This is a genomic window from Devosia sp. Root413D1, from assembly GCF_001425235.1.
Taxonomy (GTDB): Bacteria; Pseudomonadota; Alphaproteobacteria; order Rhizobiales; family Devosiaceae; genus Devosia_A.
The window spans coordinates 110,876-225,272 of record NZ_LMEA01000012.1 but is presented as its reverse complement, the minus strand read 5'-3'; the positions used below and the strand labels follow the sequence as shown (position 1 = coordinate 225,272).

102 protein-coding genes and 1 pseudogene (2 of these 103 cut by a window edge) are annotated in these 114,397 nt (G+C 65.7%); 55 read left to right on the top strand and 48 right to left on the bottom strand.

Features of this window, described 5'->3' with window-relative positions:
• Both ASC89_RS23440 and ASC89_RS23435 read left to right on the top strand, forming a co-directional pair.
• A protein-coding gene (locus ASC89_RS23440; RefSeq protein ID WP_056002493.1) for a GyrI-like domain-containing protein crosses the window boundary here: on the top strand, positions 1-73 show its final stretch. Its footprint begins 428 nt before the window's first position; 73 of the gene's 501 nt are visible here — the last part of the coding sequence; its start codon lies off the left edge, out of view; it ends in the stop codon at positions 71-73.
• 22 nt (positions 74-95) lie between these two features.
• Entirely contained in the window at positions 96-599 is a 504-nt protein-coding gene (locus tag ASC89_RS23435; protein WP_056002490.1) for a GyrI-like domain-containing protein, read from the top strand.
• A 45-nt stretch (positions 600-644) separates the two neighbouring features.
• Here ASC89_RS23435 and ASC89_RS23430 read toward each other — a convergent pair whose 3' ends face one another.
• Positions 645-4,514 carry a peptidoglycan-binding protein gene (locus tag ASC89_RS23430; RefSeq protein WP_056002487.1) on the bottom strand — a complete coding sequence of 1,290 codons (3,870 nt, stop codon included), beginning with the start codon at positions 4,512-4,514 and terminating at the stop codon, positions 645-647.
• 240 nt (positions 4,515-4,754) lie between these two features.
• Here ASC89_RS23430 and ASC89_RS23425 point away from each other — a divergent pair, with 240 nt between their 5' ends.
• The 3 genes from ASC89_RS23425 to ASC89_RS23415 all read left to right on the top strand — a co-directional run bounded on the left by ASC89_RS23425 (position 4,755) and on the right by ASC89_RS23415 (position 6,675).
• Positions 4,755-5,414, top strand: a complete 660-nt coding sequence (locus ASC89_RS23425; RefSeq protein ID WP_056002484.1) for a response regulator transcription factor — start codon at positions 4,755-4,757, stop codon at positions 5,412-5,414.
• A 143-nt stretch (positions 5,415-5,557) separates the two neighbouring features.
• The gene (locus ASC89_RS23420; protein WP_056002480.1) at positions 5,558-6,133 is read left to right on the top strand and encodes a dihydrofolate reductase family protein; all 576 of its coding nucleotides are present in this window, start codon (positions 5,558-5,560) and stop codon (positions 6,131-6,133) included.
• Between the two features lie 152 nt (positions 6,134-6,285).
• The gene (locus ASC89_RS23415) at positions 6,286-6,675 is read left to right on the top strand and encodes a cytochrome c family protein (RefSeq protein ID WP_056002478.1); all 390 of its coding nucleotides are present in this window, start codon (positions 6,286-6,288) and stop codon (positions 6,673-6,675) included.
• Between the two features lie 14 nt (positions 6,676-6,689).
• On the opposite strand, the gene ASC89_RS23410 is transcribed toward ASC89_RS23415, so the two are convergent.
• Entirely contained in the window at positions 6,690-8,306 is a 1,617-nt protein-coding gene (locus ASC89_RS23410) for a PAS-domain containing protein (protein WP_055887546.1), read from the bottom strand.
• Between the two features lie 256 nt (positions 8,307-8,562).
• Between ASC89_RS23410 and mscL the strand changes: the two genes are divergently transcribed.
• Positions 8,563-8,991, top strand: coding sequence for a large conductance mechanosensitive channel protein MscL (gene mscL, locus ASC89_RS23405; RefSeq protein WP_055887542.1), 429 nt, complete (start codon positions 8,563-8,565; stop codon positions 8,989-8,991).
• A 194-nt stretch (positions 8,992-9,185) separates the two neighbouring features.
• On the opposite strand, the gene maiA is transcribed toward mscL, so the two are convergent.
• Positions 9,186-9,845 carry a maleylacetoacetate isomerase gene (maiA, locus tag ASC89_RS23400; RefSeq protein ID WP_244488536.1) on the bottom strand — a complete coding sequence of 220 codons (660 nt, stop codon included), beginning with the start codon at positions 9,843-9,845 and terminating at the stop codon, positions 9,186-9,188.
• Positions 9,846-10,054: 209 nt separating this feature from the next.
• On the opposite strand from maiA, the gene ASC89_RS23395 reads away from it, so the two are divergent.
• Together ASC89_RS23395 and ASC89_RS23390 are read left to right on the top strand one after the other, a co-directional pair.
• Positions 10,055-10,768 carry a glyoxalase superfamily protein gene (locus ASC89_RS23395; protein ID WP_055887535.1) on the top strand — a complete coding sequence of 238 codons (714 nt, stop codon included), beginning with the start codon at positions 10,055-10,057 and terminating at the stop codon, positions 10,766-10,768.
• A gap of 175 nt (positions 10,769-10,943) precedes the next feature.
• Positions 10,944-11,549: a glyoxalase superfamily protein gene (locus ASC89_RS23390; RefSeq protein ID WP_055887531.1), complete on the top strand. Its 606-nt coding sequence runs from the start codon at positions 10,944-10,946 to the stop codon at positions 11,547-11,549.
• A 152-nt stretch (positions 11,550-11,701) separates the two neighbouring features.
• On the opposite strand, the gene hemA is transcribed toward ASC89_RS23390, so the two are convergent.
• Positions 11,702-12,982 carry a 5-aminolevulinate synthase gene (hemA, locus tag ASC89_RS23385; RefSeq protein WP_056002472.1) on the bottom strand — a complete coding sequence of 427 codons (1,281 nt, stop codon included), beginning with the start codon at positions 12,980-12,982 and terminating at the stop codon, positions 11,702-11,704.
• A gap of 384 nt (positions 12,983-13,366) precedes the next feature.
• Here hemA and ASC89_RS23380 point away from each other — a divergent pair, with 384 nt between their 5' ends.
• Positions 13,367-14,692: a hypothetical protein gene (locus ASC89_RS23380; protein ID WP_055887526.1), complete on the top strand. Its 1,326-nt coding sequence runs from the start codon at positions 13,367-13,369 to the stop codon at positions 14,690-14,692.
• Between the two features lie 225 nt (positions 14,693-14,917).
• Positions 14,918-15,313 carry a RidA family protein gene (locus tag ASC89_RS23375; protein WP_055887523.1) on the top strand — a complete coding sequence of 132 codons (396 nt, stop codon included), beginning with the start codon at positions 14,918-14,920 and terminating at the stop codon, positions 15,311-15,313.
• Between the two features lie 23 nt (positions 15,314-15,336).
• Here ASC89_RS23375 and ASC89_RS29015 read toward each other — a convergent pair.
• Positions 15,337-15,897, bottom strand: a pseudogene (locus ASC89_RS29015) (endonuclease/exonuclease/phosphatase family protein); the annotation flags it as partial.
• A gap of 24 nt (positions 15,898-15,921) precedes the next feature.
• Positions 15,922-16,344, bottom strand: coding sequence for a hypothetical protein (locus ASC89_RS29010; protein WP_156384749.1), 423 nt, complete (start codon positions 16,342-16,344; stop codon positions 15,922-15,924).
• 268 nt (positions 16,345-16,612) lie between these two features.
• On the opposite strand from ASC89_RS29010, the gene ASC89_RS23365 reads away from it, so the two are divergent.
• Together ASC89_RS23365 and ASC89_RS23360 are read left to right on the top strand one after the other, a co-directional pair.
• Positions 16,613-17,383, top strand: a complete 771-nt coding sequence (locus ASC89_RS23365; RefSeq protein WP_244488535.1) for an SDR family NAD(P)-dependent oxidoreductase — start codon at positions 16,613-16,615, stop codon at positions 17,381-17,383.
• A 128-nt stretch (positions 17,384-17,511) separates the two neighbouring features.
• A complete protein-coding gene (locus ASC89_RS23360; RefSeq protein WP_055887516.1) occupies positions 17,512-18,177 on the top strand; it encodes an OmpA family protein in 666 nt (221 codons plus the stop codon).
• Between the two features lie 46 nt (positions 18,178-18,223).
• On the opposite strand, the gene ASC89_RS23355 is transcribed toward ASC89_RS23360, so the two are convergent.
• Positions 18,224-18,496, bottom strand: a complete 273-nt coding sequence (locus tag ASC89_RS23355) for a hypothetical protein (protein WP_156384748.1) — start codon at positions 18,494-18,496, stop codon at positions 18,224-18,226.
• Between the two features lie 134 nt (positions 18,497-18,630).
• Here ASC89_RS23355 and ASC89_RS23350 point away from each other — a divergent pair, with 134 nt between their 5' ends.
• Positions 18,631-18,852, top strand: a complete 222-nt coding sequence (locus ASC89_RS23350) for a hypothetical protein (protein ID WP_056002469.1) — start codon at positions 18,631-18,633, stop codon at positions 18,850-18,852.
• On the opposite strand, the gene ASC89_RS23345 is transcribed toward ASC89_RS23350, so the two are convergent.
• The 4 genes from ASC89_RS23345 to ASC89_RS23330 all read right to left on the bottom strand — a co-directional run bounded on the left by ASC89_RS23345 (position 18,853) and on the right by ASC89_RS23330 (position 22,238).
• Positions 18,853-19,548, bottom strand: coding sequence for a L,D-transpeptidase (locus tag ASC89_RS23345; RefSeq protein ID WP_244488534.1), 696 nt, complete (start codon positions 19,546-19,548; stop codon positions 18,853-18,855).
• Positions 19,549-19,738: 190 nt separating this feature from the next.
• Positions 19,739-20,572: a hypothetical protein gene (locus tag ASC89_RS23340; RefSeq protein WP_056002466.1), complete on the bottom strand. Its 834-nt coding sequence runs from the start codon at positions 20,570-20,572 to the stop codon at positions 19,739-19,741.
• Positions 20,573-20,659: 87 nt separating this feature from the next.
• The gene (locus ASC89_RS23335; protein WP_056002463.1) at positions 20,660-21,034 is read right to left on the bottom strand and encodes a cupin domain-containing protein; all 375 of its coding nucleotides are present in this window, start codon (positions 21,032-21,034) and stop codon (positions 20,660-20,662) included.
• A 247-nt stretch (positions 21,035-21,281) separates the two neighbouring features.
• Positions 21,282-22,238 carry a S1C family serine protease gene (locus ASC89_RS23330; protein WP_056002459.1) on the bottom strand — a complete coding sequence of 319 codons (957 nt, stop codon included), beginning with the start codon at positions 22,236-22,238 and terminating at the stop codon, positions 21,282-21,284.
• A gap of 138 nt (positions 22,239-22,376) precedes the next feature.
• On the opposite strand from ASC89_RS23330, the gene ASC89_RS23325 reads away from it, so the two are divergent.
• Complete coding sequence (locus ASC89_RS23325) at positions 22,377-23,240, top strand: S1C family serine protease (protein WP_056002456.1); 864 nt, start codon at positions 22,377-22,379, stop codon at positions 23,238-23,240.
• Entirely contained in the window at positions 23,188-23,793 is a 606-nt protein-coding gene (locus tag ASC89_RS23320; protein WP_055887493.1) for a LuxR C-terminal-related transcriptional regulator, read from the top strand. Before ASC89_RS23325 ends, ASC89_RS23320 begins: the two co-directional genes overlap by 53 nt.
• A gap of 143 nt (positions 23,794-23,936) precedes the next feature.
• Here the strand turns inward: ASC89_RS23320 and ASC89_RS23315 are convergent, their stop codons facing one another.
• From ASC89_RS23315 to coaBC, 3 genes are all read right to left on the bottom strand, one after another.
• Positions 23,937-24,380 (bottom strand): cyclic nucleotide-binding domain-containing protein, encoded by a 444-nt coding sequence (locus ASC89_RS23315; protein WP_055887490.1) that lies wholly within the window; start codon positions 24,378-24,380, stop codon positions 23,937-23,939.
• A 65-nt stretch (positions 24,381-24,445) separates the two neighbouring features.
• Entirely contained in the window at positions 24,446-25,393 is a 948-nt protein-coding gene (gene coaA, locus ASC89_RS23310; protein ID WP_056002452.1) for a type I pantothenate kinase, read from the bottom strand.
• Positions 25,390-26,613 (bottom strand): bifunctional phosphopantothenoylcysteine decarboxylase/phosphopantothenate--cysteine ligase CoaBC, encoded by a 1,224-nt coding sequence (gene coaBC, locus ASC89_RS23305; protein WP_056002450.1) that lies wholly within the window; start codon positions 26,611-26,613, stop codon positions 25,390-25,392. The genes coaA and coaBC overlap by 4 nt, the downstream gene beginning before the upstream one ends.
• A gap of 263 nt (positions 26,614-26,876) precedes the next feature.
• Here coaBC and ASC89_RS23300 point away from each other — a divergent pair, with 263 nt between their 5' ends.
• The 8 genes from ASC89_RS23300 to ASC89_RS23265 all read left to right on the top strand — a co-directional run bounded on the left by ASC89_RS23300 (position 26,877) and on the right by ASC89_RS23265 (position 37,569).
• On the top strand, positions 26,877-29,531 hold the full coding sequence (locus ASC89_RS23300; RefSeq protein WP_082533554.1) for a GH116 family glycosyl-hydrolase: 2,655 nt from the start codon (positions 26,877-26,879) through the stop codon (positions 29,529-29,531).
• Between the two features lie 27 nt (positions 29,532-29,558).
• A complete protein-coding gene (locus ASC89_RS23295) occupies positions 29,559-30,833 on the top strand; it encodes a sugar ABC transporter substrate-binding protein (RefSeq protein WP_056002447.1) in 1,275 nt (424 codons plus the stop codon).
• A gap of 56 nt (positions 30,834-30,889) precedes the next feature.
• Positions 30,890-31,774, top strand: a complete 885-nt coding sequence (locus ASC89_RS23290) for a carbohydrate ABC transporter permease (RefSeq protein WP_056002444.1) — start codon at positions 30,890-30,892, stop codon at positions 31,772-31,774.
• Between the two features lie 2 nt (positions 31,775-31,776).
• Positions 31,777-32,652 (top strand): carbohydrate ABC transporter permease, encoded by an 876-nt coding sequence (locus ASC89_RS23285; RefSeq protein ID WP_056002441.1) that lies wholly within the window; start codon positions 31,777-31,779, stop codon positions 32,650-32,652.
• A 12-nt stretch (positions 32,653-32,664) separates the two neighbouring features.
• The gene (locus tag ASC89_RS23280; protein WP_056002438.1) at positions 32,665-33,558 is read left to right on the top strand and encodes an AraC family transcriptional regulator; all 894 of its coding nucleotides are present in this window, start codon (positions 32,665-32,667) and stop codon (positions 33,556-33,558) included.
• A 1-nt stretch (position 33,559) separates the two neighbouring features.
• Positions 33,560-34,642, top strand: a complete 1,083-nt coding sequence (locus ASC89_RS23275; RefSeq protein WP_056002436.1) for an ABC transporter ATP-binding protein — start codon at positions 33,560-33,562, stop codon at positions 34,640-34,642.
• A gap of 32 nt (positions 34,643-34,674) precedes the next feature.
• Positions 34,675-35,946 carry an L-fuconate dehydratase gene (locus ASC89_RS23270; protein ID WP_056002433.1) on the top strand — a complete coding sequence of 424 codons (1,272 nt, stop codon included), beginning with the start codon at positions 34,675-34,677 and terminating at the stop codon, positions 35,944-35,946.
• Between the two features lie 621 nt (positions 35,947-36,567).
• Positions 36,568-37,569 (top strand): carbon-nitrogen hydrolase family protein, encoded by a 1,002-nt coding sequence (locus ASC89_RS23265; RefSeq protein ID WP_056002430.1) that lies wholly within the window; start codon positions 36,568-36,570, stop codon positions 37,567-37,569.
• 54 nt (positions 37,570-37,623) lie between these two features.
• On the opposite strand, the gene ASC89_RS23260 is transcribed toward ASC89_RS23265, so the two are convergent.
• Positions 37,624-39,039: a homospermidine synthase gene (locus ASC89_RS23260; RefSeq protein ID WP_056002427.1), complete on the bottom strand. Its 1,416-nt coding sequence runs from the start codon at positions 39,037-39,039 to the stop codon at positions 37,624-37,626.
• 149 nt (positions 39,040-39,188) lie between these two features.
• On the opposite strand from ASC89_RS23260, the gene ASC89_RS23255 reads away from it, so the two are divergent.
• Positions 39,189-39,497 (top strand): hypothetical protein, encoded by a 309-nt coding sequence (locus tag ASC89_RS23255; protein ID WP_056002424.1) that lies wholly within the window; start codon positions 39,189-39,191, stop codon positions 39,495-39,497.
• A gap of 42 nt (positions 39,498-39,539) precedes the next feature.
• On the opposite strand, the gene ASC89_RS23250 is transcribed toward ASC89_RS23255, so the two are convergent.
• A complete protein-coding gene (locus ASC89_RS23250) occupies positions 39,540-39,785 on the bottom strand; it encodes a hypothetical protein (RefSeq protein WP_055887451.1) in 246 nt (81 codons plus the stop codon).
• 468 nt (positions 39,786-40,253) lie between these two features.
• Between ASC89_RS23250 and ASC89_RS23245 the strand changes: the two genes are divergently transcribed.
• The 3 genes from ASC89_RS23245 to ASC89_RS23235 are packed head-to-tail and all read left to right on the top strand — an operon-like array spanning position 40,254 to position 42,729.
• Positions 40,254-40,709: a PepSY domain-containing protein gene (locus ASC89_RS23245; RefSeq protein ID WP_056002421.1), complete on the top strand. Its 456-nt coding sequence runs from the start codon at positions 40,254-40,256 to the stop codon at positions 40,707-40,709.
• A complete protein-coding gene (locus tag ASC89_RS23240; protein WP_055887444.1) occupies positions 40,709-41,374 on the top strand; it encodes a response regulator transcription factor in 666 nt (221 codons plus the stop codon). The genes ASC89_RS23245 and ASC89_RS23240 overlap by 1 nt, the downstream gene beginning before the upstream one ends.
• The gene (locus ASC89_RS23235; protein ID WP_056002418.1) at positions 41,371-42,729 is read left to right on the top strand and encodes a HAMP domain-containing sensor histidine kinase; all 1,359 of its coding nucleotides are present in this window, start codon (positions 41,371-41,373) and stop codon (positions 42,727-42,729) included. Before ASC89_RS23240 ends, ASC89_RS23235 begins: the two co-directional genes overlap by 4 nt.
• 49 nt (positions 42,730-42,778) lie before the next feature.
• On the opposite strand, the gene ASC89_RS23230 is transcribed toward ASC89_RS23235, so the two are convergent.
• From ASC89_RS23230 to ASC89_RS23210, 5 genes are all read right to left on the bottom strand, one after another.
• A complete protein-coding gene (locus tag ASC89_RS23230) occupies positions 42,779-43,198 on the bottom strand; it encodes a DUF1236 domain-containing protein (RefSeq protein WP_055887437.1) in 420 nt (139 codons plus the stop codon).
• A 128-nt stretch (positions 43,199-43,326) separates the two neighbouring features.
• Positions 43,327-43,605, bottom strand: a complete 279-nt coding sequence (locus ASC89_RS23225; RefSeq protein ID WP_055887434.1) for a DUF4242 domain-containing protein — start codon at positions 43,603-43,605, stop codon at positions 43,327-43,329.
• A gap of 12 nt (positions 43,606-43,617) precedes the next feature.
• Entirely contained in the window at positions 43,618-44,109 is a 492-nt protein-coding gene (locus tag ASC89_RS23220) for a hypothetical protein (RefSeq protein WP_407065084.1), read from the bottom strand.
• Positions 44,110-44,263: 154 nt separating this feature from the next.
• Positions 44,264-44,560, bottom strand: coding sequence for a nickel-binding protein (locus ASC89_RS23215; RefSeq protein WP_055887428.1), 297 nt, complete (start codon positions 44,558-44,560; stop codon positions 44,264-44,266).
• Between the two features lie 106 nt (positions 44,561-44,666).
• Positions 44,667-46,430, bottom strand: coding sequence for a winged helix-turn-helix domain-containing protein (locus tag ASC89_RS23210; RefSeq protein ID WP_056002415.1), 1,764 nt, complete (start codon positions 46,428-46,430; stop codon positions 44,667-44,669).
• 247 nt (positions 46,431-46,677) lie between these two features.
• Between ASC89_RS23210 and ASC89_RS23205 the strand changes: the two genes are divergently transcribed.
• Positions 46,678-48,024 (top strand): sensor histidine kinase, encoded by a 1,347-nt coding sequence (locus ASC89_RS23205; RefSeq protein ID WP_056002412.1) that lies wholly within the window; start codon positions 46,678-46,680, stop codon positions 48,022-48,024.
• On the opposite strand, the gene ASC89_RS23200 is transcribed toward ASC89_RS23205, so the two are convergent.
• Both ASC89_RS23200 and ASC89_RS23195 read right to left on the bottom strand, forming a co-directional pair.
• Positions 48,021-48,731 (bottom strand): response regulator transcription factor, encoded by a 711-nt coding sequence (locus ASC89_RS23200; protein WP_055887421.1) that lies wholly within the window; start codon positions 48,729-48,731, stop codon positions 48,021-48,023. The genes ASC89_RS23205 and ASC89_RS23200 overlap by 4 nt on opposite strands.
• Entirely contained in the window at positions 48,724-49,788 is a 1,065-nt protein-coding gene (locus ASC89_RS23195) for a hypothetical protein (protein ID WP_200940478.1), read from the bottom strand. The genes ASC89_RS23200 and ASC89_RS23195 overlap by 8 nt, the downstream gene beginning before the upstream one ends.
• 426 nt (positions 49,789-50,214) lie before the next feature.
• On the opposite strand from ASC89_RS23195, the gene ASC89_RS23190 reads away from it, so the two are divergent.
• From ASC89_RS23190 to ASC89_RS23175, 4 genes are all read left to right on the top strand, one after another.
• The gene (locus ASC89_RS23190) at positions 50,215-51,129 is read left to right on the top strand and encodes a VCBS domain-containing protein (RefSeq protein WP_056002407.1); all 915 of its coding nucleotides are present in this window, start codon (positions 50,215-50,217) and stop codon (positions 51,127-51,129) included.
• Complete coding sequence (locus tag ASC89_RS23185; protein WP_056002405.1) at positions 51,080-53,533, top strand: VCBS domain-containing protein; 2,454 nt, start codon at positions 51,080-51,082, stop codon at positions 53,531-53,533. Before ASC89_RS23190 ends, ASC89_RS23185 begins: the two co-directional genes overlap by 50 nt.
• A gap of 106 nt (positions 53,534-53,639) precedes the next feature.
• Entirely contained in the window at positions 53,640-55,340 is a 1,701-nt protein-coding gene (locus tag ASC89_RS23180; RefSeq protein ID WP_056002402.1) for a type I secretion system permease/ATPase, read from the top strand.
• Positions 55,337-56,671 (top strand): HlyD family type I secretion periplasmic adaptor subunit, encoded by a 1,335-nt coding sequence (locus ASC89_RS23175; RefSeq protein ID WP_056002399.1) that lies wholly within the window; start codon positions 55,337-55,339, stop codon positions 56,669-56,671. The genes ASC89_RS23180 and ASC89_RS23175 overlap by 4 nt, the downstream gene beginning before the upstream one ends.
• 39 nt (positions 56,672-56,710) lie before the next feature.
• Here the strand turns inward: ASC89_RS23175 and dgoD are convergent, their stop codons facing one another.
• The 3 genes from dgoD to ASC89_RS23160 form a co-directional block, all read right to left on the bottom strand.
• A complete protein-coding gene (gene dgoD, locus ASC89_RS23170) occupies positions 56,711-57,886 on the bottom strand; it encodes a galactonate dehydratase (RefSeq protein WP_056002396.1) in 1,176 nt (391 codons plus the stop codon).
• Between the two features lie 222 nt (positions 57,887-58,108).
• Positions 58,109-59,257 carry a mandelate racemase/muconate lactonizing enzyme family protein gene (locus ASC89_RS23165; RefSeq protein ID WP_055887400.1) on the bottom strand — a complete coding sequence of 383 codons (1,149 nt, stop codon included), beginning with the start codon at positions 59,255-59,257 and terminating at the stop codon, positions 58,109-58,111.
• A gap of 55 nt (positions 59,258-59,312) precedes the next feature.
• Positions 59,313-60,014: a GntR family transcriptional regulator gene (locus ASC89_RS23160; protein WP_055887397.1), complete on the bottom strand. Its 702-nt coding sequence runs from the start codon at positions 60,012-60,014 to the stop codon at positions 59,313-59,315.
• Between the two features lie 201 nt (positions 60,015-60,215).
• Between ASC89_RS23160 and ASC89_RS23155 the strand changes: the two genes are divergently transcribed.
• The 3 genes from ASC89_RS23155 (at position 60,216) to ASC89_RS23145 (ending at position 63,586) form a co-directional block, all read left to right on the top strand.
• Positions 60,216-61,697 carry a sugar ABC transporter substrate-binding protein gene (locus ASC89_RS23155; protein WP_056002393.1) on the top strand — a complete coding sequence of 494 codons (1,482 nt, stop codon included), beginning with the start codon at positions 60,216-60,218 and terminating at the stop codon, positions 61,695-61,697.
• A gap of 111 nt (positions 61,698-61,808) precedes the next feature.
• The gene (locus ASC89_RS23150; protein WP_056002390.1) at positions 61,809-62,495 is read left to right on the top strand and encodes a Type 1 glutamine amidotransferase-like domain-containing protein; all 687 of its coding nucleotides are present in this window, start codon (positions 61,809-61,811) and stop codon (positions 62,493-62,495) included.
• A 398-nt stretch (positions 62,496-62,893) separates the two neighbouring features.
• The gene (locus ASC89_RS23145) at positions 62,894-63,586 is read left to right on the top strand and encodes a L,D-transpeptidase (protein ID WP_056002387.1); all 693 of its coding nucleotides are present in this window, start codon (positions 62,894-62,896) and stop codon (positions 63,584-63,586) included.
• Between the two features lie 104 nt (positions 63,587-63,690).
• Here the strand turns inward: ASC89_RS23145 and ASC89_RS23140 are convergent, their stop codons facing one another.
• The 8 genes from ASC89_RS23140 to ASC89_RS23105 form a co-directional block, all read right to left on the bottom strand.
• Positions 63,691-65,793, bottom strand: coding sequence for a beta-galactosidase (locus ASC89_RS23140; RefSeq protein ID WP_056002384.1), 2,103 nt, complete (start codon positions 65,791-65,793; stop codon positions 63,691-63,693).
• Between the two features lie 78 nt (positions 65,794-65,871).
• Positions 65,872-66,747: a 2-hydroxy-3-oxopropionate reductase gene (locus ASC89_RS23135; protein ID WP_056002381.1), complete on the bottom strand. Its 876-nt coding sequence runs from the start codon at positions 66,745-66,747 to the stop codon at positions 65,872-65,874.
• Positions 66,747-67,529 (bottom strand): 2-oxo-tetronate isomerase, encoded by a 783-nt coding sequence (gene otnI / locus ASC89_RS23130; RefSeq protein WP_056002378.1) that lies wholly within the window; start codon positions 67,527-67,529, stop codon positions 66,747-66,749. Before otnI ends, ASC89_RS23135 begins: the two co-directional genes overlap by 1 nt.
• On the bottom strand, positions 67,526-69,244 hold the full coding sequence (locus ASC89_RS23125; protein ID WP_056002375.1) for an ABC transporter ATP-binding protein: 1,719 nt from the start codon (positions 69,242-69,244) through the stop codon (positions 67,526-67,528). The genes otnI and ASC89_RS23125 overlap by 4 nt, the downstream gene beginning before the upstream one ends.
• Positions 69,245-69,254: 10 nt before the next feature.
• Positions 69,255-70,382, bottom strand: coding sequence for an ABC transporter permease (locus ASC89_RS23120; protein WP_244488547.1), 1,128 nt, complete (start codon positions 70,380-70,382; stop codon positions 69,255-69,257).
• Between the two features lie 47 nt (positions 70,383-70,429).
• Entirely contained in the window at positions 70,430-71,416 is a 987-nt protein-coding gene (locus ASC89_RS23115) for an ABC transporter permease (RefSeq protein WP_056002369.1), read from the bottom strand.
• Positions 71,417-71,425: 9 nt separating this feature from the next.
• Positions 71,426-73,534: an alpha-amylase family protein gene (locus ASC89_RS23110; RefSeq protein WP_056002366.1), complete on the bottom strand. Its 2,109-nt coding sequence runs from the start codon at positions 73,532-73,534 to the stop codon at positions 71,426-71,428.
• An 83-nt stretch (positions 73,535-73,617) separates the two neighbouring features.
• On the bottom strand, positions 73,618-75,555 hold the full coding sequence (locus ASC89_RS23105) for an ABC transporter substrate-binding protein (protein ID WP_056002363.1): 1,938 nt from the start codon (positions 75,553-75,555) through the stop codon (positions 73,618-73,620).
• A gap of 228 nt (positions 75,556-75,783) precedes the next feature.
• Between ASC89_RS23105 and ASC89_RS23100 the strand changes: the two genes are divergently transcribed.
• The 4 genes from ASC89_RS23100 (at position 75,784) to ASC89_RS23085 (ending at position 78,470) form a co-directional block, all read left to right on the top strand.
• Positions 75,784-76,773, top strand: coding sequence for a LacI family DNA-binding transcriptional regulator (locus tag ASC89_RS23100; protein ID WP_244488533.1), 990 nt, complete (start codon positions 75,784-75,786; stop codon positions 76,771-76,773).
• A gap of 50 nt (positions 76,774-76,823) precedes the next feature.
• Positions 76,824-77,132, top strand: coding sequence for a hypothetical protein (locus ASC89_RS23095; protein WP_156384746.1), 309 nt, complete (start codon positions 76,824-76,826; stop codon positions 77,130-77,132).
• Between the two features lie 302 nt (positions 77,133-77,434).
• On the top strand, positions 77,435-78,040 hold the full coding sequence (locus ASC89_RS23090) for a nucleotidyl transferase AbiEii/AbiGii toxin family protein (protein WP_055887986.1): 606 nt from the start codon (positions 77,435-77,437) through the stop codon (positions 78,038-78,040).
• A complete protein-coding gene (locus ASC89_RS23085) occupies positions 78,018-78,470 on the top strand; it encodes a hypothetical protein (RefSeq protein WP_055887359.1) in 453 nt (150 codons plus the stop codon). Before ASC89_RS23090 ends, ASC89_RS23085 begins: the two co-directional genes overlap by 23 nt.
• Here the strand turns inward: ASC89_RS23085 and ASC89_RS23080 are convergent.
• The 9 genes from ASC89_RS23080 to ASC89_RS23040 form a co-directional block, all read right to left on the bottom strand.
• Positions 78,419-79,651, bottom strand: a complete 1,233-nt coding sequence (locus ASC89_RS23080; RefSeq protein ID WP_056002360.1) for an amidohydrolase family protein — start codon at positions 79,649-79,651, stop codon at positions 78,419-78,421. The two genes, ASC89_RS23085 and ASC89_RS23080, sit on opposite strands and share 52 nt — an antisense overlap.
• A gap of 13 nt (positions 79,652-79,664) precedes the next feature.
• Entirely contained in the window at positions 79,665-80,630 is a 966-nt protein-coding gene (locus ASC89_RS23075) for an ABC transporter ATP-binding protein (protein ID WP_055887351.1), read from the bottom strand.
• Entirely contained in the window at positions 80,623-81,615 is a 993-nt protein-coding gene (locus tag ASC89_RS23070) for an ABC transporter ATP-binding protein (RefSeq protein WP_407065082.1), read from the bottom strand. The genes ASC89_RS23075 and ASC89_RS23070 overlap by 8 nt, the downstream gene beginning before the upstream one ends.
• A 12-nt stretch (positions 81,616-81,627) precedes the next feature.
• Complete coding sequence (locus ASC89_RS23065; protein WP_056002354.1) at positions 81,628-82,575, bottom strand: succinylglutamate desuccinylase/aspartoacylase family protein; 948 nt, start codon at positions 82,573-82,575, stop codon at positions 81,628-81,630.
• Between the two features lie 18 nt (positions 82,576-82,593).
• Positions 82,594-83,436, bottom strand: a complete 843-nt coding sequence (locus ASC89_RS23060; RefSeq protein ID WP_056002351.1) for an ABC transporter permease — start codon at positions 83,434-83,436, stop codon at positions 82,594-82,596.
• Positions 83,437-83,440: 4 nt separating this feature from the next.
• On the bottom strand, positions 83,441-84,421 hold the full coding sequence (locus ASC89_RS23055; protein WP_056002348.1) for an ABC transporter permease: 981 nt from the start codon (positions 84,419-84,421) through the stop codon (positions 83,441-83,443).
• 220 nt (positions 84,422-84,641) lie between these two features.
• Complete coding sequence (locus ASC89_RS23050; RefSeq protein ID WP_056002345.1) at positions 84,642-85,814, bottom strand: Xaa-Pro peptidase family protein; 1,173 nt, start codon at positions 85,812-85,814, stop codon at positions 84,642-84,644.
• A gap of 286 nt (positions 85,815-86,100) precedes the next feature.
• Positions 86,101-87,636 (bottom strand): ABC transporter substrate-binding protein, encoded by a 1,536-nt coding sequence (locus ASC89_RS23045; protein WP_056002342.1) that lies wholly within the window; start codon positions 87,634-87,636, stop codon positions 86,101-86,103.
• A gap of 95 nt (positions 87,637-87,731) precedes the next feature.
• Positions 87,732-88,772 carry a GntR family transcriptional regulator gene (locus ASC89_RS23040; RefSeq protein ID WP_055887330.1) on the bottom strand — a complete coding sequence of 347 codons (1,041 nt, stop codon included), beginning with the start codon at positions 88,770-88,772 and terminating at the stop codon, positions 87,732-87,734.
• A gap of 251 nt (positions 88,773-89,023) precedes the next feature.
• On the opposite strand from ASC89_RS23040, the gene ASC89_RS23035 reads away from it, so the two are divergent.
• Both ASC89_RS23035 and ASC89_RS23030 read left to right on the top strand, forming a co-directional pair.
• Complete coding sequence (locus ASC89_RS23035) at positions 89,024-90,196, top strand: hypothetical protein (protein ID WP_244488532.1); 1,173 nt, start codon at positions 89,024-89,026, stop codon at positions 90,194-90,196.
• Complete coding sequence (locus ASC89_RS23030; protein ID WP_056002339.1) at positions 90,196-90,696, top strand: hypothetical protein; 501 nt, start codon at positions 90,196-90,198, stop codon at positions 90,694-90,696. The genes ASC89_RS23035 and ASC89_RS23030 overlap by 1 nt, the downstream gene beginning before the upstream one ends.
• A gap of 201 nt (positions 90,697-90,897) precedes the next feature.
• Here ASC89_RS23030 and ASC89_RS23025 read toward each other — a convergent pair whose 3' ends face one another.
• Both ASC89_RS23025 and ASC89_RS23015 read right to left on the bottom strand, forming a co-directional pair.
• Positions 90,898-93,195 (bottom strand): Tex family protein, encoded by a 2,298-nt coding sequence (locus tag ASC89_RS23025; RefSeq protein WP_056002336.1) that lies wholly within the window; start codon positions 93,193-93,195, stop codon positions 90,898-90,900.
• Between the two features lie 544 nt (positions 93,196-93,739).
• Positions 93,740-95,731, bottom strand: coding sequence for a family 43 glycosylhydrolase (locus ASC89_RS23015; RefSeq protein WP_056002329.1), 1,992 nt, complete (start codon positions 95,729-95,731; stop codon positions 93,740-93,742).
• A gap of 217 nt (positions 95,732-95,948) precedes the next feature.
• Here ASC89_RS23015 and ASC89_RS23010 point away from each other — a divergent pair, with 217 nt between their 5' ends.
• The 6 genes from ASC89_RS23010 to ASC89_RS22985 all read left to right on the top strand — a co-directional run bounded on the left by ASC89_RS23010 (position 95,949) and on the right by ASC89_RS22985 (position 102,905).
• Entirely contained in the window at positions 95,949-96,569 is a 621-nt protein-coding gene (locus ASC89_RS23010) for a hypothetical protein (protein WP_056002322.1), read from the top strand.
• 394 nt (positions 96,570-96,963) lie between these two features.
• Positions 96,964-98,886: an ABC transporter substrate-binding protein gene (locus tag ASC89_RS23005; RefSeq protein ID WP_056002319.1), complete on the top strand. Its 1,923-nt coding sequence runs from the start codon at positions 96,964-96,966 to the stop codon at positions 98,884-98,886.
• A 209-nt stretch (positions 98,887-99,095) separates the two neighbouring features.
• Positions 99,096-100,100, top strand: a complete 1,005-nt coding sequence (locus ASC89_RS23000) for an ABC transporter permease (RefSeq protein WP_055887314.1) — start codon at positions 99,096-99,098, stop codon at positions 100,098-100,100.
• 6 nt (positions 100,101-100,106) lie between these two features.
• Positions 100,107-100,964 carry an ABC transporter permease gene (locus ASC89_RS22995; protein WP_056002316.1) on the top strand — a complete coding sequence of 286 codons (858 nt, stop codon included), beginning with the start codon at positions 100,107-100,109 and terminating at the stop codon, positions 100,962-100,964.
• A gap of 4 nt (positions 100,965-100,968) precedes the next feature.
• Entirely contained in the window at positions 100,969-101,997 is a 1,029-nt protein-coding gene (locus tag ASC89_RS22990) for an ABC transporter ATP-binding protein (protein WP_056002313.1), read from the top strand.
• Positions 101,994-102,905, top strand: a complete 912-nt coding sequence (locus ASC89_RS22985; RefSeq protein ID WP_056002310.1) for an ABC transporter ATP-binding protein — start codon at positions 101,994-101,996, stop codon at positions 102,903-102,905. Before ASC89_RS22990 ends, ASC89_RS22985 begins: the two co-directional genes overlap by 4 nt.
• Positions 102,906-102,926: 21 nt before the next feature.
• On the opposite strand, the gene ASC89_RS22980 is transcribed toward ASC89_RS22985, so the two are convergent.
• Together ASC89_RS22980 and ASC89_RS22975 are read right to left on the bottom strand one after the other, a co-directional pair.
• On the bottom strand, positions 102,927-103,628 hold the full coding sequence (locus tag ASC89_RS22980; RefSeq protein WP_055887303.1) for a GntR family transcriptional regulator: 702 nt from the start codon (positions 103,626-103,628) through the stop codon (positions 102,927-102,929).
• Between the two features lie 103 nt (positions 103,629-103,731).
• Complete coding sequence (locus ASC89_RS22975; RefSeq protein ID WP_156384745.1) at positions 103,732-104,742, bottom strand: LacI family DNA-binding transcriptional regulator; 1,011 nt, start codon at positions 104,740-104,742, stop codon at positions 103,732-103,734.
• 122 nt (positions 104,743-104,864) lie between these two features.
• Here ASC89_RS22975 and ASC89_RS22970 point away from each other — a divergent pair, with 122 nt between their 5' ends.
• The 5 genes from ASC89_RS22970 (at position 104,865) to ASC89_RS22950 (ending at position 110,158) form a co-directional block, all read left to right on the top strand.
• A complete protein-coding gene (locus tag ASC89_RS22970) occupies positions 104,865-105,833 on the top strand; it encodes a family 43 glycosylhydrolase (protein ID WP_056002304.1) in 969 nt (322 codons plus the stop codon).
• The gene (locus ASC89_RS22965) at positions 105,830-106,999 is read left to right on the top strand and encodes a serine hydrolase (protein ID WP_056002301.1); all 1,170 of its coding nucleotides are present in this window, start codon (positions 105,830-105,832) and stop codon (positions 106,997-106,999) included. The genes ASC89_RS22970 and ASC89_RS22965 overlap by 4 nt, the downstream gene beginning before the upstream one ends.
• 95 nt (positions 107,000-107,094) lie before the next feature.
• Positions 107,095-108,393 (top strand): ABC transporter substrate-binding protein, encoded by a 1,299-nt coding sequence (locus ASC89_RS22960; RefSeq protein ID WP_200940477.1) that lies wholly within the window; start codon positions 107,095-107,097, stop codon positions 108,391-108,393.
• A gap of 2 nt (positions 108,394-108,395) precedes the next feature.
• Positions 108,396-109,337, top strand: a complete 942-nt coding sequence (locus ASC89_RS22955) for a carbohydrate ABC transporter permease (RefSeq protein ID WP_244488531.1) — start codon at positions 108,396-108,398, stop codon at positions 109,335-109,337.
• The gene (locus ASC89_RS22950; RefSeq protein ID WP_055887286.1) at positions 109,334-110,158 is read left to right on the top strand and encodes a carbohydrate ABC transporter permease; all 825 of its coding nucleotides are present in this window, start codon (positions 109,334-109,336) and stop codon (positions 110,156-110,158) included. The genes ASC89_RS22955 and ASC89_RS22950 overlap by 4 nt, the downstream gene beginning before the upstream one ends.
• A 29-nt stretch (positions 110,159-110,187) precedes the next feature.
• Here the strand turns inward: ASC89_RS22950 and ASC89_RS22945 are convergent, their stop codons facing one another.
• On the bottom strand, positions 110,188-111,222 hold the full coding sequence (locus ASC89_RS22945) for a LacI family DNA-binding transcriptional regulator (RefSeq protein WP_055887283.1): 1,035 nt from the start codon (positions 111,220-111,222) through the stop codon (positions 110,188-110,190).
• Between the two features lie 157 nt (positions 111,223-111,379).
• Here ASC89_RS22945 and ASC89_RS22940 point away from each other — a divergent pair, with 157 nt between their 5' ends.
• The 3 genes from ASC89_RS22940 to ASC89_RS22930 all read left to right on the top strand — a co-directional run.
• The gene (locus ASC89_RS22940; protein WP_056002295.1) at positions 111,380-112,420 is read left to right on the top strand and encodes a Gfo/Idh/MocA family protein; all 1,041 of its coding nucleotides are present in this window, start codon (positions 111,380-111,382) and stop codon (positions 112,418-112,420) included.
• Positions 112,417-113,358 carry a sugar phosphate isomerase/epimerase gene (locus tag ASC89_RS22935; RefSeq protein WP_056002292.1) on the top strand — a complete coding sequence of 314 codons (942 nt, stop codon included), beginning with the start codon at positions 112,417-112,419 and terminating at the stop codon, positions 113,356-113,358. Before ASC89_RS22940 ends, ASC89_RS22935 begins: the two co-directional genes overlap by 4 nt.
• Before the next feature lie 64 nt (positions 113,359-113,422).
• Positions 113,423-114,397 carry the 5' portion of a substrate-binding domain-containing protein gene (locus ASC89_RS22930; protein WP_056002289.1) on the top strand. 27 nt of this gene lie beyond the right edge of the window, so only the first 975 of its 1,002 coding nucleotides appear in the window; it begins with the start codon at positions 113,423-113,425; its stop codon lies beyond the right edge, outside the window.

Here is a 114,397-nt window from a genome sequence, read left to right as displayed (position 1 = left end):
CCCGGAGGACGACGCGAGCACCGCGTCGAGCCGAACCACCGTCTCGATCAAGCTCAAGGATGCGAATTCTTGAGTGCATCGGTACGGAGAGGGGCATGAAGGCAGAAACCGTCATCGGTCCGGTCACGATCGTCGAGAAGCCCGATCGGCCTTACGTGGGCATTCGCTTGAACACCCCGTTCCCAGGGATGTTCGCCGTCGCCACACGGGCGCTCAAGGACCTGCGAGCCTGGAGCAAGGCCAACGGCCTCGAGGAGGACGGCCCGTATTTCCTCCGCTACTATCATTGCGATATGCGGGACATCATGGAAATCGAGGCCGGTTTCCTGACTGGAGCCGCTCCGCTCGACCATCCTCAAATCAAGGGCGGCCTGCTCCCTGGAGGCAAATACGCCTCGCTGATTTACCGGGGCAACGGCCTGCGCGGCAATCAAGCGCTCATGCAATGGGGCCGCGATACCGGCACCGCGTTTGCGGCGATCGACCCTACGCGCGCCGAGTCATACTTGTGCCGCTACGAGGCCTATCTGACCGATCCCCGGGTCGAGCCGCGAAAGCTGCTCTGGGATGTTGAGCTGTCGATCAAGCTGGCGAGCTAGACGACACGGGTCCCACCGTGCGCCGCCGGTAAGGCCTGTGCCTGCCTAAACCGGCTGGCTGCCCAGCACCGCCAGCAGCCGCGGATTGATTTCGCCGCTTTCGCTCATCCCGGTGGAGCGCTCGAAACTCTTGATCGCTTCAGCGGTCTTGGGGCCCGCCATGCCGTCGGGGGTGCCGATGTCAAAGCCGAGCTGGTGCAGTGCCATTTGCACGCCCTTCACCACCTTGAGGTTGGTGATCGGGGCCCCGGGGTCGAACTTGTCGCTCCAGGTGCCGATCGGCGCGAAGTTGGCGACGAAATCGATGGGCTGCGGCTGGAAGGCAGCGACGTCGGCGGTCACCTGCTGCGCCGTCGCCGCATCGAGCGAAGCGGCGATATCGTCGCGCGACTTGGCGGCATCCTTGTCACCCTTGTTGGCGGCGAGGCTGAACCACTTGAACGAGGCCGCGAGGTCCTGCTTCACCCCCAGCCCGCGGGCGTACAGCATGCCCAGGTTGAACTGGCTGTCCTTCATGCCGCGGCTTGCTGCTTCCTCGAACCATTTGGCAGCGGCGTCGAACTGCTGCGTGCCAAGTCCGCCGCCGGCATAGAGCGCGGCGAGGTTATGCATCGCCATGCGGTTACCCGCTTCGGCGGCCTGCTGGTACCAGAGGCGCGCCTGGGCGAGATCCTTCTCCACGCCGCGGCCGTTCTCATAAAGGTTGCCCAGCCGGTACTGTGCCGGTGCAAAGCCCTGGCCGGCGGCGCGCTCGTACCACATTGCCGCGGCCTTCAAGTCCTCGGGGACAGCACGACCTTCGGTGTAGATTGCCGCAACTTCGAATTGCGCCCGTGCATCGCCATTGGCGGCAGCAGCCAGCAGCGGCTCGGGGCCGACAGAAGCCGGCGGCCGGTCGACCTTGACCGGGCTTTCCATCGCGTCGACCAGCGGCTCGATCGTGTCGCTGAGGCTGGCAACCCCGGCGGGCGCCTCGCTTCCGACGGGCGTCGCCTCGCCTCCGATGGGCGCCTTTTCGGCCACGGCGGTCGCAGCCTCGAAGGCCTGCGGCATTTTCGGGGCTTCGGCGGAGGCGACGAACTTCTGCGGGGCGCCGCCGCCGATCGAGGCGGTGGTCAGCTTGTCGAGCGTCGGGATCACCCGGGGCGTCGCCTTGCCAGGCTGCGCGGCGAAACCTTGCTGGGCCAGCGGCACCGGGGTGAGGGCCGCGTCGCCGACGTCCTGCGTTGCCTGGCTGGTCGGCGGCGGTGCCTCGGCCTCGGACGGCTTCATCCGCTGGTTGATCAGGTTGATGGTGAGACAGGCAAGCGCCACGACGCTCGCGGCCAAGAGGATCGGCTGCTTATGGCGGAGCAGGAAGCTCTGCTTCGGTTTGGCGTCGTCTGCTGACGGGCTGGTTTCCTCGGCGCCGAGCGCCACGAGGTTGGGCTCGGGCGCGACCGGCAGCACACGCGCCGCCGGCTCATCCGGCTGCCACTGGCTCGCCGGCTCCTTGTCGCCGGCCAACTGGCGTGGCGCTTTGGCCTTGAACAATCCGGCGAACGGCAGGCCGCTTTTGGCGGTCTCGTCCCCGACCGGCTTGATCTCCTTGGCCTTGGCGAGCTTTTCCGCCTTCACCGGCTTGCTCATCTCGGCGGCCGGCTTGGCTGGCATGGTCACTGCCGGAACGACAGCTGGCGCCTCGGTGCGGCTCGCCTGGAAGCGCGCGAACGCCTTGCCGATCAGCGAGCCACCGGCTGCCGAAACCGGCTCGGCCTTGCCGACTGCCGCCTGGCGGGCCGCACGGCGATGCGCCTCGATGAAGGTGTTGCGGTTGGGCATCGGCGGCTCGTCGGCCACCGATGCAGCCGGACGCAGTTCGGCCTTCGGGCTGGCGACGAACACCTCGTCGGCCGGCAGGTCGAGGGTGGATTTCGGCTGCGGCGGACGCTCGGCGAGGGTCGGGTCGAACGCCGGCTTCTCGGGCTCATCCATCAGGTCGAGCGAGGGCACCGGCGCCGGCGGCAGTTCGGCGCTCGGCTCGGCCGGGCGCTTGCGCGGCCCGTTCTTCACTTCGAGCGCCGTGCGCAGCGGATTGGGATCGTCGCCGAACGGCTTGTCGAGCAGCGGCGCATCGATGCTTGGGTCGGCCGGCATGCTGTCGCCGAGGTCGACGCGCTGCGGGCGCGACGGCAGTTCGTCTTCGAACGACAGGTTGTCGAGCAGCGGCGCGATCGGGTTGAGCGGCTCGCTGACCACCGGCGCGGCGGCTGCAGCCAACGGCTTGCTCTCCGGCTTGGGTGTCTCGAGCTTGGGCGCCGGTGTCTCGGGCAGCTTGGCGAAACTTGCGGGAGCCGCAGCAGCCGGGGCAGGGGCCTTGGCCTCCAGCGACGTCTCGAGCCGCTTCAGCCGCTCGTTCACTTCACGGATGGTGGCGTCGAGCGCGACGGTTTCGGCGGCTGGCTTCTCCTTGGCAGCCGCCTTCATCGCCTGGCTGACGCGCTTCTCGATCTCGGCATAGCCGGCCTCGTCGAGCCCGGCCTTGGCCGGCTGGTCGAGCTGCCGCATGGCGTCCGAGGTGCGCGCTGCCACCAGGTCGGCAAGCTGGTCGAAATCCGGCGCCTCAGTGGCGGCCGGCGCCGCATAGAGTTTTGCGAGGCCGGTGAGCTGCTCGCCCGTCTGATCCATGCGCGCCACGAGCTGGCGCACCTGCGCTTCGAGTTGGCTGATGCTGACCTCGGACGACCGGTCGTCGACCTTGTCGGTCAGAACTTCGAGCTGCTGCTCCAACGCCGCGAAGCGCGGCTCCAGCGCCCCCAGCACGGTGTTGCGCAGCGCCTCCATATCGAGCTTCAGCTCGCCGACTTCGGTGTTCCGCCCCTCGATATCGGAGATCCTGACGTTCAGCGCATCGATCAGCTCGATCAGCCCCTGCGGCTGCTGCGGCGATCGCATCGCCTGCGCCACACGCCCGAGTTCCTCGGTGATCTTTTCGAGCTCGGCTGGCGGCATCGCCATGGTCCGCTCGATCGCATCGACCCGATCGTAGATGTTGCGGACGCCATCCTCGATGGCGCCCATCGCCTCCTTGAGGCCATCCTTGGGGCTGTCGACCCGGTTGGCGTACTGCACCTGCAGGTCGGCGAGCCGGCCCACGGTGGCGCTGACGTCGTCGAGCCGCGCCGTCATGCCGCTCACGTCGGAGCGGTCAGCATAGTGCTTCTGCAGTTCAGCCAGCTTACCGACGGTCAGCGACACGTCGTCGAGCCGCTGGTTCAGCGCTGTCATGTCGAGCTTGGGGCCATCGGCGATGAGCTTGGCGAGCCCGGCGATGTGGCCCTCGAGCCGCTTCACCTGTCCGGTTTCGCCCACCGCGCCAGCCAGCAGCTCCACCACATGGCTGAGCTGGCCGACCTGATCGGCGATCTCGCGCACATTGGCGGTCTGGCCTTTGGCCTGCACCCTCAGTTCGCCTTCGAGACGCTCGAGACGGGTGGAAATGCCGCCCACGGCTTCGGCCAGTTCGTCGAACTGCGGCGCGCTCTGTGGCGGCTGCTGGTGCGGCAGCTGCGGGGCAGGGGCAGACGGGGCGCCGAAATGGCGCGAACGAATCTGCTGGATCGCCGATTCGAGCGTGTCGCGCGGGTTGGCCGGCGCCACTGGTTCATCGCGGTCGGAGAATTTGTCGATGGCCCGCTGCACCGAGCGCAGCGCTTCGCGATGCCGGGTATCGGGCTCGGCCTCGGTCACCTGGTGACGAAGGTCGCGCATCCGTTCGGCGAGGCCCTGGTAAGTCGGCTCAGGCCTTGCAGTGCGGGCGACTTGCGTTTCGACCTGATCCAGCAGCGCCACCAGCTCGCCGCGCAGCTCCTGCCATTCGCCGGAACCCGGTTGGCCGTAGTCTTGCGTCTGGAACGTGGAAGTCGCGCGGGCCATCGGTCGATCCCAAGCACCTGAAACGGAACAGCTCAGACCCAGTTCGGGCCATGAGCAATCCGGTTACTCTTGGGAAAACATGGTAAAGATCGCGTTAAGCTCAATCGCATTTTGCGAATCGGCGTCAGCGAGCTGTGGAGAAGGCGAGCGGCCAAATCTCTGTCCCCACGCCCGTCTTAAGTGGGATACAAAAGCGGCAAGCTGCTTGTTAGGTAGGGCGCCCAGGAGTTCGCGCGTAAGATGACCACCCGTCGCATCATCATCGTCGATGACCACCCGCTGTTCCGCGCCGCGCTGCGCCAGACGCTGGCCGGCGGCGACCCGTCGATCTCGGTTGAGGAAGCGGGCGACCTTACGGCGCTCAGCGCCGCGCTCGAGGCCGATCGCGATTGCGACCTGGTGCTGCTCGACCTCAATATGCCAGGCGTGCGCGGCTTCTCCGGCCTGTTGCTGCTGCGCGCCCAGTACCCCGAAATCCCGGTCATGATCGTCACCGCCGTCGAAGATGGCGGCATCATCCGCCGCGCCTTCGAGCTCGGCGCCTCGGGCTACCTGCACAAATCGGTCGGCCCGGCCGATATCCGCCGGGCCATCGAAACCGTGTTGTCGGGCGAGGTGTTCGTTCCCGAAGGCATGGAGTTCCCGGCCGAGGACAACCAGTCGGCTTTGATGCGGCGGCTCGGCACGCTCACCCCGCAGCAGGTGCGCGTGCTGATGATGCTTTCGGACGGTCTGATGAACAAGCAGATCGCCTACGAGCTCTCGATCTCCGAGGCGACGGTGAAGGCCCACGTCTCCGCCATCCTGCAGAAACTCGATGTCGACAGCCGCACCCAGGCGGTGATCGCGGCGTCGAAGATCGAGGAAGGCCAGTTCGACGAGTTGCTGTCGGGCACCTAAGCGACTTCGTCGCCCTGCCGGCCGCCATTGGCGGTCCACCGCACATTGGCAGAATTCGCGCTCGTTTTGGCAGCAGCTGTCGCCCCGCTGCTGCGTTGATCGTCCTATGGATATCAGCGGAAACCAGAACGAGAGGAAGTCCAATGGCGCGCAAGCTGGTGGTGAGCGTTTACATCTCGCTCGATGGGGTGGTGCAGGATCCCGTCGGCATGGAGAACTCCGGCCTCGGCAACTGGGTTGGTCCCTATAGTCGCGGTCCCGAGGGCGACGAGATTATGCGTCAGGAGCTATGGGCCGCCGATATCGCGCTCATGGGGCGCACCACTTATGAAGGCTTCGCCGCGGTGTGGCCGACACTCGATGACCCCGCTGGCTTCGCCAGGCGGCTCAACGGCATGCCCAAATACGTCGCCTCGACCACGCTGCAGCAGGCGGACTGGAGCAACACCACGGTGCTCGCTCGCGACGTGGCCGGGGAAGTCCGCCGGATGAAGGACGACGGAGGTGGCGATATTCTGGTCTATGGCAGCGCCGGACTGGTGCATTCGCTGCTGCCGCACGGGCTGGTCGACCAGGTACACATGCTGATCTATCCGACCGTACTCGGTCGCGGCACTCGGCTGTTCCCCGCCGACTATGCCGCTCGCTTCGACCTCCGCGACCTCAGGCAGCTCGGCTCGGGCATGGTGCACGCCGTCTACGCGTCGTCTGTGGGCTGACCCGCAGGACGCCATTGGGGCTACCCGCAGCCGCAATGCCGAACGGCTGTATCGGCGGTTGGTGAGCGTGCCGCGCTGCGATATCCTGCTTTGCGATGCCCCGACGATCCGGGAGCTGATTTCGGTCGCGAGGCCAATCAGGGAGGTCGTGGATGCTTCGAACTGCGATTGCAATTGCCGCCCTCATGCTGAGCGCCGGAGGGGCCTGGGCTGAGGGCGATGCGGCGCTCGCCCCGGCGGCGTTCGAGCGATGCGCCGGCTGCCATGCCGTGGGGAACGAGGCGGCCAAGACCGGGCCGTCGCTCAACAACGTGATCGGCCGGCCGGCTGCCACGCTGGAGGGCTTCACCTATTCGCCGGCCATGCTCGAGGCAGGGCAGGCCGGGGTGGTCTGGGATGTCGAGACGCTCAGCAAGTTCATCACCAAGCCGCGCAGCGTGGTCAACGGCTCGAACATGGCGTTCACCGGGCTGCGCAACCCCGACGACGTCGCCAGCGTCATCGCCTATCTCGCGACGTTTTCCACGCCACCGGCGCAGTAGCGCGCAGTCCGGTCCTAGGCCTCGACCCGTTTCCGGCCGCGCTGGCCCGCCAGCTGGCTGATCGTGGCGCGCAGAGCTGCCGGCTTCACAGGCTTGGTCACCACGGTGATGCCGCGATCCTCAGCCAGCGCCCGCACCGCCGGGCTGCGGTCGGCGGTAACGAGGGCCGCGGGGAGGTGGCCGCCGACATTGTGGCGCAGCCACTCGATGGCATCGAGGCCGGAGGTCTGGTCGAGGTGGTAGTCCATCAGCACCAGGTCCGGCAGCCAGCCGAGCAGCAGCCCATCCTTGTCGATGTCCTTGAGCGAGCGGGCCGAGCGCACGTCGCAGCCCCAGCCGCCAAGCAGCCCTTCCATGGCATCGAGGATGGCGCGTTCGTTGTCGACGCAGAGGATACGCAAGCCGTTAAGGTTGGAGGTCGGTTCGCGCGCCGGACCTTCCTCGGGCATCACCTTGAGCGAGCGATGGTACGGCAGGTAGAGCGAGAAGCGCGAACCGCGCGCCTCCTTGCTCTCGAGCTCCATCGTCAGGCCGAGCGCCGTCACCAGGCGCTTGACGATCGACAGCCCGAGGCCGAGCCCCTGCGCCATCCGGGCGCCATGCTCCAGCCGGCTGAATTCGGCAAAGATCAGCGCGTGCTGGTCCTTGTTGAAGCCGATGCCGGTATCGATCACGTCGAACCGCACCCTGGTGCCACGCAACCGGGCGCCGACCAGCACCCGGCCGCCGGGGCGGGTATACTTAATGGCGTTGGAAACGAGGTTCTGGATGACGCGCGCCGTCAGCGCCCGGTCGCCCACCACGGCGAGCGAGGTATCGACCAATCTCAGGTCGATCTCCTTCTTCAGCGCCAGTGGAGCGAACTCGACATCGACCTTCTTGAGCAGGTCGCGGACCTGGAATGGTGTCGCCGCCGGCTTCACCGCGCCCGCGTCGATGCGTGAGATATCGAGCAACGCCGCCATGATTTCTTCGACCGCGGTGAGCGAGGCTTCGATCGAATGCGCCAACTCGTCGAGCCCGGTGCCGCCGGCGCGCTCCACCAGCGTCGAGGTATAGAGCCGCGCCGCATTGAGCGGCTGCAGGAGGTCATGGCTGGCAGCAGCAAAGAACCGGGTTTTGTCGCGGTTGGCGGCGTCGGCTTTGGCCCGCGCCACTTCGAGCTCCGAGTTCACCCGGATCAGCGCCGCCGTGCGCTCCTCGACCCGGCCCTCGAGCGATTGATTGATGCTGGCAAGCTCGGTCTCGGCATCCACCCGCGCCGTCACGTCGGCAAAGCTGATCACCAGTCCGCCATCGGGCAGGCGCGCCGAGTGGAACTCCAGCACCTGGCCCTTGGCGCCGAGCCGCTGGCTGACCGTGGTGTGCGACTGGGTCAGTGTCTGCACCCGCTGTGCCGCGAGCGAAATCGCGTCGCCGGCGCCGAGATCGCCGCGCCGCGCCACAAACAGCGCCATGTCGTAGAGTGCCGTCCCCGAGCGCATCAGGTCGGCCGGCAGCGCCAGCAGTTCGCCATAGCGCGAGTTGCAGGTGACCAGCCGCAGGTCGCGATCGAACACCGCCACGCCCTGCGGGATATGCTCAATCGCCTGTCGCAGCGATTCCTGTGTCTCGGTCAGCGTCTCGACCATCTCAAATTCCGTGCCCCGCCCCAATATCTGCCCCGGCCCCCGCTGTCGCAAGGCCGCACAAAGTCGGGGCTGTTATCCCCGTTTCTTCAATGGGTGGGCCGGGAACGCTCCGTGTCATCGTCCACAGCGACGCCCGGCCGGCGCAACAGTTGAGTTGCTTTGTCGTCCAAACAGGGAAAAACTCAAGCGAGGGCGCGGCTTGGGTCATCTGCCGCCACGGGGAGGCCGGTCGGCGCCGCCAACCAAGGGGACTTACATGTTCAAGGAATTTCGCGATTTTGCCTTGAAGGGCAACGTCATTGACCTGGCCATCGGTGTGATCATCGGCGCCGCGTTCGGCGCCATCGTCTCGTCCGTCGTCGACGACCTGTTCATGCCGATCATCGGGCTGATCCTCAACGGCATCGACTTCTCGAACCTGTTCCTCGTCATTTCCAACCCCAATAATGTCCCGGTCCCGTCGGTCGCTGCTGCCCGCGCTGCCGGTGTCGCGACCCTCAACTACGGCCTGTTCATCAATGCCGTGGTGAAATTCACCATTATCGCCTTCGTGCTGTTCCTCGTGGTCAAGGGCATCAACCGCCTGCGCAGGTCGGAAGCCGCTGCTCCCGCCGCGCCGCCGGCTCCTACCACCGAAGAAAAGCTGCTCACCGAGATCCGCGACGCCATCAAGGCGCAGAAGTAAGCGCAACCCGCTTATGACGTTTTGGAACGCACGCCGCTTGGCCGGCGTGCGTTTCTCGTTTCTACGCCGTTCGCAGGTCGCCTGAGTTGGATGAACTCTTGGGCAGTTGAGGGCACTCAAAGCCACCCCATGCACGGTGTCACCGTGGATGGGGGAGGGGCCGGTGCCCAACAGAGTGCTATCAGGCGAAATGCCTACCCTGGATAATCCACCTGCATCTCCGGCCGAGCCGCAACGAACTCGGGCAGGTCGCGACATGAGGCGTCGAGCGCTTCGAGCCGCGGGTAGGGGGCGAGGTCGCAGCCGAAGCGTCGGGCATTGGCCATTTGCGGCACGAGGCAGGCTTCGGCAAGGCCAGGGGTCTCGGTGAAGCCGTAGCGGGTCGGGCGTGTCCGACGCGCCAGCGCCGTCTCGAGGCTCTCGAACGCCGTGGCGATCCAGTGCCGGTACCAGCCGTCGATCGCAGCCTCACTGGCGCCGATCGGGCCGGCCAGGTACTTGCGCACCCGGTTGTTGTTGATCGGGTGCACATCCGCCGCGATCAAAAGCGCGAAGGCGCGTGCTTCGGCCCGATCGAATGGATCGGCCGGCAGCAGGGGCGGGTCGGGATAGAGCTCATCCACCAGCCCGATGATCGCCAGCGATTGCGCCACGATCCGCCCGTCGATCTCCAGCGCCGGCATCAACCCCTGCGGGTTGATGGCGCGGTATGCGGGAGAACTGGCCGAGGGCACCGGCACATATTCGTAGCCGATGCGCTTGAGGTTGAGCACGATCCGCACACGCTGGCCGGCGGAGTTCTGGTAGCGGGAATGAAGACGGAGCTGCATGGCGACAAGCTTGGCTGGAGCCACTGTCACAGTCCAGCGGTTTGCAGACTTGCCAGCGATTTGACAGACTCGACAGCGCCGATATCTTGCGAAGGCAGGGCTGGTGCAGCCCGCCGCTCGCACCCTCACGGGAAAGGTGAATGCACCACCACCAAGCCGGGTTTGACCTTCAACGGACAGCCCGTCGGCAATGCGAGCACTGACCCACGCGCTGTCCGCCAGAGGATCAGACCATGCATTCCTTTCTCGACTCCAAGCATATGGCCAAGGCGCTGCGCCAGGCCCTCGCCGAACGCGGCCAGGAGATTTCGCACTCCGACGCGCTCGAACTGGTCGCCCGCCAGTATGGCTTTGCCAACTGGAACATGCTCGCCGCTCGCATCGAGGCAGCGCAGCTGGCGCCGCTTGAGTTGCCGCCTGGCTGGCATGTCGCCGGCCACACCAATGAGGGGAACTATCGCCTTGGCATCGATCCGAAGGCGCCGGGCACCGCCTTGATCGAAAGCCGCCCGGACCGGGACCAGGCGATCGATCGCGCTGCCGGCGAGACGGCGGTGCTGATGCAGTCGGTCCTCGCCGACCCCTATCGCGGCAGCCGGCTGCGGCTGACGGCGGAGCTGCGTACCGAAGCGGCGGAGACCGCGACGCTCTGGATGCGCGTCGATCCGGCCGAGGGGAGGTACCTGCACTTCGACAACCTGCTGCAGCGGCCTGGTGGTCCGCTTGCCGGCACCCTCGGCTGGACCGAGCGGCAGATCGTCCTCGATGTGCCCGAGACAGCGGCAACCATCCACTACGGCTTCTTCCTGCGCGGCAGCGGCAAGGCCTGGGCCCGGCGTTTTGCCCTCGACCCCGTAGGGGTGGATGTCGCCACCACCGAGCCCGGTCCTCGCTACCTGAGCCGCCCAACCAATCTCGATTTCGGCGGCGAACAGCCGGCGGCTTGATCCGGTTGACTTCGTATCGCCGAAGGTGAGACTGAGCGGCAGGCCCGTGCAGCCTGCCGCTCGCACCCTTTGGGGACGGTGAACCGCGCGACTTCATCCTTGTGGTTTGACCTCGGGCAAGCCGTCAGCAATGCGAGCACTGACCCTTCTTGCTGCCCGGTGAAAGGTTCAGACCATGCATAGTTTCCTTGACGCCAAGCAGATGGCCCGTGCGCTGCGCCAGGGCCTTGCCGACAGGCAACTCGAACTCAGCCATTCCGATTGCCTCGAGCTGGTGGCGCTGCAGTTCGGCTTTGCCGACTGGAACAGGCTCGCCGCCCGCATCAACGCCGAGGCCCAGCCGCCCGCGCTGCCGCCTGGCTGGACCCTCACCGGCATCGGCCGGGGCAACGCCTATCGGGCCGGGCTCGATCCCGACCTGCCGGGCGCCATGCACGTCGCCTCGACCAGCCCCAACGACATCGTCGATGTCGATGAGTTCGGCGGGCTGATGCGCACCATCCCCGCCGCCCCCTGGCGCGGCAAGACGGTTCGGCTCGGCGCCGAACTGATGGGCAAGGCCGTGGAGCGCGGCGCCATCTGGCTGAAGCTCGACGCCGCTGATGGGCGCCCGATCAATGTGGCCAATACCCCGGCTCGCGGCGATTTCGGCTGGACCGGCCGCGAAGTGGTGATGGCAGTGCCGGAAACGGCGGCGCTGATCCGCTACGGCCTGCAGCTGGCAGGCGGTGGCGAGATCTGGGCGCGCGGATTTCGGCTGGAAGAGGCGGCGGGGAACTGACTGACTGAGACACCCCCTCCCATCCTCCCCCATGAAGCGGGAGGTGAAGAGTCGAGACTCTAGTCTTCGATCGTGCCGAGTGAACCAGCGGAGCACCTCCCCCCTTGTGGGGGAGGATGGGAGGGGGCCGTCTGCTTCAGTCGGCAGAGGCCTCAGCCGCCGGCGCCAGTGAGCGTCAGGTCGCCGCTGATCAGCTTGTTCGAGCTGACCTTGGCGGTCGGGCGTTCGCGTGGCAGCTCGAGGCTGGCCCAGACGCTCACCAGCGCGTGGCGGAGCTCGATGATCATCTCGTCGGTGTGGAGCGGCGTCGGCGTGATGCGCAGCCGCTCCGTGCCCTTGGGCACGGTGGGGTAGTTGATCGGCTGGATGTAGATGTTGTGCTTTTCCAGCAGCATGTCGCTCGCCGCCTTGCAGAGGCGCGCGTCACCGACGATCACCGGCACGATATGGGTGTCGGTCTTCAGCACCGGCAGGCCGGCATCACCAAGGATATCCTTGGTCAGCTGCGCCTGGCGCTGCTGGCCTTCGCGCTCTACCGAGGAGAGCTTGAGGTGCTCGATCGAGGCGCGCGCCGCAGCGCACAGCGCCGGGGGCAGGGCGGTGGTGAAGATGAACTCCGGCGCATAGGAGCGGATCGCGTCGATGATCGCCTGGTTGGCGGCGACATAGCCGCCCATCACGCCAAAGCCCTTGGCGAGCGTGCCCTCGATGATATCGATGCGGCCCATCAGGCCCTCGCGGTCGGCAATGCCACCGCCGCGCGGGCCATACATGCCCACCGCGTGCACTTCGTCGATATAGGTCAGCGCGCCCAATTCCTCGGCGAGGCCGCAGATCTCGGCGATCGGCGCCACGTCGCCATCCATCGAGTAGACCGACTCGAAGACGATGAGCTTGGGGCGCTTGCGATCGACCGACGCCAACAGCTCACGCAGGTGCGCTACGTCGTTGTGACGGAAGATCTTCTTTTCCATGCCCGACTGGCGCACGCCCTGGATCATCGAGGCGTGGTTGAGCTGGTCCGAGAAGATCACGCAATCGGGGAGCAGCCGCGCAATGGTCGAGATCGCGGCCTCGTTGGAGACGAACCCCGAGGTGAACACCAGCGCCGCTTCCTTGCGGTGCAGGTCCGCGAGCGAACGCTCGAGCTCGACCAGCGGCCGGTTGGTGCCGGAAATGTTGCGGGTGCCGCCGGCGCCGACGCCGAGTCGCGCTGCAGTGTCCTGCATGGCCGCGATAGTGACCGGGTGCTGGCCCATGCCGAGATAATCGTTCGAGCACCAGATGGTGATCTCGCGCTGGTTGTCGGCATTATCCCGGAAGATGGCCCGGGGAAACCGCCCGGCAATTCGTTCGAGATCGGCGAAAACGCGATAGCGCTTCTCCTGCCGCAAGGTGTCGACGGCGTCCTCGAAAAACCCGCGATAGTCCATAGTTCCACTCTCGTAGCGCAGGCCTTTCGCCTGCTGGCGACCTCACCGGTCAAGGAGATAGCTATTCCCCAGACCCGGGCATTGACATAGGTCAATTCGCCGCGCGGCGGCTTATACAAGTCATTGGCCGGGCTGCAGCTTGCCGGTGCAGCCTGGAACCATCCTAAACAATGGCGCCTTCGCTGCCAATCAAACAGATGCGCGCAACTCGTCGCATCTGCCTTATCCGACTGGTGATATTCTGCGTTCAGAATGGGTTCAGCGCGATCGTGTCACTCCGCTCGCATTGGCCGTTCGACGTGGGATTAACGGCCCCGATGCCTTTCCGTTGACCCGGTTCCGGCGTCCGCTAGTATCAACCTTACGGAAACAGGGGGATCCGCCATGAAGAGCTTCTCTTCGTCCAGCTTCGCCAACGACCATGCCGAGGTGCTCGACCTGGCGCTTGCCGCCGTTAACAAGCATCCGCAGGCGCTGTTCACCGATTTCCAGTGGTTCCTCTACGAGGCGCGCGACACGGTGTTCTTCACCGCCGCTTCGAAGTCGCATTTCGACAAGGAATCGCTGGGCAATCTGGTCGCCGACATGGTGGCGCTGGCCCCGCAGCTGAGCCACGGCTTCGTCGGCGCCCGGCCGGGCCAGCCGTTCCCCAAGCACCTGCTCGATGCCATCACCCATGTCGAGGAAGTCGACGAGTTCGACGGCTATCCCGACAAGTGGGTGTCGAAATCGCCCGATATCTTCGAGCGTGACGACCTGCCGCTGTTCCGCGTCTCCGCCGTGGTCCGCCGCAGCGGACCCGACGAGATGGGTCGCGCCTCGATGATCCAGGTGCGCTCGAGCCACGCACTGCTCGAAGGCTCCGATTCGGCGCTGCTCACCCGCTCCGCCTCCGCCGGCCATGGCGTGATGAGCGATAAATCCAACAAGGTCGGGCTCGGCGCCCGCATCAAGGGCACCCTGCGTGGTTGGGGCATGACCTTCATGTACGTGACCCTCGCCAACATCCTCGCGCCGCCGGACAAACCGTGGGGCTTCAAGACCCTGGCGCTGAAGCGCCACCGGTTGCGGCTGCTCGCCAATAAGCTCGGCGTGCGCCAGCGCTCGCTGATGTTCGCGCTCGTCACCCACGCCCTCAACGGCGAGGGTGAGGACCGGCACATGTCGAAAAAGGTGATCGGCGCCGCCTACACCATGCTCGATGGCAAGCGCCACGATGCCGATGATGATTTCTTCCGCGTCCGGGCGCTCGAAGCCAAGTTCGAGGTGATCGACGATTTCGTCGCCTATGTCCGCAAGGTCGACGACACCATCGACAAGATCGAGAAGAAGGACATCACCAAGTTCCAGGTGATGATGAACTCGATGTTCAAGGCGCTGCGCGGCCTCAACCGCATCGCGCCGTTCCTGCCCGGCAAGCGCTTCTGGCGTTTCAACGGCGGCATCCACATCGTGCTCACCCTGGTGCCGCCGCACCGCACCTACGGCCCGATGACCCATGGCATGATGGAGCCGATCTACTGCGGCGCCTGGCACCCGGCCGCCAATATCTGCACCTTCTGTCCCGGCCGCGAGTACATCACGCTGAACTTCTCGATGGAAACCCGCCACATCGCCAATGTGGAAAAGATCGAACAGCTGCTGCAAAAGGTCGAAGCGATGGACGTCGCCCCGACCGGCAAAGTGATCGTCGAAGACGACACCGTCTGAGCCAAGGCGAGATAGCGCAGATACCCACCGGCCGTCATCCCGGCGAAAGCGGGGCCCACGGTTGTGCCGGTGGATGGGCCTGAGCACTGGGCTCCGGCTTTCGTCGGGGTGACGGCCGGTGGTTGTCGGCCGGTCGCTGTGGCTGTTGATCGCCGCCACGCGTCACCACCACATCCCGCTTCGGCGGCACCCCGTCCTCGCCGCCCACCATCGGATAGCTGAACAATGGCGCTTGAACTCATCAACCCCAGCGATCTCCCCGTTCCACAAACCTACACCCAGGTCGTTGTGGCCACCGGCAGCAAGTTGGTGTTCATCGCGGGGCAGGAGCCCGAGGATATCCATGGCAAGCTCGTAGGTCGCGGCGATCTGGCGACCCAGGCACGACAGGTTTTCGCCAATCTCGGTCGTGCCCTCTCTGCCGCCGGAGCTCGGACCGACCAGGTCACCAGGATCAACATCTATGTCGTCAACTACGAGCGCGACACGTGCCTGCCGATTATCGAGCAGGCGCGGGTTGCACTGTTCGGCGATCACAAGCCGGCAGATACGGTCCTCGGCGTCGCTGCGCTATCACCCGGCTATCTGATCGAGGTCGATGCAATCGCGGTCGTCGATTGACCGTGAGTGGGGACGAGGGCCACTCAGCCCCTGAACCCACCCAGCTTCGCCACCACCATGTCGTGGTCCGACAGCACCTCGCCGTCCTCGGCCAGCGATGGCACGATGCGGCTGTCCTCCACCAGCAGTCCGCGCGTCAGGAACCAGTCGAGCTTCCAGGTGCCACGCGGGCTGCGGCTCACCCGGCTCGGGCGCGTCGTGGTCTGGCTGATCGGCCCACCATGCCGTTCGAAGCCGCGGCCATAGGCGTGGGCGAACAGGGTTTCCTTCTCGAAGTCGCCGCCATCGGCGAGCCCGGTATTGAGGTCGCCGCCGATGATCACCGGCGCGGCGCCGGCGAGTTCGTCGATCGCGTCGATCAGGCGCCTCACCTGTGCTTCGCGATATCCAGCATCGCCGCGGTTCTCGAGATGCACCGACACCGCATAGAGCGGCCCCTCGGTCGTCTCAACCGCCGTTGCGATGGCGCAGCGCGTGCCCACCCGGCGGGCCGGACTTTCCGGCGTGAACCAGTGCCCATGCGGCTCGAGCCGGATCATCACCGGCGCCTGCAACGCCGCCTTCGACAGCAGCGCGTTGCCGTGAAAGCCATGGCGGTTGAAATCGTCTTAGCAGAACTCGAGCTCCACTTCGGCGCCGAGCTCCAATTCGAGGAATTCGACCCCGAAGGCGTAGTTCATGCCGAGTTCGACCGCGATGTCACGTGAGGTGTGCCGCTGGCCGGTGCGTGCCATGCCGTTGTCGACTTCCGACAGCAGCACCAGTTCCGCGCCTTCGCGCTGCAGCACCGCGGCGGACTTCTCGACATTGTAGCAGCGCTCGAGGTTCCAGGCGGCGACGGTCAGCGGGAACGCCAGCACTTCGCTGCGCGCGGCGACCGGCACTTCGACGCGCTGCAGGCAGGCGAGGCCGGCGAGGGCCTCGGCATGGTTGGCCTCGGTCCGCTCCAGTGCATCCAGCCGGTCGCGCTCGGCCTGCGGCGGCCCTTGCAGCAGGGCAATCTGGGCGGGTTTGACGAGATCGAGAGACATGGGTGTTGGCACTTCGTCAGCGAGGAGGGGAACGCCTCCCCTAGCCAGCCGATATGTCGTCCCGGTGACAAATCGTGGGTTGGCGTAACCCGGAGCGCTTTCAGGAAAAGTTGCAGACTTTTCCGGTTCGAAAGCGCGACAAATCAAGGATCTGGTGCGTATCGCCGTTTCATCGAAACGGTGAAACGCACCGGCGTACGGATCGCGCCTTGTCGCGCGCCTAACCGCGCGCTAAATCCCCCGCCAATACTGTTTCCCGGGGGTTTCCGTGTCTGAATATGCAATCTATCCCAGTCTCAAGGGCATGCCGGTGATCATCTCCGGCGGCGCTTCGGGTATCGGCGAGGGCATGGTCCGCGCCTTCGCGGCGCAGGGCAGCAAAGTCGGCTTCGTCGATATCTCTGGCGAGGCGGGCGACAAGCTGGCGGCCGAGCTGAACGCAGCCGGCGGCACGGTGAGCTTCACCCGCTGCGACGTCACCGACATTGCTGCCTACCAGGCGGCCATCAAGGGTTTCGAGGCGGCACACGGCCCGACCCTGGCGCTGGTCAACAACGCGGCGAACGACCACCGGCACGATATCGCCGAGGTCAGCCCCGAGGATTGGGACAAGCGTATCGCCGTCAACCTGAAGCACGCCTTCTTCGCCGCGCAGGCGGTGGCCCCGGGAATGGTCGCCGCCAACCGCGGTTCGATCATCAATTTCGGCTCGGTCAGCTGGATGACGCTCTCGGCGCAACTCACCGTCTACACCGCCGCCAAGGCCGCCATGCATGGCATGTCGCGCTCGATGGCCAAGGAGTATGGCCAGCATGGCGTGCGCGTGAACACCCTGGTGCCGGGCTGGATCATGACCGAGCGGCAGCTCTCGCTCTGGGCCACTCCCGAGGCGATGGCCTCGCTCGACCAGCAGCAGGCGCTGAAGGGGCGGCTCTACCCCGAGGATATCGCCCGCATGGTGCTGTTCCTCGCGGCCGACGATTCCAAGATGATCTCCGCTCAGGATTTCATCGTCGATGGCGGCTGGGCGCACGGCTGATCGGCCGCAAACGACTGCTTCAACAAGGGGCGTTCATGATCTAGTCTCGCCGCGGGCAAAGGCGGCGAGGCGACACCTTGCTGCCGCAATCGGTGGCGAGAACGTGCGCCACACCTACGGGGGACTCGATGAAATCCAAGATACTGATCGCCGGCCTCGCGGCCCTGTCGCTGAGCGCCTGTACTTCGATCAATCCCTATACCGGCCAGAGCCAGCTCTCCAACACCACCGGCGGCGCGCTGCTCGGTGCGGGCGGCGGCGCCGTGGTCGGTGGCATCATCGGCGCGGCGACCGGCGCTGACCCGCGGGTCGCGGCGCTGATCGGCGCCGGCGTCGGCGGCCTCACCGGGGCGGCCATCGGCAGCTATATGGACCAGCAGGAGGCCGAGCTGCGCGCCCAGTTGCAGGGCACCGGGGTTTCGGTGACCCGCGTCGGCCAGCAGATCATCCTCAACATGCCGTCCAACATCACCTTCTCCACCGACTCGGCGACGGTGCAGCCCAAGTTCAGCGAGACGCTGATCTCGGTGGGCCTGGTGCTGAAGAAGTTCAACAAGACCGTCATCGACGTCTATGGCCACACCGACTCCCAGGGCTCGGACAGCTACAACCTGGAGCTGAGCCAGAAGCGCGCCACGGCCGTGGCGACCATCCTCGCCAGCCAGGGCGTCGACCAGCGCCGCTTCTACATCACCGGCAAGGGCGAGGAGGATCCGATCGCCTCCAACGGCACCGAGTCGGGCCGCGCGCAGAACCGCCGCGTCGAAATCCAGCTCTCGCCCATCCAGGGCTGAGTTCGGCGACATCGAGATCGAGGCCCGGGCATCTCCCGGGCCTTTTTCATTGCCCGGTGGTCGTGGCCGCTGGCGCGGTGGCCGGCGAGCGGGTGGTGCTGGCGAGCAGTTGGAAGCCGAGGAGGATCACCGCCACGATCCCCAAGCCGATCAGTCCGCGTTTCCACCAGTTGGTCGGCCCCGTGCCGCCGATGCTCTCCTCGACATCGCGCGTCACCCTGAGGGTAGAATTCTCCGGCAGCGAGATCGGCTGGCCGTTTTCGTCGATCAGCTGATCCACTCGCGCCACCTTGGGCGTTCGTCTCACGTCGGCACTCATCGCATCTCCCCTCCTAATGGCGATCGAACAAGTGTGTCCCTCAGGTTTTGGTTCCCTGAACGCGCTCCTCAGCGCTCGTTCAGTCGGCCCGGCGCACGGTCGGAGCCATAGAATCAGCCGAGAGGACCAAGACCATGCTCCGCATTGCTCTGCTTTCCGCCGTTCTCGTCACTGCCCTTGGCGCCGCGCCCGCCTTTGCCGAGCGCAACAACGGCGACAGCATTCCCCCGAACTGCACGCTCGACCCGTTCACCAAGAAGCTGAATTGCCACATCTGGCCGACCTGCACCCTCGATCCCTTCACCGGCAAGATGAACTGCCCGGTGCCCAAGGCGACAATCCGCAAGCAGAACTGATCAGCCGCGCACAATGATCGGTGTCCCCACCGACACGCGTGAGTAGAGGTCGATCACGTCCTGGTTGATCAGCCGCACGCAGCCCGACGACACCGCCTTGCCGATGCTCCAGTACTCGCGCGTCCCGTGGATCCGGTAGATGGTGTCGACGCCGTTGCGGTAGATGTACATCGCCCGTGCACCCAGCGGATTGTTCATGCCGCCGGGCATGCCGCCTGCGAACTCGCGCGTTTCGGGCTGCCGCTCCATCATCGAGGCCGGCGGATACCAGGTCGGCCATTGCGCCTTGCGCCCGATACTGCCGCGCCCCGACCAGGTGAAGCCGTCGCGCCCGATGCCCACGCCGTAGCGGATGGCAGTGCCATTGTCCTGCACCAGGTAGAGAAAGCGCGCCGAAGTCTCGACCACGATGGTGCCGGGCTTCTCGCCAGTGGGATCGTCCACCTCGGTCCTCAGGTAGCGCTGGTCGACCTTATTGAGGTCGACGGCCGGCACCGGGAATTTTTCCTCCGGCATCGCACCGTAGATCTGCAGGTAATAGGGCGAGATAATCGCCGGCAGCAGGTTGGGGACCGTCACCTGCCGATTGCCGATGGTGGTCGAGCAACCGGTCAGCGCCAACCCGCCGAAACTCGCTGCACCCAAGAGAAAGGCCCGCCGCGACGGGCCGTTATTGCCGATCGTTTTTGCCTGCACGGAACTTGCCCTCTGGAGCGCTTTCAGGAAAAGTTGTGAGACTTTTCCGGTTCGAAAGCGCGACAAATCAAGAACCTAGAGCGTTTCGACGTCTACTTTAGACGGTGAAGCGATCTAGGAAGGCCGCCCACCAGAGCTGATTACTTGCTCAGCTTGCGCACCATTATGGCTGAGGCAAGTTGGGTGTCGATCAATTTATCGTTCGGCCCCACGCCGCCCGCGCCAGGTCGCGCAGCTGCAGCGACTCCGCCCAGCGGTCGGTGAGGTCGGTTCCGTCCGCCCCGGCGATGGCGTAGGGCTGCGGGCCGAGCTCGCAGAGGAAGCTGAGCTCCGCATCCGCGCCGGCCCGGTTCTTCCAGTCGGCAAAGCCGTTGCGCCACCAGGTGCCGAACTGCTCGAGCCACGGCGCATGCTGGGGAAACGACAGCGGCAGCTGCACCTGCTCGCTGCTGGCGACCCGGCCGTGAAAGGCCCAGCAATGCTCGAGGATCGTCGTCATCTGCGCCTCGATCTCCTCGGGCACCGGCAAGGCGATCTCGCGGCCGACCACGTAGTGCGAGAGGTCGCCGAGCAGCTTCAGCTCGGGCAGGGCAGCGATCAGGTCGAGGGTGAAATGCAGGTCGTTGGTCATCCGGTCGCGATGCGTCTCGACATAGACCGGGAACGGCACCTGCTCGGAAAGCTTGAGCCAGCCCTCCGCCACTCGCACCGCTTCGGCCAGCGTCCGTGGGCGGAGGTTGGGCTGGATGTTGATGTGGTGCACGCCATAGGCCGCGCCCCATTCGAGCACCGGCAGGAGGCTGTCGATATCGGTGGGAAAGCAGAGACCCTCGACCACCAGCCCGGCGGATTTCGCCAGCCGGCCCGCCCGCTGCGCCACCTCGGGATCGATCCATTGGGTGCCGAAGCCATCGAACCCGGCATTGGCGATGATCTCGACATTGGCCTCGAGCGAGCGCTCGCGCGGCGCCCCCTTGAGGCCGATCATGGTCCACAGCGATTGGAGGACGAGGAGTTTCTGCATCGTGGAGCTTCCGGAGCGTGATCAGGAAAGTCGATTGCGCGACAAACAGGCTGCGCGGGGTACGAGGAAAATGGCAAACAGCGGGAGCTAGATCAGCACCACGCTCTCCTGCTCGTTGGGGTCGGTTCGGGCGATGATGGCCCGTGCCATCCTGGTGGTCGGGTTGAACGGCTGATGCGGCACGCCGGCGGGGATGTAGACATAGTCGCCTTCGTTCACGACATCGGTGAACTCGAGGTTCGGTCCATGCCGGAACGAGGTCGAGCCCTCGATCTGGAAGATCGCCGTTTCGTGCGCCTCGTGATAATGCGGCTTGGCCTGGGCGCCGGGCGGGATCACCGCCATGTGCATACAGATCCCTTTCGCGCCGGCCGACTGCGCCGAAACACCGGCGAAATAGTCGAGCCCCTGCTTGCCGCGGAAGCCTTCGCCGCCCCGGATCACCTTGCACTCAGCCGCCATGACATGTCCTCCGCCAATCAGCGGCACCGTAGTGAACGGGCGTCACAGCAGCAAGACGGTGGTGGGGCTACGCGCGCCGGTGTGTGGGGCACCCCCACCCCCAGCGGCGCTAGTTCGCTTCGCTCACAAGCTTTGCTGCCCTCCCACAAGGGGGAGGGAGACGATGGAACCGAGATGTCGGTGTGAGGGGCTTCCTCCCCCTTGTGGGGAGGGATCAAGGGTGGCGGGTGGGCAACACGCTCGGAACTCAGCGTCCCTCCGGCCCGCTCGGCCGCTGCGTCAGCACCACATCCAGTTCCAGCAGCCGGCCCTGCCGCAACAGCTGCAGCCGGACGCGCCGGCCGATGGCGTCGGCGGTGAGCATCCGTAGCAGCGGACCGGGGCCTTCCACCGGACGACCGTCGAGGCTCAAGAGCACATCGCCTTCACGCACGCCGGCCCGCGCCGCCGGGCCATCCGCGACGATCGAGTGCAGTACCGCCGCCGTCTGCGTGCCGACATGGGCAGCATCGGCCACCCGCCGCGGCAGGTTCACCGTGTCGGCCGCGACGCCAAGATAGGCGCGCCGTACTCCGCCATGCTGCAGTACTTCGCCCAGCACCAGCTTCACCGTGTTGCTGGCCACCGCAAAGCAGATGCCCTGCGCCCCTGATATCATCGCCGTGCTGATCCCCACCACCTCGCCGAGGCTCGAGACCAGCGCGCCGCCCGAGTTCCCCGGATTGAGCGCCGCATCGGTCTGGATCACGTCCTCGATCGGCCGCCCGGAAGGCGAGCGGAGGCTCCGCCCGAGCGCCGAGATGACGCCGGCGGTAACCGTCGACTCGAACCCCAGCGGGTTGCCGATGGCGATGGCGATATGGCCGCGCTTCAGCTCGCTGCTGTCGCCCAGCGAAGCGATCGGCAGCGCACTGCCATCGACCTTGAGGATGGCGAGATCTGTGTCGGGATCGGCGCCGAGCACCCGCCCGGCCAGCCGCTGCCCGTCAGGCAGCGCCAGGTGCACGTCCTTGTGGCTGCCGACAACGTGCGAGTTGGTGACCACCAGCCCATCCTGCGACAGCACCACGCCCGAGCCGTGGCCCTTGCCGTCGGTCGTCACCATGCCGACGGCCGGCCCGACGGTCTCGGCGACGTCGGAAACGGTGAGCGAATAGACATCGAGCAGACGTTGGTCGGTGGGGAAGGGCAAGGGCTGAGCCATTGGGATGCTCCGGCAGTTTCGTGTAGCGAGAAATGTGGGTTTCGCGGTCGCCGCCCGCGATCCTGCCCATATGGGGAGCTTTCGAGGTGCCGGGTCCGGGAGCAAGTTTTCGCCAGCATCCGCAACCAGGCCACTCACATGTCCTTCCCCGAACTCCAGGCGCTTTCCGCTTCCGTTGCGGCGCTCACCGCCAGCGTCGCCCCCCGCATCATCGCTCTGCAGGGCCGTGATGGCCGCGAACTCTCGGGTTTCATCTGGCGCACCGGCCTTGCCATCACCGCCGATGAGGTGCTGGAGGGCGACGACGAAATCGCCGCGCTCGGCGCCGATGGCAAGCTCGCCACCGCCCAGATCATCGGCCGCGATCCCAGCACCGACGTGGCGCTGCTTAAGCTCGATACCCCGGAGTTTGCCGACTGGACCCACGCCGCCCCGCCGGCGCCGGGCTCGTTGGCTGTGCTGGTCGGTCGCGGTGAGGACTCGGTGTTGTCGGGCCTCGCCTCGGTCACCGAGGTCGGCTCTGCCTGGCGCAGCATGCGCGGCGGCGAGATCGATGCGCGCATCACGCTCGGGCTTCGGCTGTCGCCGCGCAGTGAAGGCGGCGCAGTGGTGGCGCCCGATGGCAGCCTGATCGGCATGGCCGTTACCGGGGCTCGCCGCCGCACCATCGCCATTCCGGCTTCGACCATCGCCCGCTCGGTGGCGACGCTCAGCGAGAAGGGCTATATCCCGCGCGGCTGGCTCGGCGTCAGCCTCCATCCACTCGCAGCGGCTGGCGGCGCCATCGTCGTCGGTCTCGAGCCGGCGAGCCCGGCTGCCAATGGGGGCTTCCTTGTTGGCGACATAATCACCACATGGGGTGGAGCAGCGGTGCATTCGGTCAGCGATATCGCCGATCGCCTGAACGCCGGCACCGTCGGTAAGACTATCAGCTTGGGAGTGCAACGCGGTGGCAGTGCATTGGAACTCGAGATCACTATCGGCGAACGTCCGCGGAGCTGAAGCTTCGGTTGGGCAGTCCGTCCTCGGCGGGCTGGTCCTCGGCGTCGCCTTCGATCTCACCGACCCGGCCCTCGAACAGGTACTCCGTACTCTGATCGCCGGCCGTCATGACCTTTACGAGGCCGACGCCGAAGAGGCGGCGGTCACCATTACCGATCGCCCGGCTGCGCTGGGCGGCGTCACCGGTGCGCACCGCGTGCTGCGCGTCGGCGCCGACGAAGCGCGCCGCAACGCCATCGACAGCCTCGATCCCGGCCTGATCCTCGCCGCCGCCCTGCTGATCGGCGCCGGCTATGCGCTGGAGCGCGAGACGGTCGAGCGCGCCAGCAACGAGCGGCTGCCCGCCTCACTCCTGCCGCGGCTCAGCCAGCGCGAACGCCAGGTCGCCGAATTGCTGGTCGATGGGGCCTCCAACAAGGTGATCGCCCGCGCCCTCGATATTTCGGTGCACACGGCCAAGTTCCACGTCACCGCGATCCTCGAAAAGCTCGGCGCCCGCAACCGCGCCGATGCGGTGTCGATCATCCTGCGCGAAGGCTTGGTGGCGATCTGACCTGGCTCCCCCTTGAGGGGAGGGGTTGGGGGTGGGGGCCATCGGTGATCACCGGACCACCCCTCCCTCAATCCCTCCCCTCCTAGCGGACGCGTAGCGCCGCGGGGGGAGGGAGGCGACAGCTGAAGCACCGTACCAAATATCTAATGCTGCCCCGGCGTCATCAGCGTCGAGAAGATCCGCCCGATCAGGTTCCGCTCGGCCGGCTTATCGACATGCTCGTGGTTGAGCTCCACCAGCAGCGCCGAGGTGGCGTCGAGCCGCTGGCTCTGCAACTGGGCGATCCTGAGCGCCAGCTCCGGGTGCTTTTCGAGGATGCGCATGGCGTCGCGCACCACCCGCACCTTGCTGTCCCGCTCGGCCCGGACGGTGGCGCTGTGCGGCCGGCCGAGCAGCACTGACATCTCGCCGATCATTGCGTCGGAATGCTCGATCGTCGCGATCGCCACCCCGTTCCGCTCGACCACGAACTTGCCGCTCTCCAGCACATAGAGATCGCGCCCGGGCGTACCCTGCGTGACCAGCTCCTCGCCCTTGGCGACATCGAGCGTTGGCGATGAATAGGTGAGCGTCAGCAGGCTGGCCATGGTTCATCCCCGCATGAATAGGCAGCGGAGCCTAACCCGTTGCGGGCGCGCCATGAAGGGCCATTCTACACCATGCGCAGCAGCACATCGGCGACCAGGTGGTCGCTGCCCTTCTTGAGGATCAGGTCGGCCCGCGTCCGCGTCGGCGCGATATTGTCCATCAGGTTGGGCAGGTTGATCGAGCGCCAGTTGTCGAGGCCGAACTTCCCCGCCTCGTCCTTGCTCATGTCGGCATAGCGCTTGAAGAACGAGTCGGGGTTACGGAACGCCGTCTCCCTCAGCCGGAAGAAGCGCTCGAGATACCAGGCTTCGAGATCCTCGGGGTCGGCATCGATATAGATCGAGAAGTCGATGAAGTCCGAGGCATAGAGGATCGGCGCGCCGGCCTTGCCCGGCGCCCCCGGCTGCAGGATGTTGAGCCCCTCGACGATCAGAATGTCGGGCTGGTCGACGATCAGGTGCTCGCCTGGCACCACGTCATAGACGAGGTGGGAGTAGATCGGCACTTCGAGCGCCGGTGTCCCCGATTTCACCGCCGCCAGGAACGCCACCAGCCGCGCCCGGTCAAAACTCTCCGGAAAACCCTTGCGCCGCATCAACCCGCGCTCGATCAGCGTGGCGTTAGGGTGGAGGAACCCGTCAGTGGTGACGAGATCGACCTTCGGGCTCGACGGCCAGCGCTGCAGCAGTGCCCTCAGGATACGGGCCGTGGTGGATTTGCCCACCGCCACGGACCCCGCGACGCCGATGATGAACGGCACCTTCGGTGCACCGGTATTGAGGAAGCGCTGCGACACCCGATGCAGCCCCTGGATCGCCTCGACATAGAGCGAGAGGAGGCGCGCCAGCGGCAGGTAGACCTGCTCGGCCTCTTGAAGCGAGATCGGGTCCGACAGGGCCCGCAGCCGCATCACGTCGTCGGCGCTCAGCGTCATCGGCTCGTCGGCGCGCAGCGCCACCCATTCCGCCTTGCTGAAGTGGTGGTAGGGGGAGAGTTCAGCCGGCAGCGTCATGCGCGCGTCGGCCCGCCATTGAGCCGCGCGGCGATCACCTTTGCCAGTCGCTCCGCCACTTCAAGCTTGTCCAGCTCGGGCCACGCCTCGGCGCCCGCGGCGCTCAAGAGCGTCACCTTGTTGCGGTCGCCACCCATGGCGCCACCTTCGGCCGAGACGTCGTTGGCGACGATCAGGTCGGCGCCCTTGCGCCTGAGCTTGGCCTCGCCATTCGCCACCACATCGCGCGTTTCGGCGGCGAAACCGACGACGATCCTGGGGCGCTGGGCATGGTGTCCGACTGTCGCGAGGATATCGGGGTTCTCGACCATGCTGAGGCTGGGCACAGCGCTTGTCCCAGGCTGCTTCTTGATCTTGTCGGAGGCGACGCTGTCGACCCGCCAGTCCGCCACCGCGGCGACGAACACCGCACCGTCGGCGGGCAGGGCGCTTTCTACGGCGGCCAGCATCTCACGCGCCGTCTCGACATGCGTGGTGGCGACGCCAGCGGGATCAGGGATCGTCACCGGCCCGCTGATCAGCCGCACCTCGGCCCCGAGCTTCGCCAGCGCCGCGGCGATGGCATGCCCCTGCTTCCCCGACGACCGGTTAGCGATGTAGCGCACCGGATCGATCGGCTCGTGGGTCGGCCCCGAGGTGACGATGAATGTCTTGCCCGACAATGGCCGCGCCGGCGCCAGCTGCTCGACAATGGCCGCGAGAATCTCCGCCGGCTCGGCCATCCGGCCTTCGCCGGCCTCGCCCGCTTCTGCCATCGCGCCAGATTTCGGCCCGACGAATTGGACGCCGTCGGCCAGCAATGTCGCGTGGTTACGCCGGGTCGGCGCCGCCGACCACATCAGTGGGTTCATCGCCGGCGCCATCAGCACCGGCTTGTCGGAGGCGAGCAGCACGGCGCTGGCGAGGTCGTTCGCCGCCCCGGTCGCGACTTTCGCCATCAGGTCCGCCGTCGCCGGCGCCACCACGAGCAGGTCGGCTTCGCGCGACAGCCGGATATGGCCGACATCGTGCTCGTCATTGCGATCGAACAGGTTGGTGAACACCCGGTCGGCGCTGAGGGTCGCCACCGAAAGCGGCGTCACGAACTCGGCCGCCGCCGCCGTCATCACGCAGCGCACCTTGGCGCCTTCGTCACGCAGCCGCCGGATCAGCTCCAGCACTTTGTAGGCAGCGATCCCGCCGCCGATGATCAGCAGCACCCGCCGATTTTGCAGTTTCATGCTGAGCTACCACCGCATCATGAGACGGCTAGCCCTCTACACGATCTGCCGGCGCCCTCATACCCACCAAAGGGCGAGCGAGCTATTCACTGCTCGCTGGACTGGGCCGTGTCGTAGCGCCGGGCTTCTAGCGCTGCGCGTTCGTCCATGTGCACAAATGTCCTCGCGACAGGATTGAACGCGCGCCGCGTGAGATCGCGCTATTAGGCAGGAAATGACGGGGGAACCACCCTCCGTGTCCTGCCTCTTGGAGCGATGTGCACATGGATCGTGCAGCCTATTTCCGTTACGCCGGCGAAAACGCCCGCAACGTCGTGTTTCCGCTCGGCGGCATCGGCGCCGGCTCCATCGGCATCGGCGGCGATGGGCGCCTGCGCGACTGGGAAATCTACAACCGTCCCAGCAAGGGCAGCGTCAACGGCTTCTCGCACTTCGCCGTCAAGGCCGAGCGCGACGGCAAGGTGCTCGATACCCGGGTGCTGCACGGCCCGTTTCAGGGCTCGCTCACCGGCGATTACCTCGGCAAGCACTTCAACTCGTTCGGCTTCGGCGTGCGTCGCGAGCACATGGCGGGGTTCCCGAGCTTCGAGGCGGCGACGCTCTCTGGTCCCTATCCGGTGGCGACCCTCGATTTCGCCGATAAGCGCTTCCCGGGCACGGTGAAGCTCGAGGCCTTCAGCCCCTACCTGCCGATGGAGAGCCGGCTCTCCTCGCTGCCCGTGGCGATGTTCGAGTTCACCTTGAGCAACACCACCGCAGAGGCGATCGACTACACGCTGTTCGGTTGCCTCGGCTTCGAGTTCAAGGACCAGGCTGGTGTCACCGCCAGCGCGCCGGATGGCCGCACCGCGCTGACCGGGCGCTCGGCTTCCGACCGCAAGTCGATCCATTACAGCGAGCTCAGCATCTCCACCGACAGCGCCGAGACCAGCTATCAGCGCCACTTCTTCCGCGGCAGCTGGTTCGACGCGCTCGAGGTCTACTGGCAGGACATCAACCGGCCCGGCAAGCTGAAGGACCGCTACTACGACGATGCCGCGACGCACCGCATGTCGGGTAGCCGCGCGGTGGCCGAGCACTCGACGCTCGCCTCGCACGTCACCATCCCCGCCGGCGAGAGCCGCACACTGCGCGTCGCCATCGCCTGGTACGTGCCGAACGCCAGCAAGTACTGGGTGTCGCAGAACGCCCTGATCGGCGAGCCCAAGGATATCCCCAGCGTCTGGCGCAACTATTACGCCACGCAGTGGCCGAGCGCCGACGCCGTCGCCGCCGAGGCCTTCGCCGGCTGGGATCGCCTGGCGAGCCAGACCAAGCGCCTGCAGGCCGAGTTGCTCGCCTCGACGCTGCCCGATCCGGTGCTCGACGCGGTGTCGGCCAACCTCTCGATCGTCAAGACCGCCACCGTGCTGCGGCTCGAGGATGGCACCTTCTACGGCTGGGAGGGCTGCCACCCCGATGCCGGCTCGTGCGAGGGCAGCTGTACCCACGTCTGGAACTACCAGCAGGTGCTGCCCTTCCTGTTTCCCGACCTCGAACGCTCGATGCGCGAGGCCGATTTCTTCAACAACCAGGTACCATCGGGCGGCATGGCGTTCCGGCTGGCATTGCCGCTCGGCATCGGCACCTCGAACGACCGGCCCTGCGTCGATGGCCAGTTCGGCAATGTGCTGAAGGCCTATCGCGACTGGAAGCTCACCGGCGACCTCGCCTGGCTGCGCTCGATCTGGCCCGAGGTGAAGGCAGCCATCGGCTACGCCTGGCACCCCGACAATTACGACAAATGGGACCCGGAGAAATCCGGTGTGCTCACCGGCCGCCAGCACCACACGCTCGATATGGAGCTGTTCGGGCCGAGCTCATGGCTCAACGGTTTCTACCTCGGCGCACTGCTCGCCGGCTCGAAGATGGCCGAGGCGGTCGGCGAGGCCGACACGGCAGCCGAGTTCGCCGAGATCTACGCCCGCGGCCGGAAGTGGACGCACGACAACCTGTTCAACGGCAGTTACTTCATCCAGCAGGTCGACCTCGAGGACAAGCAGCAACTGGCGCGCTTCGAATCCAAGCTCGGTCAATCCAATTACGTGCGCGGCTCGATCTACGATCTTTACTGGTCCGACGAGCACGGCCAGGTGAAGTACCAGGTCGGAGAAGGCTGCGAGATCGACCAGGTGCTGGCCCAGTGGCATGCCGGGCTCTACGGGCTGGGCGACGTGTTCGAGCCCGAGCAGTTTGCCTCGGCAGTGCGTGCCATCTACCAGCACAACTTCAAGCGCCGGCTCGGCGACGAGGCCAACCCCTGCCGCGTCTTCGGGCTTGAGAACGAGGCCGGCACGCTGATGTGCGCCTGGCCCGAGGGCGCGTTGCGCCCGGCTATCCCGGTGCCCTACAGCCAGGAATCGATGCACGGCTTCGAATATGCCTTCGGCTGCCAGCTGATGATGATCGGCGAGCTGGACAAGGCCATCGAAGTGTTCTCCGCGGTGCGCGACCGCTATCGCGGCCACAACCGCAACCCCTTCAACGAGATCGAGTGCGGTTCGAACTATGCCCGCTCAATGGCGAGCTACGCCGCGGTGCTGGTGCTCTCCGGCTTCGGCTTCGATCTCAGCGAGGGCCGCATCGCCTTCGCGCCCAAGCTGGTGAGCGAGGGCCGCTTCCGTTCATTGTGGTCGACCGGCACCGCCTGGGGGAGCGTCGCCATCGATGATGGCGAGGCGCGCCTCACCGTCATCGGGGGCACGCTCGAAGTCGCCGAAATCTCCATCTGCGGCCAAACCTTCAAGGCCGAAGCCACCGATCACTTCGGTGGCAAACCCGAGCGGCGCGACGGCCGCTCGATCTTCAACCCCGGCATGGGCCTGATGCTCCGCCATGCGGGGATCGCCGTCAGCAACCAACCGGACATCGCCCAATAAAAGCTTAGCGCCAACAGGGAGGACCCTATGCGCACCCGATTGACCCTCAGCGTCATGGCGCTTGCCATGGCCGCATCGCCCGTGCTCGCCCAGCCGGCGGCCGATATCACCGCCAAGCTGACGATCTTCCAGCCGGTCAACCAGCAGATGATCGACTCGACCGACAAGGCGATCGCCCGCTTCAAGCTGAGATACCCCAACGTCACCATCGAACCGCAGTTTGTGCCGCAGCCATCCTGGGGCGAGTACAACACCTCGTTCATCAACCAGGTGGCGACCGGCGCGGCGCCCGACATCATGTTCTCGGCCATCGAGGGGTTTGCCGAGACCGCCAATCGCGGCCTGCTGCGCGACCTGGGGCCGCTCATCGATGCCGATCCGACCGCCAAGGCGGTGCTCGACGAGCTCGACCCCAACCTGCTCGACGGGATGCGCACCCGCTCCACCGGGCAGTTGAACTTCTTTCCCACCGAGTGGAACAACATCGTCGTCTACTACAACAAGGACATGTTCGATAAGGCCGGTGTCGCCTATCCGGCCGACGACTGGACCTGGGCCGATTTCCGCGAGACGGCAAAGCAACTGACCATCGCCGACGCCAATGGCAACGTCACCCAGTACGGCTATTTCGTGCCGGGCTTCAATTTCGGTCTGACGCCCTGGTTCCTCACCAACGAGGCGAGCGTGCTCGATGCCGACTGGAAGCAGTCGGCCGTCGCGACCGACAATTTCCGCGAGACGTTGCAGTTCCTCCATGACCTGATCAATGTCGACAAGTCCGCCCCGGCCTTCGAGTCCGGCGTCGGCGACAGCAAGTTCGTCGCTGGCCAGGTGGCGATGTTCTCGGCCGGCCACTGGCCGATCCCCGAGATCCGCGCCAGCGGCCTCGCCAATGTCGGGGTGCAGATCATGCCGGTGAACAAGGTGAAAACCACCGTGTTCGGCATTGGCGGTCTCGCCGTCACCAGCGCTTCGCAGAACCCCGAGCTCGCCTGGGAATTCGTCAAGGAAATGACCGGCAAGGAGTTCCAGACCGAGCTCGCCGATTCCGAGCGTTCGATCCCGTCCTGGCGCAGCCTTGCCACCACCGACAAGTACCTGTCGTTCCCCGACAACGCCGCGATCTTCTACGGCTCGGCCGCCACCGCCAAGCCGGTCGCCTCGCCGCCGAACTTTGCCCAGGTCGAGGAGATGACCATGCGTTACGTCGGCGCCTACCTCAACGGCAACGAGGACCTCGATACCACCATCAGCGGCCTCGACAGTGAACTGTCGCGGGCCATGAAGCGCGCCTACAACTGACGCTTGACCCGGGGCGCCCGCTCGGGCGCCCCCTCTCGCCACCGGCGGAGGACACCATGGCAACCCTCAGGCAACGCGAAACGCTGGCAGCCTATGGCTTCCTCGCCCCCGCTTACCTCATCTACCTGCTGTTCCTGGCCATCCCGATGGTGGCGTCGCTCCTGCTCTCGGTGCTGGAAGTTGACCGGCTGACCCTCGCCACCCAGTTCGTCGGCTGGGCCAACTTCGACTGGGTGCTGACCGACCCGCGTTTCTGGAAGACCTTCGGCAACACCTTCTACTTCATCGCCTTGGCGGTGGTGGGCAATGTCGGGCTCGGTCTCGGCCTCGCCGTGCTGCTCGACCGCAACATCCCGGGCCCGCTGCTCTATCTGTTCCGTCTCGCCTATTTCCTGCCGGTGCTGGTGTCGCTGGCTTTCGTCTCCTTCATCTGGCGCTTCATGTTCTCGTTCGACCTCGGTGCCATCAACTACTACATCCGCATGCTTGGGCTGCCGCCGGTCGGCTGGCTCACCGACAAGAACGTCGCCATGTTCTCGATCGTCATCATCGACGTGTGGAAGAATGTCGGCTTCTTCGTCATTATCTTGCTTGCGGCGCTGCAGGGCGTGCCACGCAACCTGATGGAAGCCGCCCGCATCGACGGCGCTTCGCCCTTCACCGCGCTCAGGCGCATCAAGCTGCCCTACATCGCTCCGGTCATCCTGTTCTGCGTCACCTACGCCACCATCGGCGGGCTCCAGGTCTTTGACTCGATCAAGATCATCACCGATGGCGGGCCGGGCGATTCCACCCGCTCGGTGGTGATGTACATGTTCTCCGAAGCCTTCAGCGCCGGCGAACTGGGCACCGGCGCTGCTTCCGCCCTGACCCTGCTCGTCGTCATCGCCATCGTCACCGCCATCCAGCTGACGCTCGGCCGTCGCTTCGCCGGGAGATAGCCATGAGCCTTGCCCAAGCCTCCGTCACCGCCCGCGTCCATTCGGCCACCAGGGTGATCGACTGGCGCAACCTGCCGGTGATGATCGTCCTCGGCATCGGCGCCATCTTCATGCTGCTGCCATTCCTGTGGATGTTCGCCACCAGCATGCGGCCGGCCAGCGAGGCCTACCAGCTGCCGCCGAGCTTCCTGCCGACGCGGCTCAACTTCGATGCCTATGCCGCGGTGCTGGATTCGCCGCTGCCGTTCCTGCGCATGTATCTCAACAGCTTCATCGTCGCGGCAGCCACCACCATCGGCGTGGTGGTCAGCAGCGCCATGGCGGCCTTCGCCTTCTCGCGGCTGCGCTTTCCCGGCAGCTCGCTGCTGTTCGGTCTCTTACTGGTCGGACTGATGGTGCCGCATGCCCTGGTGGTGATCCCGCTGTTCTACGGCATGGCCGCTGCCGGACTGCTCGATAGTCTGTGGTCGCTGATCCTGCCGGGTCTCGCCTCGCCGCTCGCCATCTTCATGATGCGCCAGTTCATGGAAGGCCAGCCGCGCGAATATGAGGAGGCCGCCTTTATCGACGGCGCCAGCTACTGGACCATTTTCTGGCGCATCTCGCTGCCGCAGATGGGCCCGCCGATCGCCGCGCTGTCGATCATCGTATTCACCTCGAGCTGGAACAACTTCCTGTTGCCGCTGATCTTTGTGCGGAAGTTCGAGGTGATGACGCTGCCGGTCGGCCTGCTCGGCCTGTCGGATTCCTTCGGCGCGCTGTCGCTGTCGGTTATCATGGCGGCCGTGACCATGTGCGTGCTGCCACTGCTCGTGGTGTTTCTCGTCGCCCAGCGCTTCATCGTCGAGAGCATCGCCAGCACCGGCATCAAGCGCTAAGCGGAGACCATCATGCTCGGATCGCAAATCCTCGATCTCAACACCTCGATCAGCGGCGCCGATATCGGCGTGCCCGAGATCAAGACCTTCGGCTTTGCCACGTTCCAGAAGGCGATGGCCACCACCGACAGCTGGACGTCGCATGGCGGGCCGGAGCTGGTCTTCGTCATCGAAGGCGAGGCCTGCTGGGAGCTGGAGGACGAGGCGCTGGTGCCGGTCTCGGGCGGCCAGTTCGCATTGTTCCCAGCCAATAAGAAGCACCGCATCGTCAACGGCCTCTATCCGCCCAGCCACTCGTTCTGGATCGTCATGGCCAATGCCACGAACGTCGCCGATCCGGCGCTCCTCACCCGCGACGGTTTCCGCGACTTTCAGAACTATCTCGGGCGGCGTGGCCTGACGCACGACATCGAGGCGCGCTGCATGGATGCCATCGGCGAGCTGCACCGGCTGATGAGCGATCCGCGCATCTATACCGGCTCGAGCCTCCTCATTGCCGAGATGCGGGCGGCACTGCACACCGTGCTGATCGAGGCCTGGAAGGCGCAGGACAAGAAGCTCGCCGACCGCGACAACAGTGCGCTGATCGACGATTTCCTCGAGGTGCTGCATTCCGACCCCGACAGCGAGCTGAATATTGGCGAGGTGGCGACCCGGCTCGGCTATTCGCGCAGCTACCTGCACAACCGCTTCCGCAAGGAAGTCGGCATGTCGCCCAGCGACTATGCGCAGCGGCTCCGCATCAAGCGCTGCTGCACCCGGCTGGCGACCACCAGCGAGCCGGTGACCGACATCGCCGTCGAGTTCGGCTTCGGCAGCTCGCAATACTTCTCGCGCGTGTTCAAGAAATACCTCGGCACCACCCCATCCGAATACCGCCAGCAAATGGCAATCAGGGAGCACTGACATGGCGACGCTCGCCCTTCGCGACATCCGCAAATCCTTCGGCAAGCATGAGGTGATCCACGGCGTCAGCCTCGACGTGAAGGATGGCGAGTTCGTCGTCTTCGTCGGTCCCTCCGGCTGCGGCAAATCCACCATGCTACGGATGATCGCCGGGCTCGAGACCATCACCGAGGGCCAGCTGCTGATCGACGGCGCGGTGATGAACGAGGAAACCCCGACCCGTCGCGGCATCGCCATGGTGTTCCAGAGCTACGCGCTCTATCCCAACATGACCGTCTACCAGAACATGGCATTCGGCCTCGAACAGGCGAGGCTCCCCAAAGCGGAGATCCGCGAGCTGGTGCTGGAAGCGGCAGAGACGCTGAAGATCGAGCCACTGCTGCAGCGCCGCCCCGGCCAGCTCTCCGGCGGCCAAAGCCAGCGCGTCGCCATCGGCCGCTCGATCGTGCGCAACCCGCGCATCTTCCTGTTCGACGAGCCGCTCAGCAATCTCGATGCGGAGCTGCGCGTCCACATGCGGGTGGAGATCGCCAACCTCCACAAGCGCATGGGCCGCACCACCATCTACGTGACGCACGACCAGGTCGAGGCGATGACGCTCGCCGATACCATCGTGGTGTTCAACGAAGGCCGCATCGAGCAGCTCGGCACCCCGCTCGATCTCTACAACAAGCCGGCCAACCGCTTCGTTGCCGGCTTCCTCGGCTCGCCCCGGATGAACTTCCTCCAGGGCAGGGTCGCCGAGGCGGCGTCCGGTCCCTGTGTCGAGGTTCCCGGCGGCGTGCTGCCTTTGCCGCAACCGGCTCGGCAGGGCGAAGCCATCGAGATCGGCATTCGCCCCGAGCATCTCGAAGTGGTAGCCCCCGAGGGCGCCGCGGCGCGGGCCCGCGTACAGTTCACCGAGCAGCTGGGCGGCGAGACCTTCCTTTATTGCGATGTCGGCGAGGCGGCCGAACCGGCTCGCATCGTCATCAAGCGGCAGGGCCAGCAGCGCTTCGGCGACAACGAGGTGATCGGGCTGGCGATCGGGGCGTCCGACGTCTATTGCTTCGACAGCAAAACCGGCGCTGCCCTCGCCGCCTGAGAGACCTAAGACCAAAGAACCTCACCAGATCCATGACCCGCATCACTGGCCTTCGCACCCACGACCTCCGCTTCCCGACCTCCGCCTCGCTCGATGGCTCCGATGCGATGAACCCGGACCCCGATTACTCCGCCGCTTATGTGGTGCTGGAGACCGATGGGGCGCTCGAGGGGCACGGCCTGACCTTCACCATCGGCCGCGGCAACGAGGTGGTGGTGGCAGCGATCGAAGCGCTGCGCGATCGCGTCACCGGGCTTGAACTCGATTGGATCGCCGAGAACCCCGGCCGCTTCTGGCGCCATGTCACCGGCGACAGCCAGCTGCGCTGGATCGGGCCGGACAAGGGCGCCATGCACCTCGCCACCGGTGCCGTGGTCAACGCGGTGTGGGACCTTCTCGCCAAACAGGCGGGTAAACCCGTCTGGCGCTTCGTCGCCGAGATGACGCCCGAGCAGCTCGTCTCGATCATCGACTTCCGCTATCTGACCGACGCCATCACCCCCGATGAGGCGCTGGCGATCTTCCGGCAAGCCGAGGTGGGCAAGGCCGAGCGCATCGCCGAGCTCGAGCAGAATGGCTACCCCTGCTACACCACGTCGGCCGGCTGGCTCGGCTATTCCAACGAGAAGCTGACCCGGCTCGCCACCGAGGCGGTGGAAGCCGGCTTCTCGCACATCAAGATGAAGGTCGGCCGCGACCTCGCCGACGATATCCGCCGGCTGGAGATCGTCCGTTCGATCATGGGCCCCGATCGCTACCTGATGATCGACGCCAACCAGGTGTGGGAAGTGGGCCAGGCGATCGATTGGGTGAAGGAGCTCTCCCGCTTCAAGCCCTATTTCATCGAAGAGCCGACCAGCCCCGACGATATCGAGGGGCACCGGAAGATCCGCGAGGCCATTGCCCCGGTTAAGGTGGCGACCGGCGAGATGTGCCAGAACCGTATCCTGTTCAAGCAGTTCATCACCCGCGGCGCCATCGATATCGTGCAGATCGATGCCTGCCGCATCGGTGGCCTCAACGAGGTGCTGTCGGTGCTGCTGATGGCCGCCAAATACAACCTGCCGGTGTGGCCGCATGCCGGCGGCGTCGGCCTCTGCGAATATGTGCAGCATTTGTCGATGATCGACTATCTCGCCGTCTCCGGCACCAAGACCGGCCGGGTGATCGAATATGTCGACCACCTGCACGAGCACTTCCTCGATCCCTGCGTCATCGAAAAAGCCGCCTACATGCCGCCAAAGCGGGCCGGCTTCTCCATCGAGATGAAGCCCGCCTCGATCGCGGCCCATCGTTTCGGCTAGTTTTTTTCGCCAAAGCCTGGAACCCACATCGGGCTAAGGCGTATTGTATGTGCGATCCGTGAACACTCGAAAGAGTCGATCAGATTGCAAAGCGGCAGGGAAGCAGATGAAAATCGCTCCCCTGCTGTTTTTGTGCGCGCTCCAGGATTGCCGGTCTTGTCTCGCGGCTCACGCCGCGGCAAACCCGGGTGGCTCCCAACAACCCCCTCTCTTCCCGAAAACTAAGGACTTAGCTGCGCTAAGCCCAAGTTTTCGCTTTCTCCCCCGCCAAGGGGGAGAGTCCCGACTGATACTCAGGCGCAAGTGGAAGGCACGGATCATCTCCCCCTTGGCGGGGGAGAAAGCAAAATCTAAGGTTTAGCCGTTTGGCTAAGCCTTAGATTTTGCAAGAGAGGGGGTTTTGGAGGGCACGACGGTTCGGCCGCCCCATCATTGACGAATCGACCCTCACCCCGCCATCTTCAACCTGTGCGTGGCCCATCGCCGAACCTCCCAGGACCTTCCCCAGCATGGTCTCGAACGGAGGCAAAGGGACTTTAGTCTCGGGTCGCTGTCATTGGTCTCATTCCGTTTCGGATGCCGTTGCTGGGGAACTCGTCCGGGACGCGAAAGGCCTGACAAATGACGCAAAACCAGAACTTCAAGCGCCGCGTGCGCAGCCGCGCTAACAAGACCGGCGAATCCTACACTGCTGCGCTGCGGCACGTTCGAGCCAGTTCCCAGCAAGACCCCAGCCCTGAGGTCCGCTCGGTTCGCCTGGCCGTGGCGCAGACCACGCTCTGCGATGATCCGCGCGACGCCGCGGCCCTGCGCTCCAGCGGCGAAGCGCTGCGACGCCTGATGCAGCAGGCGGCCGAGGCCGGTGCCCGGATCGTTCATTTCGGCGAAGGCGCGATCTGCTCGCCCAATAAGCGCATCTTGTCGTCCACCGGGCCAGACGAGATCGGGCCAGCCGATTGGGATCGCTGCGACTGGGGCGTCTTCAGCGAGGAACTGGAGCGGACCCGCGGCTACGCTCGCGAACTCGGCCTCTGGGTGGTGTTTGGTGCAGTGCATCGGCTGTCGCCGCCGCACCGGCCGCATAACAGCCTCTACGTCGTTTCGGATCGTGGCGAGCTGGTCACCCGCTACGACGAGCGCCTGCTCTCCAACACCAAGATCTCCTTCATGTATGCCCCGGGGTCGGTTCCGATGACCTTCGAGGTCGATGGCATCAGTTTCGGCTGCGCCCTCGGCATGGAGACGCACTTCCCCGAGATATTCACCGAGTACGAGCGGCTTGACGTCGATTGCGTGCTGTTCTCGAGCACCGGCGACGGACTTCCTCATGGCGGCGGCGCATTCGCGGCTGAGGCCCAGGGGCACGCGGCCAGCAATAGCTATTGGGTCAGCTTCGCCGTTCTCGCCAAGCACAGCCCGAGCGCTCCGGCCGGGATTGTCGGCCCGAATGGTCGATGGGTGGTCCAGTGCCCGGCGGACGAAACACCGGCGGTCGCGCTGGCCGACATCACCACTGATCCGGCCGACCCGTCGCGTCCATGGCGGCGGACGGCCCGGGCCGGACTCTATGAACCGCATTTTGTCGCCGGCGATCCGCGCAGCGACGGCCGCAACAGCTTCTAGCAGAGAGAAACCGGCAGCCCCTCTCTCCGCGGGGAGAGGGGTGAGCGGAAGCTCTCAGTGCACCCGGATGTTCTTGAACTGCCAGGGGTCGTCGCGGTCGAGGTCTTCACTGAACAGCTGGCCGCGACCCTCCAGCGGCGTCCAGTCGGTGTACACCCCCACCACATCGCCGAGATAGGGCCTGGCGATCTGCATCACCTCGTCATAGCCGAGATCATCCGGCTCCAGGATGCCTGAGTTTGGGTGCTGCGCCGCCCATACGGCGCCGGCCAGCACGCCCGCCGCCACCTGCAGGCTCGTGGCATTGTTGTGCGGCACCAGCGCCCGTGCCTGGGCGATGCTGAGGCGAGAGCCGAACCAGTAGGCGCCTTTGCAGTTGCCCATCAGCAGCACGCCCAGCTCGTCCATGCCGCAGGTGATCTCGTCGCGAATGATGCGCCGCGTGCGCTGCGCCGACCAGTTGCTGCCGGCGAGCTCATGCAGTGACAGCACGGCATCGTCGCACGGGTAGTAGGCGTAGTGGACCGTCGGCCGATAGGCGACTTCGCCGTCTTCCCAGACCGTCAGGTGGTCGCTGATCGAGATCGACTCGCCATGCGTGATCAGGAAGCCGTGATAGGCGCCCTCGAGCGGCGTCCAGCTGCGCACCCGCGTCGCGGCGCCCGGCTGGTTGAGATAGATCGAGGAATCGCAGCCATTGCCATGGCGCGAAGCGTCGGTCGGCCAATGCTGCTCGTGCGTGCCCCAGCCCAGTTCGGCCGGCTGCAGCGCTTCGCCGATGAACCCCGCCACCGACCAGGTGTTGACGAACTCGCCGCGCTGCTTGCGTCGGCCGGTGACCTGCGTGTCGCGCTCGGCGATATGGATGGTCTTGATATCGAGCCGGCGCGCCAGTGCCGCCCAGTCGATCGCTTCCGTCGGCGACAGTTGCAGACCGTTCTCGGCGGCGATGCGTAACAGGCCCTGCTTGACGAAAATCGAGGCGAGACCCGGGTTGGCGCCCATGGTCAGCACGGCGGTCGGGCCGGTCGGATATTTCTGCCGCAGCGCCAGCGCCGCTTCGCGTAGCGCATAGTTCGAGCGTTGCGCCGGCGGGCGTGACGGATCGACATAGCCGCCCGGCCAGGGCTCAAGGCACATATCGAGATAGAGCGAACCGTTCTGCTGGCAGAGCTCGATCAGCGCGGTGCTGGAGATCCCGACCGACAGGTTGAGCAGCAGGGTGCCCTTGGTGAGCAGTGGGCCGAGCAGGGCCCGGTAGTTCTCCGGCGTCACGGCCTCGACCACCAGCCTGGCATTCGACTCGCGGGCGATTTCCGCGCCATTCGCGTCAGCCGCGAAGATCGTGATCGGTTCGTCTGGCAGGTCAAGATGACGGATGAGCAGGGGCAGGACGGCTTGTCCAATACTACCGAACCCGAGCATGACGATCTGGCCCGGAAGTCGCGCGTGCTTTGTATAGGCCGTCATGGTGATCGACTCTTTTCACGGTGCCGCGTCACAGCCGCATCAGCTAAACACCGCCGGTAAGAGGATTGTTCCCACGCTGCGCAGTTCTACGGAACCATGCCGGCAGCGCGAGGTTGAGGGAATGGAGATGGACGCAAAGGAGAAGAACAATGAGAACCCTACCCATCCTTGCCGCCATCATGGCCTTGAGCATCGGACCAGCGGTGGCCCAGGACAACAACGCGAACCCTGGCGCTCCTGGCCAGGATCGTGTTTGCCTGGTCACCACAGGCACGCCCAACAGCTTCAACGATGTCGATGTGACCGGCACCAAGTGGCTGCCGCGCAAGGCCGCCGAGGCGCAGGCCAAGAAGGATCCCAGCAGGGAGCGGGTGTTCGACTACACCAGCGATCCGCTGGTGACTGGCGGTCGATACGCGTCGGCGGAAGAGCTGTGCAACACGCACTTTGACAAGTGACGATCAGTCCCGGGCCCGGTGCCCGGGACTTCTCCCCTCAAATCAGGCGGGTTGAAAGCGGACGGAGATATCGATCCGCGAGCGCCGCACCACTGTGCAGCTGAGTGTTTCCCCGGGCTGCAGCTCGAGGTCGAACGAGGAAGGCACGTTGGCTGCCCTGTTGACACGCAGCGTCGCGCCGGCGCGCGAGCCGTTATGCACCTCGCAGGCAAGGCGCGTTCCAAGTTTGTCGAGGATGATCTGGGCGCGGCGAACCTGTCGTTTCGCCGAAAACCAAGCTTCAGTCATTGGCAAGTCAGTCCCTCATAGTCGGGTCGGCTGATCGGGATGGCGGCACCGCATGGGTTGCGGCGGAGATGGACTTGCGGTGCCGCCACGCTTGGAGCGCCGTTCGGCGCTCGCGCCCGACCCTGGGGGCAGGGAGGGCAATCCAAGGCTAGCATTCGACGTCTGATGTGCCGCTGAGGCGCCGTCTCAGCGAAATTGCAGGTTCCAGCACGCCTCAAAGTACTGGCGTAGTAATGGCAACGGGAGCAGCCCGTTCTGGAGGGTTGCGGCTCGCTGGGGCGGGGTGGCGGCATCGTGGGCTAGCGGATGGGGGCGCGCGATGCCGCCGGGTTGGAAGGTGCCTTTCGGCACCGCCCCGGCGGTGTGTGCAACTGCCAGGACACCTCTCACCTAGCAGGCACATGCTGATGCGCGCCTGAGTTCGAATTTCAGGGAAATTACAGCTGAGCTTCGTTACAATTGCACATTATGCGCACCTTCACTCCCATCCTCGCCCTGCTGCTGGCCGCCGCTCTGGCTGCCCCGGTCCTTGCCGACCCCGGTAACGGCGATGGCAATGGTGGTGGCGGCAATGGCGGCGGCAACGCCGGCGGCCAGGGGAGCGAGAATTCCGGTAACCCCAATGCCGGCAGCGGCAACAACAGCGGCAATTCCAGTGGCAACGCCAGTGCGAATGCCGGCAACCAGCTCACCAGGGTTCCCAAGGACGAGAACGTCGCGCGCGAGGCGGTGAAGAAGCGCGAGGTGCTGTCGCTGGCGACCGTCACGGCGCTCGTCGGCGAGAGCACCAAGGGCCGGGTGCTCGATGTGGAACTGGTGCGGCTTGCGGGCGTATATCTCTACGAGGTCACCGTGCTCGAGCCCGATGGCCGCCTGCACAAGCTCTACTACAATGCGCAATCCGGAGCGCTGGTGGACCACTGATGCGCATTCTCATCGCCGAAGATGACCAACGCATCGCCCAGCCGCTGAGCATGGCGCTCACCAGTGCCGGCTTCGTGGTCGAAATCGAGACCGACGGCGAGGTCGCCTGGTATCGCGGCGATACCGAGGAATTCGAGACCGTGATCCTCGACCTGGGCCTGCCGACGCTCGACGGTCTCACCATCCTCAAGCGCTGGCGCAGTGCCGATCGGAACTCTCCTGTCCTGGTGCTGACCGCGCGCGGTCGCTGGGAGGAGAAAGTCGAAGCCATCGAGGCTGGCGCTGACGACTACGTGGTCAAGCCCTGCCGCGTCGAGGAAGTGCTGGCTCGGGTTCGCGCCATCATCCGCCGCTCCAACGGGCTGGCCTCCTCGCGCATCAACTTCGGCGACTACGTGTTCGACGCGAGGCAGATGCAGGTGAGCAAGGATGGCGTGCCGATCGAGCTGACGCCACTCGAGTTCCGGCTGCTGTCGCAACTGCTGCACAGCCGTGGCCGCGTGCTGTCGCAGATCGAGCTGACCGATCACCTCTACAGCCAGGACAGCGACCGCGATCCCAACTCGATCGAGCAGTTGGTCGGCCGGCTGCGGCGGCGCCTGGGACCAGGAATCATCGAGACGCGACGTGGATACGGCTACGTGCTGCCCGGTGACGAGGGGTGAAGCTGCACTCGCTGCGGCTCCGGCTGCTGGCAGGCGCCGGCCTGTGGATCCTCGTGGCGCTGCTGCTCGCCGGCGTCGCTATCGTCTCGATCTTCGCGGCCACGGTCGAGCGCGACCAGCGTGAGGATCTGCTCGCCAGCCTCGACCGCGTGCTGAGCGGCATCGACTCGGAGGTCTCCCTCGCTGACCTGAGCCCCCGCCTCAGCGATCCCCGTTACACCGCCCCGGCGGGAGGTCTTTACTGGCAGGTCGTCGACCTCGATAGCGGCGAGCTGGGCCAGTCGCGGTCACTCTGGGACACCGAGGTCCGGGCGCCGGAGCCGGCAACTGCCGGGGAGCCGACCTTTGCCCACGTACCGGGGCCGCAGGGCCAGATGCTGAGCATCGCGACACAGGATGTGCTGATCGACGCCGCCACGGGGCCACGGCGTCTGCGGGTCAGCGTCGCCGAGGACCTGAGTCTCAGGGGGCACGATCTCCGGCGCTTCGCCACCGACATTGCGACGGCGCTCCTCGCGGTCGGGGCGGCGCTGGTGTTCGCCGCCTGGCTGCAGGTCTATCTCGGGCTGCGCCCGCTGCAGGCCCTGCAGCGCGCCGTCGAGGACGTGGTGCAGGGACGGACCAGGCGGCTGGACGGACCCTATCCGGAGGAGGTCGGCCCGGTGGTGCACGAGGTGAATGCGCTGCTGACCAGCCACGAGCGTGCCATCCAGTTCGCCCGTACCCGCGCCGACGATCTGGCGCATGGGCTGAAGACCCCGCTGGCCGTGCTGACGGCGACCGCCGGGCGCCTCCGAGCCGAGGGCGACACCGGCAATGCCGAGGTGCTGGAGCTGCTCAGCGAGGAGATGGCGGAGCGGATCGACTACCAGTTGCGGCTGGCGCAACTGCGGATGCGCAGCGCCGAGCACGTGCTCACTGCCTCGCTCGACCAGGTGCTGCTGCGCAGTGTCACGGTGATGCGCAAGGCTGGTCGGGGGCCCGAGCTGTTCTGGAAGCTCGATGCCCACCCGGCCAGCGTCGACATGGACCCCCATGATCTGATGGAACTGGTGGGGGTGCTGCTCGAGAACGCCGCCAAATGGGCGCGCACCGAAGTCGAGGTGGTCTGCCGGCCGGGCGGCGAGCTGGCCGAGTTCATCATCCGCGACGATGGCCCGGGGCTGTCGGACGAAGATATCGGCAAGCTCGGCAAACGCGGTGGGCGTCTCGATGAGGAGCGATCGGGCACCGGCTTCGGCATCTCGATCGCGCGCGAAATCCTTGAACTCAACGGCGGTACCCTGAGTATCGGCCGTTCCAAAGCCGGCGGGCTCGAGGCCACGGTGCGCATCCCGCCCGCGCCGGCAACCTAGCCCCGGAGGTCCGGCGCGGGACTTGGCCCGCGCCGTGCCGGTTTCTCGGTCAGTTCGCCGCGACGACGATGCCCGGCGAGTAGACGACCGTTCGCCCTTCCAGCTCAACGAAGTAGAGGCGGTCGTTGGTGTAGAAGTAGGCGTGGTCGGGGTCGCCATCGATCACGTGCAGCTCGATGGTGTCTGGCACCACATAGCCGACGTCGATATCGCCTTCGATGATGATCGGTTCGGTCGGGTTGAGGCGCGCATACTCGATGGAGGTATCGGCGACCGCACTCGCGCCGATCACCGCGCCGGTAAAGCCGCCGATGACTGCGCCGATCGGGCCGAAGATCAGGCCGCCGGCAATGGCGCCGCTGACGCCGCCTGCCGTACCGCCGACCGCGGCGCCGGCATCGCTCTGCGCGAGCACCGTACCGCTACCAAGGGTGAACACTGCCAGGGTGGCCAGGATCAGTTTCTTCATTTTTGCAATCCTTCTTCTTGTCTCCGCCGCCAAAGGGGGAAGTCCCCGTGGCTCGATCGGTTCCAAGAGAAGTTCACCGGCGTAACCCGGGCGAAGCGCCATGCGAGGCACTCCGCCCGGTCGCTGCGTCAGGCCGCTTCAGCGGTGCCCGGATCGACCACCACCCGGATCTGGGTGATCTTGTTGGCCGGAAAACCGCTGAGTTCGGCGTGGCGCCGGATGTCTTCCGGATCTTCGGCGAGATAGACGCAATAGGTCATGTCGTCGGCGAAGTAGGAATGCACCCACTGTACCCGCGGCGCGAGTTTGGCCAGGGCCTCGTTCGAGACTTTGGCCGCCTCGCGGTGCTCCTCGGCCGAGAGCTTGCCGACACCGGGGATCATGCGTTCAATCACATAGCGTTTCATTCTCAGTTCTCCTCAGTTGGTGGCTGCGACGGTCGCGTCGCAGGAGACATTGGGGTTCATGTCGGCGAAGGTGCCGGTGGGGTTGGCGCGCCAGGCCCAGACATGCAGCTCGTAGAAGGGCGGCAGGCCATAGCGGTTGGGCGCGTTGGTGAAGCTGAACAGGTGCCCGTCGAGATTGGCCGGGCCCTTGGTGGTGATGTATTCGACCGCCACCAGCTGCATGCTGCCATCGGCCTGCGGCTCGTACATCACCGCTTCGGGCTTACCGATATCGACGACGTCGTCCTCGATCAGTGCGCCGTTGACGTAGTGGATGCCCATGGCGCCACCCTCGACACCCGAGACACAGGGGATCGGGGCATAGCCTTCGGCGGTTGCGACGCTCACATCGGCGAAGCGGGCGTTGATCTCGCGCACCTTGTTGGCGAGCGGGTTGTCGGGCGAAACGCCGGCGGCATGGTCGTGCGCCAGGGACGGCTGGGCGATGACTGCCGCCGCAAGCATGCACGTTGCGAGCAAGGCTCGCCTGCTGGCGTCGTGCGCCAGACGGGGGAGAGTGAAGTTCATTTGTCTTGGGTCCTGAACAGATTGTGGTGATGCCCCCCTGCCTCGGCGACGCATGGCGCCCCGCCGGTAGGGTCTTTTGAAACGTCCAGCCTCAGGATTGTTGCCGCCCCGGATCGGGGCGAACCACCAGGGTCTCGGCCACCGGGTAGAACTCTTCTCCCGGTATGCCGGCACGCCTCGCATGTTCGCGGATGGCTTCGCCATCGGTCGCCTCGTACACGCAGAATGTGCCGAGGCGGCCATCCGGCTCGTGCACCGCGTAGCTGCGGATCCAGCTGACGCGACCCTGCATCTCATCGTTGGCGATGCGGTCGCAGACCTGGCTGACCTGCTCGATATCGGGCATGGCAACCCAGGCGCTGGGGCGACGGACGACATAGAGTTGCATTTCAATCCTCATGCGCTGCAGCCGCCCGGGCGGGAGGCTGCGGAACGGGGATTGCAATAGGCGGACCGGGGCTGACTGTCCTTACCGCGACCTGATCAGACGCTGATCATTTGCCGATGCTCGCTTCGCGGCGCAGCGATAGGGCGGCTTCGACCAGGCGCGGCGAGCCGATGCGGCGGGCCGTCATCTCGGCCGCGCCGAGCTCGGCTTCGGCTCCCGGCCGGTCGCCTGCAACGAGGTAGCCCTCCGCCAGCTCGAGCCGCACGCGGGCGGCGTGATAATCGACCTTGGCGCTGGTCCAGAGCTGGCGGGCGAGGATGCGCAGTTGCGTCGCCCTGAGGTCGCCCGTCGGCAGCAGGGCAGCCCGCGTCTCGGCGAGCATGGCGCGGATAGCGGGTTGCGGCCAGCGCTCCTCGCTGTCCGTGAGCTCCGCCAGGTAACCCTCGGCGCGCGCCGCGTCGCCGGACTTGGCGGCGATGCGCGCCGCATTGACCAGCAGCACGCCACGGCGCTGCAGGTGGAACCAGCCGCGCCCCTGCATCGTCCGGTCGAGCGCCGTCAGCGCCGCCGCGGCGTCGCCCTGCTCGAACAGCCGCACCGCGTGGCCCGGCTCGGCATCCCAGCCCAGCGCATAGGCCATGGCATAGTCCGTGTCGGCGGTGGCGAAATCGCCCAGCATGGCGGCAACGTCGCCGCGCACGCGATATCCATCGCCCAGCGACCAGGATTCCTCCTCGATCAGTTTGGGCAAGGCCCGGCTGATCGAGTCGAACGCTTCGATCAGCGTGCCGCGGGCGCCCAGGATCTCCGCACGGTGCAGGTTGCACGAGCCGGGGCGCTCGGCAAAGCTGGCATCGCACCAGCTATCAAAGCCATCGCTCCATTGCAGTGCGCGCTCCCAATCGGCAAAGGTCCGGCACGTCCACAGGATGTTGCAATAGACCAGGCTCCCAGTGATCGGGTCGACATGGCTGGAGAGCGCGATGGCGGCGGCATGGTTCTGCAACCTGCTGCCTTCCTCGACCTGGCCCAGCGACATTTGGAAAAAGCCCTTATAGACCAGCGTCAGCGCCTCGAGGCCCGGGTCGCCCGCGCTGGCCCCGAGCTCGGCTGCCCTGCAGGCGAGCTGCAAGGCGTCTTCCGGCCGGCCGCCGGAGGCCGCAAGGCGCGATTGCATCCACAATAGGTGCGCCCGCACGCCGGCATTGTCCGAGTCAGCGAGGATGGTGTCGGCCCGTTTGAGCCAGCCTTGCGCTGCGGCGCTCGAGCCGCGTTCGAGTTCCACCCGGGCAACCGTCGTTGCAGTCCGCGCTGCCCTGTCGTTCCGTCCGGCCGCCAGGTGCGCCTCGATCGCCCGCTGCAGCGCCGGCAATGCGGCGACGGCATGGCCGCGGCATTCGTCGGCGAGCGCCCAGAGCTCGAGGTCTTCGGCATCGAGCGGGTCGGTCGTTGCGGCCTCGGCAAACAGGCGGGTGGCCGTGACCCAATCGTATCTGCTCACGGCTGCGCGGGCCGCCGCCAACCGTCCTCCCGCCGCGGCGGATGACTTCGGCGCCGCCACCGCAAACTCTGGCGCGTCGAGCGCAAAACGATAGCCATGGCGGGCAAAATTGCGCAGCGCCTCGCCGACCCCACCTTCCGCTAAAACGCGCCGCGCCAGGCTCGCGGCGCGCTGCAGTGATGACTCGGTTACGGTGACATTGGGCCACAGCGCGTCCAGAAGCTCGTCCTTGGGCACCACGCGCCCGGCATTCCGAACCAGATAGGCGAGCAGATCGAAAACCCGCGGCTGGATGTGCTGCGCCTGGCCGCGCAACATCAGCGCACGGGCTTCCTCGTCGAGGACGAAGGGACCAAAGGTCAGCTGCATAGACGTCTACCCCGGCGTGGCACAGCGGCCGCCCTCGCCGCGTAGACCAGGCCGCCGCTTCTTCCACCTCGCGACTGAACGTATGATGAATTTTCGACTGAACGTATGATGAATTTTGAGGTGCCGGTGGCAGGCAACTAGACGACTTTTGTGGCGGGGCGTATTTCGTGTAACGTTTGCCCGTGCAGCCCAACCGAGCTTCGACTTGATGCACTACCCTCGCGTCGCCCGGCGCATCAGAACCGTGGTGGCCCGAGTCTGGCGCCGGGTCTCGCTGTCGCAGCGCTTTTTCCTCGTGGCTCTGACCGTCGTGCTTGCGGCGATGCTGGCGCTGGGCAACTGGACCAACGCCTATATCAGCCAGAGCATCACCCGAGGGGTGGCCGAGACGGCCGCGGCGAGTTTCGAGGCGTTGATGGCTCAAAGTCTCGACGGCGCGCTGTCAGCAGCTGACAGCCAGTCCGCGTTCCAAGCCGTGTTCAAGGTGGCCAACAGTGCCGACAGCACGCGGCTGCTGCAGATCCGTGTGCGGGACGCAGACGGTCGGGTGGCGTTCGAATCCCTCGGTGGGCTGGAGGACGAGGCATCGGCAGTCGGTCTGTCCGAGGCCGCGGGCGGCATGGTGACTGCGCATGTGGTCGATCTGCCACTGCGCTCGGTCGGGGATCTGCCCAGGTCGACCTTGCCGATCCTCAAGATCTACACGCCGCTGCGGCGTGACGGTGATCGGGTGGCCGCCATCGCCGAGCTCTATTTCAGTGCCAGGACGGTTCGTGAACTGCAGGCGCAGGCGCGCTCCGACGTGTGGATCATCGTGGCGGTCATCGGCATGGTGTCGGTTGGCGCCCTGGCCCTGCTGGTGGATGTGACGGGCCGCATCATCACCGGACAGCGCCAGCGGCTGGCTGCCAACCTCATCGCCACGCGGGCGCTGCTCAAGGAAAACGTCGCGCTGCAGCTCGCCTCGGAGAAACTGCGTGTCGACTCCGGCCTCGCCAATGAGCATGTGCTGGCCCAGGTGGGGTCCGACATTCATGACGGTCCGGTGCAACTGCTGACCCTGCTGATCCTGAAGCTGACCGGGTCGCGGGGTAGCGCAGCGAGCGATCAGGCTGCCGCAGAGGCCAAGCTGGCGAGCGAGGCCCTCGAAGATCTGCGCGGCATTTCCGCCGGGCTCGTGCTGCCAGAGCTGGCGAAGCTCAGCATCTCCGAGACCATCGCCTTGGCGATAAGCCGTCACGAGAACCTGACCGGCACGCTGGTCCGGCACGAGCTGAATCTCGCCAACGACGTCGAGGTGCCGATCACCGTCAGGATCTGCGCCTATCGGGTGGTGCAGGAGGCTTTGAACAATGCCTACCGGCACGGCGGCGGCGAGGACCAGAGGGTTCGGGCCAGCGTCGACGCCGGCTGGCTTCGCCTCGAGGTCACCAACAGCACGACCATTCGCCGACCCGGCACCTCGTCGGCCAACCAGGTGGGCCTCAGGGCGATGCGCTTTCGCGTCGAGTCGCAGGGCGGCAGCCTGTCGGTCGACATCGATGCCGACCAGGCCAGGGTTGGCGCCCACATTCCAGTTGGCAGAGTGGTCTAGTCGTTCTCGTCCGGGGCTAAGCCGTCGATGTTGTATGGCGAGCCCAGGCGCTTTGCTGCCAGCACAACCTCGAGGCGGCTTTTCACCTTCAGCTTGGTCATCAGGTTGGTCATGTAGTGCTTGACGGTTTTCTCCGTCAAGCCCAGCGCCCGCGCGATTTCCTTGTTGGTCTTGGCCTCGAACAGCCCTTGCAGCAACTGTTGCTCCCTGGCGCTCAGCTTCGCGGCCGGACGCTCGCGTTCGCGCCGCGCGCGGTTACGGAAGCCACCGATCAGCATCGGAGAGAAGTCGGGCGAAACGAACAGGCCGCCACTCTTTACCGTTTCGATAGCCGCAAACAGGTCCTCGGACGGGCGACCCTTCAAAACGAAAGCGTGTGCCCCGGCATCGAGGGCACGCAGCGCCATGTCGACATCGGCATAGGCGGTGAAAATAACCACTCTGGTGGCGGGACAGCGTTCGGCGATCGAACGGATGGCCGAGAACACGTCGCCCGGCATGCTCAGGTCGAGCGTCATGATGTCGGGACGGCCCGATGCGGCCAACTCCACGGCCCCATCGGCCGAGGAGGCCGTGCCCGCGATGGTGTAGCGAGGATCGTCGGCGAACAGCGAAGCGATGCCGGCCAGCAGGGTCGGATGATCATCCACGAAGGCGATGCTGGTTGGCTGGCTGTCCGGCGCTGAGCGATCGGCAGCGTCACTCACTGGGTGTGTTGCCATTTCCGCCACCATTGCCGTTGCCATTGCCATTACCACCGGCATTGCTGTTGCCGTTGCCCCCGGCGTTGCTGTTGCCGCCTGCGTTGCCGTTACCGCCGGCATTGCCATTTCCATTGCCCCCGGCGCTACCATTACCACCGGCATTGTCGTTCCCCCCGGAACTGCCGTTTCCATTGCCGCCGGCATTGCCATTGCCACCGGAACTGCCGTTGCCGTTCCCGCCGGCATTGCTGTTGCCATTGCCGCCGGAATTACCGTTGCCATTGCCGCCGGAATTACCGTTGCCATTGCCGCCGGAATTACCGTTGCCATTGCCGCCGGAACTGCCGTTACCGTTCCCGCCGGCATTGCCGTTGCCATTGCCACCGGCACTACCGTTGCCGTTGCCGCCGGCGCTGCTGTTGACGTTCTCGTTTCCGCCGCTGTTCCGGCCGTTGCCGGCTTCCAGCAGCGCCGCCCCTGCCGTGGCCTCGGCAAGCGTGACGCCGGCGGGTACAGTCTGCTCTTGTCCCGTCAGCAGGTCGACCACCGTCGCCTTGCCCAGGTCCACGATCACCTCGCCGGTGTCGCCGGCAACGATCAGACGGCTATGTCCCATCCCCACAACCACTGTCATCTTCGGCGTCTTCAGCATGAGGCGCTGATTTGACGGGATGCGGGCGTCGACGCTTACCGTTCCGGCATATTGGGTGATGAGGGTAAGGTTGTGGGTGGCCTGGTCGACCTGCAGCGCGGTGTTGGGCCCGAGCTTGAGCGTGATCTCGCCCCGCACCAGCTCGGCCTCGGCCCCCTGCAGCGTTCGAACCGGAATCCCGTCGAGCACCTGCGAGCGTGCCGGCAGCTCGGCCCATTGATCGCCATTCATCGACAGCACTGTGCCGCTGACCGCTACGGCAACCCACTTTGCCCCGGCAGCGATGGCAGGCCAGCTCAGCAACAGGCCGAGCGCGGCGATCACACAGGAAAGATGAGCAAGGCGTCGGCGTCCGGATGGGCCGGATGAATATGGCTGCCGATGGTCCTTAGTCAGCAGTTCGGTCACCTTGTGGTCTCGTAGTCGCGACGATGAGCAGACAATGCTCTGCGCGGAGGGTCGAAATATTTGTCTTGTTGGTCTGCCGCAAAATAGCGTCACCGACCAAGAGAACACCAGCATTAACCTTAGCGTGGAATCGGGGGGTAACCGATGGCGACCTTGGTCCCTAGCGCTCCGTCCGTGTATTGGCTCGTGGTCCGTCTCCCGCTTCTCGGGCCTAATAGTGGATTTTGCGGCGAGTAGGGTCTGCTTACCTCACCCGTATCCCGAGCATTCAATGGCGACCTCGGTCCATATTCCAGGTATTAAGAAGGTCCATCTACAGTCGTTCGAAGTAGAAATTGCTAATTATGTCTTAATTCCCGTTGCGGCCGGGACCTGGGGCAGACTTAGAGCATGCCGCGCTCCGACGCGGCCAATGGGGGATATCGAATGGCCGCGATCACCAAGGGCATTGTCACGTCGTTCGGAAACACGCCTCAGGCGGTAGACGACGTCTTCAACGCAAGCGCGCTTGGTATCGGCTCGAGTGGATCATACGCTCCTATCCTCATCGACGTCATGGCCAACGACAAGGCGGGCGGCGCCAAGACGCTCTACTCGCTTGATAATGCGGACAGCCTAGGCGGTATTCGCCCGACAGACCTTCTGACGCAGGATCTTGCGCGTACTGAAGCTGCCAGCACCGACACCAGCCTCAACGGCGCCCGCATCTGGATTACCGCCGATGGCCAAGTGGGCTATGACGCGAGCACACTGAGTTCGGCCGCGTTGGCGCAGATTCAGGGGCTCGGGGCGGGGCAGTATTTCACCGATACCTTCACCTATGCCATCCGCATGGCCAACGGCACGTTGAGCTGGGCAACTGCCCAGATCAAGATTGCCGGCACCAACGATGCCGCGACGATCTCGGGCACCTCCACCGGCAGCGCGGTTGAAGATACCGAAGGGCAGTTGCACGCCGAGGGGACGCTGTCCGTCACCGACCTCGACGCCGGCCAGAACGTCTTCCAGGCCCCGCCGCCGGCAAGCCTCAACGGCACCTACGGCACCTTCACCTTCAATGCGCTGACCGGGCAGTGGACCTACGACCTCGATCACGCCAAGGCCGATCACCTGTATGGCGGCGAGGTGGTGCATGACACTCTGGTGGTCACATCCTTCGACGGAACGGCAAGTCGGACGATCGATGTTACTGTTACCGGCACCAACGACGCGGCGGATCTGTCGGCTGACGTTGAGGAGCTGACGGAAGGCGACACGGCGGCGGCGATCAGCACCTCGGGGCAGCTGACGATTGACGATCAAGATCACCGGCACCAACGACGCGGCGGATCTGTCGGCTGACGTTGAGGAGCTGACGGAAGGCGACACGGCGGCGGCGATCAGCACCTCGGGGCAGCTGACGATCAGCGACGTCGACAGCGCCGAAACCTTCGTTGCGCAGACCGACGCGGCCGGGACCTACGGCACCTTCTCGATCGGTGCGGACGGCGCCTGGACCTACACGGCGGACACCGCCCACAACGAGTTCGTTGACGGCGAGGTCTACACCGACACGTTCCCGGTGGAGAGCGCCGACGGCACGCCGACCTCGGTGACGATCAAGATCACCGGCACCAACGACGCGTTCGTTGACGGCGAGGTCTACACCGACACGTTCCCGGTGGAGAGCGCCGACGGCACGCCGACCTCGGTGACGATCAAGATCACCGGCACCAACGACGCCCCCACCCTTGACCTCGATGCCAGCGCCGCAGGTACCGGTTATGCCGCGACCTCGGCCGCCGGTGCGGCGACGGCGATTGTCGATAGCGATGTAACCATTGCCGATGTCGACAACACTGAGCTGACCTCGGCCACGATAACCGTCACCAACCACAAGACCGGTGACCTGTTGTCGATCGCGGGGAGTCTGCCTGCCGGGATCTCGGCATCGAGCTACAACTCGAGCACCGGTGTCCTCACCCTAACCGGGATTGGCACACTGGCTCAGTACCAGGCCGTACTGCAGCAGCTCCGCTTCAGCAATGGCGAGAGCCACCCTGACATCACCGACCGCGACATCACGGTTACCGTCAGCGATGGCATCGCCTCGAGCAATATCGCCCATTCGGTCATTTCCGTAACGGCGCCGAACGAGGCTCCCGACGCGAAGCCTGACAGTTTCACAACGACGGAGAATGGCATCAGTGGCGGCACCTCTTCCGTGCCGCTCGCCGTCGGCAACGTGCTGACCAATGCTCCGGCGGACAGCGATCCTGAGGGGGATGGGCTAAGCGTCACTAGCGTGACCGGCGTAGCCGTGAACGAGACCGACCTCCAGCTCTCCACCCCGGTCATCACCTCCGAAGCGGCAGGCGCCGGTGAGGCGGCGCGGTTCATGATCACCACGACGACCGGTGTCGCGCATCTCGCAGTGATGACCACCGGAGCGGTCAACCTCTGGACCACTGCGGGCGATGCCTTCCAGGGGCTCGGCACGGGCGAATCTGCCACTCTGAGCTTTACCTACGGCGTTTCGGACGGGCACGGCGGCACCGACACCGCGACCGCCCAGATCACCATCAATGGCTCCAACGACACTCCAACGGCCTCGAATGTCGTCAAGGCGGTTGCCGATACATCCGCGACCAATGCCGGCACCGTCGTCGCCAGCGGTAATCTCGTCACGGCGTCCGCAGCGGCGGATCCCGATGGCGATACGCCTTTGACCATCTCCAACATCCAGGGACCGAGCGATGGCTCTGCCATCACCGTGACCGCCGGCGGCGTCGTGGCGCACGGTACCTACGGCGATCTCACAGTGTCGAGCAACGGCACCTACTCCTATACCGCCAAGCCTGCCCTCGACGCCCTGCAGACCGGCAACAACCCGACGGAAGCTTTCAGCTTCGTCGTCTCCGACGGTCACGGCGGCACCACCACTCAGACGCTGACCTTCAACATTTCCGGAGCAAACGACACGCCGACGGGCCTCAACTTCGTCATGTCGACGCTCGCTGCGAGTGCCGACAACGGCAACAATGGGCTCAACGACGGTACCGTCATCGGCACGTTCCAGCCGACCGGCGACCCCGATAGCTCAACGTTCACCTTCGGCTTCATCGATCCCGTTCCAGCCGGCTTCACCATCAACGCCACGACCGGCGTGCTCTCAACCAATGGCACGGTACAGGTGAACGACACGACGCCCTACTCGGTCACGGTGACGGCGTCCGACGGCACCAACACCTTCACCACACCACTGAAGATCTGGGTCGTCGGCGCGGGCAATGACGTGGTGACCGCCGCCGGAACCGACATCGACATCATGTTCGGCTCCAACGGCGACGACGTCCTCAATGGTACCGCCGGCAGCGACGCTCTGATCGGCGGCGCGAACAATGACAGCCTGACAGGCGGTCTTGGTGCCGACCAACTGCACGGTGGCGCCCATAACGATAGCTTCATTTACACCGCCACCAGCGAGAGCGGCGTGGGGGCCGGCAACCGCGACACGATCTTCGACTTCGCCAGCGGCGACACGATCGACCTGTCGGCAATCGATGCCAACACCAACACGGCCGGCAATGGCACCTTCCTTTTCGTTGCGGCCGCGACAGCCACGATCACGGCCAACAGCGTGACCTGGCACCAGGCTGGCGGCAACACGTACATCCACGGTGACAATAGTGGTGACGGCGTCGCCGATTTCGAGATCGAGCTCCTCGGAACGAGGACGATGGTCAGCGGCGATTTCGGTTTGTGAGTTGCGCGGGCGGGGGCCATGGATTGGCTCCTGCCCGCCATATGTAGCGTGAGCATAGGCCGAACGGGCATGCGGCGCCCGCCTCGGCGGAACGACAGAGACCTTGATGAAGACCAGTGAAACACGCCGCGTCCTCGACCAACTGAACGGCTATTTCGTAGCCGCCGGGCTGTTCAGCCTGGCCGTCAACATACTCTACCTCGCCTCGCCGCTTTACATGCTGCAGGTCTATGATCGCGTCATGACCAGCGGCAGCGTCGCCACCCTGATCATGCTCACCCTTGCGTTGCTGGTTGCCCTTGGCGCGCTGGCCGGGCTTGACGCGGTGCGGGCCCTGGTCCTGACGCGCGCCTCGGTGCGTCTCGATCGGCTGCTCGCCACCCGGGTCATCGAGGCGTCGGTGCGCCAGCCGGAAAACAAGGGCCGGCCATTGCGGGATCTCGACGCTTTTCGTCAGGCCCTCACCGGATCCGGTATCCACGCAGCATTCGACCTGCCCTGGGCGCCGATCTACGTGCTGATCATCTTCCTGTTGCACCCGGCCCTGGGCTTTTTCGCGCTCGGCGCCTGTGCCGTGCTGATCCTGCTGGCGCTGGCCAACGAGTGGCTGACGCGCGAGCCGCTGCGTGAAGCCAACGAAGCTGCCGCGCGCAACTATGGTTTCACCGAGGCCAGCCTCCGCAATGCCGAAGTCCTCGACTCGATGGGGATGATGAAGGGGCTGCTTGGCCGCTGGTCGGACGATCGCCTGCGTCTGCTTGACCGCCAGTCGGTCGCCAGCGACCGCGCCGCCGCCATGTCGAGTCTCATTCGCTTCGTCCGCCTCGCGATGCAGTCCCTGATGCTGGGGCTCGGAGCCTATCTGGCGCTCGAGCGGATGACCTCCATCGGTACACTGTTTGCGGCGACGTTGCTGCTCGGTCGGGCGCTGCAGCCGGTTGAACAGCTGGTGGGCGCCTGGCGCGGTCTTGTGGCCGCCAAAGCCAGCTATGTCAGGGTGCGCGACATGCTTGATGCGGTGCCGCAACGCGCCGCTGCCATGTCCTTGCCCCGTCCCACCGGCGCGCTGGCGGTCGAGGCGCTGACCTTCGTGCCGCCCAATACGCCGCGGGTCGCCTTGCGCAACGTCAGTTTCCAGCTCGATCCCGGCGACGCGATGGGGCTGATCGGGCCATCGGGGGCCGGCAAATCCACGCTGGTGCGTCACATTGTAGGCGTGCTTCGCCCCACCGGCGGCGCCGTGCGGCTCGATGGCGCCGATGTGCTGACCTGGCCGCGCGAGCAGCTTGGCCAGCATGTCGGCTACCTGCCACAGGATATCGAGCTGTTCTCCGACACCGTTGCGGCCAATATCGGCCGGTTGCGCACCGATGCCGAAGCCGATGCCGAGATCGTCAAGGCGGCGCAGCTCGCTGGTGTGCACGAGATGATCCTCCGCCTGCCCGAAGGCTACAATACGCAGATCGGGGAGGGCGGCGCGGCGCTTTCGGGCGGCTACCGGCAGCGGATCGCCCTGGCGCGCGCCGTGTTCGGCATGCCGAGCCTCGTCGTGCTGGATGAGCCGAGCTCCAACCTCGACTCCGATGGCGATGCGGCGCTGGCCGAGTGCATGGCACGCCTGCGCGAACTGGGCTCCACGGTGATCATCGTTTCGCACCGACCCTCGACACTCGGCGCGGTCAACAAGATCCTCTACCTGCGCGACGGCGTCATCGAACTCTTCGGCAAGCGTGACGAGGTGATCGCCGTGCTCAATGACCGAGCCAAGACCGCCGTCATGCCGCGTGGCTCGCAGGTGCCGGCATGAGCGCGTCGCTGACCATCGCCGGAAGTGGACGCCCGCCGGCTCCGGCCGTCTCGGAGTCCGCCGCCGGGCCGATCATTGCCGGCGTGCTGATCCTCGCGCTGTTCTTCGGCGTTCTCGGTGGCTGGGCCGCCCTGGCTCCACTCAACGCCGCGGTCGTCGCCGACGGAATTGTCACCGTCGAGGGCAGCCGCAAGCCCGTGCAGCACCTCGAGGGCGGCATTGTCGGATCCATCGGTATTTCCGACGGCGCCTTCGTTCATGCAGGCGCCACGCTGATGACGCTCGACGACACCACCGCGCGCGCCCAGTACGACATCTACTTCCAGCAACTGGCGCTGGCCCGGGCCATGGAGGCGCGGCTCACTGCCGAGCTGAACGGCAGCAGCGAGATCACGTTTCCGGATGAACTGCTCGCCAGCGACGCGCCCTACGTGCTGCAGACGATCGCCAGCCAGCGCGACGAGTTCAGCGCCCGCAACGACTCGCTGCTCGGCGCGCGGGATATCCTGCTGCGCCGTGTCGACCAGTTGCGGGAACAGGCCAAGGGCAGCACGTCGACCCGGCTGTCCTATGAGGAGCAGCTTGCCTCCCTGGCCGCCGAACGCGGGCGCCTCGACAAGCTGCTGAAAGCTGGGCTGGCCACCCGCGGCCGGGTCAGCGATCTCGAGCGCAGCATGGCCGACGTGCAGGGCCGGCTGGGCGCGGTCGCTGCCGAAGACTCCAGCAACGACCAGAAAATCGCGGAAATCGAGCAGCAGATCAATCAGCTGGGGCGCGACCGGCAGAGCGAAGTGGCCGAAGCGCTGGCGACGACGCAATCCAAGATCCTCGAAATCGTCCCCAGGCTGCAGGATGCGCAGTCCCGCCTGGAGCGATCCATCATCCGGGCGCCGGCGGACGGTCGGATCGTCGGTCTCGCTGTCCATGCCGCCGGCGCCGTGGTCCAACCGGGTCAGGTTCTGCTCGAGATCGTGCCGGAGAAGGCAACGCTGGTCGTCGAAGCGCGGATCCGCGTCGAGGATATCAGCGAGCTGCGGGCGGGGATGCCCGCCGAACTGCGCTTCTCGTCGTTCAAGCAGCACGTATCGCCGCTGATCCGCGGCGCCGTGCTGCAGGTCTCTGCCGATCGCATCACCGACGAGCGGACCCTGGCGGTCTTCTACAAGGCGATGATCGAGGTCGACCCCAAGGACCTGGCCGATCACCCCGAGATTGCGCTCCATGCCGGCATGGGCGCCACCGTGCTGGTCACCACCGAGCAGCGAACCGCCCTCGATTATCTCCTGAGCCCACTGGTCGCCAACTTCGACCGGGCGTTCAAGCAGCGCTGAACACCCCTCGGCCTGCCAGGACGTTTTGCCCGGGATGACCTACCAGTTGGCGATCCGGCCATCGGCGAGCACCGACTCCGTCGCCGGGATCACCTCCTGCGCGAACGGGTAGCGGGCGGCGGCCTTTTCGTCGATCTCGATGCCGAGGCCCGGGGCCTCGGGAATTGGCCAGGCGCCATTCACCAGGTTGAGCGGGTAGCTCGAGCAGATCTCCTCGAACCAGGGGACGATCCCGACCGCCTCTTCCTGGATGACGAAGTTGGTGGTGGCGGCGTCGAACTGCAGCGCTACGGCGCCGGCCACCGGGCCCATCGGGTTGTGCGGGCAGACCCCCATATGCGCCGCCTCGGCGATGGCCGCGATCTTGCGGCCGCCGGTAAAGCCCATGCAGTGGGCGAGGTCGGGCTGGATATAGGCAACGGCGCGGGTCTGGGCCACCTCGAGGAATTCGCGCGGCGTGAACAGCCGCTCGCCGGTGGCCAATGGGCAATCGACCCGGCGAGCGATGTCGGCCATCCCGGCCGTGTCACCGGGCTGGATCACTTCCTCGCAGAACAGCGGTTTGATCGGCTCGATCGCCTTGATGTAGGCGATGGCGGCATCGAGCGAATCCGGGCGGCCGTGGAAATCGGTCATGATCTCGACGCCGTCGCCGACCCGCTCGCGCACCGCCGCAGCCAGCTTTTCGACGTGCCGCACGGCGGGCAGGGGAGCGTCGTACCCGGTATAGGGGACGAAGCCGAGCTTGATGGCGTTGTAGCCCATCTCGACCGTTTCCTGCACCGCATCGCAGAAGCGCGAGATATCGGTATTGGGGACACGCGATGAGCTGTCGCCGCGCCTCAAATGGGTGTAGACGCGCACGCTGTCGCGCACCCGGCCGCCCAGCAACTGCCACACCGGCACACCCAGCGCCTTGCCCTTGATGTCCCACAGCGCCTGCTCGATGCCGGAAACGGCGGTGAGGCCGATCGAGCCGAGCGGCCAGAAGCTGAAGCGGGTCATGGTATTGACCAGGTGCTCGATCCGCAGCGGATCCTCTCCGATCAGGAATGGCAGGAGGTCATCGATGGTGCCCTTCACTGCCCGGGTCTTCCATTCGAGCGTCGCCTCGCCCCAGCCCCACAGGCCCGGCTGGTCGGTCAGCACCTTCACGAAGATCCAATTGCGGTGCACGGCGTTGACGACGACGGTTTCGATGCCGGTGATTTTCATGGGTGTTTCCTCCGGGGGATCTGGAACGGCGCTTGTCCCTGGAGCGCCAGAAATTTCTCGGATGACTGGACCACCCGCCGTGTCATCCCAGCGAAAGCTGGGATCCAACTCTCCATAGGCGCAGGCTGTGAGACGGGTCCCAGCTTTCGCTGGGATGACAGCCGGCGGGTGAGGTGAGGATCGAGCCCAACTGCTAGGCGGGTTCGATCTATGTGCCCCGACCTAAGCCGTCTTGATCTCGTTGGCTTCGAGGTAGTCGCGGTTCATCTCGATGCCGAGGCCGGGGACGCGCGGCAGTTTCAGCGCGCCGTTCGAATTGTCGAGCCTTGTGTGCATCAGCTCGTTGTAGCCGGAGAGGTCCCAGCGCGAGGTCTCGAGCCGGTAGAAATTGGGCACCGTCATCATCACATGGGCGCCGGCGAGCACATTGATCGGGCCGCCCGCATCATGCGGCGAGATCGGCACGTAATAGCCCTCGGCGAGGATGGCGATCTTCTTCATCTCGGTGATGCCGCCGGTCCAGGTGACATCGGGCATGATGTAGTCGGCGAGTTTCTGCTCGAGGATCGGCACGAAATCCCACTTGGTGTGGGCGCGCTCGCCCACCGAGATGGCGGCATTCACCTTCTCGCGCACCTGCTGCAGGGCGCCATAGCTCTCGGGTGGCACCGGCTCCTCGAACCAGTCGATCTGGCCCGCCTCCTCGAGCGTGCGGCAGAGGCGGATGGCGGTCGGCACATCGAAGCGGCCATGCGCGTCGATCAGGATCTCGACTTGCGGGCCGGCGGTCTGGCGGATCAGCGCCGTCAGGTCGGCTGCCTTCTTTTCGTCGGCGCGCGACAGCATGCCGTCGAGATAGCCGTCGCGGCGCTCGCGATCGCCCTGGTAGGGGAAGGGGTCGAACTTCAGCGCCGTGTGGCCGGATTTGACGATATCGGTGATCTCGGCCACCACCGCAGCGTCCGAGGTGAACTTACTTTGGTCAGGGTGGGTATAGAGCGAGATCTCGTCGCGCACCGAGCCGCCGAGCAGCTCATAGACCGGCAGCCCCAGCACCTTGCCGCGGATATCCCACAAGGCGATGTCGATGGCGCTGACGCATTCGCAAGCGGCGCCGCGGCTGCCCATATAGGTGAAGCTGCGGAACAGTTTGTGCCACAGCCGTTCGATCCGGCTCGGGTCTTCGCCCTCGATCTGGCCGCTCACCTGCTTGAGGATGGCAGCGAGCGCCCGGTTGGCGATCTTGGTGGTCGAGGTGATCTCGCCCCAGCCCGAAATGCCCTCGTCGGTCGTCACTTCGACGAACAGGTATTCGCCCCAATAGGAGCTCGTGGCCTTGACCAACCAAGGCCGCACGCCGGTGATTTTCATGATGAAATGGCTCCCTCAAACCAATTGTGCACGCCGCTCGCGCGCGAAAACTGCCTCAGCCGGCGCGCGCTGAGCTCGCGGCTCGCATCTGCTCGAGCACATGCCGGCCCGCCCCATCGACATGCAGCGCGATCAGCGTCGCGGCGTTCGCCGCATCGCCCGCCTTCACCAGCCGGATCAGTTCGCGGTGGTCGCGGATCACCTGGGCGCGGCGGGAGAGTGTGAAGCTGTAGCGATGTCCGATGGCGCGCAGCACTTCGCGGTGTCGCCACCACAGTTCAGCGGCGAGATGGTTGTAGTGACGCTCGTACATCACGGTGTGGAACCGCGTGTCGAGCTCGCTGTGGAGGATCGGATCGGCGAAGTTGTTGGCCTCGATCTGGCGCTGGATGTCCTCGAGTTCGGCGATATCGGCGGGGGTTGCCATGTCGACGAACCAGCGCACCATCGAAGGTTCGATCAGGACGCCGATCTCATAAACGTCGCGGACGAAATCCTGGTCGATCGGGCGCACTCGGGCGCTCTTGTTGTGGACGATCAGCACGAAGCCCTGCGAGCGTAACAGCTGCAGCGCCTCGCGCACCGCATTGGCCGGTGAGTTGTGCCGTTCCGACAGCTCCGCCACCACCAGCCGGGAGTTCGCTTCCAGCCGGCCCGAGATGATGTCGTCGCGGATCAACTCGTAAACCGCAGCCCCTTCTTCCGACACTCCGGTTGGGTCGATGCCCACGGGGGGCCGGGCCTTGTATGCGCTCATCTCTCAATCGATTCCGACGTTTGGTCTCAGGGGCAGCTTTGCCGGTTTCTCGTAGGATTTCCAGAGAGAGACGTAAGATTTTGCAAAATTCTGATTGCCTGTGTCGAAATCCGGGCGTTAATTCGCGTAACCGGCGGGTTGCCGGGCAGACATTCTCGACCGACGCGAGGGGCGCCGGCCGCGGGTGGAGGGAGGAAATTCATGTCAGAACACGGAATTGGCCGTGCGCTTCTGCGCGGCATGCTGTCGGCCGCGCTGGCGACCAGTCTCATGGCCTCGACGGCCCTGGGGGCAGGCATCGACATCAGCAAGTGGTCGCCCGAATATGTGCGCTCGATCGCTGGCACCGAGACGTTCGACACGGTCGGCCACTGCAACTCGGTCACCCCGACCGACTACACGGGCAAGCTGACCTTCTGGTACCAGGGCATGTTCGAGGCCGATCCGCAGATCATGCACGACAACTACCGCGATTTCTTCGCGGCGTTCCGTGCCACCTACCCGGGCATCGAGCTGACCGAGCAGGGCATCACCTATAACGAGCTGCTCGACAAGTTCCGCACGGCGCTGCTCGGCAATTCGGCGCCGATGGCGATCCGGCTGCAGATCCTCGGTGGTACCGAGTTCGCCTCCAAGGGCTATCTCGAAGAGCTCAAGCCCGAGGATGTCGGCTACCAGCCCGAGGACTTCTGGCCCGGCGCCATGAAAGCGGTGACCTGGGACGGCAAGATCTACGGCATTCCCACCAATAACGAGACGATGGCGTTCATCTGGAATGCCGACATCTTCAAGCGGGCGGGGCTCGATCCGGAAAATCCGCCGGCCACCTGGGACGACGTGGTCAGCTATTCCAAACAGATCCACGACAAGCTGGGCATCTCGGGCTACGGCCTCGTCGCCAAGCAGAACGCCGGCAATACGCCCTATCGCTACATGCCGCAGCTCTGGGGCTATGGCGGCGGTGTCTTCGACGAGGCCGATCCCAACCCGACCTATGGCGAGGTGCGGCTCGACAGTCCCGAGAGCATCCGCTCGCTGCAGGCCTCCTACGACATGTATGTGCGGGACAAATCGGTTCCGGTTTCGGCGCTGACCAACACCCAGGGCGAGAACCAGGCGCCGTTCATCTCGGGCCAGCTGGCGATGATGATCTCGCACCCCTCAGAATATGCCCGGATGGTCGAGCTCGCCGGCAAGGCAACCGGCTCGGACAAGGCGGTCGCCGACAGCGTGCTCGAGAACATGCGCTACGGCCTCATTCCGACCGGTCCGACCGGTAAGCGCGCCGTGGTGTTCGGCGGCTCCAACATCCACATCCTCAAGTCGGAATTCGTTGATGGCGGCAAGGTCGATGAGCCGGCGGCCAGGGCGCTGATCTGCATGTGGACCAGCCCCGAATGGTCATTGAAGCTCGCCTGGGCCGGTTCCAACCCGGGCAACGTCAACGGCTTCAAGACCGAGTGGATGAAACAGCGGCTCGACACCATCAAGTTCCTCGACGTCACTACCTCGATGCTGCCCAACGGCATCCCGTTCCCGGCGCTGCCGGAAGCCCCTGAAATCATGAACATCATCGTCCCCGACATGATGCAGAATGCGCTCACCGGCACGATGACGGTCGAGCAGGCGGCCAAGGACGCGGCGGAGAAGGTGCGGAAGATCCACGGTGGCGGCGGCCTCTAGACCGCCGGCGGCAGGGTCGGGCAGCTGCCTTGCCCCGCCGCGCAAGTTTGCCCACGCTCCGCGGTAACGCTGTTCGAGGCGTTGCCGCGGGGCGCTGGAGAGGAGCTCCCGATGAAGTTTCTTCTGACCTCCGGGGGCGTAAGCAACCCGAGCATCTCGGCCGCCCTGGTCGAGCTCCTCGGCAAGCCGATCGCCGAGTGCTCGGCCCTCATCATTCTGACCGCCATCTACCCCTTCCCAGGCGGTGCGGGCCATGCCTGGCGGGCAATCTGCGGCCTGTCCCCCAGCCCTCTGGCCGCGTTGGGGTGGAAGTCGCTGGGCGTACTGGAGCTCACCGCGCTGCCGACCATCCGACCCGAGAACTGGATGCCGATGGTCGAGGATGCCGACGCCCTGCTGGTCTGGGGCGGCAACGTGCTCTACCTCACATACTGGCTGCGCCAGTCGGGCCTGGCTGCGATGCTGCCGTCGCTCACCGATACTGTCTATGTCGGGGTCAGCGCCGGCAGTATTGCCGTGACCCCCTACAATTGCGACGCCGAGTTCGACCAGCAGTTCGTGCCCGACGGCTCCGACATGGGGCAGGGGGCCGACCGAGCGCTGGGCCTCGTCGATTTCACCCTCTATCCGCACCTCGATAACCCGGAGATGCCCGACACCACGCTGGCCAACATTGCAAACTGGGCCTCGGGGATCCCGGTCCGGACCTATGCCATGGACGACGACACCGCCATCAAGGTGGTCGACGGCGTGGCCACAGTGGTGTCCGAGGGGACGTGGCGGCTGCTCATGCCGTAGGATCGGGGAGGGCGGCCGGGTCGCCGTTGCTTCCGATGGTCCGTCATCGGGCGCTCAGGACGATGCAGGAATTCCAAGGTAACAAGCGGCGGCGCGATCCGTTTCGCTTGGTCGTCGGTAACTCGTTACCGCACAGAGATTCCACCACTAGCCATTCCCCGCGCCGCATTGCCGACAAAGTTCTGGTTCGCTCTTGCTGGCCGGGAGCCGTGGTTCGGCAAGCAACATGGACTTTGCGGGAGCGCCTGGCGCCGCTGGGTTTCTGACGCCCAGCTGGTGCGCGTGGCGGCGGAGGCACGCTTGACTGCGTTTGCTATTTGAACGGGGTGAGACCAGTCTCATCTGCGGCGCGTTTAGCAGCCGGGTGATCGTTGGTGGGGGTTGGGAGGGTACATACCGTGATCGAAGACGATGGCATTTCTGCTCGTGAAGATGACGGGGGCGATCGGGCAGGGCGCTTCGGTCGTCGCGCGTTTCTGTTCGGGGCCACCGCCAGCCTCGGCGCGCTGGCGCTTGCTGGTTGCTCCCCCGCCGGCATGAGCGTCGCGGAAGCGGAGCGGGTCTACGGGCCGCGGCCCAACGAGCGGTTCCCGATCCCGGCGGTCAAGGTCAGCAAGATCAACCCGAAATACTTCCGCCGCACCGTGCGCTACGACAGCAAGGAAGTGGCCGGAACGATCATCGTCGACCCGCGCAACCACTATGTCTACCGCATCGAAGGCGATGGAAACGCCACCCGCTATGGCGTCAGTGTCGGGCGCGCCGGCTTTTTGTGGAGCGGTGACGCCTATATCGGGCGAAAAGCCGAGTGGCCGATCTGGACGCCGCCCAAGGAAATGATCGAGCGGCAACCGGAGGCGGCCAAATATGCCGGCGGCATGAAGCCTGGCCTCGACAATCCGCTCGGCGCCCGCGCGCTCTATCTCTATCAGAACGGCATCTACACCCTCTACACGCTCTACAGCACCAGCGTGCCGGAAACGATCGGCACCGGCGTTTCGAGCGGCTGTATTGGCCTCCTCACCCAGGACATGCTCGACCTCTATGACAAGACGCCAGTCAATACCAAGGTGATCGTGCTGAAGGCGTGAGCCCGGAGGGTGCCCAGAGAATACGACACGGGCCGGGCGTAATGCCCGGCCCGTGTCGCTTTGTCATTCGCCGGAGCCGTCGCCCGGCCGTAACCGCACCGGCCTCAGCGACCCAGCTTCAGCACCAGGACATCGCGCGGCGGGATCACCGTCGCGGTGCCTCCTGCGTCGCCCCAGTAGCTGCCGACGGGTTTCAGGTCGGCATGCGTGGCGCCCAGCGTCAGGGTGACCGGCTGCGGTGAGCGGGTCTGGTTGAGCAGCCACAGCGCGCCGCCGTCGGGCCCGAGGTGCAGCCGCGCGTGGACCTGCGGGTTGCCCGTATCGACGTGCCGGTGCTTGCCGGTCCAGCTGAAGACCGAGCGGAAGTAGTTCAGGTTCTCGGGCGTGCCAGACTTGAAGTAGGCCGCCCCCGGGTGCGTGCCGACCAGCAGCGTGCGGCCCTTGCCAAAACTGTTCTCGACCACCGCCTTGCGGCCGTCGGCGAAGCTGCCGAGCAGCCGGCCGGCGGTCGGCTCGTACGCCTGGAGGAAGCCGCCGCCGGTGATGCCGTCGCTGCCGTCGAACGAGAAGCGGATGCGGTCGGCGATGTCGGGCATGAACTCGACATCGACCTCGCGTGCCCCGAACACCCGGTCGAGCCCGTTATGCGGCTGCACCGTGCCGACCTTGCCGCGATCGCCGAAATAGCCCGGCGTCGCCTCCGAGATCAGCGTGCCGCCCGCCTCCACCCACTGCGCCAGCTGTTGGGCGTGCGCCGCGGTCAGCATGATCGGGTAGGGAGCATAGATGGTGTCGACCTCGGCGATGTCGTCGATATGCACCCAGTCGGGCTGGATGCCGATGTCGAGCAGGCCGCGATAGGCTCCCCACATCGCCTCGCGATAGAGCTCCGGCTTGTGGTGGTGGTTGAGCAGGTAATCCCAGGCCTGCGCCTCGGGGATCACCAGCAGCGCCACCTCGCCCTTCACCGGCCGCGCCTCGAACAGCGGCTGCTGTTCCGGCGCGTTGGCCCACTTGGCCATGGCGCTCGCCATGTCGGAGCGCGGGGTGCGTGAGCCGTCCATGCCGTAAGAGCCGAAAGCGCCGAACAGCGGCCCGTCGAGCAGCGGCCGGTAGCGCAGGTTGAGTACGCCCGTGGCGCCGGCGGCGAACGACGTCATGGTGAGGGTGCGGACATCCTCGGGGTCCATGACGCGGCCATCTTCCTTGTCGCGGCCGAGCACCTGCGGCTGCAGCCAGAGCGGGCCGCCGGGCCGCTCGGCATGCCACCACTTCTTGCCGCGCGATGCGGCGCGCGTGATGTCAGGGCCGAAGAAGTTCTGCCACGGCTTGAAGCCGCGCCGGCTCGGTACCCAGGTCAGCCCATAGAGTTCGACCTTGCTGGCCGCCAGCCAATCGTCCGAGCCGCCCGCGGCCATGTTGGGAATGGCGCCACCCACGCCATGCGCGGCGATCAGGCAGTCCTGGTCGACAGCGCGGATGGTGTCGATCTTGTACTGCATCTGGCCGTAGTAGTTCTCACGCTTGAACTCGAGCCATTCGAGACCCTCAGCGAAGGCGGCGACCTCGGCCGGCGGCTCAATGTCGTCCCACTCGGCATAGGAGTAGCGGTACCAGGCCTCGGCCAGCGCCTCGAGCGTGCCGTACTTGGCCTTAAGCCAGCGCCGGTAGTCGGCTTTCATCCACTCCGAGTAGTCGACCTCGGGCGAGTAGTTCACCTCGTTCCAGACGTCGTAGCCGAGCAGCCCCGGGTGGCCCTTGTAGCGGTTGGCGAGCGCGGTGAGGAAATTGCCCACCGCCTCCTTCACCTCGGGGCAGTTCAAGGTCAGCGCGCCGGCGCCGTTATGGGCGAAGCCGCCGCTTGCGGACGATACACCCATGTGGTTGGCGAGCGGCCGTCCGTCCATGCGGATCTGTCGGGCATCGTGCCACTTGCGATAGGCCCAGTCGGGCACCGAGTGGGTGAGCTCGGCGATCACCGTCTTGATGCCGTTCTCGGCCGCGAGGTCCATCTGGCGATCGTAGTCGTCCCAATCGTAGACGCCCGGCTTGCGCTCGATCGCAGCCCACATGAACCAGTGCCGGAAGACGTTGAGGCCGTCCTCGCGCGCCACCCGATAGTCGCGCGACCAATCCTCGCGCGGCGGGTTGGATTTGCGGAAATAGACAGCGCCGAAGGGCACTTGCGGGATCTTGTCGGTGGGCATCTGGGGCTCCTTGGAGACAAAGCGGCTGGAACGGCGGAGTGAGCCGCCGCGGGGTGGGGCAGGGGCGCTACTGACCGATCAGGGCGTGTCGCCCGCCAGGACCTCGAGAGTGCGGATCAGGCCGGAATGGTCGCGGTCGCCGTCGCCAAGCGCGATGGCGGCGTTCATCAGCTGTAGCGTCGCGGCCGTGTTGGGGAGGCTGAGGTCAAGCGCCCGCGCGGCATCGAGCGCGAGCGACAGGTCCTTGCGATGCAGCCGGATCCGGAAGCCCGGCTCGAACGTGCGCTTGATCATGCGCTCGCCATGCACCTCGAGGACGCGGGAGGCGGCAAAGCCGCCCATCAGCGCTTCGCGCACCTTCATGGCATCGGCCCCGGCTTTCCTCGCAAAGCTCAGCGCCTCGGCCACCGCCTCGATGGTCAGCCCGACGATGATCTGGTTGGCGACCTTGGCGGTCTGCCCGTCGCCGGCGCCGCCGACCAGCGTGATATTCTTGCCCATCGCCTCGAACAGCGGCCGGGCGCGCTCGAACATTTCGGGCTTGCCGCCGACCATGATGGTGAGCGCGCGATTGCGTGCCCCGACTTCGCCACCCGACACCGGGGCGTCGAGATAGTCGCTGCCCAGCGCCTCGATCCGCGCGGCGAAATCCTTGGTCGCGACCGGCGAGATCGAGCTCATGTCGATGACCAGCTTGCCGCGGCCCAGCCCGTCGGCGACGCCATCCTTGCCGAACAGCACCAGCTCGACATCGGGAGTATCGGGCAGCATCAGGATCACCACCTCGGCGGCCTCGGCCACTTCCCGAGCCGATGCCAGCGCCTTGCCACCCTGGTCCACCAGCTCCCGCGAGGCGGGCTTGACCCGGTGCAGGAACAGCTCGTGGCCGGCGGCGATGAGGTGGCCGGCCATCGGCCGTCCCATGACGCCGAGCCCGATGAAACCGATCTTCATCACGCGCTCCTCAAATAGGGCTGCATCCAGCCCAGGCCCGCGCTGGTGTCGGCCCTGGGCTTGTACTCGCAGCCGAAATATCCGTCGTAGCCGAGCCGCTCGATCGCCGGCAGCACGAAGCCGTAGTTGATCTCACCGGTGCCGGGTTCGTTGCGGCCGGGAGTATCGGCGAGCTGGATATGGGCGATGCGCTCACGTAGCCGCTGGTAGGTCGGCAGCAGGTCTCCCTGCATCACCTGCATGTGGTAGAGGTCGTACTGGATGTAGAGGTTGTCGTGTCCCACCCGCTCCAGGATCCGCTCGGCATGCGCCGTGGTCGAGAGGAAGAAGCGCGGGATGTCGCGCAGGTTGATCGGCTCGATCAGCAGCTTGATGCCGGCTTCGGCGCAACGCGGCGCGGCATATCTGAGGTTGTCGACCAGCGTCGCTTCCATCGCCTCGAGGTCGGCGCCCGGGGCGACGAGGCCGGCGATGACGTTGAGCTTTTCGCAGCGGACCGTCGTTGCGTAATCCAGCGCGGTGGCGATGCCGGCGCGGAACTCCTCGCTTCGGCCCGGAAGCGCGGCGATGCCGCGCTCGCCGCCGGCCCAATCGCCCGAGGGCACGTTGAACAGCGCCTGCACCAGGCCATTGTCGACCAGCGCCTCGGCAACCCGTTGCTTGGGCTCGGCATAGGGACCGAGATACTCGACCGCCGGAAAGCCGTCGCGCGCCGCAGCGGCGAAGCGCTCGAGAAAGCCGAGCTCGGGATAGAGGAAGGACAGGTTGGCGGAGAACTTCACGGCGTGGCCTCGGCTGTAAATCGCGTACGGTGCAGCATCCGCTTGTGGCGCGGATCGGGGTGGGGCACCGCCGAGATCAGGGCCCTGGTATAGGCCTCATGGGGGGCGGTGCAGACTTGCTCGGCCGTGCCCATCTCCACCACCTTGCCGCGGTGCATCACCGCCACCCGGTCGCAGAAATAGCGGACCACCGAGATGTCGTGGCTGATGAAGATGAAGCTGAGGCTCAGCCGCTTCTGGATGTCGAGCAAGAGGTCGAGGATCTGGCTGCGGATCGAGACGTCGAGCGCCGCGGTCGCCTCGTCGGCAATGATGACGCGCGGCTCGAGCGCCAGCGCCCGGGCGACGCCGATGCGCTGGCGCTGGCCGCCCGAGAAGGCGTGCGGATAGCGCTCCATCGACTGCGGGTCGAGCCCGACCAGTTCCATCAGTTCGCCCACCCGCCGTTCCAGTGCGGCGCCCCGCGCCAACCCGGCGACGAATAGCGGGTCGCCGATCACGTCCTTGACGGTGAGGCGCGGGTTGAGCGAGGCGAACGGATCCTGGAACACCAGCCGCACGTCGCGATGGAAGCCGCGCAGGTCGCGCTTGCTGAGCCCGGTGACGTCGACGGCGCGACCCTCGCGGTCGTTGTAGGTAATGGTGCCGGAGGTGGGCTCGACGGTTCTGAGGATCAGGCGGCCGAGCGTCGTCTTGCCCGAGCCGCTCTCGCCGACGATGCCGAGATTTTCGCCGGCGGAGAGGTCGAGGCTCACATTGTCGACGGCCCGGATGGCGTAACTGGCGCCGCCGAACAGGCCGCCACCGCCGCCATAGAACTTGCTCAGCTCGCGCACCGAGAGGACCGGCTTGCTCGTCGGGTCGGACACCGTGGCCGGGCGGGTCAGCGCGCGCGGGTTCTGCTCGAGCCGTACCGTTGAAGCGAGCAGCTGCCGGGTATAGGGGTGGCGGGCCTCGTGGAAGATCTCGTCGACACTGCCCGCCTCGACAATCCGGCCGTAGCGCATCACCGCCACCTCGTCGGCCACCTCGGCGACCACTCCCATGTCGTGGGTGATCAGCAGCATCGCCATGCCGCGGCTCAGCTGCAGCCGCTTGATCAGGTCGAGGATTTCGGCCTGGGTGGTGACGTCGAGCGCCGTGGTCGGCTCGTCAGCGATCAGGATGTCCGGGTTGCAGGCCAGCGCCATGGCGATCATGGCGCGCTGCCGCATGCCGCCCGAGAACTCGAAGGTGTAGCGGTCGATCATCTTGTCGGGATCGGGAATTTCGACCTGCCGCAACAGCTCGATGGTCGCGACCCTGGCCTCCGCCTTGTTCATCGCCTGGTGCAGGCGCAGCGCCTCGACGATCTGGCTGCCGATGGTGTGCACCGGCGACAGCGAGCTCATCGGCTCCTGAAAGATCAGCCCGATGCGACCGCCGCGGATCGACAGGAGCTCGGCGCTGCGCTCGTTGAGCGGCACGATGTCGGTCTCGCTCCCGGCGCCGCGCAGCAGGATGCGGCCATCGGTAATGGTGCCGTTCTTGTCGATGATGCGCAGCAATGCGCGGGCGGTGACCGATTTGCCCGAGCCGCTTTCGCCCACGAGGCAGAGCGTCTTGCCGCGACGGAGCTCGAAGCTCACCTCACGCACCGCGTGCAGCACGTGGGTCCTGAGGTTGAAGTCGATGCTGAGGTTCTCGACCGAGAGGATGACATCGTCGTCTGCCATGGCGCCCTCGTCAGTTTTCGTACGGGTCGGCCGCATCGCGCAGGCCATCGCCGAGGAAGTTGTAGGAAAGCACCGTCAGCACCACGGCGCCGGCTGGCCAGATCAGCAGCCACGGCGCGGTGGCGATGGTGCGGACGTTCTGCGCCTCCTGCAGCAACACGCCCCAGCTCACCACCGGCGCCTTGAGCCCGATGCCGAGAAAGCTCAGCGCCGTTTCGGCGACGATCATGGTGGGCAGCGCCAGGGTTACCACTGCGAGGATGTGGCTGGTGAGCGAGGGCAGGATGTGCCGGAAGATCAGCCGCCGTTCGCTCGAGCCGTCGAGCCGCGCCGCGGTGACGAAGTCGTCGCTTCTGAGCGCGAAGAAGCGGCCGCGCACCTCGCGGGCCAAGCCGGTCCAGCCGAACAGCGAGACGATCAGCGTGATGACGAAATACACCTGCAGCGGCGACCAGGTGAGCGGCACCGCCGCGGCAAGACCGAGCCATAAGGGGATAGTCGGCATCGAGGAGATCACCTCGATGACGCGCTGGATACCGAGGTCGACCCAGCCACCGTAAAACCCCGAGATCGAGCCGAGGACCACGCCGAGGCAGAGGCTGATGGCGACGCCGATCAGGCCGATCGACATCGAGACGCGCGTTCCGTAGATCAGCCGGGTAAGCAGGTCGCGGCCGAGCTTGTCGGTGCCCAGCAGGTACATGGTATCGCCGGATTTGAGCGGCCCCATCAGGTGCAGGTCCATCGGGATGAGTCCCCACAGCTTGTAGGCCGGGCCTTTGACGAAGAAGCCGATCGGCACGACTTTGTCCGGGTCGATGGTGAAGGTCCGCTTCAGCGAAGCCGGGTCGACGGTCTGCTTGTAGCCCTTGACATGTGGCATCCAGCTGAGGCTGCCATCCGTCTCGGTGACGAACAGCGCGATGTCCTGCGGTGGTGCGTAGGTGAACTGCGGCTTGGCCGCTTCGGGCAGGGCCGGGGCGAGGAACTCGGCGAAGGCGGCGATCAGGTACATCACGAGGATAAGCACCGCCGCGACCACTGCCACCTTGTGGCGCACGAATTTCAGCCAGATCAGCGTCCAGGGGCCGGCGACCGCGATTTCGGTCTTGCCGCCGCTCCGCCGGATCGGGGTGATGGCCGGACCGGCTTCCGCCGCGCCATCGCTTTCGAGATGTACGTGGGTCAATTGAAGCGGATCCGTGGGTCGAGAATGGCGAGCAGAATGTCCGAGATCAGCATGCCGATCAGCGTCAGGACGCCGAGCAGCAGGATGATCGAGCCGGCGAGGTACATGTCCTGCACGGTCAGGGCGCGCAGCAGCAGCGGCCCCATCATCGGCAGGTTGAGGACGATCGCCGTGATGGTGACGCCGGAGATGAGCTCGGGCAGCACCCAGCCGATCGCCGACACGAACGGGTTGAGCGCGATCCGCACCGGGTATTTCAGCACCACCTTGTACTCGGGCAGGCCCTTGGCTTTGGCAGTGATGACGTAGGGCTTGTTGAGCTCGTCGGTGAGATTGGCCCTGAGGATGCGGATCAGCGCCGCAGTGCCGTTGGTGCCGATGACGATGATGGGGATCCACAGGTGTGCCAACAGGTCGACGAACTTGTCCCAGCTCCACGGCGCGTTGACATATTCGCGCGAGAACAGCCCGCCCACCGTCTGCCCCATGTAACGGTAGGCGAGGTACATCAGCGTCAGCGCCATGATGAAGTTCGGAATGGCGAGGCCGATGAAGCCGAACAAGGTAAAGGCGTAGTCGCCCACCGAGTGCCGGCGCATCGCCGAGTAGATGCCGATGGGCAGCGACACGGCCCACACGAACAGCAGCGCCAGCAGCGAGACCGACAGCGTCGGTGCCAGTCGCTCGGCGATCAGCCCCCAGACCGGCCGGTTCCATTCGAACGAGTAGCCGAAGTCGCCGCGCAGCACGATGCCGCTGATCCATTTCCAGTACTGGACGACAAACGGATCGTCGAAGCCGTAGATCTCGCGATAGCGCGCGATCTGCGCCTGGTCGACGTTGACGCCGCTGTCGGACATCGAGGCCAGCATCGAGGTGAGATAGTCCCCCGGCGGCAGCTGGATGATCAGGAAGGCGATGATCGACATCCCGATCAGCGTCGGGATCATGTAGATCAGCCGCTTGAGGATATAGCGCAGCATCGCGGGGGCTCAGCCCCAGGTCACGTGCACGGCTTCGAGCGTCTCGAGCCACGGCACGTCGATCTCGACCCGGCCGTCGACGACGCGGCTATGCGCCTCGCGACCGGAAACCAGCAACTTCGCGCCGGCAAACCGTCGCCCCTCGGGGATCGCGAGGCTCACCACCTGCGGGCCAGCCGGGAAGACGCTGCGGATCGGACCCTTCATCATCATCGGATTGTTGAGGTTGTGCAGCACCACCGCGATGCCGTCGGCGTCGGCACGCACCGCGAGGTCGAGCACCTCGCGCCCCTCGACCTCGACGTCGAGCGGCTTGCCAAGCGCCCAGCGCACGGCATTGCCGATCAGCCGGGCGTGGTCGGCCGCCAGCACCTCTTTGAAGATGCCGCCGATATTCCATGGGAAATAGACGGTGCGGCCGCCGCCCTGGTGCCGGCGCGCCACCACGGCGGCGCCGCGCGGCTCCTGGCGCGGATAGACCTCTTCCATCGGCAGGTCCGGGAAGTCGGGGAGATAGAGGAACGGCACCTCGGCATCGGCCACGGTATCGACTGCCAGCAGCTGGGTGCCGCCGATGATGCGGCTGGCGCCGTCGAACCCCTCCGAAATCGGATGGAGGCCATTGATCGCCACATAGGTGTTCTTGACCGGGCCACGCGCCGGCGCGGTGAGGCTGACGCCGAGCAGCGGCCCGAGCCCGATGGCGTGGCGCGGCTGGTTGAGTGCCGTACGGGTCGAGGTCTCGTGCGCCGCGACGATGCTGCCGCCGCGCGCCACATAGGCTTCGAGCGTTCTGATCTGCTCGTCCGAGAGGCAGGTCGAGTTGGCCAGCACCAGCACTTTGAAGCGGTCGAGCAGCCCTGATGTCATCGCCTGGTCGGAGACCATCTCGAACGGAATGCGGGCCTCGACCAGCGCGTGGTAGAACCCCAGGTCATCGGCCTCGGCGCTGGCGCGGGTCTCCTGGCCGTGATGGCGCAACGTCGTCGCCGGATCGAGGATCGCCACCTCGGCGACCGGCTGCATGGCGGCCAGCACCGGCTCGAGCTCGGCGTGGAGCCCGAAACTGTCGGCCACCGGCTCGACCCAGCGGTTGTCGGGGACGACGCCGTTGAACTTGGTGAACCAGGGGAGCAGCCCCTGGGTGGTGCCGTTGTCGATCCAGGCCTGCATCTCGGGCCCGGTCGTCACCGAGTCCTTCCACCGATAGGCCTCTTCGGGGCCGATCGAGGTGATGAGGATGGCCGGGCGATCCGGGAAGGTGGCGCGCATACGCTTGCCGTTGCGACCGGCCATCCAGATCGGCTCGGTGCCGCGCCGGCCCTGGTCGTCGACGCACAGGAACGGGCAATAGCGCTGGATGACCTCGAGGTCGAACTCCATCAGCGACACCGAGCCCATGTTCGGGATGAAGCTGGTGTGCGGCTTGATCTTCTTCATCGCCGCGTCCCACTCGACGACCAGCCGGGTGAGCACGGTGCGGCGCCACGCCGCCCATGCCATCCACACCGGGTCCTCGGGGTTGGCATGGCGCGGCAGCTCGTAGCCCGAGGCAGCGCGGAAATTCGTCTTGCAGCTTTCGCAGTAGCACACACCGTGGCCCTGCCAGCGATTGGCAAAGATGGCGTCGATGTCGTAGTCGCGCGTCAGCTCCTCGAGCACCTTGGGCATGAAGCCGAAATTGTAGTCCGAATAGGCGCAGGTCACCCACACCTCGGGGAAGGCCCAGTGACGGCGCCGGTTGCCGTCCTGGTCGACGGCGATCCACTCCGGATGCGCGTCGGCGGCATCCTGGTGGATGGCATGTGGGTCGACGCGCGCCATCACATGCATGCCCAACCGCCGGGCGCCCTCGACCAGCGTCCCGAACGGGTCGCTGTCGCCGATGAACTTGCTGACATAGTGCAGCGGCACCTTGCTCGGGTAATAGGCGATATAGCCGCCGGCGCTGAGGCAGGTGGCGTTCGAGCGGGTGCGCTTGAACACCTCGATCCAGAAGGCCGGGTCGAACTTGACCGGATCATCCTCGGCCAGCGTCAGCTGCGTCCAGCGCGTCGCCGACTTGTACCAGTCGGATGTCCTCAGGTTGCGGTGGGTATGCGCCTTGGCGTCGAGCATGACGGGCCTTTCGGAGACGACGGTCGGGGGGCCGGCCCGCTAGGGAGCGGGCCGGCGGGGAGGAACAGTCAAACGCCCGGTGGTCAGGCTTTGAAGAACTGCTCCGGGCGGGCTGGGCCGGGGGTCGGCCATCCGAACGAGTTCGGCATTTCTTTCAGCACGTTGACCATGCCGTTCTTGACGATGCCGTAGCCGTCAGCCGGCAGGCTGACACCGAAGGTGAAGAACAGGTTGGCCGCGTTCTGCAGCACCTGCGCCATCAGTTCCTGCTGTTTGGCCGGCTCGGCTGTGGCGACGAGCTGGCGGTAAAGCTCCTGCTGCGCCTTGACCTCGGCCGGCGGCTCGATCGCATCGGGATTGTCCGGCTGGGTGAAGTAGAGCGCCCAGCCCTGGGCGTAGAAGCAGTTGTTGTTGATGGGCACGTAGAAGCGTGGGTCGAGCATCGCAGCAATGCCGGAATTGGCGCCGAACTGGTGCGCCGTCGCGTCGTATTCGCGGCCGCGGCGGACGCGCTGCTCCCACAGCGAGCGGTCCATGGTGCGCATCTGCGCATCGATCCCCACTGCCTGCAACATCGGGATGGCCAGCTCGAACATATCGAGGAAGGTCGTCCGGGTCTGGTCGAGCTCGAAGATGATGGAGACGCGCTGCCCGTCGGCGTCGAGCCGGTAGCCTTCGCCATCCTTGTTCGGCAGCAGCCCATCCAGCATCTGGTTGGCCTTGGCTGCATCGAACTCGGTGAACTGCTTGGCCAACTGCTCGTTGTAGAGCGGATCGTCGGCGCGCATCGAAGCCTGCGCCGGTGCGCCCTGGCCGACGAATACCGCATCGATCAGCGCCTGCCGGTCAACGGCGATCGAGAGGGCCTGGCGGAACTCGAGGGTGTTGAACAGCTCGCGCCGCGTCGGATTGACATGGTTGAGGTTGAGCTGGAACGCCATCACGTTGGCGGCCGTCTCCTTCAGCGTGTAGAAGCCATAGCCCCCGGCGTCCTGGCCGTCGAACAGCACCGGCTTGTTGGTCGGGGTGGCGATGTACTGATCCATCATGTCGATCTCGCCCTGCAACGTCTTGAGCAGCAGGACTTCGGGATCGGCCACCATCTGGTAGACGATGCGGTCGAAGTAGGGCAGTTGCGTGCCGGCCGTATCGACCTTGTGGTAGTAGGGGTTACGCACCGCGATGGTGGTTTGCGTGTCCTGGCCGAGCGGGCTGCCGCCCTCGCCGGTGAAGGTCCACGCCGTCAGCGCCGGACGCTTGGTGTTCTGGAAGTAGACGTTGGTGTCGAGATAGCCGATCTCCTGCTGGAACAGGGCGATCCAGCTCTCGAGCCCGGCAGCCTTGGCGAGCTTGTCGGCATCCGGGTTGTAGCGGATGTGGAACTGCTCGAGGTAGTGCTTGGGGCAGCGCACCAGCTGGTCCTGGTCGGCCCAGGCCATCTGCTGCAGGAAGAACCCGTTGGGGGCGGTGAACACCACCTTGAAGGTCTGCTCGTCCACCACTTCGATGGTCGCCGGCTTGCCACCCGCCGACCACCAGACGTTGCCGGCCTGGTTGGTTTCGGCGTCGGTGAAGTAAGCGTCGTACCAGAACTGCACATCGGCGGTGGTGAACGGCTGGCCGTCCGACCACTTATGGCCCTTGCGCAGCGTGATGGTGTAGACGGTCGCGTCCTCGTTGACCGCATAGCTCTCGGCCACGTTGGCCTCGATGCCCGACCAATCCGCCGTGAAGCGGATCAGCGGGTCATAGCCCTGGTAGCGCACCAGCATCGAGGCCGAGCCACCGCCGACCAGCGCGTGGTCCCATTGTCCGCCCTGCTGGCCGACCTGCTCCCAAGGCGTGATCACCAGCGGATTGGCCGGCAGGCGATCGGCCACTGGCGGCAGCGTGCCGGCCTCGACCTGCGCCTTGAGAAATGCAGATTCCGGGGTCTCTGCAAACACCTGCGGCGCGATCAGTGCAGCGCCTGCGAAAGCTGTGCTGCCGGCAAGAAAAGCCCTGCGGCTGAAACCGTTCATGTCTAGATCTCCTCCCAAAGCTGCGGCCACTTCCCTGGCAGCCGTTAGCTTGCGAAAGGCTTGCAACTCTGATTTGTTAGGTAAAGTGTTATGTTAGGCCGTTACGACGTTTTTCTAAGTCAGATTGGCTGACATAGTGAAGATAGGCGAGATATTCGGCATTCTTTGTCATGCCGTTAGGCTATGTTAGGTTCGAGTAGAGCCGCTGTGAAAATCGGGGGAAAATCGTTGGAACGCGTCACGCTCGGAAGCCTCGCTGCCCGCCTGGGTCTGTCCAAGTTCGCCGTCTCGCGCGCCCTGTCTGGCAAAAGCGGGGTCAGCGCGGACACCCGCCGGCGGGTGCAGGAACTCGCCGCCGAACTGGGCTACGCCCGCCAGCCGGCGCCGAAGGAACTGCAGACGCTCGGCCTCGTCTTCCACGACACCGACCTGATCAACAGCGAGTTGCATGTGCTGATCCAGAGCGGGGTGCAGGCCGAGGCGCAGCGACGAGGCTACCAGGTGCGGATGCGCTGGACCCATCTTGCCGAGGAGGTCGAGGCGTTCGTGCGCACCTGCAGCGGCGCCATCATGGTGGGGCCGCACGAGCGCGACACCTATGACCGCGTCTATGCGCTCGACATCCCGATCGTGCGCACCGGCTGGCTCGACCCCTTGGAGCAGGCCGACTTCGTGGGCGGCAGCGACCATGAGGCCGGCTCGGCCGTGGCGCGCTATCTGGTGGAACTGGGCCATACTGCCATCGCGTTCGTCCAGGGGACGCCCGGCTATCGCGGCCGCATGGAGCGCTATTACGGCGTTCGCGAGGTGCTGGAGCAGCTGCCGCAGGTCAGTTTCCGGCAGATGACCTTCGAAAAGGAAGTGCGCTTCACCGAACACCTCAGAGCCATCGAAGCCGAAGGCTTCCGCCCTACCGCGTTCTTCTGCGCCCATGACGGGCTGGCGGTGACGGTGATCTCGGAACTGCTGCGCCTCGGCTACCGCATCCCCGAAGATATCTCGGTGATCGGTTTCGGCGATTACTCGGCCGCCACCCAGATCTCGCCGCAGCTGACCACGGTGAAAGGGCACGGCCAGCAGATCGGCGCCGGCTGCGTGCGGCTGCTCGACGACCGCATCAACGAGCGCATGGCGCGCGACATCCCGGTCCGCCTGCTGATCGCCAGCCGCATCGTCAACCGCGCATCATGCGGGCGAGCGAGACGGGTGGCAGCGTAGCGGGTGGGTGGAGAAGCGGCATGGGCAAGGCGCCGCCAGGAGGGGACCGCATGTCCAATGCGCTGCTGCTGCATTTCCGCGTCCCCGATGGCGACGACCCGGAACTGCTCAGGGGACGGCTGGTGACGTTTCAGTCGAGCCTCTACAGCTGGCTCCGCCAGACCGGCTGGGGAACCGTCGACTGGGCCGAGCTGGATAAGCTCGAGCCCACGTTCAGTGTGCGCGATGTCAAATCCGCCAAGCGCAAGCGCGTACGGGATTGGATCGAAAAGGAGGTCGAAGCACACGGGCTGGTGGTGCAGATCGAGGATGGGCAGGCGAGCCTCAGGGGGCCGTCCCTACCTCACCCCCGCGCATGAGCAGCATAGGTCTCCAGCGTGCGCGCAGGGTTCCAGCACATCCAAGGCGCTCGATTTTGCATGTTGCCAGGGGCGCAATCGTCAACTGTCCGCTTCTGTCTCCGCTGGAGGGAAGCTGCATCAGAAGGTCTGGCGATGTGGTTAAGCCAGGCCGCCAGATCTGCTGACGATCGCCACCTCGCCGCCGCGCATGATCAGCGGTATCGGAACGGCGGGAATGTAGATCGTTGCTCCGGCGCCGAATAAGCTATGCGTATGGTGGCACCGGACGGAGCACACGTTTCATGCCTGTGGGAGGTTCCTTGAGCAAGCGGTTCACCAGAGACGAGTTGATCGCGGCGTTTGACCGGGTTGGCCGCGCTGCGGCCGCTAACCGGCATCACCTGGAGTTGGCCGTCTACGGGGGCTCTGCGCTCATGCTGGCGAGTAACTTCCGCTATGCCTCGGAAGACGTCGACATAGCCGAACTCCACTATCCGTGGCCGGATTGGCTGCGACAGGTGATAGACGATATCGCCAGGGAAAACGGCTGGTCTGCCGACTGGCTGAACGATGCGGTCACGTTTCACCTGAGCGAGCATTCGACCAGAGAGCGGGATCACGTTCTGGTCGGCACCTTCCCCCGCAGCTCCGAGGATGGCAGCCTGAAGGTCTATGTACCTTCGGCCGAGTACATGCTGGCGCTGAAGCTCAAGGCGATGCGGGTGATGGACCCCGCGAAGGGGCCGCAGGAGGCCAGCGACATCATCAACCTGGTAAAGGTGTTGGATCTGGACAGCCCGGAAGCCGCGATCGAGGTTCTGGGCCGCTACTTTCCGAAGACGGCAGCAGACCCGACCAAGCAGATATTCATCCTCAGGCAGATCTGGAACATGGAGAGCGCGGATGCGCCCGCGTACCCTGGCTGAGGTGGGGAGCCGGATCCTGGCCGGTGAGCCGCTGGACAAGGCGCTGGCAGAGTTCCTCGATGAGTTCTACGACGCCATCAGTGTGGACGAGGCCGAAGCCATGCTGGCTGCTGCCCCGCCACCAACTGGTGTCGCATACGCGGATGCCCTGTTGGGCGCCGTGGGCGACTATCTGAGCATGCAATACCTTCGCCGACGCTTACCCGATTGGACCACGGAGCCGGTCAGGTTTCTGCAGCATCCCACCTTCACGTCAGCCTTGGACAGCGCCTCTGCAAAGGCTTGGCTGATGCACAACAGCCCCGCCGAATTCAAACATCACAATATTTTCACCGAAGCTGTCCCACTGCGGCGAAAGCGATCGGAACACCCCCGCTTTCACAACCGATCCTTGAACACCTCACCGCCGCGCATGATCAGCGGCACGTGAGCGCCATCGCCCTGCAGCCGGGTGATGTCGGCCAGCGGGTCGCCATCGACGACGATCAGGTCGGCATGCGCTCCCGCAGCGATCGTGCCGATCTCGCCGGTCATGCGGCAGAGGTCGGCCCCGACCGTGGTGGCCGAGCGGATGATTTCGGCTGGGGTCAGCACCTTGGCGAGGAGTTCGAACTCCATGCAGTGGTACTTGCGCAGGCCGCCCAGCAGGTCCGAGCCGAAGGCCATGGGCAGGCCGGCGTCGCGCATGATGGCGAGCGAGTTGAGGCCGCCCGAGCGCACCACCTCGATCTTTTCGAACTCGACGGGGCCGAGGCCCAGCGCCTTGCCCTCGAGCCACAGCGCGTCATAGGCGACGAGAGTGGGAACGGCGATGCAGCCCTTTTCGGCGGCGAGCTTTGCTGTTTCGGCGCTGATCAGGTTGCAGTGCTCGAGCGAGTGGACGCCGAGCTCGACGCAGCGGCGAATGGCGGCATCGGTATAGACATGGGCCGAAACGTAGAGCCCGGCATTCTCGGCCTCTTCGACCATGGCCAGGATTTCCTCGCGCGAATACTGGATCGAGTGGATCGGGTCGTTCGGCGAGGAGACGCCGCCATTGGCCATCACCTTGATGAAGTTGGCGCCCTCCTTGATCATGGTGCGGCAGGCGGTGCGCACGGCGTCGACGCCATCGGCGATATAGCCCATCGAGCCCAGCCGGTCCGACATCATGCCGGGGCGGTCGTCGGTGCGCTTGCGCAGATCGGCGTGGCCGCCTGTGGTGGTGAGGCCCTTGCCGCAGATGACGATGCGCGGCCCGTCGATCAGCCCTTCCTCGATGCCACGGACCAGGCCGTGATCGGCGCCGCCGAGATCGCGGATGGTGGTGAAGCCGCGCTGCAGCATCTCTTCCATGACGCGGGCCGAGCGGAGGCCGGCAAGCGAGGAGGGGGCAATCATGTTGCCCCAGAGGTCGAGGGTTTCGGCGACCACATGCACGTGGCAATCGATCAGCCCGGGCATCAGGGTCCGGCCGCCAAGGTCGATGACGCGCGCGTCAGCCGGGGCGGCGATGCCGGCGCCGACTTCGGCGATGCGGCTATCGCACACCAGCACGGCCAGCCCCTCGCGCAGCACGCCCGCTGCAGCATCGAGCACGCGGCCATTGGTGAAAAGCGTCGTCTGGGGCATCGGGGAGAACTCTCTATCTATGATGACAGGCTGCCAGCCGCCCGTCGGGTCGTGTGGTCAAGGCCGGCTCGCTGGTGCGGCAGATCTCGGTGGCCAGCGGGCAGCGGGTGTGGAACGGGCAGCCGCTCGGCTTGTTGATGGCGCTCGGCACATCGTCGCTCGAGGCGCTGAAGCTGTGCCGATGGCGCGGGTCGAGCGTCGGGGCCGCGCGGGTCAGCATCTCGGTGTAGGGGTGGGTCGGCGAGGCGAACAGCAGCGCTTTGGGGGCGATCTCGACGATCTTGCCGAGGTACATCACCGCCACCCGGTGCGAGATGTGCTCGACCACCCCGAGATCGTGCGAGATGAACAGGTAGGCGATGCCGAGGTCGCGCTGCAGGTCGGCCAACAGGTTGAGGATCTGCGCCTGCACCGACACATCGAGCGCCGAGACCGGCTCGTCGCAGACGATGATATCGGGCTTCAGCGCCAGGGCCCGGGCGATGCCGATGCGCTGGCGCTGGCCACCCGAGAACTGGTGCGGGAAATTGTCGGCCTGGTCGGGCCGCAACCCGACGCGCGCCATCAGTTGCGCCACCTCGGCGTCGCGTTCGGCCCTGGTGCCGACCCCGTGGATATCGAGCGCCACGCGAATGGCGTCGCGCACCCGGCGGCGCGGGTTGAGCGACGAGAACGGATCCTGGAAGACGATCTGCACCCGCCGCCGATAATCCTTGAGGTCGCGGCGGCGGAAGCTGCCGATCTCGGTGCCATCAAAGCGCACCCGCCCGCCGGTGGGCTTCACCAGCCCGAGCAGCGCCAGGCCCGTGGTCGACTTGCCGCAGCCGGATTCGCCGACGAGGCTCAGCGTTTCGCCACGCGCGATCGAAAAGCTCACCCCATCCACCGCCTTGACCGTAGCGGATTGGCGCTGGAACACCCCGGATCGCACCGGGAAATGCACCTGGAGATCGTCGACGGCAAGAAGGGCTTCAGCCATCGACATGCTCCCAGCAGGCGGCGAAATGACCGGGCCGCTTTTCCTCGAGCGGCGGTCGCTCCTCGAGGCAGCGGGCCGAGGCGCGTGGACAGCGCGGCGCAAAGGCGCAGCCCTTAGGCAGGTCCCAGGGCGGCGGCACGGTGCCGGCGATGTCGACCAGCCGATCGGTGGCCGGCCGCCCGGCGACGGGACGCGGGATCGCCCCCATCAGCCCCAGCGTATAGGGGTGGATCGGGTGCTCGAACAGGTCGTAGACGCTGGCCTCCTCGACGCGGCGGCCGGCATACATCACCACCACCCGGTCGGCGACTTCCGCCACCACCCCGAGATCATGGGTGATCAGCACCAGGGCTGTACCGAGCCGCTTCTGCAGGTCGGAGATGAGCCCGAGGATCTGTGCCTGCACGGTGACATCGAGCGCCGTGGTCGGCTCATCGGCGACGAGGATTTTGGGGTCGCAGGCCAGCGCCAGGGCAATCATGGCGCGCTGGCGCTGCCCGCCGGAGAGTTCATGCGGGAACTGCCTGGCCCGGCGGGCGGGGTCGGGCATCTGCACTAACTGCAGCGTTTCGATGGCCCGGGCCATTGCCGCCTTGTGGCCGAGCTTTTTGTGCCGGCGCACCGACTCGGCGATCTGCTCGCCGATGGTCAGCACGGGATTGAGAGCCGTCAGCGGCTCCTGGAAGATCATGGCGATCTCGACGCCGCGCAGGTCCTCCACCCGGTGCTGCGACATGGCGAGGAAATCCTCGCCATTGATTTCGATCGTGCCCTTGCTGGCGCTCGCCGCCTCGGGCAGCAGGCGCAGCAGTGACAAGGCCGTCATCGATTTGCCGCAGCCGGATTCCCCGACGATGCACAGCGTCTCGCCGGGCTGGACGGTCAGCGCCATGTCGGCGACGACAGGATAGGAGCCGCGCTCGCCGCGGATCCGGATCTCCAGGTCCTTGACGGCAATCGCCGCGCCGACCTTGCTCGTCGCCAACTGCGCCACCCGTTACTGCTCCGCGCCGTCGAGATTGCCGACCATGAAGCCGTAATCACCGGCTTCGACCAGGTTGCGGCTCAAATGCTGCATCACCATGATGCCGTTCTCGAACGGGGTGGGGATCTCCTCGATGGTCTCGAAATCATACGGGCTGATGACTCGGCCGAGCAGCTGCCCGCCCTTGATGATCTCGCCATTGGCGGGGCTGAGCGGCTCGAGCCAGCCGCCATGCTTGGGCCGGATGCCGACCAGCTCGGTCACCACCACTTGCCTGGGTGGTGCGACGACGTCGCCAGCGATGACGCCGAGATAGCGCAACTGGTTCAGCATGCCGTCGACGGTGCGCTTCACATAGGGGCCCTGGTCGACGATGCCGCCGCCGAGCTCGATAGTGGTCACCTTCATCTCGGGCCGGCGGTCGATGGTCACCGTCTTGGTGGTGCCGGTATAGACCGTGCCGGTCTTGCCGGTGGTCGGGCGGTAGAGGATCTTCGAGCCGAAGGCGCGCGATAGCCCCTCATCGCTCCAGATGTAGACATAGTCGACGGTCGGGCGGTCGGTGCCCGAGTGGAGATCGATATTGGCGTCGAGCTTATCGAAATAGTCGCGCGAGAGCGCGAAGGCGAGCTGCTGGGTGTAGTTGCCGCGCTCGTCGCCGGGAAACTCGCGGTTGAGGTTCAGCTCGTCGAGCGGGGTGAAGCGGTGGTTGACCGCGAAGGCCTTGGGGTTGGCGACCGGCAGCAGCAGGATGCGGCCCTTGAGCGGCATGTCCTTCAGCACACGATAGAGCTCGAGGATGGCCTGCGAGCCGGCATTCTCGTTGCCGTGGATGGAGGCGGAAATGCCGACGGTGGGGCCATCCTGTTCGCCGACCAGTTCGTGGATGAACAGCACGGCATCGCTGCCATCGGCATGGGTGGTGAACTTGGGCCTCAGCTTGTTGATCTGCTTGACCATCGTTTGTCGTCCTTAGTCCTACTTGTTGGCGCCCAGGCGCGTGAGCTGGCGCGGATCGAGGATGTCCCTCAGCCCGTCTCCCAGCAGGTTGAAGCCGAGCACCGTCACCATGATGGTGGCCCCGGCGATGATGGAGAGCCACGGCTCGTCGCGGATGAAGCGAGTGCCGTAGGAAAGCGTCCAGCCCCAGGTCGGGGTCGGCGGCGGCAGGCCGAAGCCGAGAAAGCTCAGCGCCGATTCAATGATCACCGCGGTGCCGAGCCCGAGCGAGGCGAGGACGATGATCGGCCCCAACGTATTGGGCAGGATTTCCATGAACAGGATGCGCGGCCAGCTGGCGCCGAGAGCCTTGGCGGCCTGCACATAGTTCTGCTCGCGCAGCACGAGCGTGGTGGCGCGCACCACCCGGGCATATTCGGTCCAGGTGACGGCGATGATGGCGGCCGAGATATTGACGATCCCCGGCCCCAGCACCGCGACGATGGCGAGGGTGAGCACCACGGCGGGAAAGCCGAGGAAGACGTCGGTGATCCGCATCAAGAGCATATCGACCCAGCCGCCGAAATAGCCGGCGGCAAGGCCGACGCTGGTGCCGATCAGCGCCGCGACGGTAACCGAGATGATGCCGATGGAGAGCGAGATGCGCGCTCCGAAGATCAGCCGGCTCCACAGGTCGCGCCCCAGGTTGTCGGTGCCCAGCCAGTGCGCGGCCGAGGGCAGGGAGAAGCGGTTGCGCATGTCGGGCTGGTCGACGCCGTGCGTCGCCAGCAGTGGGGCGAATACGGCGAGGAACACCAGCGCGAGGATGATCAGGCCACCGATCACCAGCGAGGGGTTACGCAGGGCTTTGGGAATCCGCATGGCGCTAACCCAGCCGCACGCGTGGGTCGACCAGCGCATAGAGCAGGTCGACGACGAGGTTCACCAGCGCGAAGATCAGCGCGAAGGTCAAAACGATCCCCTGGATCAGCGGCAGGTCGCGCTGCGACACGGCCGAAAAGGTCAATTGGCCAAGGCCGGGCCAGGCAAAGATCATCTCGACCAGCACGGCGCCGCCGAGCAGCGCGCCGAAGCGGAGGCCAATGACGCTCAGCACCGGCAGCAACGCGTTGCGCAGCGCATGGCGCACCACGACGCGCGGCCGGCGCAGGCCCTTGGCATAGGCAGTGCGGACGAAATCCTCGCGCAGCACTTCCAGCATCGAGGTGCGCACCAGCCGCGAGATGATCGCCGCTGAATTGGCGGCGAGTGCCAAGGCCGGGAGGAGGATGTGGAGGATCGAATCCCACAGCACCTGCGGCCGGCCACTCAGCGCCGCGATGATCGCCTCGGGCATCGGTGCGCCGCGACCGATGGCCGGCAGCCAGTTGAGCTGCACGGCAAAGGCCAGCATCAGCAGGAGCCCCAGCCAGTAGACCGGCATGGAGACGCCGAGCTGGGCGAGCAGCATTGTCGCGGTGTCGATGAGCGAGCCCTGCCGCACCGCGGCGAGGACGCCCAGCGTCACGCCGATCAGGGTCGCGAGCAGCAGCGCCACCACGGCGAGTTCGATGGTCGCCCCGATGCGGCCGCCGATGATTTCGCTGACCGGCGCGCTCTGGAAGATCGAGCGGCCGAGGTCGCCATGCAGCAGCTGCCAGAAATAGGCGCCGAGCCTGATATACCAGGGGTCATCGAGCCCGAGCGTACGCCTCAGGTTGGCGATCATTTCGGGCGACGCTTCGGGGCCGAGCAGCACGGCGGCCGGATCGCCCGGCACCAGTAGCAGCAGCCCGAAGGTGACGACGATCATGCCGACTGCCATGGGGATCAGCAGCAGCAGCCGGCGGATGACATAGGCTAGCATCGCGGCCCCCGCGGTGCGGGGACGTGCGCGGGAATAGCGAGGCGCGGAAAGAGCACCCCCCACCCTGTCCCTCCCCCGCAAGGGGGGAGGAGACCAAAACACTGGCGTCGGTGAGAGCGTCTCCCTCCCCCTTGCGGGGAGGGGACAGGGGTGGGGGTACGCTTCCCGCGCCGGCCTGTCGGCTGCCTAGACGCCGGCCCCGCCATGTCGACACCCCACCTCATGCGATGACGATCTCGTCGATGCGGCGCGGATAGTGGGTCATGCTGTCCGGGCCCTCGGCAGTGACCAGCACGGTGTCCGCTATGCGGTAGCCGGCAAAGCCGGGGATGGTGATCGAGGGCTCGCTGGAGGCGATCATGCCGGGCTCGAGAATGGTCTGGTCGCCCGCCTCGATCCAGGGAGATTCATGGAACATGATGCCCATGCCGTGGCCCACCCGGTGCAGGGCATTGTCGGCCATGCCCTGGTCGCGGATGTAACCGAGCGCCAGGTTGTCCGAGGAGGCGCAGGTGTGGCCGGCGATCAGCGCGGCGGTGGCCATCCGCTGTGCCTCATAGGCTACCGAGTAGTGCCGTTGCTGTTCAGTTGTCGGCTCGCCGATAAAGAAGGTGCGCTCGCTCTCGGCCGCCCGGCCGCCGACCCGGCAGCCGAGCGACAGGATCAGGCTTTCGCCGCGCTTCACCGGATTGCCGGTCGGCATACCGTGCGGAAAGCTCGAGCGGATGCCGGAATAGACGAGGCCCGAGGCGAGGCCCTGCACCAGCATCAGCTCCTCGTGCTCGGAATACATGATGTTCATGGCGTGCCGCGACACGTGCTGCTCGATGGCGATCTCGCTTGGCAGCTCGCCGCCCTGGCGCACGGCCTCGCCGATCAGCGCCACGCCGGCGCGCACCATCTCGTCGGAGATGCGCGCCGCCTCGCGGTGCAGCACGATCTCCTCGGGATATTTCCTCAGCCGCATCTGCTGGACGATGTTGGAGGGCACCACCTTGGCGTTGGGGAAGGCCGCCGCGATCTGCGCGATCCGGCCGAAGGCAATGCCGTAGCTATGGGCGACGGTGCCGGTCTGGGCCGGGAGCGCCCGCGCCAGCACGTCGAAGGGTTTGTCGACCCCGGGAAACTCGAAATAGATCACCGGCTCGGCGGCGATGATCTGGTGTGCCGCGTGCCCCTGTTCGAGCCGCGGCAGCAGCAGCCATGCGCCGCTCTGGCTGATGGCGAAGACCACCGGCCGCTCGGTGGTGTAGTGCGAAAACCCCGTAGTGTAGATGACATCGTCATTGGCATCGAGCAGCAGCAGGTCCACCCTGGTCTCGGCCATGCGAGCGCGGATATCGCGATGGACGCGGGCATAGAAATCGGCGCCAAGGCGCTGCGAAAACGTCATGTCATCTCCTCGATGCGCTCCAGGCAAAGCGCAGTAAATTCAAAGGTCTGCAGTCATGGATGAAGTGATCATCCTCGGTGATAGGTTCGGCACTCGATCTTCGCCCCACCCACCGGCTGTCATCCCAACGAAAGCTGGGACCCAACTCACCGCTGGTACGGGCCGCGAGATGGATCCCAGCTTTCGCTGGATGACACCGGTGGTGGTGTCGGGCATCCGTGGAACCGAAAACCAAAGTTCCGGCCGGCGCCTGGGAGGGAACGCCGGCCGGGGGAGGGGCAGGGACTTATTCGTCCATGCCGATCAGGCCGCGGAAGTTGCCGCGTGGGGTCGCCTGCACTTCGACCGGGAAGGGCTGCTTGTAGAACAGCTGGTAGCCCTGGTCGGAGATGATGAAGTAGGGGAGGTCCGAGGCGAGGATCGTCGCCGCCTTCTGGTAGGCGGTGGCCCGCGCCGCCTGGTCGAGCGACGAGCGGCCCTCCTGCAAGAGCTTATCGACCTCGGGGTTGGAATAGCCGCCCCAGTTGGTCGAGCCGCCGGTCGAAAGCTGGCCGAACAGCAGCCGGTCCGGATCGACGATGTTGAGCCAGCCGAGCAGCGCGATCTGGTGCAGGCCCTTCTGCACGTAGTTGGTGGAGAAGGACGGCCAGTCGGTAATCTGCACCTGCGCATCGACGCCGGCCGACTGCATCAGCGCCTGGGTCAGCTCGACCGACTGCACGCGGTTGGGGTCTTCGCTATGGGTAGAGAGCGTCACCGTCAGCTTCTTGCCATCCTTGTCGAGGATGCCGTCGGCGTCAGTATCCTTCCAGCCCAGTTCGTTGAACTTGGCCACCGCGCCTTCGACACTGAAGGTCGGCTGCTTGATATCGGCCGAATAGGCCCAGGAGGAGGGCAGGATGATCGAGGAGGCGATCTCGTCGACGCCCTGGTAGATGTCGTTGACGATCGAATTCTGGTCGATCAGCATCGAGAAGGCTTGCCGCATGCCGGGGTCGGCCAATAGCGGGTCCTTGACGTTGTAGTTGATGTAGGTGACGCCCAGCCCGGCGGTGATGACGTTGCCGAAGCGGGTATCGGCCTTCAACCGTTCGATGTCGTTGGGCGAGAGCGGCGACTGGATGACGTCGAGATCGCCGGCCTCGAAGGCCTGGGCGCGGGCCGAATTGTCGCCGATGATCTTGACGGTGACATCGGTCACTTCAGGGGCGCCGCCCCAATAGCTCGGGTTGGCCTTGAGCACAATGTCGCTGCCCCGGTTCCAGGCAGTGAGCACCATCGGGCCGGCGCCGACTGGATCGGTGGCCGGGTCCTTGCCGGCTTCGACCGCCGCCTTCGACACGATCCCCTTGTCTAGATAGCTCAAGAGCGGCGCATAGGGCGCCGAGAGGGTGAACTTCACCGTCTGCGGGTCGACCGCCTCGATCTTGCTGATCGGGCTGTAGAGCGCCCGGTCGGGGGCGTTGAAATCGGGATTGATGACGCTCTCATAAGTGAACACCACGTCGTCGGCGGTGAGCGGCGAGCCGTCCGAGAAGGTGAGGCCAGAGCGGAGCTTGAAGATCACGGTTTGCGGGTCGGGCGATTCCCAGTTCTCGGCCAGATCCGGTACCGCTTCGAGCTTGGCCGTGAGGTGCACGAGGCCTGCATAGATCAGGTCGGCGGTGCGATAGGCGGTGGTGTCGCGCGTCAGGCGCGGATCGAGCGTGCCGGCATCGACGTCGGTGCCGATCACGATCGCCTTGTCCTGAGCCAGCGTGACGGTCGCTGGCATCGCCCCCAGCGCCACGATGGCGGTGGTCAGCAGCAGTAGTTTGTTCATTCCCGTTCCCCTGTGAACTTTGTTGCAGTCATTGCCCTGGCGCCTTCAGGAACAGCTGTGTTCCACCCTCGAAGGCGACAGGGGTTGGTTTGGTCTCACCCCTCGGCGACGCCCCTTTCGGCGGCATCGCTGCCGCTTTCAGGTCCCGTTTCGTTGCCGGCAATCTTGCTGCGGCGGAGGTCGGCGAGGTGCGGCACGAGCACGCCCTCGAGCGCACCGGGATCCGGCGCATGCCGGTATTCGAAACAGGGCACCCCCGGCTGCACCAGGTCGGCCACATGGTCGGCGCCCGAGGCAAAGATCACCGCGTCGCATTGCGCGATGACTTCGCCGAGGTCCGGCGACGACAGCCAGGTGACGCGGATATCGGAGACGTGCGGCGCGAACTCGCGCACGCTGGGCCGCATGATGGCGATGTATTCCTCGAAATAGGTCACGGCGGCGATGCGGGTGCGCGGGTCGAGCCCGGCCAGCGCCTGGCGCGTGCGCACCGAGGGGATGAAGCGGAGGCCCAGCACCCGCGCCTCGGGGATCAGCGCCTGCACCTCGGCCTCGCGATGGAGGAACGTGAGGACGATATCGGCCTCGGTGCTGATCCGGCGCAGCTCCTCGGTGACCCTGAGGGAGTCGAGCGTCACCAACTGCACCTGGTCGTTGGTCGCCAGCACCGGTTTCAGCTGCGCCACATAATCCCGCCCCGGCCCCTCGAAGATCGCGACGAAGACGATCTTCAGCCCGGCCTTGGGGCGGCGCAGCAGCGATTGGGCGTTGATCATCGAATTGAGCGTCAGGGTCGAGATGCCGAGCTTTTCGGCCTTGCCGATCAGCACCTCGATATCGGCGCGGAGCGAGGAGACCGGCAGGTTGTCGACGCCGTGCTTTTTCATGTCGGAAACGGCAAAGGCGCCGAGCCCGTGCTTCATCTCGACGAGACCGGCATCGCGCAGCCGCTGATAGACCTGAGCCACGGTCATCGGCGCGATGCCGAGCTCGGCGGCGAGCTGGCGGACCGACTGCAGGCGGGTGCCATGGGCAATGCCGCCGAACGACAGCGCATAGCTCAACAGGCCATAGAGCTGCGTGCCGACCGGCACGGGCAGGGACTTGTCGATGCTGTTGGCGTCGATCGAGAACATGTGTTCTAACCACCTGATACACCTCGACGGTAGCGCTCATCTTTGCGGATGACAATCGGGTGACGAGCAAAATTCGTGCACACGTTGTCGACTGCTCAAATGTCATGCAAAACAGCGTGTTATCGGCAGAGCAGGGCCGGTTCCGGCCGCGGTTCGCACCCCATATGCAACGAAAGTCGATCTGTGCCACTGGCGGCGGGCCGTCTGATGGTGTTCTAGTTTGCTATGTCAATTAGGGGTGAGGAACGGCGATGAGCATGCAACTGGGATTGGAACTGGCGCGGCTGACCGCCGGCCTCGACCGGCTCTATCGCGATGTGCCGCGCACCCAGAGTTTTCTTGATCGCGAGGGGCTGATCCCGGTGGCGATGGCGCAGGTCGAGCCCTATGCGCTCGCCAGTTACGCCGAGGCGCGCGACCGGCTCGAGGCTTTGCAGGCGCGGATTCCCGGCGAGGCCGAGAGCGAGCTGCGCCGCGCTTACCTCACCGAAATGGTGGATTCGCTCTTGGCGCTGCTCGACACTTTTGAGGGCCGGCAGATCTCCTATGCCGAGCGGCTGCGCCGGCAGATGCGGGTCGACACGCAACTGGTGAGCGACGAAATCCTCGATGGCTACCGCCGCACCATCCGGGAGAACCTCGATGAGCTGGGCTACCGCGGCGGCTCGCTGGCCGAGGATGTGGGGCGGTTCGAAGCCGATAGCCTTGTGCCGGCCGATCAGGTGCTCGCCACCATGGGCGAGGTGACGCGCGAGGCGCGCCGCCGCACCAGTGAGATGATGTACCTGATGAACGACGAATGGCTCGAGCCGGTGCGGCTCGATGACGTGCCGTTCACCGCCTATTGCGATTTTCCCGAACGCAAGATGCGGCTCAACCTCGCCATGCCCTTCACCCGCTCGGCCATCAAGCACCTCGCCTGCCACGAGGCCTTTCCCGGGCACCTGGTGCACATGGCGCTGCGCCAGCGCTATGTCGCCGAGGGCAAGATGCCGCTCGACGGCGCGCAGGTGGTGACCAGCTCCGCCAGCAGTGCGCTGTTCGAAGGCATCGCCGATAATGGCTGGTTCTTCCTCGACTGGATCAACACCCCCGAGGACGTCGTCGGCATGACGCTCGAGCGGCTGCGCGCGGCGCTCCGCTGCAACGCCGCCTGGATGCTGCATGCCGAAGGCCGCTCGCACGAGGAGGTGGCGCCGATCATCGCCGAGGCCGGCTATCAGGATCTCGAAACGGCGAAGAACCGCATCGCTTTCCTCCGCCACGGCCTGAGGGCGCCGTTCGTTTACGGCTACTGGTGTGGCGATACATCGACCCATGCGGTGTGGGAGAAGGTGCCCAAGGAGAGGCGCACCGAGTTCTGGGCCTATCTCTACGGCAACATGCACACCCCCTCGACGCTACGCGATTTCTGGACGGTGTGATGGCTTCGCTCGACAGGCACTGGCCGGCTTTTCTGGCTCTGGTCCGCCAATCCGGTCCGGCTGAACCGATGTTCGATTTCGTCGCCGGGCTGATCGGCGAAGCGATCGGCAGCAAGCTCACCACCGCCACGCTGTTCGACGTGCCGGCCGGCCGGCTGCGCCGGCTCTACACCCAGAACGCTGAGGCCTATGCGGTCGGCGGCTTCAAGTCGATCCCCGACAACCAGTGGACCGAAACGCTGATCGGCCGGCAGCAGATCTATACCGCACTCAGCCTCGAAGCGATCGCGGTGGATTTCGCCGACTGGCAGCTGATTGGGTCGCTCGGCTGCGAGTCGATCGCCAACCTGCCGATTGTGGTGGGTGGGCAAACCATCGGGGCGTTCAACCTGCTGCATGAGGCCGGGTATTACACGGCCGAGCGGCTGGCCCGGGTGGACGAGGTGATGCCGTTTGCGACGATGGCGTATCTGGCGGCAGTGTTTGGGGAGCGTCGCTGAAGCGCGTGCCGACCAGCGGTCCGACCCACGGCAATCACCTCAAACTCGGTGTCATCCCAGCGAAAGCTGGGACCCATTTCACCGCTCGCACCAGCGGATAGTTGGGTCCCAGCTTTCGCTGGGATGACAGCCGGTGGGTAGGAGAGGACCTGCTAGAGCCCAAGGCTCCATCACCCGGACCGCAAGTGCGGGCTCTGCGCTCTACTTCTTCCTCTTCATCGCCTCGCTGAGCATGTCCCCCAACGACCCAGTGCTGCGCGGCGCCTGCTGCGGTACGCGCTGGTTGGCGCGCACCGGCGGGTCGCGGGGGCGGTCGCGTGGGGCGGTGGGGTCGATCTCTTTGCGCATGCTGAGGCCAATGCGTTTGCGCGGCACGTCGACTTCGACGACGCGCACCTTGACCACGTCGCCGGCCTTGACCACCTCGTGCGGATCCTTGACGAATTTGTCGGCCAGCTGGGAGACGTGCACCAGCCCGTCCTGATGCACTCCGATATCGACGAATGCCCCAAAGGCGGCGACGTTGGTGACGGTGCCTTCCAGCAGCATGCCGGGCTTGAGGTGTTTGATATCGTCGACGCCGTCGGCAAAGGTCGCGGTTTTGAAGGCGGGGCGGGGGTCGCGGCCGGGCTTTTCCAGTTCGGCGAGGATGTCGCGCACCGTCGGCAGGCCGAAGCGGTCATCGACGAAGCGCTTCGGATCGAGGCCCGCGAGCGCCGACTTGTCGCCCATGATGCTGCGGAGATCGCGGCCGCAGGCGGCGACGATCTGGCGGGCCACGCCATAGGCTTCAGGGTGCACTGAAGACGCATCGAGCGGCTCGACGCCGCCGGTGATGCGCAGGAATCCCGCGCTCTGCTCGAAGGTGCGCTGGCCGAGGCGCGGCACTTCGAGCAGCGCCTTGCGCGAGCGGAATGGACCATTGGCGTCGCGATGCGTGACGATGGCTTCGGCGACGGACGGGCCAAGCCCGGAGATGCGGGCGAGCAGCGGCGCGGAGGCCGTGTTGAGGTCGACGCCCACCGCATTCACGGCGTCTTCGACCACGGCGTCAAGCGAGCGGCCGAGCCGGTACTGGTCGACATCGTGCTGATACTGGCCGACGCCGATCGCCTTGGGCTCGATCTTGACCAGTTCGGCCAGCGGGTCCTGCAGGCGGCGGGCGATGGACACGGCGCCGCGCAGCGACACGTCGAGATTGGGGAACTCGGCCGCGGCCAGTTCGGACGCGGAATATACCGAGGCGCCGGCCTCAGAGACGATAACCTTGGTCGGCTTCGGCGCGGGCAGGCGCTCGATCAGGTCGGCGACCAGCTTTTCGGTCTCGCGGCTCCCGGTGCCATTGCCGATGGCGATGAGCTCAACGCCGTGCTTCTCGATCAGCCGCTTAATGGCGGCCTGCGCACCCAGCGCGTCGTTGCGGGGCGGGAAGGGGTAGATGGTTTCGGTGTCGAGCAGCTTGCCGGTGGCGTCGATGACCGCGACCTTGACGCCGGTGCGAATGCCGGGGTCGAGCCCCATGGTGGCGCGGGCGCCGGCCGGGGCCGCCAGCAGCAAATCCTTGAGGTTGCGGGCGAAAACGCCGATGGCCTCGAGCTCAGCGCGCTCGCGCAGCTCGACCATCAGGTCGATGGAGAGCGACAGACGCAGGCGGGTGCGCCAGGCCCAGCCAGCCACTTCGCGGAGCCATTTGTCACCCGCGCCATTGCCTTGTGCATTGAGCGCGGCAGCAACGAACCGCTCGGCAGGCTTGATCGGATCGGTGACGTCGGCATCCACCTCGATCTCGAGGCTGAGGAACTCCTCGTCGCGGCCGCGCATCATGGCGAGGGCCCGGTGGCCGGCAACCTTGTTCCAGCGTTCGGAATGGTCGAAATAGTCGGAGAACTTGGCCCCGGCCTCTTCCTTGCCCTTCAGCACTTTGGCGCTGAGCATGGCCTTGTCGCGCATATAGGTGCGGAGCTGGCCGAGCAGGGCGGCGTTTTCCGACAGGCCCTCGATGACGATGTCGCGGGCGCCCTCGAGCGCTTCCTTGCTGCCGGGCACCTCTTCAGTGATGTACCCCTCGGCGAGCAACAGGGGATCGGCGCTGCGATTGGCGAGGATGGCTTCGGCGAGCGGACCAAGGCCGCGTTCCCTCGCGATCTCGGCTTTGGTGCGGCGCTTGGGCTTGAACGGCAGATAGAGGTCCTCGAGCTCGGCCTTGGTTGCCGCGCCAGTGATGGCGGCGGTCAGCTCGACGGTGAGCTTGCCCTGTTCCTCGATGGATTTGAGGATCGCCGCGCGGCGGGCTTCCAGTTCGCGGAGATAAGTCAGCCGCTCGGCCAGCAAGCGCAGCTGGGTGTCATCAAGTCCACCGGTCACTTCCTTGCGGTAGCGCGCGACGAACGGCACCGTGGCGCCGCCATCGAGCAGTTCCACGGCAGCCCGGACCTGGTCGGGGCGGGCGGCGATTTCGGTGGCGATCTGGGCGGCGATGCGGGTGTCGAGTTGGGACATGAGGCTACTTCTTGATTTGGCTGGCGCGACCATAGTCGCCTCGGACCAGAGCTCCCACCCGGCGCGGGACGATTTCCTCGGCAAATCCGATGTTGCAGTCGGGCTCCCCCCCGCAAGCGCAGGGCTATCGCATATGGCGGCGCTGGGCACCTCTAGCCTTCTCCCCTTGTGGGAGAAGGTGCCCGAAGGGCGGATGAGGGGTCCGCGCAACGAAGTGTAGCGCGGCCGGAGCGAAGCGACGGACGATGAGTACGCGGAGAGAACCCCTCATCCGGCCTTCGGCCACCTTCTCCCACAAGGGGAGAAGGCCATCCAACTACTGTCAGNCCGCGCAACGAAGTGTAGCGCGGCCGGAGCGAAGCGACGGACGATGAGTACGCGGAGAGAACCCCTCATCCGGCCTTCGGCCACCTTCTCCCACAAGGGGAGAAGGCACTCCAACTACTGTCAGTGCTCTATATGCGATAGCCCTGCCCGCAAGCGGGAGAGGGCGCCGACTGCAGGCTTCAGCGGTAAACCCGATGTTGCAGGAGGACGCAGTCCGTCACATTGCTCGCACAAACCGGAACCGCGTGCCGTCCTTGCCGTCCGGTGTCGGGCCCGGGCTGTCAGCGCGGACTGCGCCGTCCGGGGCGATGCGGAGGAAGCGGTTGGTGGCGAGCGCCATCAGCGTCACCTCGCCGGTGGGCGTTTCCATCCACTGGAATTGCGTCGCCTCACCGGCCATACGGCCGACGGTGCCGACGCCGCCAGCCGTCACCGACAGCACGCCACCGGCGTGACGCAGGGCGACACGGCCGAGACCGACCGGCGTGACGGTGAACGGCTCGGGTGTCCCGCCGATGACGGTGCCCAGCGCCGTGGCGAGACCGACCGCGGGAGCGTTGGCGAGGACGAGCGTACCGCTCTCACCGGCCGGGATCGGCTGCATCAGGCCGCGCGGATGCGGCTCGTCGATGCTGACGCGGTCGAAATCGGCGTGACCGCCTTCGCGCCCGGCTTCGTTGTAGGCGAACAGCGCATAGCGAATGCCCTGGAAGGTCTTGAGCTGGAACACCATGATCACCGGCTCGCCGATGGGCGTGAAGCTTTCGCCATCGGTTGAAAAGCTGAGCTGGGCCAGCTCGGTCAGGAAGTGGCACTCGGCGCGCAGCCAGACGCGCGGGCCCGCTGCCGGCGCGGTGATGGTTCGGCCGGTCTGGTAGTCGAAGGCGCGAATCTCATCGCCGGCCGCCGTCCGCGCCAGCCCGACCCAGCGCCAGGGCATGCCGAGTAGCGCGAGACCAGCCACGTCGCCGGGAACCAGACCGGAACCGTCAAGCTCGGCCGAGACGATGGAGATCGGCCCGACCGCCCGCTGGGTCAGCGTGTTCCGCGCCTGCCAGAAATCTGCCGCCGGCAGGGTATGGAGCCTGAGGTGGCCGGGGCGTTCGCCGAGCGACCACTTGTCGTCGACCGGCACGTGGTTCCACTGCCAGAGCGGGTTGAGTGCGGCGTCATCGAAATCGTCGCTGCGTTCGGGCCAGGGCAAGGCGACAGGCGAGGGGGCGGCTGAGGGCTTCACCCAGGTGCGCGGGGTACGGCCGAGATTGCCGGGCAGGCCGAAATAGGGCCAGCCATCCTGCCAGGTGATCGGCGACAGGCAGGTCAGCCGGCCGAGCGAGTTGTAATCCATCATCGACCAGCCCCACCATTCGCCATCCGGCGTGTCGACGATGCCGCCCTGGTGCAGGTTGAGTCGACCATTGCTGGCGGGATTCGGCGGCACCAGTTCGAACGGCGGATCGAGAGTGAAGGGGATACCGGCGCCCTTTATCTTATAGCCTTCGACCAGTCCGAAATCTTCGTCGATCGAGATGGCGGGGTTGATCTCCCACGGGCCATCGAGGCTGTCGGCGCGGGCGCAGGGCATGCGCATCGGCCCGGCGAACCAGGCGCTGGTGATCAGGTACTTGCCGTCGACCTTGTAGAAATGCGCGCCTTCGCCCATCAGGCTGTCAGGCGGGGTGAGCTCGCGCTCGGTGCCGGGGATGACCCGGTGCAGGCTCTGGTCCAGCTCGGCGATCCTGAGGTTGCGATAGCCCCAGACCACATAGGCGCGCCCGTCATCGTCGAAGAACACCGTCAGGTCGTGGTAATTGTACTCGGCTTGGCTGCGCACCCATGGGCCGGCCGGGTCGCTGGCGGTGAAGATCTGGGTCTTCTGCCCGTTGACGTTGGAGAAGATGTAAAAGGTGCCGTCCCGGTAGCGAATGCACGGGGCCCAGATGCCCTGGCCGTAGATCTCGCCACCCTCGAGCCTGAAGGCCGGGCCAAGATCGAGCCGCTCGAAGGCGTAGCTGACCAGTGTCCAGTTCACCAGATCGGTGGATCGCAGCACCGGCAGGCCCGGCATGCAATGCATCGTCGTGCCCGTCATGTAGTAGACGCTGCCGACCCGGATGATGTCGGGGTCGGAGAACTCTTCGTAGAACAGCGGATTGGTGAACGTCCCGTCGCCGTTATCCGAGGTCCAGGTGGGCTTTGCCGGTGTCATGGAGGTGTTCCGTCAAGAGGGGGCGCAAGAGGGGGCATATGAATCGGCCGCTGCTTCCGGCCCGTCTCTACCTCAATAGGCGATATGGATCACATACAAGGCCGGACTTGCGATAGATTGCGTAGACATTTTGTCCGATTGTACGCAATCCGTGGCCGGACCCATAGTGCCCGTGCTAGCATTGTCCCTGAGCTGGTTGCGAGTGAGGGTCTGCCGGGTGGAAGCGGGCGGTCTGTTCCAGGCCTCGGTGCCGTTGGGGCTCTATACGAGCTTCAGCGTCTGTGCGCCGTGCGGCTTGCGAGCCGTCGAAGGCGTCATCGGTCTGCTCGATATGCCCGATACATTCCTCGATCCGGGACGGGTGAAGGCCGGGCTTCTCTGGTTTACCGGCGGCTTCGTCGAGTATCGCTTCCCCTATCGCTCCGGCCCACCGGTCCGGGCCCTCGAGTTCTCCATGGAGCTTGGATCCGATGCGCCCGGAACCTCGCCCGATTGGCCGAGTGCGATCTCGATTTGGGTCAATGACGTCGAGCTCGGCAGCTGGACCCTGCGGGCCAGCCGCTATCGTCAGGACGAGCCGAGAGGCGGCTGGGCGCGCTACGGATCCGATCACGGTGAACTGACCAACTGGCGCGTCACCAGCGCCGGCAGCTTTCTCGATGGACAGAAAATCTCGTCGGTGTCGCTGGCCGACCTGCAACTCGATGCGGCCCAGTCGATTCGGCTGCGCATCGGCGTCGCCGCCGACGCCACATGTCCCGGCGGGGTCAACATCTTCGGACGCGGCTTCGGGCATCACGACCAGGAGATCATCATGCGACTTGAGACGCAGGACTGAACCGGGGCAAACGGTACGATCTGTCATATGTACCGTATGTTCCGGTATTAATCGATTCTGGATACGAGACGGGTCAAGCGGCCACGGGTGGTCGCGATAGCATCCGCCGTGAGGCGGACGATGCTCCGGCCCGACGCCAGATTGATCTATTAGTACGCTGAAACATATACACTATCTGAGATGTCTGGCTTGGCGATTGCGGCTGTTCCCGACGTGACAGGGTGGCGCGATATAGGGACCTCGCCGCTGTCATCATTCATATTAGAATATCCGATGTACATCGAAACACAAGTTGACAAGGAGGGCTTCGCGGATAGGATGGCGCCCGAAAGCGGTGGAGCGCTTTCGGGATGGCAGCGCGAGAGGCGCTGCCGCCGTGGGAGGAAAAAACAAAATGGATAGACGCAGCTTTCTGCTGGGTACCGCTGTCGGTGCCCTTACCGTTGCCGCCAATGGTTTGGCTTTCGCGCAGGACGCCGGAGGTACGGCACCGGATCTGGCGCAGTTCCCGCGCGGCGAGACGGTCATCGTTCACAATCCCGAAGGGATCATCCGCAATCCGAGCTGGTTCAACCTGTGGGCCGTCGGCGCCGGCAACGGCACCAGCAACGGGCTGCACAACCTGACCACCGATACCTTGTGGTTCATCGATCCCGATGCGGGCATCGAAGGGGCCAGCGAGAACGCGGTCTACAACTCACTCGCTGACGATCTCTGGCAATACAATGCCGACTTCACCGAGATGACCGTCAAGCTCAAGCAGGGCATCTTCTGGAGCGACGGGGTCGAGTTCACCGCCGACGACGTGGTGTTCACGGTCGAAAAACAGAAGGCGACGCCGGGCACCCCCTATAATGGCGCCTTCAGTGCGCAGGTCGCCGAAGTCACCGCGCCCGACAAATACAGTGTCCTCTTCAAGCTCAATGCGCCGAATTCGCGCTTCCATGCGCTGTTCTCGGTGCGCTGGACGGCCGCCTGGATCATGCCCAAGCACGTCTACGAAAAGGTCGAGGACATCCTCACCTATGACGCCAACCCGCCGGTCAGCATCGGGCCCTATACGCTGCACTCGTTCGATCCGAACGGCACCTGGTACATCTGGCAGAAGCGTGAAGACTGGCAGCGCACCGCGCTCGGCATGATCGCCGAGCCCAAGCCGAAATTCATCATCTATCGCAACAACATCACCACCGATAACCGCCTGATCGAGATCCGCAACGGCAACCTCGACATGGTGCACGACCTGACCCCGGAAGGCACCTTCGCCGTGGTCAAGGACGATCCGCAGATCCAGGGCTGGTTCCCGGGCTTCCCCTACGCCCATCCCGATCCGACCCTGCCGATGATCATCTTCAACCACCAGAACGAGAAGTTCCAGGACAAGCGCGTGCGCTGGGCCCTGGCGCTGATGCTCGATGCGCGCGCCATGTCGATGGCGTCGTATCGCGGCGCGGCGACGCTCTCGGCCATCTCGGTGCCGCCGACCGGCACGCATCCGCGCGACTATCATGCGCCGCTGCAGGATTTCCTGATCAACTACGAGGTCGACACCGGCACCCGGAAGATCAAGCCGTACGATCCCAATATCGGCCTGCAGATTGCCGACATGGTGCGTCCGCAGTTCGGCGACGCCGTGCCGACCGATGAAGCGGCCGTGCGCAACGCCTTCGGTTACGGCTGGTGGAAGCAGGATGTGGCGGCGGCCGAAGAACTGCTCACGGCAGCCGGCTTCACCAAGAACGGCAACCAGTGGATGATGCCGAACGGCGAGCCGTTTGCCTTCGAGGTGATGGTGCCGCAGGAAGGCGTGATCAACCGTCTCGGCGTGATGATTGCGCAGATGTGGTCGCAGGCCGGTGTGCAGGCGACTGCCCAGGTCGACAGCGACACCTGGGGTCGGCAGCGCGTCGGCAACTACGAAACCAACATCGCCTGGGCGGTGGAAACCTGGGGCGGTCACCCCGACCTCAGCTTCTTCCTCGACAGCTATCACTCGGCTTACGTCGCCAAGCCGGGCGAGTCCCAGCCCGACCGTAACTGGATGCGCTGGACCGATCCGCGGCTCGACACCATCATCGAGAACATCCGCAAGATCGACTTCAACGATCCCAAGGGCATCGAGTACGGCCACGAGTTCGTCAAGCTGCACCTCGAAGAGATGCCGAACATCCCGATCATGGCCTACAACGTGTTCTCCATTCAGTCGAACCGCTTCTGGACCGGCTGGCCCAATGCCGAGAACCCGTACGCCAACCCGGTCACCAACTGGTCGAACGGGCGTTACATCTTCACCCAGATCAGCCCCGTGGCTGGCTGACCGCTCTCCCAGGGTGAGAGGGGGCGCGGCACTTTCCGCGCTCCCTCCCGCCTTCTGGTGGCCTCTCGAGCCCTCGAGGCGCCATCAGAACGCGGGATCGTTGCCGTCACCGAGCGTGCGTCAGCCTGATCTGTAGTAACCCCCGCGACCGAAACGCGCCGGCCGCGGGTGGGGACGGCCAAGTGGCCGCCCCGGGGTGAGGAGTATTTATGCAAGGCTATCTATGGTTCGCCGCCAAGCGGTTCGTTCAGCTATTGGCGGTGATATTCTTCGGCGTGTCGGCCATGTTCGTGGTGACCTACCTGTCGCCGATCGATCCCGTCGAACAGGTGCTCGGCCGGTTGTCCGCCCGCTCCAACCTGTCGCCTGAGGCGATTGCCGCCACCCGCCTGGCGCTGACCGAGATGTTCGGCACCGACCAGCCGGTGCTCACTCAATATGTCAACTTCTGGAGCCGGTTGCTGCGCGGCGACCTCGGCGCGTCGTTGATGGCGTTTCCGACGCCTGCAATGGAACTGGTGCTCAGGGCGCTCCCCTGGACCCTGGGGCTGTTGCTCACCTCGACCGCCATCACCTTTGTCGTCGGCAACCTCGCCGGTGGGCTCGCCGGCTATTTCCAGAACAGCCGCCTGCTCAAGGCCTTCGGCATCGTCACCATGGGGCTGCAGCCGATCCCCTATTACATCGTCGCCTTCATCATCCTGATCGTCTTCGGCTACCTGTGGCCCGTGCTGCCGATCTCCGGCGGTTTCGCCATGGATGTGCGGCCGGGCTGGACGCTGCCTTTCATCCTGTCGGTGCTGCAGCACTCGCTGCTGCCGGCCCTGTCGCTTGTCCTGGTTGGCCTTGGCGGCTGGTTCATCGGCATGCGGGCGCTGGTCTCTAACATCGTCACCGAGGACTACGTGACCTACGCCGAACTCGCCGGTGTGCGACGCGACACCATTGTCGGTGACTACGTGATCCGCAACGCCCTGGTGCCGCAGGTGACGGCGCTCGCCATGGTCATTGGCGGGGTGTTCTCCGGCACCGTCATCACCGAGCAGGTGTTCAACTATCCGGGGATGGGCTCGCTGCTCGTCGATGCGGTCAATGCCGGCGATTACTCGACCGTGCTGGCGGTCTGCACCATCTCGATCGCCGCAGTCGCCCTCGCCATCTTCATCGTGGACTTGCTGCACCCGCTGCTCGATCCGCGCGTTCGGGCGGAGTAAATCCAGATGTTTGCCGTCCTTCGCGACCTCATCCGCTACAATGCCGAATTCACCATCGGGCTGATCCTCGTCGGCATCGTGGCGATCTTTGCGGCCCTCAGCTTCTTCTCGCCCGTCGATCCCACCCAGATCTACCTCGCCATTCCCGACCAGCCGCCCTCGGCGCAATACTGGTTCGGCACCAATTCGCGCGGCCAGGATATGTTCTGGCAGCTCTCGGCGGCGTTCAAGAACAGCCTGCTGTTCGGCATCACCGTGGCGGTGCTGAGCCGCATCATCTCGATCGCGGTAGGGCTCGCGGCCGGTTACCTCGGCGGCTGGGTCGACCGGGTGCTGATGTTCATCAATGACATCTTCGTTGCCGTGCCGATCTTCCCGATCCTGGTGCTGTTCTATTTCGTGCTGCGCAACCACATGGACAGCTTCACGATGGCGCTGATCATGGCCTGCTTCGGCTGGCCGTTCGATGCGCGGCTGATCCGCTCGGTGGCCTTGGGGCTGAAGCATCGCGAGTTCACCCGCCACGCGGTGTTCGCCGGCATGAGCACCCGCAAGGTGCTGCTCGAGGAACACCTGCCTTACGTGATGCCGATCGTCTTCTCGACCTTCATGAACAACATGCTGTGGTCGATCGGCATGGAGGTGACCCTGGCGGTGCTGGGCTTCACCAACATCAACAACCCGACCATCGGCACGGTGCTCTACTGGGCCAACTCGCACTCGGCGATGGTGGTGGGCGTCTGGTGGTGGGTGGTGATCCCGGTGATCCTGATCGTCATCACCTTTGTCGGCCTGTTCCTGCTCGCCGTCAGCATGAACGAGTATATCGATCCGCGCAGCCGGCTGCGCCGCATGGGAGCCTGACGCCATGGGCGACAACATTCTCGAAGTCGAGGCGCTCAAGGCCTACTACCAGATGAGCTATTTCGGCGTGAACCGCGAGGTCCGCGCCGTCGACGGCATCACCATGAAGGTGAAGCGCCGCGAGGTCTACGGCATCGCCGGCGAGAGCTCATCGGGCAAGACCAGCTTCATCAAGGTGCTGGCCGCCGCCATCCGCCCGCCGCTGCGGGTGGTCTCGGGCAGCGCCACTTACGATTTCGGCGGGCCGCCGACCGACGTCACGGTGGCGACACCGGCCGAGATCGATGCCATCCGCTGGCGGCACCTCAGCTACATCATGCAGGGCTCGATGAGCACGCTGAACCCGGTGCGTCGCATCGGCCGCATCTTCGAGGATTTCGCGGCCCGGCCGCTAGGGCTCTCGGGCAGCGCCTTCCGCCAGCGCGTGGTCGAGCACCTTGGGCATTTGAAGCTCTCGCCAACCGTGCTCAATGCCTATCCGCATGAACTCTCCGGCGGCATGCGCCAGCGCGTCACCATCGGCCTCGCCACCGTGTGCAAGCCCGATTTCATCATCGCCGACGAGCCGACCACGGCGCTCGATGTGGTGGTGCAGAAGGATGTGCTGTCGCTGATCAAGAACCTGCAGACCGAGATGGGCGCTTCGATCGTCTTCGTCACCCACGACATGAGCGTGCATGCCAATATCGCCGATCGCATTGGCATCATCTATGCCGGCCGTCTGGTCGAGGAGGCGCCGACCCGCACCTTGTTCACTGCGCCCAAGCACCCCTATTCAGCGCATCTCGTCGCCAGTCTGCCGCGCATCGGCGATACGACGCAGCGGCCGGCGCTCGAGGGGCGGCCGCCCAGCCTCGCCGCGCCACCGGCCGGGTGCCGCTTCCACCCCCGCTGTCCGCTCGCCATCGACAAGTGCAAGACCGAAGTGCCGCCGCTGGTCGCGGTCGGCACCGACCACCGCAGCGCCTGCTGGCGCGCCAACGACGTCGAGCCGCTGGTGCCGGGTCACAGCCGCGCAGGAGTAGCCGCATGAGTTCGCTGCTCGAAGTTGCCGACGTATCCAAGCGCTTCCAGATGGGGGGCATCCTCGGCCGGCAGGAGGTTCGCGCCGTCGACCAGGTCAGTTTCGCCATCGCCGCCGATAAGCCCGAGATCTTCACCATCATCGGTGAGAGCGGCTCGGGCAAGACCACGCTGGCGCGCATGATCCTGGGGCTCGAGCGGCCGAGCAGCGGCCGCATCCTGTTCCGCGGCGAGCCGGTGCACCATGAGAACAAAGCCGATCGGCTGAAGTTCATGGCCAATGTGCAGCCGGTGTTCCAGAACCCGTTCGAGGCGTTCAACCCGTTGAAGCGGGTCGACCGCTACCTGCAGTCGACGGCGCGGCGCTATCTCGGGGCGCGCGACAAGGCGGCGATCGAGGCCGCCATGGATGGGGCGCTGCAGAAAGTGGGCCTGAGCCTCGCCGAGATCGCCGGCCGCTTCCCACACGAGTTGTCGGGCGGGCAGTTGCAGCGCGTCGCGATCGCCCGGGCGCTGATCCCCAACCCGCCGCTGCTGATTGCCGACGAGCCGGTGTCGATGGTCGATGCGTCGCTGCGCATGGCGATCGTCAATCTCTTGAAGGCGCTGCGTGACGATTTCGGCGTCTCGGTCATCTACATCACCCACGACCTTGCGACCGCCTATTACATCTCGGATCGGCTGATCATCATGCAGAAGGGCAGGGTGGTGGAGATGGGGCCGGCGCGAACCGTGCTCGATGCCCCGGAACACCCGTACTCGCAGTTGCTCAAGGCCTCGGTGCTCTCTGCCGATGACGCCGGCGCCGGCAAGTTGTCGCCGGCCAACGATCTGCTGCAGCTGAGCAACGAGCGGCTCGCCCGCGCCGATGCCAGCCGGCTGGAAGACCGCGAGGACGGACGGCGGGTTCGGGTGTAGCTGGCACCGCGAGTTTGGCGCCTATCCCGCCCGGGCCGCAGTCGAGGCGCGCAACTGCTCGAGCACGTGCCGGCCGGCTCCCTCGACATGTTGCTCGATCAGCGCGGCGGCGCCGTCGGCGTCGCCCTGCCTGATCAGCTTGATCAGCTGGCGGTGCTCACGCATCAGCTGCGAGCGGCGGGCCAGCGTGAAGTTGTAATCGCGGGTCACGGCGCGCAGCACCTCGCGGTTCTTCCACCAGATTTCCGTCGCGAGCCGATTGTAGTGGCGCTCGTACATCAGGGTGTGGAACTGCGTGTCGAGATCGCTGTGTAGCACCGGATCGGCGAAGTCGTTGGCTTCCATCGCCTGCTGCAGGCTCTCGAGCCCGGCGATGTCCGTTGGGGTGGCCATGCCGACGAACCACCTGACGAAGCGGGGTTCGAGCGCCACCCCGATCTCGTAAATGTCGCGCACAAAGTCCTGGTCGATCGCTCGTACCCGCGCGCCGCGATTGGGCACGAAGGTGACGAACCCCTGGCCGCGCAGCAATTGCAGCGCCTCGCGCACCGGGTTGGACGATGATCGGTGACGACTGGCGAGGTCGGCGACCACCAGTCGCTCATTGGCTTTCAGGCGGCCCGAAATGATGTCGTCGCGGATCAGCTCGTAGACCGTTGCGCCTTCCTCGGATGCGCCTGCAGCGTCAATCCCCAGAGGTGGCTTGGCTTGGTAGTCACTCATGGCGGCTTGGTCGCATCGGCAGTTCCCCGAGGCGCCGGCGCGCCCTCGAAGCCGACCATGTTCCGCCGTCAGTGGTATTTCAAGCTGCGAAAAGACCGAGCGATCAGATCGAAGCGCGAACCACCACCGGCATCGAGATCAGGTGCTCGCCGCTGGCGTCGGGCGACAGCAGCAGCCTGACGGAGGCCCTGCCCATCTCCTCATGCGGCAGCGCAATGGTGGTCAGCCCGGGACGCAGGTAGCCCGCGATCTCGTCATTGTCGAAGCCGACGATGGCGATATCACCTGGGACGGAACGCCCGGCCTCGGCCAGTGCCTGGTAGGCGCCGAAGGCGAGCCGGTCGTTGAGGCAGAGCAGGGCCGTTATCTCAGGCCGTTGCGCCAGCACCTTGCGGGCCAGCTCGAAGCCATGATGGGGCTCCCATTCCCAGCAACTCTCTTCCACTGCGAAATCAAGGCCGTGCTCGCGCATCGCGGCGTGAATTCCCGCGATGCGCCGCCCCACCGTCTCCGAGCGGAACAGCCCCTGCTCGGCGATCTTGTTGTGGCCAACGAGGGCGATGCCGTCACGATGGCCTGCTGCGTACAGCAGGTCCACCGAGCTGTGACCGCCGGTCAGCTCGTCCGGCAGGACCGAAAGCGGAAACCGCGTGCTGGTGCCGTTCAGCATGACCACCGGGGTTGCCGCCGGCAGGGTCGGCACAAAGATCTCGCGGGCTCGCATGGCGGCGAAGATGATGCCGTCGACCTGCCGGTCGAGGGCGGCCTCGATCGCCTGCACTTCGCGATCGGGCTCGCCGCCGGTTTCGAGCAGCAGCAGCACATGGCCGGCCTCCTGCGCCGCGGCGAGCGCCCCTCGGATCAGGCCGTTGGCATAGCGCGTGGTGGCGACATAGTCGGAGATGAAGGCAATCGTCCGGGTCTTGTCGGTGCGCAGCGCCTGCGCCGCGAGATTGGGACGGTAGCCCAGTTGCGCTGCCGCTTCATGCACGCGGCGGTGCGCCTCGGCCGAGAGCCTCGTGTCCGGGCGGCCGGTCAGGATCATCGAAGCGGCGGCCGAGGAGAGGCCGGCGAGCCTTGCAACATCGGCGAGGGTTACGCGCTTCTTGGTCAATCCCGCCATCGCTCCAGTTTCGCTTGGACGCTTCTTCATAGAAGGGGCAGACGCGATTTGCCAACTTGGCGTCGCTCACCCCGCCTGCTAAATCCATTTAGCAATTAGCGAGGTTGAAGGCGATGGCTTTTTCACTGCCCGACCATTGGGTCTGGGATTTCTGGCTGGCTGACGATGGTACTGACTATCACCTGTTCTACCTGCACGCGCCGCACGCCTTGGGAAACCCCGACCTCAGGCATCGTAACGCCCGGATCGGCCACGCCACCTCGACCGATTTGCTCAACTGGCAGAACCACGGCCAGATTCTCGAGACCGGCCCGGCGGGCAGCTTCGACGATACCGCCACCTGGACCGGCAGCGTGGTGCGCGGCCCCGACAGGTTGTGGCGGCTCTACTATACCGGCTCGCGCTTTCTCTCGCCGGCCAGCAACGCCAATGTCGAGACCGTCGGCATGGCGGTTTCCGAAGATCTCTACAACTGGCGGAAGCTCCCCGGCCCGATCAGTGTCGCCGACCCCGAGCATTACGAAACGCTCGGCACGTCGAGCTGGCCCGAGGAGGCCTGGCGAGACCCCTGGGTGTTCGCCGACGCGGCCGGGCAGTGGCACATGCTGATCACCGCCCGGGCCAATCACGGCGCCGACATGGAGCGCGGGGTGATCGGGCACGCCGTCTCCGAGGATATGCAGAGCTGGCAGGCCCAGCCACCGCTCAGTGCCATCAATGGCGGTTTCGCCCATCTCGAGGTGCCGCAGATCGTTACGGTCAAGGGCACGCTGCACCTGATCTTCTGCTGCGACAGTCCCCGGCTGTCGGGCCGCCTGGCCGGGCAGCAGGGCGGCGTGTGGTCAGTGGCCATCCCGGACGTGCTCGGCCCCTATCCGATCGAGCGGGCGAGCCTCTTGGCGCCCGAGGCGCTCTATGCCGGACGGATCACCACCGATCGCGCCGGCCGTGCCGTGCTGCTCGCCTTCAACAATGTGCAGTCGGGCGGCGTCTTTGCCGGCTCGATCTCCGATCCGCTGCCGATCAAGCTCGGCCGGCACGCCGACGGCATGCCGAGGCTCGAACTGGAGGCACAGCCATGAGCGCTCCGATTCAGGGGACGGTGGCGGCGGGGTACGAGCCGATCCGCAGTGTTTTCGAAGCGGCGTTCGACGGGGCGCCGAGCATGGGCGCGGCACTTGCTATCCTGGTCGATGGCGAAGTGGTGGTGAACCTCTATGGCGGAATCGCCGACGAACGCGACGGACGGCGCTGGGACGAGGACACCGCCTCGGTGGTGTTCTCCTGCACCAAGGGCCTGATGTCGCTGCTGGTGGCGCGCCTCGTCGAAGCGGGGCGCCTCGACTACGATGCTCCGGTGGCACGCTACTGGCCGGAATTTGCTGCCGCTGGCAAGGGCGCCGTGACGGTGGCCGAGGCGCTGAGCCATCGCGCCGGACTCTCGGCTCCGCGCGAGGATTTCGAACTCGCAGACATTCTCGATTGGCATGCCGCCACCTCGAAACTGGCGGCGCAGGCGCCGCTCTGGCCGCCGGGCGGTGGCTATGCCTACCATGCGCTGACCCATGGCTGGCTGGCCGGCGAGCTGGTGCGGCGGGTGACGGGGCAGTCGCCCGGCGCCTATTTCCGCGAGACGATCGCGCCGCTCGGCGCTGAAGCCTGGATCGGCCTGCCGCGCTCGCGCGGCAATGTCGCGCATCTGCAGGTGGCGTCCGAGCTCGCGGCGCTGTGGGAGATGGACGCCAGCAAGGCCGTGGCGGGCGAGGTCAACTGGCCCTATCGCGCCATGACCCTCGGACGGGCGCTGCCCGCGGCGCTGGTCACCAGCGATGGCGGTTTCAACGATCGGCGCGTGCAGCAGGCCGAGATTCCCGGCGCCGGCGGCATTGCCACCGCCAAGGGCCTCGCAACCATCTGGTCGGCGGCAGTCACCGAAACCCGCGGCGTGCGGCTGGCTTCCGCCGAGGTGCTGCAGCGGGCCACCGCGACGGTGACCGAGGGCGCCCCGGTATTTCCCGCCGAGCCGCCCTATCCGCGCTGGGGCATGGGGTTTCAGCTCGATTCTGAAGCACGACGGTTCCTCACCGCCGAAAGCTTCGGGCATGACGGGGCGGGGGGGCAGGTGGCCTTCGCCGATCCCCGGCACCGCGTTGGATTCGCTTTCATCACCAACTGGATGCGCGGGCCGGGCGACACCCGCGGCACGGCGCTGGTCGACGCGCTGCGCCAGCTGCTCGGAGCCTCTTGACGAGAGCCGTGAACCTCGTGCTAAATCCATTTAGCAAATAGAAGCGCCAGCTGAGCAACGCGAAAGCCGGACGCATCCTTGGAGGAGGAATGACCATGAAGCTGAAATCCGTAACTGCCACTGGCCTTGCGGCCCTTACCGCCGCCGCGCTCACGGGCACTGCCATGGCGGCGCCGAGCTGCGGCGCCGACCCGGTGGTGATGAACGCCTATTTCGAGACCGGCTTCCCGCTGCCCAGCAAGCTGGCCGAGGAGTTCACCAGGCAGTTCCCGAACGTGACCTTCGACATCAAGGAAGATCAGTTCGCCAACATGATGGAGAACTCGCCGCGCATCCTCTCCGAGGACAATGCGCCCGACCTGATCCGGCTGCCCTCGATGAGCGACCTCGTTGCCAACGAACTGCTGGCCAATCTCGATGGCTACTTCACTGAATTCGGCTGGGACAAATTTCCGCCGAGCCAGCTGATCCAGTTGCGTGTCGAGGAGGGCGGCCGCCCGCGCGGCGCCGGCTCGCTCTGGGCCATGGGGCTCAACTATTCGATGACCGGCGTGTTCTACAACAAGGAGCTCGCTGCCAAGGTCGGCATGACCGAGCCGCCCAAGACGCTGGCCGAACTCGATGCGCTGCTGCAGAAGGCCAAGGATGCCGGCCTCGTGCCGATCATGCAGTTCAACAAGGGCACCGGCGGGCTTGCCTTCCCGCTGCAGGACCTGATGGGCTCTTACGGCCCGCCCGAGCCGGTCAACGACTGGATCTTCCAGAAGGACGGCGCCACCATCAACACCGAGGCCAACCTCAAGGCGGCCGAGCACCTCGAGAACTGGGTGAAGTCAGGCTATTTCGCCGCCGACACCAACGCCATCGAGTACTTCCAGATGATGAGCCGCTTCACCGGCGGCGAAGGCCTGTTCATGTTCAATGGCGACTGGGAGTCGGGCAATCTCGACAAGAACTTCGCCGGCAAGTTCGGCTTCTTCCTGATGCCGCCGGCCGAAGCTGGCGGCCGCCACGCCGCTATGTCGGCGCCGCTGACTTTCGGCATCGGCGCCAAGGCCGCGCACCAGGATTGCGCCGCCTTCTTCCTCAACTGGGTGGCGACCAACGAACAGGCGCGCCAGATCAACGTCGAAGTCGGCGGTTCCAACCCCGGCGGCCCGGCTGATCTGCCCATTCCGGCAGTGACCCCTGGCTCGGTGACCGAGGCAACGCTCGCCGCCGGCAACGTGGTCGCCACCGAGAACGGCGCGATGGACTTCATCGCCAATGCCACCGGCGCTATCTTCGCCGCCGGCTGGACCCCCGAACTGCAGAAGCTGGTCGGCGGCGTGCAGACCGGCAAGGGGCTGATCGAAGCCGTGCAGGCCGAATACGAAAAAGAACTGTCGCGCTGACCTTGATTGATAGAACCAACCAGATCGCCGGGGCCGCAGCGGCTGCCCCGGCCAAGTCGCGAAGACGCGCCGGCATCGGCCGCCGCACTGCCATTGCGGCGCTGCTGTTCGCGGCGCCCGCCTTCATCATGTACGCGGCTTTCGTGCTGGTGCCGCTCGCGATGTCGGTGTTCTATTCGCTGCAGCGCTGGGACGGCATCGGCAAGATGCGGTTCGTCGGGCTCAACAACTACCTGATCGTGCTGACCGACGCCGACCTGCTGCAGGTGATCGGTAACGCCTTCCTCCTCGCCGCCTGGTTCACCCTGATCCCGGTTGTGCTGGGTCTCGCGGTCGCCGCGGCGATCCGCGAGCATCTGGGCGGACCATTCGGCACTGCCACCCGCACCATCCTGTTCCTGCCGCAGGTGATCCCGCTGGTCGCGGCCGGCATCGCCTGGAGCTGGATGTTTGCCAATACCGGGCTAGTCAACCAGGCGCTGCGCGGCATCGGGCTCGAGGCCCTGGCGCGCGGCTGGCTGGGGGATTTCACCTTCGCCCTGCCGGCGGTGGGCATTATCGGCGCCTGGGTGCTGCTGGGCCTCTGCACCATGCTGCTGGTCACCGGCATCACCAAGATCGACCCCAGCCTCTATGAGGCGGCCCGGCTCGATGGCGCCGGCCCCTGGGACGAGTTCATCTACATCACGCTGCCCGGGCTGCGGCAGGAGCTCGGCGTCTGCGTCACCGTCACGGTGATTGCGGCGCTGGCCAGCTTCGACATCGTCTACATCGCCACCGGCGGCGGACCGGGCATCCAGACCACGGTCCCGGGGCTCGAAATCTACCGGCTGGCCTTCGCGCACCGGCAGGTCGGCCTCGCCTCGGCGCTCGCCATTTTCCTGATGGTGCTGGTGCTGGTCTGCGTGCTGCCGATCCAGTGGCTGACGAGGGTCCGGCGATGAAGGGTCTTACGCTCGACGCGGCCTTGGCGCGCCTGCTCATCATCGTGCTGATGCTGCTGACGCTGCTGCCGTTCCTCTCGATGTTCAGCGCGGCGCTGGCGCCATCGGGCAGCTACCCGCCGGGCCTCGCCTGGCCGGAAAATCCGCAATGGGTGAACTTCGCCAAGGCCTTCGAGGTGGCGAAGATGGATCAGCTGCTGCTCTCGAGCCTGTTGATCGTCATCGGCACGGTGCCGCTCAGCGTGCTGTTCGCCACCATGGCGGGCTATGGCCTCGCCAAGTTCGACAAGGGCCGCGGGCGCTGGTTCTACCTGGTGTTCGTGCTCGGGCTGACGCTGCCGTTCGAGGCGGTGATCACCCCGCTCTACTACGAGATCAAGGCGCTCGGGCTGCTCAACACCCGCTTCGCGATCATCCTGCCGCTGATCGGGCTCTACATGCCGTTCGGCGTCTACTGGATGCGTACACATTTCGTGAACACGCCCAAGGAGCTGTCCGAGGCGGCCGAGATCGACGGGGCCAGCGAGTGGAAGCAGTTCTGGCTGGTGCACGTGCCATTGGCGCGGCCGGCAATCATGTCGCTCGCCATCCTGCAGTTCCTGTGGACCTGGAACCAGTTCCTCTTACCCGTTGTGCTGGTGCAGGATCCGCTGCAGCGCACCATGGCGGGGGCGCTCGGCGCCTTCCAGGGGCAGTGGGGCACCGATGTGCCGCTGCTTTGCGCCGGTGCGCTGCTGATCCTTGCGCCGACCATCGCGATCTTCCTGATCTTCCAGCGCCAGTTCGTGGCGGCGCTGTTGCAGGGGGCAGTGAAGGGCTGAGCGGGCGCCCGGGCCGCAACCCGGCCCGCTCAACCGTTGCGCGCGTTGTCGCTGTCGCCTTCAACCAGTTCCATCGGCCAGACCCGATGCACGATGCCCTGCGGATAGATGTCGGCATAGGCCGGCATCGAGGCCAGCAGCGATTCCCCCAAGGCAATCCCCACGTCGCGCAGCGACAGCCTGAAACAGGTAAGCGCCGGCGACAGAAACCGGGACAGCGGCGATTCCCGGAAGGCGATAACCGCCACGTCCTGGCCCGGGTTCAGCCCCGCATCCCTGAGGCCCCGGTAGAAGCCGATCGCCATCAGCTCGTAGACCAGCAGGATGGCCGTCGGTCGCTGCGCCATGCTGATCAGCTGATGCGCCGCCTGGTACCCGCCCTGTTCCGATGACGAGGTGTAGATCACGAGGCTCTGCTCGAAGGCGATGCCGTGCCTGGCCAGGGCGTCCTTGTAAGCCTGCAGGAAAATGACGCCGAGATTGATATCGCTGCTCGGGACGGCAACGGCGATGCTGCGATGGCCCTTGGCGACCAGCCGGTCCACGGCGCGGTTCGCCACGCCTTCGAAATCGAGGTCGATCCAGGGATGGTCGCTGGGGGTGCCCGTCCGGCCGAGCGCGATGAACGGGACGTGCGCCTTGTTCAGAAGCTCGACACGCGGATCCTTTCGATGCGTCGCCGAGATGATCAGCGCATCGACCAGCCGGCGCGCGATCATGCGGCGCAGATACTCGGTGGGGTCTTCGTCGGTGGCGCAGGGGAGCACCACCAGATCCAGCTGGTGCCGGCTCAACACCGCCTGCACGCCGTCGAAGACGCCGAAAAAGAAGTTGTCCGGGTTCCCCGAGGTGTCGGCGCCGGACTCCATCATGAACCCGACGGCATTGGTCGTGCCCTGGCGCAACGTGCGTCCGGCCTGGTTGGGCACATAGCCGAGTTCGGTTGCTGCATCGAGCACCCGGCGGCGGGTTGCCTCATTGACGTCGGGACGTCCGTTCAAGGCACGGGAGACCGTACCGATCGAAATGTTCAGATGTTCGGCAAGGCGGCGTATGCCCTTCATAATACTAGATTTTCCCAGCGCGCCGGAGGCTTCCGAAAACGTTTACGCAATTCTCTTGACACAGAAATGCCGGCGAATATAGCGTCGTAAACGTTTACGAAGCCGCCGCGCACGCCGAGACAAGGCGTCGGCGGATTCCCTGGGGAGGGGCAATCACGTGTCATTTCGCGCCGTTCTGGCCGGGTGCGGAGCTATGTCGAAAGGCTGGCTCAAGGCCATCGCCGAAACGCCGGCGCTCCGAGACCGCATCACCATTGTCGGCCTCAACGACATCAACCCCGACGCGGCGCATCGCCTCGCGGCGGAGTTCGGCCTCGGCAAGGCGGCGGTCGAAAGCGATCTCCAGGCTCTGCTCAACGGTACCCGGCCGGACCTGCTGTTCGACGTGGTGATCCCCGGCGCCCGGCATGACGTGGTCGCCACGGCGCTCGCGCATGGCTGCCACGTGCTGTCGGAAAAGCCGATGGCCGCCAGCCTCGACGACGCCCGCGACCTCGTCGCCCGCGCCGCCAAGGCCGGCCGAATCCACGCGGTGGTGCAGAACCGTCGCTACATTGCCGGCGTGCGGCGCATCCGCCGGTTGATCGACAGCGGCGCCCTCGGCGAGCTGACGGCGCTGCACGCGGATTTCTTCATCGGCGCGCATTTCGGCGGCTTCCGCGATGCCATGCAGAACGTGCTGCTGCTCGACATGGCCATCCACACCTTTGACGCCGCCCGCTTCATGGCGGGCCGGGATGCCCTGGCCGTTTATTGCCTCGAAAGCAACCCGCGCGGCTCGTGGTACCAGCACGGCGCCGCCGCCAACGCCATCTTCGAACTCGAGGGGGACGCGACCTTCACCTACCGTGGGTCGTGGGCCGCCGAAGGCGCCAACACCAGCTGGGAAAGCCGGTGGCGGATCATCGGCACCCGCGGCACGCTGCTCTGGGATGGCGCCGACCGGTTCGAGGCGCATGTCGTGGCAGGCGAGGACGGCTTTCACCGGCCACTGGCGGAGCTCGCCGTGCCGGAGCCGGCCGAGGACAGCCAGACCCACGGCCATGCCAGCGTCATTGCCGATTTCCTCCGCGCCATCGACACCGGCACGCCGCCGGAAACTGTCGGCAGCGACAACGTCAACAGCCTCGCCATGGTGTTCGCCGCCATCGAGAGCGCCAAAACCCGCCAGCGTATTATTATCGAGACCCCTAGATGACCAATCCCACCAAAACCATTCGCATCGGCACCATGGTCAGCGCGACCGCCGGCACCGCCGCGCCGCGCATCGCCGAGATCGCCGACCTCGGCTTCGAGAGCTTCGAGCCGTTCTTCTGGCAGACCACCAACGGACAGGACCTCGCCGAGCTCGGCAAGCGCTGCCTCGATGCTATCGGCAACCGCGACATCACCATCTCCACCCTCGGCATGTTCGGCAATCCGCTGGAAGACCAGGAGATGGACCGCCAGACGCTGGAGGGCTGGAAGGCCTGTATCGACAACGCCCATCACTTCGGCGCCACCACGGTTGCCGGCTTTACCGGCCGTATCAGGGGCAAACCGCTGACCGACAGCCTGCCGCAATACAAGAAGGTCTGGTCGGAACTGGCGAAACGCGCTGCCGACAAGGGCGTCAGGATCGCCTTCGAGAACTGCGCCATGGATGGCAACTGGCAGACCGGCGACTGGAACATCGCCCACAATCCCGACGCCTGGGAGCTGATCTTCAACGAGACACCGGACGACAATATCGGGCTCGAATGGGAGCCCTGCCACCAGCTGGTCTACCTGATCGATCCGCTGCCGCAGATCCGCAAGTGGGCGCACAAGTTCTTCCATGTTCACGGCAAGGACGCGACCGTCCGCTGGGACGTGATCAAAGAGCACGGCATCTTCGGCAAGCAGAAGTTCGTGTTCATGCGCACGCCGGGCTTCGGCGACAGCAACTGGACCGACATCATCTCCGAACTGCGTCTCGCCGGCTGGTCTGGCTCCATCGACATCGAGGGCTGGCACGACCCGGTCTATCGCAACGCACTCGAAATGACCGGCCAGGTCCGGGCGCTCGAATATCTCAAGCAGGCTCGCGGCGGAGACTTCGTGAATCTGGCGGCGAACTACGAGGGCGGAGACCCCTCGCTTCGACGCGCCAGCTGATGACTGGTGCCGGCGGGGGAGCCGGCACGCAACCCGTGCAAAGCACGAAAGGGAGGACGTGACTATGACTAGGATTGCTCTGAAGGCACTGACGGCTGCTGCCTTTGCAACTGTCACCATCGCCAGCCTGACCAGCGTCGCCATGGCCGAAACGCTGCGCGACAACTGGTGCAGCGACGTCAAGATCCGGTTCTTCGCGGGTGGCGCCGAGGGAGATGCCTTTGCCTCGATCGTCTACAACGGCGCCGTCCAGGCAGCCAAGGATACGGGCGCTCAGGTCGACTATGTGTTCTCGGGCTGGAGCTCTGAAAAGATGATCCAGCAGCTGCGTGAGGCCATCGGCGCTGCTCCGAACGGCATTGCCATGATGGGTCACCCCGGCAATGCCGCGATCATGCCGCTTGCCGAGGAGGCCTCGGCCGCAGGCATCAAGATGATGTACCAGAACGTGCCGGTCGACGAGGTCACCGCCAAGTTCGGCGGCGGCTATGTCGGCGCGCAGCAGAAGCCGCAGGGCAAGGCCCTGGGCGAGGAAGCCATCCGCCGCTTCGGCCTCAAGGCCGGCGATGTTGCCATCGTCATGAGCGACTGGTCGCAGATCGAGCGCGCCGAACGCGAACTGGGAACGCTCGAGGCCTTCGAGGCCGCCGGCCTCAAAGTGGTCAAGCTGCAGTCGCCGCAGGAACTCGGCACCGACCCGAACACCGGTATTCCGGTGATCACCGCCGCCATTACCGCCAATCCGGACGTCAAGCTGATCGCCTATCCGGGCGGCCAGCCCCTCGGCAATGCCGCGACCTATATGCAGGCGGCCGGCAAGAACGCCGGCGACATCATCAACATCGGCTTCGACACCAGCCCGCAGATCGTCGAGGCATTCAAGGATGGCTGGGTCCAGCTGACCTCCGATCAGCAGCCGTTCCTGCAGGGCTACATGCCGATCCTGTCGCTCTGCCAGCAGGTCGTCTACGGCCTCGGCGCGATCAACGTCGATACCGGCGCCGGCTTCGTTACGCCCGAGAATTACGGAGCGGTTGCG

Excerpts from the sequence above, each read along its gene's own strand:
- ASC89_RS23315 (WP_055887490.1), bottom strand. The coding sequence starts at position 24,380 with ATGGCCAGCCTGCTGACGCTCACCTATTCATCGCCAACGCTCGATGTC.
- ASC89_RS23190 (WP_056002407.1), top strand. The coding sequence starts at position 50,215 with ATGGCCGCGATCACCAAGGGCATTGTCACGTCGTTCGGAAACACGCCT.
- ASC89_RS29010 (WP_156384749.1), bottom strand. The coding sequence starts at position 16,344 with ATGTCTCTCGATCTCGTCAAACCCGCCCAGATTGCCCTGCTGCAAGGG.
- mscL (WP_055887542.1), top strand. The coding sequence starts at position 8,563 with ATGTTCAAGGAATTTCGCGATTTTGCCTTGAAGGGCAACGTCATTGAC.
- ASC89_RS23125 (WP_056002375.1), bottom strand. The coding sequence starts at position 69,244 with ATGGCAGACGACGATGTCATCCTCTCGGTCGAGAACCTCAGCATCGAC.
- ASC89_RS23335 (WP_056002463.1), bottom strand. The coding sequence starts at position 21,034 with ATGGCGGCTGAGTGCAAGGTGATCCGGGGCGGCGAAGGCTTCCGCGGC.
- ASC89_RS23140 (WP_056002384.1), bottom strand. The coding sequence starts at position 65,793 with ATGCCCACCGACAAGATCCCGCAAGTGCCCTTCGGCGCTGTCTATTTC.
- ASC89_RS23005 (WP_056002319.1), top strand. The coding sequence starts at position 96,964 with ATGGATAGACGCAGCTTTCTGCTGGGTACCGCTGTCGGTGCCCTTACC.
- ASC89_RS22935 (WP_056002292.1), top strand. The coding sequence starts at position 112,417 with ATGACCAATCCCACCAAAACCATTCGCATCGGCACCATGGTCAGCGCG.
- ASC89_RS23425 (WP_056002484.1), top strand. The coding sequence starts at position 4,755 with ATGACCACCCGTCGCATCATCATCGTCGATGACCACCCGCTGTTCCGC.
- ASC89_RS22985 (WP_056002310.1), top strand. The coding sequence starts at position 101,994 with ATGAGTTCGCTGCTCGAAGTTGCCGACGTATCCAAGCGCTTCCAGATG.
- ASC89_RS23360 (WP_055887516.1), top strand. The coding sequence starts at position 17,512 with ATGAAATCCAAGATACTGATCGCCGGCCTCGCGGCCCTGTCGCTGAGC.
- hemA (WP_056002472.1), bottom strand. The coding sequence starts at position 12,982 with ATGGACTATCGCGGGTTTTTCGAGGACGCCGTCGACACCTTGCGGCAG.
- ASC89_RS22945 (WP_055887283.1), bottom strand. The coding sequence starts at position 111,222 with ATGAAGGGCATACGCCGCCTTGCCGAACATCTGAACATTTCGATCGGT.
- ASC89_RS23245 (WP_056002421.1), top strand. The coding sequence starts at position 40,254 with ATGCGCACCTTCACTCCCATCCTCGCCCTGCTGCTGGCCGCCGCTCTG.
- ASC89_RS23220 (WP_407065084.1), bottom strand. The coding sequence starts at position 44,109 with ATGCTTGCGGCGGCAGTCATCGCCCAGCCGTCCCTGGCGCACGACCAT.
- ASC89_RS23390 (WP_055887531.1), top strand. The coding sequence starts at position 10,944 with ATGCATAGTTTCCTTGACGCCAAGCAGATGGCCCGTGCGCTGCGCCAG.
- ASC89_RS23265 (WP_056002430.1), top strand. The coding sequence starts at position 36,568 with ATGACGCAAAACCAGAACTTCAAGCGCCGCGTGCGCAGCCGCGCTAAC.
- ASC89_RS23035 (WP_244488532.1), top strand. The coding sequence starts at position 89,024 with ATGAGCATGCAACTGGGATTGGAACTGGCGCGGCTGACCGCCGGCCTC.
- ASC89_RS23280 (WP_056002438.1), top strand. The coding sequence starts at position 32,665 with ATGCTCGGATCGCAAATCCTCGATCTCAACACCTCGATCAGCGGCGCC.
- ASC89_RS23015 (WP_056002329.1), bottom strand. The coding sequence starts at position 95,731 with ATGACACCGGCAAAGCCCACCTGGACCTCGGATAACGGCGACGGGACG.
- ASC89_RS23430 (WP_056002487.1), bottom strand. The coding sequence starts at position 4,514 with ATGGCCCGCGCGACTTCCACGTTCCAGACGCAAGACTACGGCCAACCG.
- ASC89_RS23080 (WP_056002360.1), bottom strand. The coding sequence starts at position 79,651 with ATGCCCCAGACGACGCTTTTCACCAATGGCCGCGTGCTCGATGCTGCA.
- ASC89_RS23415 (WP_056002478.1), top strand. The coding sequence starts at position 6,286 with ATGCTTCGAACTGCGATTGCAATTGCCGCCCTCATGCTGAGCGCCGGA.
- ASC89_RS23180 (WP_056002402.1), top strand. The coding sequence starts at position 53,640 with ATGAAGACCAGTGAAACACGCCGCGTCCTCGACCAACTGAACGGCTAT.
- ASC89_RS23060 (WP_056002351.1), bottom strand. The coding sequence starts at position 83,436 with ATGCGGATTCCCAAAGCCCTGCGTAACCCCTCGCTGGTGATCGGTGGC.
- ASC89_RS23115 (WP_056002369.1), bottom strand. The coding sequence starts at position 71,416 with ATGCTGCGCTATATCCTCAAGCGGCTGATCTACATGATCCCGACGCTG.
- ASC89_RS23255 (WP_056002424.1), top strand. The coding sequence starts at position 39,189 with ATGAGAACCCTACCCATCCTTGCCGCCATCATGGCCTTGAGCATCGGA.
- ASC89_RS23380 (WP_055887526.1), top strand. The coding sequence starts at position 13,367 with ATGAAGAGCTTCTCTTCGTCCAGCTTCGCCAACGACCATGCCGAGGTG.
- ASC89_RS23285 (WP_056002441.1), top strand. The coding sequence starts at position 31,777 with ATGAGCCTTGCCCAAGCCTCCGTCACCGCCCGCGTCCATTCGGCCACC.
- ASC89_RS23260 (WP_056002427.1), bottom strand. The coding sequence starts at position 39,039 with ATGACGGCCTATACAAAGCACGCGCGACTTCCGGGCCAGATCGTCATG.
- ASC89_RS23160 (WP_055887397.1), bottom strand. The coding sequence starts at position 60,014 with ATGAGCGCATACAAGGCCCGGCCCCCCGTGGGCATCGACCCAACCGGA.
- ASC89_RS23240 (WP_055887444.1), top strand. The coding sequence starts at position 40,709 with ATGCGCATTCTCATCGCCGAAGATGACCAACGCATCGCCCAGCCGCTG.
- ASC89_RS23055 (WP_056002348.1), bottom strand. The coding sequence starts at position 84,421 with ATGCTAGCCTATGTCATCCGCCGGCTGCTGCTGCTGATCCCCATGGCA.
- dgoD (WP_056002396.1), bottom strand. The coding sequence starts at position 57,886 with ATGAAAATCACCGGCATCGAAACCGTCGTCGTCAACGCCGTGCACCGC.
- ASC89_RS23155 (WP_056002393.1), top strand. The coding sequence starts at position 60,216 with ATGTCAGAACACGGAATTGGCCGTGCGCTTCTGCGCGGCATGCTGTCG.
- coaBC (WP_056002450.1), bottom strand. The coding sequence starts at position 26,613 with ATGAAACTGCAAAATCGGCGGGTGCTGCTGATCATCGGCGGCGGGATC.
- coaA (WP_056002452.1), bottom strand. The coding sequence starts at position 25,393 with ATGACGCTGCCGGCTGAACTCTCCCCCTACCACCACTTCAGCAAGGCG.
- ASC89_RS23225 (WP_055887434.1), bottom strand. The coding sequence starts at position 43,605 with ATGAAACGCTATGTGATTGAACGCATGATCCCCGGTGTCGGCAAGCTC.
- ASC89_RS23375 (WP_055887523.1), top strand. The coding sequence starts at position 14,918 with ATGGCGCTTGAACTCATCAACCCCAGCGATCTCCCCGTTCCACAAACC.
- ASC89_RS23350 (WP_056002469.1), top strand. The coding sequence starts at position 18,631 with ATGCTCCGCATTGCTCTGCTTTCCGCCGTTCTCGTCACTGCCCTTGGC.
- ASC89_RS23250 (WP_055887451.1), bottom strand. The coding sequence starts at position 39,785 with ATGACTGAAGCTTGGTTTTCGGCGAAACGACAGGTTCGCCGCGCCCAG.
- ASC89_RS23075 (WP_055887351.1), bottom strand. The coding sequence starts at position 80,630 with ATGGCTGAAGCCCTTCTTGCCGTCGACGATCTCCAGGTGCATTTCCCG.
- ASC89_RS23355 (WP_156384748.1), bottom strand. The coding sequence starts at position 18,496 with ATGAGTGCCGACGTGAGACGAACGCCCAAGGTGGCGCGAGTGGATCAG.
- ASC89_RS22995 (WP_056002316.1), top strand. The coding sequence starts at position 100,107 with ATGTTTGCCGTCCTTCGCGACCTCATCCGCTACAATGCCGAATTCACC.
- ASC89_RS22970 (WP_056002304.1), top strand. The coding sequence starts at position 104,865 with ATGGCTTTTTCACTGCCCGACCATTGGGTCTGGGATTTCTGGCTGGCT.
- ASC89_RS23045 (WP_056002342.1), bottom strand. The coding sequence starts at position 87,636 with ATGAACAAACTACTGCTGCTGACCACCGCCATCGTGGCGCTGGGGGCG.
- ASC89_RS23065 (WP_056002354.1), bottom strand. The coding sequence starts at position 82,575 with ATGGTCAAGCAGATCAACAAGCTGAGGCCCAAGTTCACCACCCATGCC.
- ASC89_RS23290 (WP_056002444.1), top strand. The coding sequence starts at position 30,890 with ATGGCAACCCTCAGGCAACGCGAAACGCTGGCAGCCTATGGCTTCCTC.
- ASC89_RS23295 (WP_056002447.1), top strand. The coding sequence starts at position 29,559 with ATGCGCACCCGATTGACCCTCAGCGTCATGGCGCTTGCCATGGCCGCA.
- ASC89_RS22950 (WP_055887286.1), top strand. The coding sequence starts at position 109,334 with ATGAAGGGTCTTACGCTCGACGCGGCCTTGGCGCGCCTGCTCATCATC.
- ASC89_RS23175 (WP_056002399.1), top strand. The coding sequence starts at position 55,337 with ATGAGCGCGTCGCTGACCATCGCCGGAAGTGGACGCCCGCCGGCTCCG.
- ASC89_RS23110 (WP_056002366.1), bottom strand. The coding sequence starts at position 73,534 with ATGCTCGACGCCAAGGCGCATACCCACCGCAACCTGAGGACATCCGAC.
- ASC89_RS23030 (WP_056002339.1), top strand. The coding sequence starts at position 90,196 with ATGGCTTCGCTCGACAGGCACTGGCCGGCTTTTCTGGCTCTGGTCCGC.
- ASC89_RS23050 (WP_056002345.1), bottom strand. The coding sequence starts at position 85,814 with ATGACGTTTTCGCAGCGCCTTGGCGCCGATTTCTATGCCCGCGTCCAT.
- ASC89_RS23095 (WP_156384746.1), top strand. The coding sequence starts at position 76,824 with ATGTCCAATGCGCTGCTGCTGCATTTCCGCGTCCCCGATGGCGACGAC.
- ASC89_RS22965 (WP_056002301.1), top strand. The coding sequence starts at position 105,830 with ATGAGCGCTCCGATTCAGGGGACGGTGGCGGCGGGGTACGAGCCGATC.
- ASC89_RS23275 (WP_056002436.1), top strand. The coding sequence starts at position 33,560 with ATGGCGACGCTCGCCCTTCGCGACATCCGCAAATCCTTCGGCAAGCAT.
- ASC89_RS22990 (WP_056002313.1), top strand. The coding sequence starts at position 100,969 with ATGGGCGACAACATTCTCGAAGTCGAGGCGCTCAAGGCCTACTACCAG.
- ASC89_RS23135 (WP_056002381.1), bottom strand. The coding sequence starts at position 66,747 with ATGAAGATCGGTTTCATCGGGCTCGGCGTCATGGGACGGCCGATGGCC.
- ASC89_RS22960 (WP_200940477.1), top strand. The coding sequence starts at position 107,095 with ATGAAGCTGAAATCCGTAACTGCCACTGGCCTTGCGGCCCTTACCGCC.
- ASC89_RS23420 (WP_056002480.1), top strand. The coding sequence starts at position 5,558 with ATGGCGCGCAAGCTGGTGGTGAGCGTTTACATCTCGCTCGATGGGGTG.
- ASC89_RS22980 (WP_055887303.1), bottom strand. The coding sequence starts at position 103,628 with ATGAGTGACTACCAAGCCAAGCCACCTCTGGGGATTGACGCTGCAGGC.
- ASC89_RS23150 (WP_056002390.1), top strand. The coding sequence starts at position 61,809 with ATGAAGTTTCTTCTGACCTCCGGGGGCGTAAGCAACCCGAGCATCTCG.
- ASC89_RS23000 (WP_055887314.1), top strand. The coding sequence starts at position 99,096 with ATGCAAGGCTATCTATGGTTCGCCGCCAAGCGGTTCGTTCAGCTATTG.
- ASC89_RS23040 (WP_055887330.1), bottom strand. The coding sequence starts at position 88,772 with ATGTTCTCGATCGACGCCAACAGCATCGACAAGTCCCTGCCCGTGCCG.
- ASC89_RS23410 (WP_055887546.1), bottom strand. The coding sequence starts at position 8,306 with ATGGTCGAGACGCTGACCGAGACACAGGAATCGCTGCGACAGGCGATT.
- ASC89_RS23435 (WP_056002490.1), top strand. The coding sequence starts at position 96 with ATGAAGGCAGAAACCGTCATCGGTCCGGTCACGATCGTCGAGAAGCCC.
- ASC89_RS23085 (WP_055887359.1), top strand. The coding sequence starts at position 78,018 with ATGCGCCCGCGTACCCTGGCTGAGGTGGGGAGCCGGATCCTGGCCGGT.
- ASC89_RS23210 (WP_056002415.1), bottom strand. The coding sequence starts at position 46,430 with ATGCAGCTGACCTTTGGTCCCTTCGTCCTCGACGAGGAAGCCCGTGCG.
- ASC89_RS23165 (WP_055887400.1), bottom strand. The coding sequence starts at position 59,257 with ATGAAAATCACCGGCGTGCGGCCTTGGTTGGTCAAGGCCACGAGCTCC.
- ASC89_RS23215 (WP_055887428.1), bottom strand. The coding sequence starts at position 44,560 with ATGCAACTCTATGTCGTCCGTCGCCCCAGCGCCTGGGTTGCCATGCCC.
- ASC89_RS23300 (WP_082533554.1), top strand. The coding sequence starts at position 26,877 with ATGGATCGTGCAGCCTATTTCCGTTACGCCGGCGAAAACGCCCGCAAC.
- ASC89_RS23325 (WP_056002456.1), top strand. The coding sequence starts at position 22,377 with ATGTCCTTCCCCGAACTCCAGGCGCTTTCCGCTTCCGTTGCGGCGCTC.
- ASC89_RS23025 (WP_056002336.1), bottom strand. The coding sequence starts at position 93,195 with ATGTCCCAACTCGACACCCGCATCGCCGCCCAGATCGCCACCGAAATC.
- ASC89_RS23105 (WP_056002363.1), bottom strand. The coding sequence starts at position 75,555 with ATGAACGGTTTCAGCCGCAGGGCTTTTCTTGCCGGCAGCACAGCTTTC.
- ASC89_RS23270 (WP_056002433.1), top strand. The coding sequence starts at position 34,675 with ATGACCCGCATCACTGGCCTTCGCACCCACGACCTCCGCTTCCCGACC.
- ASC89_RS23395 (WP_055887535.1), top strand. The coding sequence starts at position 10,055 with ATGCATTCCTTTCTCGACTCCAAGCATATGGCCAAGGCGCTGCGCCAG.
- ASC89_RS23340 (WP_056002466.1), bottom strand. The coding sequence starts at position 20,572 with ATGCAGAAACTCCTCGTCCTCCAATCGCTGTGGACCATGATCGGCCTC.
- ASC89_RS23230 (WP_055887437.1), bottom strand. The coding sequence starts at position 43,198 with ATGAAGAAACTGATCCTGGCCACCCTGGCAGTGTTCACCCTTGGTAGC.
- ASC89_RS23330 (WP_056002459.1), bottom strand. The coding sequence starts at position 22,238 with ATGGCTCAGCCCTTGCCCTTCCCCACCGACCAACGTCTGCTCGATGTC.